Annotated in this window: 110 protein-coding genes, 1 tRNA gene and 1 other RNA gene (2 of these 112 only partly in view); 61 read left to right on the top strand and 51 right to left on the bottom strand. The window is 64.3% G+C overall.

Annotated features, from left to right (window positions below; all coding sequences use genetic code 11):
- The 3 genes from FJ977_RS30065 to FJ977_RS30075 all read right to left on the bottom strand — a co-directional run.
- A protein-coding gene (locus tag FJ977_RS30065) for an ABC transporter permease subunit (protein ID WP_140775825.1) crosses the window boundary here: on the bottom strand, positions 1-821 show its beginning. It extends 937 nt beyond the left edge of the window; 821 of the gene's 1,758 nt are visible here — the first part of the coding sequence; its start codon is at positions 819-821; its stop codon lies beyond the left edge, outside the window.
- Between the two features lie 763 nt (positions 822-1,584).
- Entirely contained in the window at positions 1,585-2,220 is a 636-nt protein-coding gene (locus FJ977_RS30070) for a response regulator transcription factor (RefSeq protein ID WP_140775826.1), read from the bottom strand.
- On the bottom strand, positions 2,217-3,287 hold the full coding sequence (locus tag FJ977_RS30075) for an ATP-binding protein (protein WP_140775827.1): 1,071 nt from the start codon (positions 3,285-3,287) through the stop codon (positions 2,217-2,219). The genes FJ977_RS30070 and FJ977_RS30075 overlap by 4 nt, the downstream gene beginning before the upstream one ends.
- 178 nt (positions 3,288-3,465) lie before the next feature.
- Here FJ977_RS30075 and FJ977_RS30080 point away from each other — a divergent pair, with 178 nt between their 5' ends.
- Positions 3,466-4,221, top strand: a complete 756-nt coding sequence (locus FJ977_RS30080) for a DUF4239 domain-containing protein (RefSeq protein WP_140775828.1) — start codon at positions 3,466-3,468, stop codon at positions 4,219-4,221.
- 54 nt (positions 4,222-4,275) lie between these two features.
- Positions 4,276-4,590: a hypothetical protein gene (locus FJ977_RS30085; RefSeq protein WP_140775829.1), complete on the top strand. Its 315-nt coding sequence runs from the start codon at positions 4,276-4,278 to the stop codon at positions 4,588-4,590.
- Positions 4,591-4,630: 40 nt separating this feature from the next.
- On the opposite strand, the gene FJ977_RS36170 is transcribed toward FJ977_RS30085, so the two are convergent.
- Positions 4,631-7,297, bottom strand: a complete 2,667-nt coding sequence (locus FJ977_RS36170; RefSeq protein WP_210243884.1) for a UvrD-helicase domain-containing protein — start codon at positions 7,295-7,297, stop codon at positions 4,631-4,633.
- Between the two features lie 261 nt (positions 7,298-7,558).
- Here FJ977_RS36170 and FJ977_RS30100 point away from each other — a divergent pair, with 261 nt between their 5' ends.
- On the top strand, positions 7,559-9,877 hold the full coding sequence (locus FJ977_RS30100) for a glucose/quinate/shikimate family membrane-bound PQQ-dependent dehydrogenase (RefSeq protein ID WP_140775830.1): 2,319 nt from the start codon (positions 7,559-7,561) through the stop codon (positions 9,875-9,877).
- A 36-nt stretch (positions 9,878-9,913) separates the two neighbouring features.
- Here the strand turns inward: FJ977_RS30100 and FJ977_RS30105 are convergent, their stop codons facing one another.
- Positions 9,914-10,351: a hypothetical protein gene (locus tag FJ977_RS30105; RefSeq protein WP_140775831.1), complete on the bottom strand. Its 438-nt coding sequence runs from the start codon at positions 10,349-10,351 to the stop codon at positions 9,914-9,916.
- Between the two features lie 9 nt (positions 10,352-10,360).
- Positions 10,361-10,516 carry a hypothetical protein gene (locus FJ977_RS36000; RefSeq protein WP_181180114.1) on the bottom strand — a complete coding sequence of 52 codons (156 nt, stop codon included), beginning with the start codon at positions 10,514-10,516 and terminating at the stop codon, positions 10,361-10,363.
- A 268-nt stretch (positions 10,517-10,784) separates the two neighbouring features.
- Here FJ977_RS36000 and FJ977_RS30110 point away from each other — a divergent pair, with 268 nt between their 5' ends.
- Positions 10,785-11,678, top strand: a complete 894-nt coding sequence (locus FJ977_RS30110) for a dienelactone hydrolase family protein (RefSeq protein ID WP_140775832.1) — start codon at positions 10,785-10,787, stop codon at positions 11,676-11,678.
- Positions 11,679-11,682: 4 nt separating this feature from the next.
- Here the strand turns inward: FJ977_RS30110 and FJ977_RS30115 are convergent, their stop codons facing one another.
- The 3 genes from FJ977_RS30115 to FJ977_RS30125 form a co-directional block, all read right to left on the bottom strand.
- Complete coding sequence (locus tag FJ977_RS30115; RefSeq protein ID WP_140775833.1) at positions 11,683-12,129, bottom strand: response regulator; 447 nt, start codon at positions 12,127-12,129, stop codon at positions 11,683-11,685.
- The gene (locus tag FJ977_RS30120; protein WP_140775834.1) at positions 12,126-13,274 is read right to left on the bottom strand and encodes a histidine kinase dimerization/phosphoacceptor domain -containing protein; all 1,149 of its coding nucleotides are present in this window, start codon (positions 13,272-13,274) and stop codon (positions 12,126-12,128) included. Before FJ977_RS30120 ends, FJ977_RS30115 begins: the two co-directional genes overlap by 4 nt.
- Positions 13,275-13,418: 144 nt before the next feature.
- Complete coding sequence (locus FJ977_RS30125; protein WP_140775835.1) at positions 13,419-14,327, bottom strand: DMT family transporter; 909 nt, start codon at positions 14,325-14,327, stop codon at positions 13,419-13,421.
- An 89-nt stretch (positions 14,328-14,416) separates the two neighbouring features.
- On the opposite strand from FJ977_RS30125, the gene FJ977_RS30130 reads away from it, so the two are divergent.
- Positions 14,417-14,896 (top strand): Lrp/AsnC family transcriptional regulator, encoded by a 480-nt coding sequence (locus tag FJ977_RS30130; protein ID WP_140775836.1) that lies wholly within the window; start codon positions 14,417-14,419, stop codon positions 14,894-14,896.
- 52 nt (positions 14,897-14,948) lie between these two features.
- Here the strand turns inward: FJ977_RS30130 and FJ977_RS30135 are convergent, their stop codons facing one another.
- Positions 14,949-15,146: a hypothetical protein gene (locus FJ977_RS30135; protein ID WP_015317249.1), complete on the bottom strand. Its 198-nt coding sequence runs from the start codon at positions 15,144-15,146 to the stop codon at positions 14,949-14,951.
- A gap of 260 nt (positions 15,147-15,406) precedes the next feature.
- The gene (locus tag FJ977_RS30140) at positions 15,407-15,886 is read right to left on the bottom strand and encodes a thioesterase family protein (protein WP_140775837.1); all 480 of its coding nucleotides are present in this window, start codon (positions 15,884-15,886) and stop codon (positions 15,407-15,409) included.
- Between the two features lie 185 nt (positions 15,887-16,071).
- Here FJ977_RS30140 and FJ977_RS30145 point away from each other — a divergent pair, with 185 nt between their 5' ends.
- On the top strand, positions 16,072-17,487 hold the full coding sequence (locus tag FJ977_RS30145; RefSeq protein WP_140775838.1) for an FAD-linked oxidase C-terminal domain-containing protein: 1,416 nt from the start codon (positions 16,072-16,074) through the stop codon (positions 17,485-17,487).
- 66 nt (positions 17,488-17,553) lie between these two features.
- Here the strand turns inward: FJ977_RS30145 and FJ977_RS30150 are convergent, their stop codons facing one another.
- Positions 17,554-18,063 carry a DinB family protein gene (locus tag FJ977_RS30150; protein WP_140775839.1) on the bottom strand — a complete coding sequence of 170 codons (510 nt, stop codon included), beginning with the start codon at positions 18,061-18,063 and terminating at the stop codon, positions 17,554-17,556.
- Positions 18,064-18,141: 78 nt separating this feature from the next.
- Here FJ977_RS30150 and FJ977_RS30155 point away from each other — a divergent pair, with 78 nt between their 5' ends.
- Together FJ977_RS30155 and FJ977_RS30160 are read left to right on the top strand one after the other, a co-directional pair.
- Positions 18,142-18,771, top strand: a complete 630-nt coding sequence (locus tag FJ977_RS30155) for a TetR/AcrR family transcriptional regulator (RefSeq protein WP_140775840.1) — start codon at positions 18,142-18,144, stop codon at positions 18,769-18,771.
- Positions 18,772-18,887: 116 nt separating this feature from the next.
- Positions 18,888-19,409 (top strand): hypothetical protein, encoded by a 522-nt coding sequence (locus tag FJ977_RS30160; RefSeq protein ID WP_140775841.1) that lies wholly within the window; start codon positions 18,888-18,890, stop codon positions 19,407-19,409.
- A 33-nt stretch (positions 19,410-19,442) separates the two neighbouring features.
- Here the strand turns inward: FJ977_RS30160 and FJ977_RS30165 are convergent, their stop codons facing one another.
- Positions 19,443-20,429, bottom strand: a complete 987-nt coding sequence (locus tag FJ977_RS30165) for a Dyp-type peroxidase (protein ID WP_140775842.1) — start codon at positions 20,427-20,429, stop codon at positions 19,443-19,445.
- A gap of 131 nt (positions 20,430-20,560) precedes the next feature.
- Between FJ977_RS30165 and FJ977_RS30170 the strand changes: the two genes are divergently transcribed.
- Entirely contained in the window at positions 20,561-24,520 is a 3,960-nt protein-coding gene (locus FJ977_RS30170) for an AsmA family protein (RefSeq protein WP_140775843.1), read from the top strand.
- A gap of 22 nt (positions 24,521-24,542) precedes the next feature.
- On the opposite strand, the gene FJ977_RS30175 is transcribed toward FJ977_RS30170, so the two are convergent.
- A complete protein-coding gene (locus FJ977_RS30175) occupies positions 24,543-24,989 on the bottom strand; it encodes a helix-turn-helix domain-containing protein (protein ID WP_181180115.1) in 447 nt (148 codons plus the stop codon).
- Between the two features lie 141 nt (positions 24,990-25,130).
- On the opposite strand from FJ977_RS30175, the gene FJ977_RS30180 reads away from it, so the two are divergent.
- Positions 25,131-26,933: a chloride channel protein gene (locus FJ977_RS30180; protein WP_140775845.1), complete on the top strand. Its 1,803-nt coding sequence runs from the start codon at positions 25,131-25,133 to the stop codon at positions 26,931-26,933.
- Position 26,934: 1 nt separating this feature from the next.
- Here the strand turns inward: FJ977_RS30180 and FJ977_RS30185 are convergent, their stop codons facing one another.
- From FJ977_RS30185 to FJ977_RS30200, 4 genes are all read right to left on the bottom strand, one after another.
- The gene (locus FJ977_RS30185; protein ID WP_140775846.1) at positions 26,935-27,159 is read right to left on the bottom strand and encodes a ribbon-helix-helix domain-containing protein; all 225 of its coding nucleotides are present in this window, start codon (positions 27,157-27,159) and stop codon (positions 26,935-26,937) included.
- A gap of 10 nt (positions 27,160-27,169) precedes the next feature.
- Complete coding sequence (locus FJ977_RS30190) at positions 27,170-27,364, bottom strand: DUF4169 family protein (RefSeq protein ID WP_140775847.1); 195 nt, start codon at positions 27,362-27,364, stop codon at positions 27,170-27,172.
- A 17-nt stretch (positions 27,365-27,381) separates the two neighbouring features.
- Entirely contained in the window at positions 27,382-27,918 is a 537-nt protein-coding gene (locus tag FJ977_RS30195) for an SspB family protein (protein ID WP_056573125.1), read from the bottom strand.
- Between the two features lie 146 nt (positions 27,919-28,064).
- Positions 28,065-28,754, bottom strand: a complete 690-nt coding sequence (locus FJ977_RS30200; RefSeq protein WP_140775848.1) for a TetR/AcrR family transcriptional regulator — start codon at positions 28,752-28,754, stop codon at positions 28,065-28,067.
- Positions 28,755-28,921: 167 nt separating this feature from the next.
- Between FJ977_RS30200 and FJ977_RS30205 the strand changes: the two genes are divergently transcribed.
- The 5 genes from FJ977_RS30205 (at position 28,922) to FJ977_RS30225 (ending at position 32,278) form a co-directional block, all read left to right on the top strand.
- Entirely contained in the window at positions 28,922-30,127 is a 1,206-nt protein-coding gene (locus FJ977_RS30205) for a multidrug effflux MFS transporter (protein WP_140775849.1), read from the top strand.
- Positions 30,128-30,357: 230 nt separating this feature from the next.
- Positions 30,358-30,684, top strand: a complete 327-nt coding sequence (locus FJ977_RS30210; RefSeq protein WP_140775850.1) for a PadR family transcriptional regulator — start codon at positions 30,358-30,360, stop codon at positions 30,682-30,684.
- Positions 30,681-31,247, top strand: a complete 567-nt coding sequence (locus tag FJ977_RS30215; protein ID WP_140775851.1) for a DUF1700 domain-containing protein — start codon at positions 30,681-30,683, stop codon at positions 31,245-31,247. The genes FJ977_RS30210 and FJ977_RS30215 overlap by 4 nt, the downstream gene beginning before the upstream one ends.
- Before the next feature lie 43 nt (positions 31,248-31,290).
- Positions 31,291-31,998 carry a DUF2807 domain-containing protein gene (locus tag FJ977_RS30220; protein WP_181180116.1) on the top strand — a complete coding sequence of 236 codons (708 nt, stop codon included), beginning with the start codon at positions 31,291-31,293 and terminating at the stop codon, positions 31,996-31,998.
- A 43-nt stretch (positions 31,999-32,041) separates the two neighbouring features.
- The gene (locus FJ977_RS30225) at positions 32,042-32,278 is read left to right on the top strand and encodes a hypothetical protein (protein WP_140775853.1); all 237 of its coding nucleotides are present in this window, start codon (positions 32,042-32,044) and stop codon (positions 32,276-32,278) included.
- A gap of 40 nt (positions 32,279-32,318) precedes the next feature.
- Here FJ977_RS30225 and FJ977_RS30230 read toward each other — a convergent pair whose 3' ends face one another.
- Together FJ977_RS30230 and ssrA are read right to left on the bottom strand one after the other, a co-directional pair.
- Positions 32,319-32,870 (bottom strand): AAA family ATPase, encoded by a 552-nt coding sequence (locus FJ977_RS30230; protein ID WP_140775854.1) that lies wholly within the window; start codon positions 32,868-32,870, stop codon positions 32,319-32,321.
- A 116-nt stretch (positions 32,871-32,986) separates the two neighbouring features.
- Positions 32,987-33,347, bottom strand: a transfer-messenger RNA (tmRNA) gene (gene ssrA, locus FJ977_RS30235).
- Positions 33,348-33,515: 168 nt separating this feature from the next.
- On the opposite strand from ssrA, the gene FJ977_RS30240 reads away from it, so the two are divergent.
- Entirely contained in the window at positions 33,516-33,827 is a 312-nt protein-coding gene (locus tag FJ977_RS30240) for a DUF2853 family protein (protein ID WP_056573114.1), read from the top strand.
- A gap of 173 nt (positions 33,828-34,000) precedes the next feature.
- The gene (locus FJ977_RS30245; RefSeq protein ID WP_140775949.1) at positions 34,001-34,795 is read left to right on the top strand and encodes a thymidylate synthase; all 795 of its coding nucleotides are present in this window, start codon (positions 34,001-34,003) and stop codon (positions 34,793-34,795) included.
- 14 nt (positions 34,796-34,809) lie between these two features.
- On the opposite strand, the gene tsaA is transcribed toward FJ977_RS30245, so the two are convergent.
- Together tsaA and FJ977_RS30255 are read right to left on the bottom strand one after the other, a co-directional pair.
- A complete protein-coding gene (gene tsaA / locus FJ977_RS30250; RefSeq protein ID WP_140775855.1) occupies positions 34,810-35,301 on the bottom strand; it encodes a tRNA (N6-threonylcarbamoyladenosine(37)-N6)-methyltransferase TrmO in 492 nt (163 codons plus the stop codon).
- Positions 35,302-35,318: 17 nt separating this feature from the next.
- On the bottom strand, positions 35,319-35,528 hold the full coding sequence (locus FJ977_RS30255; protein WP_056573106.1) for a molybdopterin-binding protein: 210 nt from the start codon (positions 35,526-35,528) through the stop codon (positions 35,319-35,321).
- 210 nt (positions 35,529-35,738) lie between these two features.
- Here FJ977_RS30255 and modA point away from each other — a divergent pair, with 210 nt between their 5' ends.
- From modA to FJ977_RS30275, 4 genes are all read left to right on the top strand, one after another.
- A complete protein-coding gene (gene modA / locus FJ977_RS30260) occupies positions 35,739-36,533 on the top strand; it encodes a molybdate ABC transporter substrate-binding protein (RefSeq protein ID WP_140775856.1) in 795 nt (264 codons plus the stop codon).
- Positions 36,534-36,553: 20 nt separating this feature from the next.
- The gene (modB, locus tag FJ977_RS30265; RefSeq protein ID WP_056573100.1) at positions 36,554-37,258 is read left to right on the top strand and encodes a molybdate ABC transporter permease subunit; all 705 of its coding nucleotides are present in this window, start codon (positions 36,554-36,556) and stop codon (positions 37,256-37,258) included.
- Positions 37,255-38,367 (top strand): molybdenum ABC transporter ATP-binding protein, encoded by a 1,113-nt coding sequence (gene modC, locus FJ977_RS30270; RefSeq protein WP_140775857.1) that lies wholly within the window; start codon positions 37,255-37,257, stop codon positions 38,365-38,367. Before modB ends, modC begins: the two co-directional genes overlap by 4 nt.
- A gap of 81 nt (positions 38,368-38,448) precedes the next feature.
- Positions 38,449-38,790, top strand: a complete 342-nt coding sequence (locus FJ977_RS30275; RefSeq protein WP_140775858.1) for a winged helix-turn-helix domain-containing protein — start codon at positions 38,449-38,451, stop codon at positions 38,788-38,790.
- 162 nt (positions 38,791-38,952) lie between these two features.
- Here FJ977_RS30275 and cobF read toward each other — a convergent pair whose 3' ends face one another.
- Positions 38,953-39,729: a precorrin-6A synthase (deacetylating) gene (gene cobF / locus FJ977_RS30280; RefSeq protein WP_140775859.1), complete on the bottom strand. Its 777-nt coding sequence runs from the start codon at positions 39,727-39,729 to the stop codon at positions 38,953-38,955.
- A gap of 186 nt (positions 39,730-39,915) precedes the next feature.
- Here cobF and FJ977_RS30285 point away from each other — a divergent pair, with 186 nt between their 5' ends.
- The 6 genes from FJ977_RS30285 to FJ977_RS30310 all read left to right on the top strand — a co-directional run bounded on the left by FJ977_RS30285 (position 39,916) and on the right by FJ977_RS30310 (position 45,565).
- Positions 39,916-40,935 carry a DUF4424 domain-containing protein gene (locus tag FJ977_RS30285; protein ID WP_140775860.1) on the top strand — a complete coding sequence of 340 codons (1,020 nt, stop codon included), beginning with the start codon at positions 39,916-39,918 and terminating at the stop codon, positions 40,933-40,935.
- On the top strand, positions 40,935-41,453 hold the full coding sequence (locus tag FJ977_RS30290; protein ID WP_140775861.1) for a dihydrofolate reductase: 519 nt from the start codon (positions 40,935-40,937) through the stop codon (positions 41,451-41,453). Before FJ977_RS30285 ends, FJ977_RS30290 begins: the two co-directional genes overlap by 1 nt.
- Before the next feature lie 168 nt (positions 41,454-41,621).
- Complete coding sequence (hflK, locus tag FJ977_RS30295) at positions 41,622-42,737, top strand: FtsH protease activity modulator HflK (protein WP_140775862.1); 1,116 nt, start codon at positions 41,622-41,624, stop codon at positions 42,735-42,737.
- On the top strand, positions 42,737-43,708 hold the full coding sequence (locus FJ977_RS30300) for a protease modulator HflC (RefSeq protein WP_140775863.1): 972 nt from the start codon (positions 42,737-42,739) through the stop codon (positions 43,706-43,708). Before hflK ends, FJ977_RS30300 begins: the two co-directional genes overlap by 1 nt.
- A gap of 3 nt (positions 43,709-43,711) precedes the next feature.
- Complete coding sequence (locus tag FJ977_RS30305; RefSeq protein ID WP_056573074.1) at positions 43,712-43,900, top strand: DUF2065 domain-containing protein; 189 nt, start codon at positions 43,712-43,714, stop codon at positions 43,898-43,900.
- A gap of 150 nt (positions 43,901-44,050) precedes the next feature.
- Positions 44,051-45,565 carry a DegQ family serine endoprotease gene (locus tag FJ977_RS30310; protein WP_140775864.1) on the top strand — a complete coding sequence of 505 codons (1,515 nt, stop codon included), beginning with the start codon at positions 44,051-44,053 and terminating at the stop codon, positions 45,563-45,565.
- Between the two features lie 33 nt (positions 45,566-45,598).
- Here FJ977_RS30310 and FJ977_RS30315 read toward each other — a convergent pair whose 3' ends face one another.
- Together FJ977_RS30315 and serB are read right to left on the bottom strand one after the other, a co-directional pair.
- Positions 45,599-46,171 carry a GNAT family N-acetyltransferase gene (locus tag FJ977_RS30315; protein WP_140775865.1) on the bottom strand — a complete coding sequence of 191 codons (573 nt, stop codon included), beginning with the start codon at positions 46,169-46,171 and terminating at the stop codon, positions 45,599-45,601.
- On the bottom strand, positions 46,168-47,055 hold the full coding sequence (gene serB / locus FJ977_RS30320; protein WP_140775866.1) for a phosphoserine phosphatase SerB: 888 nt from the start codon (positions 47,053-47,055) through the stop codon (positions 46,168-46,170). Before serB ends, FJ977_RS30315 begins: the two co-directional genes overlap by 4 nt.
- Here serB and miaA point away from each other — a divergent pair.
- The gene (miaA, locus tag FJ977_RS30325; protein WP_140775867.1) at positions 47,045-48,010 is read left to right on the top strand and encodes a tRNA (adenosine(37)-N6)-dimethylallyltransferase MiaA; all 966 of its coding nucleotides are present in this window, start codon (positions 47,045-47,047) and stop codon (positions 48,008-48,010) included. The genes serB and miaA overlap by 11 nt on opposite strands.
- Positions 48,011-48,115: 105 nt before the next feature.
- Positions 48,116-48,907 carry a GGDEF domain-containing protein gene (locus FJ977_RS30330; RefSeq protein ID WP_056573060.1) on the top strand — a complete coding sequence of 264 codons (792 nt, stop codon included), beginning with the start codon at positions 48,116-48,118 and terminating at the stop codon, positions 48,905-48,907.
- Positions 48,908-49,129: 222 nt separating this feature from the next.
- Here the strand turns inward: FJ977_RS30330 and FJ977_RS30335 are convergent, their stop codons facing one another.
- Positions 49,130-50,962, bottom strand: coding sequence for an ATP-binding protein (locus FJ977_RS30335; RefSeq protein WP_140775868.1), 1,833 nt, complete (start codon positions 50,960-50,962; stop codon positions 49,130-49,132).
- 154 nt (positions 50,963-51,116) lie between these two features.
- Here FJ977_RS30335 and FJ977_RS30340 point away from each other — a divergent pair, with 154 nt between their 5' ends.
- Genes FJ977_RS30340 through FJ977_RS30350 form a run of 3 tightly spaced genes read left to right on the top strand, consistent with a single transcriptional unit; the run spans position 51,117 to position 52,563 of the window.
- On the top strand, positions 51,117-51,680 hold the full coding sequence (locus FJ977_RS30340) for an XRE family transcriptional regulator (protein WP_140775869.1): 564 nt from the start codon (positions 51,117-51,119) through the stop codon (positions 51,678-51,680).
- A gap of 4 nt (positions 51,681-51,684) precedes the next feature.
- A complete protein-coding gene (locus FJ977_RS30345; protein WP_140775870.1) occupies positions 51,685-51,993 on the top strand; it encodes a hypothetical protein in 309 nt (102 codons plus the stop codon).
- A 42-nt stretch (positions 51,994-52,035) separates the two neighbouring features.
- Complete coding sequence (locus FJ977_RS30350) at positions 52,036-52,563, top strand: N-acetyltransferase (RefSeq protein WP_140775871.1); 528 nt, start codon at positions 52,036-52,038, stop codon at positions 52,561-52,563.
- On the opposite strand, the gene FJ977_RS30355 is transcribed toward FJ977_RS30350, so the two are convergent.
- Positions 52,558-53,463 (bottom strand): LysR family transcriptional regulator, encoded by a 906-nt coding sequence (locus tag FJ977_RS30355; RefSeq protein WP_140775872.1) that lies wholly within the window; start codon positions 53,461-53,463, stop codon positions 52,558-52,560. The genes FJ977_RS30350 and FJ977_RS30355 overlap by 6 nt on opposite strands.
- Before the next feature lie 121 nt (positions 53,464-53,584).
- Between FJ977_RS30355 and FJ977_RS30360 the strand changes: the two genes are divergently transcribed.
- The 3 genes from FJ977_RS30360 to FJ977_RS30370 all read left to right on the top strand — a co-directional run bounded on the left by FJ977_RS30360 (position 53,585) and on the right by FJ977_RS30370 (position 57,183).
- Complete coding sequence (locus FJ977_RS30360; protein ID WP_140775873.1) at positions 53,585-54,736, top strand: gamma-butyrobetaine dioxygenase; 1,152 nt, start codon at positions 53,585-53,587, stop codon at positions 54,734-54,736.
- Positions 54,733-55,317, top strand: a complete 585-nt coding sequence (locus FJ977_RS30365) for an HD domain-containing protein (RefSeq protein WP_140775874.1) — start codon at positions 54,733-54,735, stop codon at positions 55,315-55,317. The genes FJ977_RS30360 and FJ977_RS30365 overlap by 4 nt, the downstream gene beginning before the upstream one ends.
- A gap of 723 nt (positions 55,318-56,040) precedes the next feature.
- Entirely contained in the window at positions 56,041-57,183 is a 1,143-nt protein-coding gene (locus FJ977_RS30370) for a PcfJ domain-containing protein (RefSeq protein ID WP_140775875.1), read from the top strand.
- Positions 57,184-57,267: 84 nt separating this feature from the next.
- Here FJ977_RS30370 and FJ977_RS30375 read toward each other — a convergent pair whose 3' ends face one another.
- The 3 genes from FJ977_RS30375 to FJ977_RS30385 all read right to left on the bottom strand — a co-directional run bounded on the left by FJ977_RS30375 (position 57,268) and on the right by FJ977_RS30385 (position 62,309).
- The gene (locus FJ977_RS30375; protein ID WP_140775876.1) at positions 57,268-59,076 is read right to left on the bottom strand and encodes an NAD(P)/FAD-dependent oxidoreductase; all 1,809 of its coding nucleotides are present in this window, start codon (positions 59,074-59,076) and stop codon (positions 57,268-57,270) included.
- 26 nt (positions 59,077-59,102) lie between these two features.
- Positions 59,103-60,173, bottom strand: a complete 1,071-nt coding sequence (locus FJ977_RS30380) for a 2,3-butanediol dehydrogenase (protein ID WP_140775950.1) — start codon at positions 60,171-60,173, stop codon at positions 59,103-59,105.
- Between the two features lie 213 nt (positions 60,174-60,386).
- Positions 60,387-62,309: a sigma-54-dependent Fis family transcriptional regulator gene (locus tag FJ977_RS30385; RefSeq protein ID WP_140775877.1), complete on the bottom strand. Its 1,923-nt coding sequence runs from the start codon at positions 62,307-62,309 to the stop codon at positions 60,387-60,389.
- 356 nt (positions 62,310-62,665) lie between these two features.
- On the opposite strand from FJ977_RS30385, the gene FJ977_RS30390 reads away from it, so the two are divergent.
- Both FJ977_RS30390 and ilvN read left to right on the top strand, forming a co-directional pair.
- Positions 62,666-64,447: an acetolactate synthase 3 large subunit gene (locus tag FJ977_RS30390; RefSeq protein ID WP_140775878.1), complete on the top strand. Its 1,782-nt coding sequence runs from the start codon at positions 62,666-62,668 to the stop codon at positions 64,445-64,447.
- Positions 64,448-64,525: 78 nt separating this feature from the next.
- Positions 64,526-65,101, top strand: a complete 576-nt coding sequence (gene ilvN / locus FJ977_RS30395; protein WP_010910160.1) for an acetolactate synthase small subunit — start codon at positions 64,526-64,528, stop codon at positions 65,099-65,101.
- 22 nt (positions 65,102-65,123) lie between these two features.
- On the opposite strand, the gene FJ977_RS30400 is transcribed toward ilvN, so the two are convergent.
- Positions 65,124-65,519: a metalloregulator ArsR/SmtB family transcription factor gene (locus tag FJ977_RS30400; protein ID WP_246683376.1), complete on the bottom strand. Its 396-nt coding sequence runs from the start codon at positions 65,517-65,519 to the stop codon at positions 65,124-65,126.
- A gap of 185 nt (positions 65,520-65,704) precedes the next feature.
- On the opposite strand from FJ977_RS30400, the gene FJ977_RS30405 reads away from it, so the two are divergent.
- The 9 genes from FJ977_RS30405 (at position 65,705) to FJ977_RS30445 (ending at position 76,019) form a co-directional block, all read left to right on the top strand.
- Positions 65,705-66,664, top strand: coding sequence for an acyl-CoA desaturase (locus tag FJ977_RS30405; RefSeq protein WP_140775879.1), 960 nt, complete (start codon positions 65,705-65,707; stop codon positions 66,662-66,664).
- A 124-nt stretch (positions 66,665-66,788) separates the two neighbouring features.
- Complete coding sequence (locus FJ977_RS30410; RefSeq protein WP_140775880.1) at positions 66,789-67,385, top strand: LysE family translocator; 597 nt, start codon at positions 66,789-66,791, stop codon at positions 67,383-67,385.
- 214 nt (positions 67,386-67,599) lie between these two features.
- A complete protein-coding gene (locus FJ977_RS30415; protein ID WP_140775952.1) occupies positions 67,600-68,865 on the top strand; it encodes an efflux RND transporter periplasmic adaptor subunit in 1,266 nt (421 codons plus the stop codon).
- Positions 68,862-72,023, top strand: a complete 3,162-nt coding sequence (locus tag FJ977_RS30420) for an efflux RND transporter permease subunit (protein ID WP_140775881.1) — start codon at positions 68,862-68,864, stop codon at positions 72,021-72,023. The genes FJ977_RS30415 and FJ977_RS30420 overlap by 4 nt, the downstream gene beginning before the upstream one ends.
- Before the next feature lie 79 nt (positions 72,024-72,102).
- Positions 72,103-72,708 carry a nitrile hydratase subunit alpha gene (gene nthA, locus FJ977_RS30425; protein ID WP_140775882.1) on the top strand — a complete coding sequence of 202 codons (606 nt, stop codon included), beginning with the start codon at positions 72,103-72,105 and terminating at the stop codon, positions 72,706-72,708.
- Positions 72,705-73,364 carry a nitrile hydratase subunit beta gene (gene nthB, locus FJ977_RS30430; RefSeq protein ID WP_140775883.1) on the top strand — a complete coding sequence of 220 codons (660 nt, stop codon included), beginning with the start codon at positions 72,705-72,707 and terminating at the stop codon, positions 73,362-73,364. The genes nthA and nthB overlap by 4 nt, the downstream gene beginning before the upstream one ends.
- Entirely contained in the window at positions 73,351-73,716 is a 366-nt protein-coding gene (locus FJ977_RS30435) for a nitrile hydratase accessory protein (protein ID WP_181180117.1), read from the top strand. The genes nthB and FJ977_RS30435 overlap by 14 nt, the downstream gene beginning before the upstream one ends.
- Before the next feature lie 92 nt (positions 73,717-73,808).
- Positions 73,809-74,738 (top strand): DMT family transporter, encoded by a 930-nt coding sequence (locus FJ977_RS30440; protein ID WP_140775884.1) that lies wholly within the window; start codon positions 73,809-73,811, stop codon positions 74,736-74,738.
- A gap of 153 nt (positions 74,739-74,891) precedes the next feature.
- On the top strand, positions 74,892-76,019 hold the full coding sequence (locus tag FJ977_RS30445; RefSeq protein WP_140775885.1) for an ATP-dependent RecD-like DNA helicase: 1,128 nt from the start codon (positions 74,892-74,894) through the stop codon (positions 76,017-76,019).
- On the opposite strand, the gene FJ977_RS30450 is transcribed toward FJ977_RS30445, so the two are convergent.
- Positions 76,020-76,439: an STAS/SEC14 domain-containing protein gene (locus FJ977_RS30450; RefSeq protein ID WP_140775886.1), complete on the bottom strand. Its 420-nt coding sequence runs from the start codon at positions 76,437-76,439 to the stop codon at positions 76,020-76,022. It lies immediately after the preceding gene.
- 160 nt (positions 76,440-76,599) lie between these two features.
- Here FJ977_RS30450 and FJ977_RS30455 point away from each other — a divergent pair, with 160 nt between their 5' ends.
- The 3 genes from FJ977_RS30455 to FJ977_RS30465 all read left to right on the top strand — a co-directional run bounded on the left by FJ977_RS30455 (position 76,600) and on the right by FJ977_RS30465 (position 80,444).
- Complete coding sequence (locus FJ977_RS30455) at positions 76,600-77,343, top strand: pyridoxine 5'-phosphate synthase (protein WP_140775887.1); 744 nt, start codon at positions 76,600-76,602, stop codon at positions 77,341-77,343.
- Positions 77,344-77,443: 100 nt separating this feature from the next.
- Positions 77,444-79,363: a potassium transporter Kup gene (locus FJ977_RS30460; RefSeq protein WP_140775888.1), complete on the top strand. Its 1,920-nt coding sequence runs from the start codon at positions 77,444-77,446 to the stop codon at positions 79,361-79,363.
- Positions 79,364-79,403: 40 nt separating this feature from the next.
- Positions 79,404-80,444, top strand: a complete 1,041-nt coding sequence (locus FJ977_RS30465; RefSeq protein WP_140775889.1) for an aldehyde reductase — start codon at positions 79,404-79,406, stop codon at positions 80,442-80,444.
- 34 nt (positions 80,445-80,478) lie between these two features.
- Here the strand turns inward: FJ977_RS30465 and FJ977_RS30470 are convergent, their stop codons facing one another.
- Positions 80,479-81,369 carry an SDR family oxidoreductase gene (locus tag FJ977_RS30470; RefSeq protein ID WP_140775890.1) on the bottom strand — a complete coding sequence of 297 codons (891 nt, stop codon included), beginning with the start codon at positions 81,367-81,369 and terminating at the stop codon, positions 80,479-80,481.
- A 134-nt stretch (positions 81,370-81,503) separates the two neighbouring features.
- Between FJ977_RS30470 and FJ977_RS30475 the strand changes: the two genes are divergently transcribed.
- The 3 genes from FJ977_RS30475 (at position 81,504) to FJ977_RS30485 (ending at position 86,099) form a co-directional block, all read left to right on the top strand.
- The gene (locus tag FJ977_RS30475; protein ID WP_140775891.1) at positions 81,504-81,914 is read left to right on the top strand and encodes a helix-turn-helix domain-containing protein; all 411 of its coding nucleotides are present in this window, start codon (positions 81,504-81,506) and stop codon (positions 81,912-81,914) included.
- Between the two features lie 53 nt (positions 81,915-81,967).
- Entirely contained in the window at positions 81,968-83,254 is a 1,287-nt protein-coding gene (locus FJ977_RS30480) for an NAD(P)/FAD-dependent oxidoreductase (protein ID WP_140775892.1), read from the top strand.
- A 64-nt stretch (positions 83,255-83,318) separates the two neighbouring features.
- The gene (locus FJ977_RS30485; RefSeq protein WP_181180118.1) at positions 83,319-86,099 is read left to right on the top strand and encodes a CHAT domain-containing tetratricopeptide repeat protein; all 2,781 of its coding nucleotides are present in this window, start codon (positions 83,319-83,321) and stop codon (positions 86,097-86,099) included.
- Positions 86,100-86,130: 31 nt separating this feature from the next.
- Here FJ977_RS30485 and FJ977_RS30490 read toward each other — a convergent pair whose 3' ends face one another.
- Positions 86,131-86,862, bottom strand: a complete 732-nt coding sequence (locus tag FJ977_RS30490) for a glutathione S-transferase family protein (RefSeq protein ID WP_140775894.1) — start codon at positions 86,860-86,862, stop codon at positions 86,131-86,133.
- A gap of 98 nt (positions 86,863-86,960) precedes the next feature.
- Here FJ977_RS30490 and FJ977_RS30495 point away from each other — a divergent pair, with 98 nt between their 5' ends.
- The 3 genes from FJ977_RS30495 to ilvC all read left to right on the top strand — a co-directional run bounded on the left by FJ977_RS30495 (position 86,961) and on the right by ilvC (position 89,270).
- A complete protein-coding gene (locus FJ977_RS30495) occupies positions 86,961-87,419 on the top strand; it encodes a MarR family winged helix-turn-helix transcriptional regulator (protein ID WP_140775895.1) in 459 nt (152 codons plus the stop codon).
- Positions 87,420-87,572: 153 nt separating this feature from the next.
- Positions 87,573-88,226: a TetR/AcrR family transcriptional regulator gene (locus FJ977_RS30500; protein WP_140775896.1), complete on the top strand. Its 654-nt coding sequence runs from the start codon at positions 87,573-87,575 to the stop codon at positions 88,224-88,226.
- Between the two features lie 24 nt (positions 88,227-88,250).
- The gene (gene ilvC / locus FJ977_RS30505) at positions 88,251-89,270 is read left to right on the top strand and encodes a ketol-acid reductoisomerase (RefSeq protein ID WP_010910140.1); all 1,020 of its coding nucleotides are present in this window, start codon (positions 88,251-88,253) and stop codon (positions 89,268-89,270) included.
- 152 nt (positions 89,271-89,422) lie between these two features.
- Here the strand turns inward: ilvC and FJ977_RS30510 are convergent, their stop codons facing one another.
- Complete coding sequence (locus tag FJ977_RS30510; protein WP_140775897.1) at positions 89,423-89,995, bottom strand: BA14K family protein; 573 nt, start codon at positions 89,993-89,995, stop codon at positions 89,423-89,425.
- 188 nt (positions 89,996-90,183) lie between these two features.
- Between FJ977_RS30510 and FJ977_RS30515 the strand changes: the two genes are divergently transcribed.
- The 3 genes from FJ977_RS30515 to FJ977_RS30525 all read left to right on the top strand — a co-directional run bounded on the left by FJ977_RS30515 (position 90,184) and on the right by FJ977_RS30525 (position 93,360).
- Complete coding sequence (locus FJ977_RS30515; protein WP_140775898.1) at positions 90,184-91,296, top strand: endonuclease/exonuclease/phosphatase family protein; 1,113 nt, start codon at positions 90,184-90,186, stop codon at positions 91,294-91,296.
- 24 nt (positions 91,297-91,320) lie between these two features.
- Complete coding sequence (locus FJ977_RS30520) at positions 91,321-92,034, top strand: hypothetical protein (protein WP_140775899.1); 714 nt, start codon at positions 91,321-91,323, stop codon at positions 92,032-92,034.
- 63 nt (positions 92,035-92,097) lie between these two features.
- Positions 92,098-93,360 carry a sodium:proton antiporter gene (locus FJ977_RS30525; protein WP_140775900.1) on the top strand — a complete coding sequence of 421 codons (1,263 nt, stop codon included), beginning with the start codon at positions 92,098-92,100 and terminating at the stop codon, positions 93,358-93,360.
- 96 nt (positions 93,361-93,456) lie between these two features.
- Here FJ977_RS30525 and FJ977_RS30530 read toward each other — a convergent pair whose 3' ends face one another.
- Genes FJ977_RS30530 through FJ977_RS30540 form a run of 3 tightly spaced genes read right to left on the bottom strand, consistent with a single transcriptional unit; the run spans position 93,457 to position 96,682 of the window.
- Positions 93,457-94,674 (bottom strand): ABC transporter permease, encoded by a 1,218-nt coding sequence (locus tag FJ977_RS30530; protein WP_140610448.1) that lies wholly within the window; start codon positions 94,672-94,674, stop codon positions 93,457-93,459.
- Between the two features lie 2 nt (positions 94,675-94,676).
- Positions 94,677-95,384, bottom strand: a complete 708-nt coding sequence (locus FJ977_RS30535; protein ID WP_140775901.1) for an ABC transporter ATP-binding protein — start codon at positions 95,382-95,384, stop codon at positions 94,677-94,679.
- 5 nt (positions 95,385-95,389) lie between these two features.
- The gene (locus tag FJ977_RS30540; protein ID WP_140775902.1) at positions 95,390-96,682 is read right to left on the bottom strand and encodes an efflux RND transporter periplasmic adaptor subunit; all 1,293 of its coding nucleotides are present in this window, start codon (positions 96,680-96,682) and stop codon (positions 95,390-95,392) included.
- Between the two features lie 100 nt (positions 96,683-96,782).
- On the opposite strand from FJ977_RS30540, the gene FJ977_RS30545 reads away from it, so the two are divergent.
- Both FJ977_RS30545 and FJ977_RS30550 read left to right on the top strand, forming a co-directional pair.
- Entirely contained in the window at positions 96,783-97,691 is a 909-nt protein-coding gene (locus FJ977_RS30545) for a PhzF family phenazine biosynthesis protein (protein ID WP_140775903.1), read from the top strand.
- 107 nt (positions 97,692-97,798) lie between these two features.
- Positions 97,799-97,874 (top strand) — tRNA-Lys (locus FJ977_RS30550).
- 134 nt (positions 97,875-98,008) lie between these two features.
- On the opposite strand, the gene FJ977_RS30555 is transcribed toward FJ977_RS30550, so the two are convergent.
- The 8 genes from FJ977_RS30555 to cbiE form a co-directional block, all read right to left on the bottom strand.
- Positions 98,009-98,239 carry a hypothetical protein gene (locus FJ977_RS30555; protein WP_140775904.1) on the bottom strand — a complete coding sequence of 77 codons (231 nt, stop codon included), beginning with the start codon at positions 98,237-98,239 and terminating at the stop codon, positions 98,009-98,011.
- Between the two features lie 94 nt (positions 98,240-98,333).
- Positions 98,334-99,344 carry a nicotinate-nucleotide--dimethylbenzimidazole phosphoribosyltransferase gene (cobT, locus tag FJ977_RS30560; protein WP_140775905.1) on the bottom strand — a complete coding sequence of 337 codons (1,011 nt, stop codon included), beginning with the start codon at positions 99,342-99,344 and terminating at the stop codon, positions 98,334-98,336.
- 39 nt (positions 99,345-99,383) lie between these two features.
- Entirely contained in the window at positions 99,384-100,160 is a 777-nt protein-coding gene (gene cobS, locus FJ977_RS30565) for an adenosylcobinamide-GDP ribazoletransferase (protein WP_140775906.1), read from the bottom strand.
- Complete coding sequence (locus FJ977_RS30570; protein ID WP_140775907.1) at positions 100,157-101,476, bottom strand: cobyrinate a,c-diamide synthase; 1,320 nt, start codon at positions 101,474-101,476, stop codon at positions 100,157-100,159. Before FJ977_RS30570 ends, cobS begins: the two co-directional genes overlap by 4 nt.
- Entirely contained in the window at positions 101,473-102,291 is an 819-nt protein-coding gene (gene cobA / locus FJ977_RS30575) for a uroporphyrinogen-III C-methyltransferase (protein WP_140775908.1), read from the bottom strand. Before cobA ends, FJ977_RS30570 begins: the two co-directional genes overlap by 4 nt.
- On the bottom strand, positions 102,288-103,052 hold the full coding sequence (gene cobM / locus FJ977_RS30580) for a precorrin-4 C(11)-methyltransferase (protein ID WP_140775909.1): 765 nt from the start codon (positions 103,050-103,052) through the stop codon (positions 102,288-102,290). The genes cobA and cobM overlap by 4 nt, the downstream gene beginning before the upstream one ends.
- Positions 103,049-103,435, bottom strand: a complete 387-nt coding sequence (locus FJ977_RS30585) for a cobalamin biosynthesis protein (RefSeq protein ID WP_140775910.1) — start codon at positions 103,433-103,435, stop codon at positions 103,049-103,051. The genes cobM and FJ977_RS30585 overlap by 4 nt, the downstream gene beginning before the upstream one ends.
- Positions 103,432-104,673, bottom strand: a complete 1,242-nt coding sequence (gene cbiE, locus FJ977_RS30590) for a precorrin-6y C5,15-methyltransferase (decarboxylating) subunit CbiE (protein ID WP_140775911.1) — start codon at positions 104,671-104,673, stop codon at positions 103,432-103,434. The genes FJ977_RS30585 and cbiE overlap by 4 nt, the downstream gene beginning before the upstream one ends.
- A gap of 1 nt (position 104,674) precedes the next feature.
- Between cbiE and FJ977_RS30595 the strand changes: the two genes are divergently transcribed.
- Positions 104,675-105,451 carry a cobalt-precorrin-6A reductase gene (locus FJ977_RS30595; RefSeq protein WP_140775912.1) on the top strand — a complete coding sequence of 259 codons (777 nt, stop codon included), beginning with the start codon at positions 104,675-104,677 and terminating at the stop codon, positions 105,449-105,451.
- Here the strand turns inward: FJ977_RS30595 and FJ977_RS30600 are convergent.
- The 5 genes in view from FJ977_RS30600 to cobN are tightly spaced (at most 2 nt apart) and all read right to left on the bottom strand, a layout consistent with a single transcriptional unit that may run on beyond the window.
- Positions 105,415-106,179 (bottom strand): precorrin-3B C(17)-methyltransferase, encoded by a 765-nt coding sequence (locus FJ977_RS30600; protein WP_140775913.1) that lies wholly within the window; start codon positions 106,177-106,179, stop codon positions 105,415-105,417. The two genes, FJ977_RS30595 and FJ977_RS30600, sit on opposite strands and share 37 nt — an antisense overlap.
- Positions 106,176-106,934, bottom strand: a complete 759-nt coding sequence (locus FJ977_RS30605) for a precorrin-2 C(20)-methyltransferase (protein ID WP_140775914.1) — start codon at positions 106,932-106,934, stop codon at positions 106,176-106,178. The genes FJ977_RS30600 and FJ977_RS30605 overlap by 4 nt, the downstream gene beginning before the upstream one ends.
- On the bottom strand, positions 106,931-107,563 hold the full coding sequence (locus FJ977_RS30610) for a precorrin-8X methylmutase (RefSeq protein ID WP_140775915.1): 633 nt from the start codon (positions 107,561-107,563) through the stop codon (positions 106,931-106,933). The genes FJ977_RS30605 and FJ977_RS30610 overlap by 4 nt, the downstream gene beginning before the upstream one ends.
- A gap of 2 nt (positions 107,564-107,565) precedes the next feature.
- Positions 107,566-109,038 carry a precorrin-3B synthase gene (cobG, locus tag FJ977_RS30615; protein WP_140775916.1) on the bottom strand — a complete coding sequence of 491 codons (1,473 nt, stop codon included), beginning with the start codon at positions 109,036-109,038 and terminating at the stop codon, positions 107,566-107,568.
- A protein-coding gene (cobN, locus tag FJ977_RS30620) for a cobaltochelatase subunit CobN (RefSeq protein ID WP_140775917.1) crosses the window boundary here: on the bottom strand, positions 109,035-111,735 show its 3' portion. 755 nt of this gene lie beyond the right edge of the window; 2,701 of the gene's 3,456 nt are visible here — the last part of the coding sequence; its start codon lies beyond the right edge, outside the window; the stop codon is at positions 109,035-109,037. The genes cobG and cobN overlap by 4 nt, the downstream gene beginning before the upstream one ends.

Genomic DNA, 111,735 nt, shown 5'->3' on the forward strand with positions numbered 1-111,735 from the left:
GCCCAGGCGACGACAGGCCGGAACAGCAGCTGGTCATAGAGCAGGATGAGCACGCCCATCGCCAAAACTGCCCAGGCGACGGCGGTGAAATCCTGCTTATCGATGGCGAGCGCCAGCCAGGAGCCGATGCCGGGCAGTTGCACGGTGGTGTTGCCGACGGTGATGGCCTCGGAGGCGACGACGAAGAACCAGCCGCCGGACATCGACATCATCGTGTTCCAGACAAGACCTGGTGCGGCGAACGGCGCCTCGAGCCGCCAGAACCTCTGCCACGCAGAGAGCCCGAAACCGCGGCTGACCTCGTCGAGGTCGCTCGGCACCGTGCGCAGTGACTGGTAGAACGAGAACGCCATGTTCCAGGCCTGGCTGGTGAAGATGGCGAAGATCGCGGCGCATTCGGCGCCGAGCTGGCTGCCGGGAAACAGGCCCATGAAGAAGGTCACGGTGAAAGTCAGGAAACCCAGCACCGGCACCGACTGCAGGATGTCGAGCGCGGGAATGATCACCATTTCGGCGCGGCGGCTCTTGGCGGCCAGCGTCGCCACCGTGAAGGTGAAGACCAGCGAGACGATGATGGCCGCGAACATGCGCAGCGTGGTGCGCAGCGCATATTCCGGCAGGTTGGCGAGATCGAGCGTGACCGGCGAGGTGGTGAGCAGGGCGCTCGGCGCACGCATGCCGGCGGCGCCGTGCGCCAGAAGCACCAGCAGAGCCACCAGCATCGCAAAGGCGATGGTGTCGTAGATGTTGGGCGCGATGCGTCCGCGCGCCAGCGCGGCGGCTTCGCCAAGGGAATTGCGGTTGTGAGGCAGGAAGATCATGGCGGGCCTCCGGATGATGGGCAGATTGCAGTGTGATTTGGGAGAGGGTGATTGCGGGCGTGCGGAAGGGGGCGACCGGGTGGCGGTCGCGCCGGGCGCCAGGGCCCGGCCATCAGTGCGGAGGTCGGGGTTACGCTGAAGAGGGGCTCAGGCAGCGCGCCGTGGGAGGACCGTTCGACAACTGACGCCCTCTTCGGAGACGGACTGCCGTTCCCGGGTCCAGCGGCATTCCAGCCGGCCGCTTACCGAGCCGCGACGCCAGACGCAGACGAGCCGGGTCGGCGGCCTGGTGAAGCCGGCCTTGCCCGCCAGGCCGCGCGTTGTCACCGCGGATGGCCGGGGCGCTGAAGCTGGGCGCGTGGCGGAACGCGCGCGGAAGGGAATGACATTGGTGTTCATGGCTCACCTCTTGCGGTCCGGCGGGACGGCAAGGCGAGCCGCAGGCGGGTTATGCCCTGCCGAGGCCCGACCGGCGCCACATGCCGGAAACGATAGTTGTTGACGGGGCCAGTGTCCGGACCGTGCCTTGGGCTTGATCCGGACAGCGACTGGGATAGCTGTCCATAACCTGTTCGATCTCGAGTTGATGCCTCGGTCAGCCGAGGCCACGCCGCCTTACGCCCGTGGCTTGCAGCGTGTCAACGCGGGCGCCGGAATCTTAAGTATATGGCTTGATACCAAGGCATAAGGAGGCAGATCCCGTGGCAAGGGATGCGCTAACAATACATTGAAAAATAACGGTTTATCTGTCGGCCTGAGGGGGTCAGATTCCGAGCTTGGCGGCCATTTTGATGAGCTCGGCCAGCGAGCCGGCCTGCATCTTGCGCATGGCGCGGGCGCGGCGGACCTTGACGGTGATCTCGCTGACGCCGAGGTCGCCGGCGACCTGCTTGTTGAGCCGCCCCTGGACCACCAGCGCCACGACGCCGCGCTCGCCTTCGCTCAGCGTCGCCAGGCGTTCGCGCAAGATATCAATCTCGGCTTTCTGCGCCCGCCGCGACCGGTCCTTGTCCAGGGCGGCGGCGATGGCATCGAGCAGGTCCTGTTCGCGGAACGGTTTCGGCAGGAAATCGACGGCGCCGGTCTTCATCGCCTGCACCGACATGGCGATATCGCCATGGCCGGTCATGATGATCACGGGCAGCGGCGCATCGGAACGGGCGAGCTCTTTCTGGAAGTCCATGCCGCTTTTGCCGGGCAGGCGCACGTCCAGCACAAGGCAGGAGGGGATGTCCGGCAGTGGCGCCCCCAGGAATTCGGCGACCGAACCGAAGCAGCTGATATCCAGCCCGACCGAGCGCAGCAGGCTGTCGAGCGCCTCGCGCATGGCGGGATCGTCGTCGATGACGAAAACGATCTGTTCCGGTTTGCTCGTTTCCGATCCGCTGGCTTGCTTCATTGGTTCGACCCGCGCGATCCTGTCCGGTCTGCCGGCAGCGAAAGGAAGAATGCGGCACCGCGCGGCATTGTCGGCTGTACCCAGATGCGTCCGCCATGGCTTTCGACGATCGAGCGGCTGATGGCAAGCCCCATGCCCAGGCCCTCGGGCTTGGTGGTGTAGAAGGCGTCGAAGACATGGTCGAGCTGGACGCCGCTCAGGCCACGGCCGGAATCGCGGACTTCAATCACGATCTCGCCGGGCTTGCCGGCACTGGTCACGATTGTCACGTCGCGCTCTTGCTCGCCGCTCACCGCCTCGATCGCGTTGAGGATGAGGTTGAGGATGACCTGCTGGATCTGTACCGGGTCGGCCTCGGCTCGAGGCAGCTTGCCGGCGAGTTCTGTGCGCAAGGAGACATGGCTTCTGCCGGCCTCGTTCTCCACCAGGGTCAGCGTCTCCGATATCAGCTGATTGACATCCAGCCAGACGGCCTTGCCGGCCGCCTTTCGGGTCAGGCCGCGCAGGCGCTTGATCAGCTCGCTGGCGCGTTCGGCATCCCTGACGATGCGCTCGGCCGCCTTGCCGGCCTCATCTGGATTGCCGGCCGCCAGCCAGCGCCGGGCGGCGTTGCCGTTCAACACGATCGCCGCCAGCGGCTGGTTGAGCTCATGGGCGATCGAGGCCGTCAGCTCGCCCAGCATCGTCACCCGCGTGATGTGGGCGAGCTGTGCCTGCGCCTCGCGGGCGGACGCCTCGGCGGCGGCGGTGCGCAGCGCCAGATAGGCGGTGACGGCGATCGCCACCAGACTGATGGCGCAGTTGATCACGCCTGCCGGCACCGAACCTGCCCGCGTGAGGAAGAAACTCAGCACGGTCAGCGCCATGCAGGCCGCCGCGACCATCGCCACGCCGCGCTGGTCGAGATAGCGGACCGCGATCAGGACAATGGCGACATAGAAGACCGCGACGGCGATCTCCAGATTGGTGATCGTATCGGCGAGGAAGATCGCCGCCGCCAGCAGCACAAGCAGGGCCGGCAGCAGCGGCCGGCGCCAGAGGAGCGGCAAGGATGATCTTCCAGACATGCCGACCTCCTTGCTGATCAAATTGCCCTGTTTGCGGACAAGAGGACACTACCGTGCCACCTTTTGGCCCGGCAAGGCGCTGCCATATCGCATTGAAACGACGAATACGCTCGACTTTCGCCTTCGATGGGTCGCCCTGGCATTGGCAATTGGTGCGTCCCGTGCAGAAATGCGGTTCATGCGCGAAGCCTTGATCGCATTGGTGATTTTCCTGTGCCTGGCGGCGTCGGCGTTCGCCAGCATGACGATCTGGCCGAGATTGCCGGCCAGGCATCGTGATGACGACACGAACACTGTGGTTCGGCTCGCCGCCAATCTGTTCGGGGTGATGACCTCGCTGATACTCGGCCTGATGATCAACTCGGCCAAGAACACCTTCGAATCGATCGATCACAACGTGCACGCCTATGCGACGGAGCTGATCCTGCTCGACAGGACCTTGCGCCAGTATGGCCCGGAGACCGACGCGGTGCGCCAACCATTGGTCGCCTATGTGCAGCGGTTGGTGGACACCTCGTCACAAAACAGCGAAACGACCATCGCCGCCAATCAGCTTTCCGAACGCCTGCTGACGGAGATTGGCGTGCGGCTGAATGGCCTGACCCCTCCCGACGCTGTACATAGCTCCCTTCTGCAGGATGGACGCCAGCGCCTGCAGAAGGTGCTGGAACTGCGTTGGGTCCTGGTCGAGCAGTCGGAGGGCACGATTCCCTGGCCGCTGATCGCCATGCTGGTCACCTGGCTGGCGCTGATCTTCGCCAGTTTCGGGTTCAGGGCACCGAAGAATTCGATCACCGCCGGAACCCTCATGGTGTCGGCCGCGCTGATCGCCGGGGCGATCTACCTGATCCTGGACATGGACGTGGCGTTCTCCGGACCCATCCAGATTTCGGCGGCGCCGCTGGAAAGGGCATTGGCGGAATTGCAGCGATGAGGCGGAACCGGCCGCATTCCCAGGCATTCATGGGAATGAACCACGGAGGACGACATGGGTTTCGACCAGTATCACGAACCGCCTGAAGAACTGTCGCAGAAGGTGCGGACCTTTGCCCGCATGATCACCTCGCTGATCGAAGAGGCGGAAGCGATCGGCTGGTACGAACAGCGCATTTCGGTGGAGAAGGACCCGCAGGCCAAGGCGATCATGAAGAACGCACAGGCCGAGGAGTTCAAGCATTTCGGCATGGATTTGGAATTCCTGCTGCGCCAGAAGAAGGATTGGCGGGCGGAACTGAAGGAAATCCTGTTCACGACGGGCGACATCGTCAAGGCCGGCGAGCGGGGCGAGAAGAAGGTGGATTGATTGCCTTCGCCGACTTTGCGGGAAGCCCGCAGGGTTCGGTTCACACCGCCGCGACGAAGCCGTCCAGCACGCGTTTCTGCCCTGCCTTGTCGAAGTCGATGGTCAGCTTGTTGCCTTCGATGGCCGAGATGTTGCCGTTGCCGAATTTCTGGTGGAAGACGCGGTCGCCGACGCTGAAGGCAGACGGCGTGTCGGAGACGGATTTGGCCACCAGTTCGCCGTCGATGGTGCGGCCCTTGACCGAGGTGCGGCCCGCGCCGTAGCCGCTGTCGGTCTCGCCATAGCCGATGCGCTCGACCTGGTGGCCGGAGCGCGAGCCCCAGTTGCGGTCGGTCGCTTCGGTGCGGTTGGCCTGCGCGCGCTGCCAGCCGGGCGTCGAATAGGTGTTGGAGAAGGCGCCGGATTTCTCCGCGCCGCCATTGCTGGCGCCAACATTGTCGAAGCGCGACGCGCCATAGGGGTTCTGGCGGCCGCCACGACCGGAGGCGAATGAGCCGCCGCCGTAGGAATTGCCATAGCCGCCATAGCTGTTGCCGCTTTCCGCGACCTCGACATGGGCCTCCGGCAACTCCTCGAGGAAGCGCGACGGGATGGTCGATTGCCAGAGCCCGTGGATGAGGCGGTTGGAGACGAACCAGATATGCAGGTTCTTCTTGGCGCGCGTCAGGCCGACATAGGCCAGCCGGCGCTCTTCCTCCAGCCCGGAGCGGCCGCCTTCATCGAGCGCGCGCTGGTGGGGGAAGAGGCCTTCCTCCCAGCCGGGGAGAAAAACCGTCTCGAATTCGAGGCCCTTGGCCGAATGCAGCGTCATGATGGAGACGGCGTCCTGCCCGGCATTCTGCTCGGCATCCATGACCAGCGCCACATGTTCGAGGAACGAGCGGAGCGACTCGTATTCCTCCATGGACCGGATCAGTTCCTTCAGGTTCTCCAGCCGACCCGGCGCCTCGGCCGAGCGGTCGTTCTTCCACATGTCGGTATAGCCGCTCTCCTCGAGAATGGTCTCGGCGAGCTCGGTGTGCGGCTTGGTTTCCAGTGCCTTCTGCCAGCGCTCGAAATTGGCCGCGACCTCGCGCAGCGCCGCGCGCGGCTTCGGCTTCAGCTCGTCGCTTTCAGCAAGATTGCCGGCAGCCTCCAGCATCGGGATGCGCAGGGCGCGGGCAGTGTCGTGGATCTGGCGGATGGTGGCTTCGCCCAGCCCGCGCTTCGGCACATTGACGATGCGCTCGAAGGCGAGGTCGTCGCCGCTGTTGGCAACGACTCGGAAGAAGGCCAGCGCGTCGCGAATTTCCATGCGCTCGTAGAAGCGTGGGCCGCCGATGACGCGGTAGTTCAGGCCGAGCGTGATGAAGCGGTCCTCGAAGGCGCGCATCTGGAAGGACGCGCGCACCAGGATCGCCATGTCGTTCAGATTATGCTTCTGGCGCTGATACGCCTCGATGGTCTCGCCGATGGCGCGGGCTTCCTCCTCGGAATCCCAGGCGGCGTGGACATTGACCTTGCCATCTTCGGGGTCGTTGCGGTCAGTGAACAGCGTCTTGCCGAAACGGCCCTCATTGTGGGCGATGAGGTGGGAGGCAGCACCCAGGATGTGCGCGGTCGAGCGGTAGTTGCGCTCCAGCCTTATGATGGTGGCGCCCGGGAAATCCTTATCGAAGCGCAGGATGTTGTCGACCTCGGCGCCGCGCCAGCCATAGATCGACTGGTCGTCGTCGCCGACGCAGCAGATGTTGACTTTGTTGTCGCTCACGGCCGCACGCGAGCTTCGCTCGCTGGCCTCCGCGGGGGCGGCCTGGCCGGCCGACGCCCGGTCGGGCTTGCGGCCTTCGGCCGATCGCATATCCGTCGACGTTGACGCACGCCCGGCTTCCGGCCGCTGCGCCAAAAGCCGCAGCCACATGTACTGGGCTGTGTTGGTGTCCTGGTATTCGTCGACGAGGATGTATTTGAAGCGCCGGTGATAGTCTTTCAGCACGTCGGGATTGGCGCGGAAGATGCGGATCGGGTGGCAGAGCAGGTCACCGAAGTCGCAGGCGTTCAGCGTCTGCAGGCGCTCCTGATAGGCCTTGTAGAGCTCGCGGCCCTTGCCGTTGGCGAAGCTGCGCGCATCGCCCTCGGCGATATCGGCCGGGCCTTGCCCCTTGTTCTTCCAACCATCGATCATCTGCGCGAACTGCTTGGCCGGCCAGCGCTTGTCGTCGAGGCCCTCGGCCTGGATCAACTGCTTGATCAGCCTGACGACATCGTCGGTGTCGAGAATGGTGAAATCGGAGCGCAGCCCGGCAAGCTCGGCATGACGGCGCAACAGCTTGACGCCGATCGAGTGGAAGGTGCCGAGCCACGGCATGCCTTCGACATTGCTTTCGCCGATCAGGATGCCGATGCGCTGCTTCATCTCGCGCGCGGCCTTGTTGGTGAAGGTCACGGCGAGGATCTGGGAGGGGAAAGCCCTGCCGGTGGCGAGGATGTGGGCGATGCGGGTGGTCAGCACCCGCGTCTTGCCGGTGCCGGCGCCGGCCAGCACCAGAACAGGACCCTCGGTGGTCTCCACCGCCAGCCTTTGTTCCGGATTCAGCCCCCGGAGATAGTCCGGCGCATTGTTGTGGCCGCCGCGGGCAGCCATGGCGCGCGCGGCAATGCCCGACGGGGCCGTGGGCCGCGCATTGGGTTCGTCGAAAAAGGGCATGTCTTCGGAAAAGCCGGACATCTTCCCCCGAATGTAGTGATTCGGGAGGGAAAGACCAGAACTGTCTACGTTTTGTTCCCGGTAAAGTGGCCTATCCGGCCACCTTGGCTCGCATGACGCTCAGCCCGCCGCGCATTTGCAGCCGGACCGAGAGCTGCCCGTCGGCTCGTGGCCCAAGCTTGACAGGCGAGGCGGGCGGGAGAAAGTTGTGTACCGGGCAGGAACGCAATGCCGGGTTGCCCATGGCCGCGCGAGGCGCGCAACAGTCGAAGGAGTATCATCTTGGCTGTCACCATCACCTCCCTCGTTCTCTTCCTCCTCGGTCTGGCGCTTGGCGCTGGCGGCATCTGGTTGGCCTCGCTGGGCGGCAGCTGGTACTACATCATCGTTGGCTTGGCCTTCCTGGTCGCGGCCTGGCTGCTCTACCGGCGCCGTTCCACGGCGCTGTGGCTCTACGCGGCGATCGTGCTCGGCACGCTGGCATGGGCGGTCTGGGAAACCGGCTTCGACTGGTGGGAACTCGGCCCGCGCGGCGGCATCATCGTGCTGGTGGCGCTATGGCTGCTGACGCCGTGGGCGCGGCGAGGCCTTGTCGGTCCTGACGGGCGCGCGCCGCTGATCCTGGCGGTGCTGGCCTCGCTGGCAGTGGCCGGCTATTCGATGACCACGGACCCGAAGGACATCGCCGGCGCGCTCGACACCGACAAGGTGACCCCCAACGCCAATCTGGGCAATGACGTGCCGGCCGGCGAATGGCACTTCTATGGCCGCACGCAATTCGGCCAGCGCTATTCGCCGCTCGACCAGATCACACCGGATAATGTCGCCAATCTGCAGCCGGCCTGGACCTATCGCACCGGCGACGTGAAGGGGCCGGACGATATCGGCGAGACCACCTACCAGGTGACGCCGCTCAAGATCGGCGACACGCTCTACATCTGCACGCCGCACAATTTCGCCATCGCGGTCGACGCCGCGACCGGCAAGGAAAAATGGCGCTACGATCCCAAGATCAAGCTCGACAAGGACCGCCAGCACCAGACCTGCCGCGGCGTATCCTATTATGCCGATGCCGGCGGCGCGGCCGGCCAGCCCTGCGCGACCCGCGTTTACCTGCCGACCTCGGATGCCCGGCTGATCGCGCTCGACGCCGCCAACGGGCAGGTCTGTCCCGCCTTCGCCGAGGCCGGCACGCTCAACCTCCTGACCAACATGCCGTACCCGAAATCGGGCTATTACTATTCGACCTCGGCGCCGCTGATTGCCGGCGGCAAGATCATCGTCGGCGGCGCGGTCAACGACAATTATTCGACGCAGGAGCCGTCGGGCGTTATCCGCGCCTATGATGCGAGCACCGGCAAGCTGATTTGGAACTGGGATTCCGGCAATCCGGACCAGACGACGCCGCTGCCGGCCGGCCAGACTTACACCGCCAACTCGCCCAACATGTGGTCGACGCCCAGCGCCGACGAGAAACTTGGCCTGCTTTACGTGCCGCTCGGCAACCAGACGCCGGACCAGCTCGGCGCCGGACGCAGCGCCAATGTCGAGAAGTTCTCCTCCTCGATTACCGCGCTCGATCTCAATACCGGGCAATTGAAATGGGTGCGGCAGACCGTGCACCACGATTTGTGGGACATGGACGTGCCGGCGCAGCCGAGCCTGATCGATATCACCAAGGCCGACGGCACGATCGTGCCCGCATTGGTCGGGCCGACCAAGCAAGGCGACCTCTATGTGCTCGACCGGCGCACCGGCGAGCCGGTGATCGCGGTCAAGGAAGTACCGGCGCCCGGCGGCGCCATCGAGGGCGACCATGCGTCGCCGACGCAGCCTTCGTCCGATCTCTCCTTCAACCCGAAGCCGCTGACCGAAGCCGACATGTGGGGCATCAGCATGTTCGACCAGCTGGCTTGCCGCATCGCCTTCCACAAACTGCGCTATGAAGGCCGCTACACGCCGCCCTCGCTGCAGGGATCGCTGATCTATCCCGGCAATTTCGGCACCTTCAACTGGGGTGGCGTGGCGGTCGATCCGGTGCGGCAGGTGATGTTCGGCATGCCGACCTATCTCGCCTTCACATCCAGGCTTGTTCCGCGCGCCGACGTGCCGGCGCCGGGCGTCGACACCAAGGGCAGCGAGCAGGGGCTCAACCGCAATGAAGGCGCGCCCTATGCGGTGGTGATGGGGCCGTTCCTGTCACCGCTCGGCGTTCCCTGCCAGGCGCCACCGTGGGGGTATGTCGCCGGGGTCGATCTCAGGACCGGCACGATCAACTACAAGCACCGCAACGGCACGGTCTACGACATGACGCCACTGCCGCTGCCGCTGAAGGTCGGTGTGCCCGGCATTGGCGGGCCGATGATCACCGCCGGTGGCGTCGCCTTCCTGGGTGCCGCGGTCGACGATTATCTGCGCGCCTACGACCTGACGTCGGGCAAGCAGCTCTGGCGGGCGCGGCTGCCAGCCGGCGGTCAGTCGACGCCGATGACCTATACGGTCGCCGACGGACGCCAGTTCGTGGTCATCGTCGCCGGTGGCCACGGCTCGGTCGGCACCAAGCCGGGGGATTATGTGATGGCTTACGCGCTGCCCAAGTAGACGGGTTGCCTGGAGGCAAGCTCGGCGAATTGACGATCAGCCGAGCCCGAGATGGCTCTTCAGGCTGGGCACCGAGCCCAGCACCTGGTTGGTCAGATCGGGGCCGGCCGCGGCTTCGGCCTGCTGGACCAGTGTGGCGCCAGCCTTCTGGATCTGCGCCAGATCGAGGCCGGATGCCTTGAGGGCGGCGAGGCCGTTGACCAGCGCGCCCGCCTTCTCGCCGAGAACGCCGCCAAGCGCGCCTTGCAGCGACGACAGGAAGCCGCCACCGCCGCCGGCAGGGGCGGCGGCCACGACGTCATATTTCTGCGCCAGTGCATCGGCGCCCGGGATCTTGGCGAAGAAGGCTGAGGCGATGGTGCCTTCCGCCTCATGCTCGAGCACCGAGAAGATAGTGCCGACGACCTTTTCCGTCGTTGCCTGGTCAAGGCCGGCCTTCTGCGAAACGGTGTTCACGATATCCTGTACGTCCATGACTTCACCTCAACCTTGGGTTTTCGTGTTTGCCGGATGGCGCTGGCGGCCGCGGATCTTGACCATGGACTTCCGGCTCGCCGCTACAACGGCCGCGCGCATCGCCAGGATGGTGGCTGCGGCAACGATAAAGGCGGTTGCCAGGATCGGCGAGGGCATGGTCATCGGCGGCGTCCTTTCAGATCGGTCCATTCGGGACCGTGGCCGCGCCATGGGGCGGCCGTATGATCAGTTTCCCCTACTATTGTGGCAGCGCCATCAAGATTTGCCGTCGATGACCAAATTGTGATGAAGCCAAATCGGGATGATGGCGCCGCTGCTCGCCGGGAGAGACGGGATGTCACCGGCGCCGTGACTGGACGATGCAAGGCCCACCCCTATCTTGCGGACGGCAGGACATCGCATCGAGACAGCGAGATCGAGGAGTGCGCCGATGACCAAATCCACCGCCACCGACAAACCCGCCATCACCCAGGCGATGATCGATGCCTATGACGAATACACGCATCTGACGCTCGACCGCCGCCGCTTCATGGAACAGCTGACCAGGCTTGCCGGATCGGGTGCCGCGGCGGCCGCGATCGTGCCTATGCTGGCGGCGAATTCCGCCCAGGCGGCAATCGTTGCCGACAACGATCCGCGGGTGAAAGGCGAGGAGATCACCTATCCGGGCAGCGGCGACGAGATGAAGGGCTATCTGGTCAAACCGGCGAACCAGGCCGGCAAACTCGGCACCGTCATCGTCATCCATGAAAACAGGGGGCTCAACCCGCATATACGCGATGTCGCCCGGCGCGTGGCGCTGGAGGGGTTCGTGGCGCTGGCGCCGGATTTCCTGTCACCGCTCGGCGGCACGCCCGCCGATGAGGACAAGGCGCGTGACATGTTCACGAAGCTCGACCCGGCGCAGACCGCTGCCAACGGCGTGGCGACCGTCGCTTTCCTGAAGGCCGACAAGGACGGCAATGGCAAGGTCGGCGTCATCGGCTTCTGCTGGGGCGGCGGCACGGCCAACATGCTGGCCGTCAATGCGCCGGATCTCGCGGCGAGCGTCGCCTATTACGGCATGCAGCCGAAGGCCGCCGATGTGTCGAGGATCAAGGCCGCGCTGCTGCTGCACTATGCCGGCCTCGACGACCGCACCAATGCCGGCATCGATGCCTTCAAGAAGGAACTCGATGCCGCGCATGTCGAATACACGGTCTATGTCTATGAAGGCGCCAACCATGCCTTCAACAACGACACCTCGGCGGCGCGTTACGACAAGAAGGCGGCCGATCTCGCCTGGGGCAGGACGATCGCCTTCCTGAAGCAGAAACTGGCGTAGGACGTCAGACCGCTGGCGTCCAGACCGCCGCGAAGGCCGGCGACAAGGTGAAGCCGGCTGGACGTGTCGAAACCGGAGGCGGGCGGCGCACGCCCTCCTGCAGGTACCGCAACGCCGATGTCAGGCCGTTCATCGTATAGGGCTTGGCGATGACGCCGATCGCACCGGCGAAATGGTCGGGGATGCGCTTCGGATTGGCGGTCATGAACACCACCATCGAACGTTTCTTCTCGCCGATATAGTGGGCCACGTCGACACCGGTCGGGCCGTCGGTGAGGTGGATGTCGACAAAGGCGATGTCGGCATCCGTGGACTCGACCATGCTTTTTGCTTCCGCCGAGGACGTCGCCCAGCCGACGACGCTATGGCCGGCTTCCTCGACAAGGCTTTCCAGCTCCATCGCCAACAGCGCTTCATCCTCGACGATCAGGACCTTGAGTGGTTCAGTCATGAGAGAGTCCTTTTTTGCTGCGGTTCGTTTGGCATCGAGATCACGACCGTGGTGCCGGGGCCGGCGTCACGCCATTCAATATCGGCGTGCAACTGGCGGGCGAGCGATTTGATCAGCCGCATGCCGAAAGAGGCATCGCCATTGGCTTCGGCCATGCCGACGCCATCGTCCGAGACCTCGATGTTGAAGTGTCCGTCGGGCTGGCTCATCTTGACGCCTATGCGCCCCGCTGTGGTCCCGTCCGGTCCTTCCTTGAAAGCGTGCTTCAAGGCATTGGTGACGAGTTCATTGACCATCAGCGCGACAGGCGTCGCCTTCTCGGCTGAAATGACGATGGGTTCGAGCTCAAGGTTCGACTTGATCCCGGATCGCCCCGACGCCGTCAGCAGATCCGTCACCAGGTCCTTGGCGAAATCCGAGACGTCGAACCGGCTGACATCCTTCGACTGGTAGAGCCGGCGATGCACGGTGCTGAGCGCCTCGATACGCTCCAGCATGGTGGTCAGCGAATGCCTGGTCGCCTCGTCCTGTATGGTCCGCCGCTGCATGATGATGAGCGATGAGATCATCTGCAGATTGTTTTTCACCCGATGATCCACCTCGTGCAGCAAGGTGGTCTGCGCCTCAAGGGCTGCTTCCAGTTCGGCGGTGCGTTCCTTCACCGCTTTCTCGAAGCGGTCCTTGTCGGCGGTGATGCGATGTTCCGAGCGTTTGCGGTCCGAGACGTCGAGTTGCGAGGCGAAGAAGAACTGCACCTCGCCCTTGTCGTTGGAGACAGGGCTGATGTAGAGCGCATTCCAGAAGGTCGAACCGTCCTTGCGATAGTTCAGGATGTCGACGCTGACATCTGCGTTGTCCTCGACCGCCGCACGGATCTGCCCGACAGCGGCCTTGTCGGTTTTCGGCCCCTGCAGGAAGCGGCAGTTCTTGCCCATCACCTCATTACGCTCATAGCCGGTCAGCCGCAGGAAAGCGTCATTGGCAAAGACAATCGGGTTATCAGGTCGCCGAGGATCGGTGATGATCATCGACATGCGTGTGGCGCGAATGGCCGCCGCGAACGGGTCGCCCTTGCCGTGCTCGACATGAAGGTCATCCGTCATGTGCCAAGCGTCGGCAGGCTCCCTGGTCCGTTTCCAGTCCATGGTGTCACTCCAAGCCGTTTTCGTAGGGGACAACGGCTCAAAGGCGAGATTGGTTCAATCTTGAGCGTCTTGTCGCAGTCAGGCGAGATCGGGAACCGACTCGGGAGTTTTACAAGCAAATGAAGATAAAGACTTTCCTGGCGGCTAGCTGCTGGATGCAGGCTTGTGGAAGGCGACACCGGCAACCACCAGTGCGATGCCGAGGCAATCGATGAGGCTCGGAATCTGGCGCAGCACGATGACGCCGATCAGCGTTGCCGTGACCGGCAGCAGCGACAGCATCAGCGCGAAACTCGCGCGCGGCAACCGCGACATGGCAAGCTGGTCGCAGATATAGGGAATGACCGAAGAGCAGATGCCGACGCCGATGGCGGCGACCAGCAGCGGCGCCGAGAAAAAGGCGGGCAGGGCATCCGCGAAGCCGATCGGCAGCACGACGATGAAGGCGACCGCCATGGCGGCACCGAGGCCCGCAATGCCGTCGCCCGCACTGGTTCGGGCGACGCGGTGGCCGAGCACGATGTAGCCGACAAACAGCGCGCCGTTGAGGAAAGCCCAGAATAGCCCGACGGGATCATCGGACCATCTGACGTCGATGAGCAGCAAGGTGCCGGTGACGGCGACGGCGAGGGCAGCCAGGTTGCGGGCGCTCCTGAGGCCAACGAGCGCGACGCCGATGGTGCCGACGAATTCGATCGCCGCCACCAGCGAGATCGGCAAGCGGTCTAGCGCCAGGTAGAACGAGCAATTCATCACCGCCAGGCAGGCACCGAAAGCCAGCAGCAACAGTCGCGTTGCGGGATCGGCGCGAGCGAAGCTTCGCCACGGGCGCGTCAGCGGCGCGAAGATCAGCGCCGCGGTGGCGATACGCAGCCATGCCATGCCGAGCACGCCGACATGCGGGAACAGCAGCACCGCGAAGGCCGGGCCGAGATAGTGGAAGATTGCGCTGACACCGAACCAGACATGTGGCGGCAACCTTGCCGCCAGAGTGTCGAGCACCGGGCCGTTGAGGGCAGGGCCGGCAGCCGGCGCTTGCGTCTGATCGTTCATCGGATCAGTATCGCAGGCAATTTTTCTACTTTATATGGCGAATAACCGACTGCTCCGGCAATTTCATTCCTGGAAGAAAGGATTTTTCGTTGAAACGCCTTGGAACTGAAAATGCCGACCTCGACGCGGCGGATATGAAAATCCTGCGCCTGCTGGAAAAGGATGCGCGCATCAGCACGGCGGAGCTTGCGCGCTCGGTAGGCCTGTCGGCGCCGAGTGTCGCCGAGCGCATCAAGCGGCTGCACGAGAATGGCGTCATCGAAGCCTATTGCGTCCGGATCAATCCGGCCGCGCTTGGCCTGACGTTGTCAGCGTGGCTGCGCATCCGGCCGGTGCCGGGACAATTGTCGGTCGTCGCCGATATCATTCGCGAGCTGCCGGAGATCGCGCAATGCGACCGGGTGACCGGCGAGGACTGCCTCATCGCGCTCGCCCATGTCGGCTCGGTGGCCGAGCTCGAACGGGTAATCGACCGCATCATCCCCTATGCGATGACGAATACGGCCATCATCCAGTCATCGCCGGTAGCGGCGCGCTCGCCGCTGGCGGCGGCGAAGCGATCGCCGTGAAATGGTACGACAAAATTGGTTGGCCGGTTTTTCTCAGGCCGACGCGCCGACGCTAGGCGTGGCCGCGCTTCAGGCGGGCGCGCTTCAAAATGCTGCGCCAGCGGATCATGTCGAACGGGATCGGCTCGTTGTTGTTGGCTATATGGAAGATCTCGTTGTCGACATTCTTGAGCGAACGCCAGAAATCATAGTCCGATATGCGCGGATCAGCGGCCAGCCTGTCCACCTCGACCTTGATGTCGGTTTTCATGCACGTCCCTCGAACCGGCTTCGCCCCGCCGCTCGTAAACAACTCTATGCGGATGGTTTTCGACCGCTCCGCTGAGTCGTTCAACGGCTCAATTGGCTTGTTCCCGTTAAAACCTCGGTAAGGTTAACGCCGGTCCAAACCCGCTTCAAGCACCGCTGCCGTTGGATATCGGGGGCTCCGCGATTTTGAGTTCAGGGTGTGGCTTTGAAGTCAGACCCAATGCCCCGCCGTGCCGAATCTGGATGGATGTCGGCTTCGCCCTACTTGTGTTTGATGCCGATCGCGCGGCCGGCGCGCTCCGGCATGGGCAGCACCGAATGGGCGGCGCGCATGGCTTCGATCTTGGCCAGAACATCGGCGGGGAAGGGCGCGACCTTCGGCCCCGCCATGTCTACATGCAGCGACAGCGTCTCGGACGTGGCGGCGAGCCAGCCATCGACATGGCGGATTTCCTGGTAGGACCTGATCCGCTTCGCGTCATGGTCGATTAGCTGGAAGGAGACAGTGACCTTGTGGTCGAGATGCAGCTCCTGGACGTAGCAGACATGGACTTCGGCGGTGTAGATGGTGAGGCGCCGTTGCTTCACATAGTCCAGTCCCACGCCCATCGCCTCAAAGGCCTCATCCGAGCAGCGGTCGAACAGGACGTTATAATAGGCCATGTTGAGATGGCCGTTGTAATCGATCCAGTCCTTCTGGATGTCCATGGGCCTGGAGACGAAGGGGGCGGGGATGGACATCGAAACTTCCTTGTTCTGGTGCTGGACAGAGCGTGGCTGCGGAGACTTTTTTGTTCTGACGCCATCCCCAGGGAAAGCGCCATGCGGTTTTCCCGGGAAAAGCGCTTCACACTTTTCCTGGAATTGCTTTAGGCATCCATAGCTGCAAAACAAGCGTGGGCGCTGGTCCATTCGCGGAGGAATTCATGGCTCTGAGCGACCTCAATCCGGTCGAACGCAACGAGGAAGGGATCGCTGCGGTCCTCGGCATCCTCAAGCAACAGTTGGGCGAGCGCTTCCAGACCGGCCAGGCCATCCGCTCGCAACACGCGCACACCACCACCTATATCCCGACGCAGGCGCCCGATGGTGTCGCTTTCCCGGAGACGACGGCCGAGGTGCAGGAGATCGTGCGTGTCTGCGCGGCGCACCGTGTGCCGGTCATCGCCTTCGGTGTCGGCTCCTCGCTGGAAGGCCACACCAACGCGCCGGGCGGCGGCATCTCGGTCGACACCTCGCGCATGAACCGCATCCTTGCGGTCAACCCGCAGGATCTCGACTGCACGGTCGAGCCCGGCGTGACACGCGAGGATCTGAACCGGCATCTGCGCGACACCGGCCTGTTCTTTCCGATCGATCCGGGCGCCAATGCCTCGCTGGGCGGCATGGCGGCAACGCGGGCTTCCGGCACCAATGCGGTACGCTACGGCACGATGCGCGAGAACGTGCTGTCGCTGACGGCCGTCATGGCCGATGGCGAGACGGTGACGACCGGCAAGCGAGCTAAAAAGAGCTCGGCCGGCTACGATTTGACCAGGCTTCTGGTCGGTTCGGAAGGCACACTCGGCATCATCACGTCACTGACGCTGAAGCTGCAAGGCATTCCGCAGGCGATCTCGGGCGGTGTCTGTCCGTTCCCGAGTGTCGAGGCGGCCTGCAACGCCGTCATCGCGACGATCCAGATGGGTATTCCGGTGGCGCGCATCGAACTGGTCAACGGGTTGCAGATGCGGGCGATGAAGAATTATTCCAAGCTCGACTATCCCGAGAGCCCGTGCCTGTTCGTGGAGTTCCACGGCAGCGACGCCAGCGTTGCCGAACAAGCCGAGACTTTCGGCATGATCGCCGAGGAAAACGGCGGCGGCCCGTTCCTGTGGACCAGCGTCGCAGAAGAGCGAACCAAGCTGTGGAAGGCCAGGCACGATGCCTACTGGGCGTCGCTGACGCTGCGGCCGGGCGCCAAGGGCCTTTCGACCGATGTCTGCGTACCGATCTCGCGCTTTGCCGAATGCGTCACCGAAACCGAGGCCGACATCGCCGAAATGGGCTTGATCGCGCCGATCGTCGGCCATGCCGGCGACGGTAATTTTCATACGCTGGTGCTGATGGATGTGAACGATCCGAAGGAGATCGCGCTCTGCGAAGAATTCGTCGCGCGGCTCAACATGCGGGCTATCGCCATGGATGGCACCTGCACCGGCGAGCACGGCATCGGCCAGGGCAAGATCGGCTTCCTGCGCCGCGAACTCGGCCACGGCGTCGACATCATGCGCACCATCAAGCAGGCGCTGGACCCGCAAAACATCATGAATCCGGGCAAGATCCTGCCTGACGTGGGGTAGGGACCATCCCGCCGCAGCCAGGAGCCGGCGCGAGGCCGGTATTCTCATGTCCAGCGGTGGCCCAGATCATATCGACGAACGACGTGCCGGCTCGGCCCGGTGGAGATAGCCGGTGAATGTGTCGGGAGACGTGGGCTTCGACAATTGGGTGACGATGCGGCCGACGTCGCCGCGATGATAGCCGCCATGGGTGATGACGTGCGCCAGCATCTCCTCGCGTGACATCTGCCCCGAGGCGCCGTCCGTGAAGGCAAACCGGATCGTCTCCGCCAGCGCTCCCGGTTCAACCTCTTCGACATAGCGGAGATACCACCGGTCCGTTTCGACGATTGCCTTGGACAGTTCGGCAAGGGTCGGCGTGTTGTTCGTGCCGGTGTCCCGGTAGGCGTGCTTCTTCTTCTCGACGTTCGAGGCAAATATCCGATCGACGACATGCGCGTGATTGATGGTTTCAAGGATCTCGCCGAGCTGCTGGTCGGGTAGCTCACTCTCGATCTCGGCCAGCAAAGCGAGCAATTCGTCGTCGGCCCAGCATTTGTAACGGAACAGGGATAGAAGCAGTGTCTTGCTGCTCATGATGGTCTCTCATTGGCTTGCGTTGCGGGCTTGGATAAATGTGAGCTGACAATCGCATTTTGGTGAAGACGCCCTGACATGGCTACTCGCGTTCCGGCAGAGCAGGCAAACGTGCGCAAAGCGCCACGACAGCAGCGTTCGCGCGCGACCGTGGACACGATTGTGGAGGCTGCGGCTCGCGTTCTGGCGTGGCGCGGCTGGGCGGATTTCACCACCAACGAAACCGCCTCCGTGGGCGGTGTCAGCGTCGGTTCGATCTATCAATATTTTCCCAACAAGCTGGCGCTGGCGGAAGAGATCCGCAAACGCCATCTCGACGCAGTGCTCGCCGCGATTTCCGGTTCGGAGGAGCGCGATGGAGCGATGACGCTCGAGCAGTGTGCAGCAAAACTGATCGACGGTGTCGTCGCCGCCCATAATGTCGATCAGGACCTGCATCGTGTCCTGCTCGACGAGGTGCCGCTTGCCGCGCGCTCGACGCAGGATGAGTTCGAGGCGGAGTATCTGCGCCGCTACCAGCGCGTAATCGCATTGGCCCCGGGCAAGTCCGACCCCGAGCGGGACGAGATTGCCGGGCGTGTGCTGTCGGGCGCCGTCGAAGGGGTCGTGCATACTGCGGCGCGACATGGCGAACTCGATTCACCAGCGCTGCGGGCCGAACTCATCGAACTGGTCTGCGCGTATCTGCGCGGCCGATCCGCTAGCTGATCGGAGTGGCATCGGCTGCCCGACAAAAGGCTCGTCTTGACCGCGCCACCATTCGGACCGAACCTCCAGAGGCGGCGGGCCTGAAAGAGCAGGCACGCCAGCTGAGGAGGACTGTGATGGCCATTTCACGCAAGGAAGAAGCGCGCGCGCTGAGCGCCGATGAAAAGGAACTGGTGGAAAAGTCGCACCATCCGGCGGTGCAGGAGCTTTCCGACGCCGACCTTTCCGGTCTGGTCAAGCTGCTGCGGGAGCGGCGCGACAAGGCGCAGACCGAAGCGCACCGCCGCCGGCGTGAGATCCGCGGCAAGGGTGCGCCGAAAGGCGCTACGCCTTCAAAGGCCGATGGTGGCTCGCAGGTGAAGCTGGCGGTGCTGGCCATGGCCATGCGGCGGCTGAATGGCGAGGCCGAACGGCGGCGCCAACTGGCGGCCCGCGTTTCCCTGGTCGGGAACGCACGCAAGGCCTTGGCCCTGAAGCAAGGTGCGCCATCGGACGGTCCGTCTCACAATTCACGGACGGCTCACAAGGGCATGCGCTCCGTGGCCAATAAGCGGGCGCCGAATCTGGTCCGGCCGGCGGAACTCGGCCGGCAGCGCAAGGCAGGCAAGGTGGCACAAGCCAAGCGCGACGCACGCTGAGGTTTTGCGGACAATAGCTGTCGGCCCGCCGCTTTACCGTGCGGCGGGAAGCTGCTTCTGCGCGTTCTGGACGAGCGTTTGCAGCAGGGGACGGGTCGGCGCGAAGAATGTCGTGCCGGTCTGCGGTGTCGAGACGTCGAGCAGCCGGTCGTAAGCCCCCGGCGGGTCGCCGACATACATGCGCTGCAGCATTTTCTCGGTGACCCAGAGGTACCTGCTGTAGCCGATGAAGTAGGTGCCGAACTCGTTCTGCCCGGGCCTGCCGAACGGCATGTTGTCGCGCAATATGTCGTACTCGTTGCCGTCGGCATCCTCGATCGTGGCCAGCGACTTGTGCGATTTGCGCGGCGCGTCGTCATCATCGATCTCGATGTTGTCGATCTTGGTTCGGCCGATGATCGCCTCCTGCTCGGGCGTCGGAATGCGCGCCCAGGCCTGCATATCGTGCAGATATTTCTGGACGACGACATAGCTGCCGCCGGCAAAGTCACCATCTTCGTCGCCCACGAGCGCCGAGGCGGGCAGGTCGAGGCCGGTCGGGTTGGCGGTGCCGTCGACGAAGCCGAGCAGGTCACGGGCATCGAAGTAGCGAAAGCCCGTCACCTCGTCCACGACGGTCACATCGGGACCAAGCCTGTCGAGCAGGATACGCTCGAACTCGAAGCACATGTCTGGCCGTTCGGACCGGATGTGAAAGAGGAGGTCGCCCGGTGTCGAGGGCGCCGAATGGACCGCTCCCTTGATCGGCGCGAACGGCTTCAGTTCCAGCGGCCGCCGGCCGGGGCTGAGACGGTCCCAGAGATCGCGGCCGATGCCGGCAATGCACGACAGATGGCCGCCGAGGTCGCGGAACCCGACGGTCTTGACCAGATCGTCAAGCTCGCCGAGCACGGAACAAACCTTGGCCAGGGCCGGCTGCTCCGCGGCGACCGTGACGACGAGGAAAATCGCCGATTGAGAAAGCGGAGCATCGACGCTCTGCGCATCGATCGGCACACGGTCCCAGTTCTTGCTCGACATCCGAAATCTCCGCTTGTCCCGGATTTGTTTCAGATCGTCCGGGATGACGCAATACTGGATGAATTGCCTCTTTATCGACACGCGGATGCGGGTAGAGTGCGGCAGAATTTCAATCAACCTGTTCGGAGCTGATGCTCGCACGCCTGTTCGTGATCTTCGGTGGCTTGTTTGTGCTGGTGCTGTGCGCGGCGCTGGTGGGACCGTATTTTGTCGACTGGACCGGCTACCGCGCCCAGTTCGAGCGTGAGGCAAGCGCGATCCTCGGCCGCAAGGTGACGGTGCAGGGCGACGCCACGGCCAGGCTTTTACCATTCCCCTCGGTGACCTTCTCCAACGTCGCCGTCGCCGGTGGCCCCAACGGCCAGCCGGCCATGACCGTCGAGACGTTTTCGATGGATGCGGAACTGGCGCCCTTCCTGCGCGGCGAGGTGCTGATCTTCGACATGCGGCTGGTGCACCCGAAGGCGACCATCGATATTGCCAATGACGGCACGGTCGACTGGGCGATACGGCCGTCGTCGCCCTTCGATCTCAACCAGATCTCGATCGAGAAGCTGACGGTGACGGAGGGGCAGATCGAACTGCGCCATGCCGCGGGCGGACGCAGCCATGTCTTTTCCGAAATCAACTCGACCATCTCGGCCAAGTCGCTGGCCGGCCCATGGCGCATGGACGGCACGTTGCGGCTCGACGGGTTGCGCACCACTGTCGCGGCGTCGACCGGCAAGGCCGAAGGCAATGGCCAGATGCGGCTGCGGCTGAAGGCGGATCCCGATGCCTATCCGCTGGTCATCGAGACCGACGGCAATGCCGGCATCGTCAACGGCGCCGCCGTCTATTCCGGCCAGTTCAAGATTTCCGGTGCCGACAAGAACAGCGCCCAACTGCGCGGCAACGATGGCGAGACGGTGAAGGTCAGCGCCGGCAAGCCCGATCCGGGCTTCCGGCTGAACGGCAAGTTCTCGCTCGACCATCAGAAGCTCGGCGTCGACGAGTTCCGCTTCGAGACCGGACCGCTGGACAATCCCTATACAGCCGACGGCAAGGCCTCGGTCGATCTCGGCCAGAAGCCGAGCTTCGCCATCGAGGCCAATGGCGCGCAGGTGCAGTTCGACGAGGCGGTCGGCGCCCAAGCCGGCACCGGCCTGACACTCGACCAGCGCATTGCCGGGCTGGAGCAGGCGCTGCTCGGGCTGCCGAAGCCGACCATACCCGGCACCGTGGAAGTGAAGCTGCCGGCGGTGGTGGCCGGCGATACCACGGTACGTGATGTCCATCTTTCCGCCGAGCCGGTCGAAGGAGGCTGGTCGGTGAAGTCGCTCGCCGCGACCTTGCCCGGTCGCACGACGCTGGAAGCCAATGGCATGCTGAGGGTCGACGACCATTTCGGCTTCACCGGCTCGCTGCTGCTGGCCGTCGCCCAGCCGTCCGGTTTTGCCGCCTGGCTGTCGAAGGATGTCGACGAGGCGATCCGCCGTCTGCCCGCTGCCGGCTTCAAGGCCAAGGTCGATCTCTCCGAGAAGCGCCAGGCCTTCAGCGACCTCGAACTGATCCTGGGCAAGGCGAAGTTTTCCGGACGCATCGATTCCAGCCAGCCCGACGAAGCCAGGCCGTCGGTGCTGATGCGGCTTGAAGGCGGCGAGCTTGACGTCGATGGGCTGGCGGCCTTCGCCTCGATCTTCGTCAGCGACAAGGGGGCCAACCGCTTTGCCGACCGCGATCTCGATTTCCAGATCAAGGCCGGGCCGGTCAGTGCCGGCGGGTTGACCGCCGACACGGTCGACACCGCGCTCAGGCTGCGCGATGGGCTGCTCGAAGTCGACCGGCTGTCGGTCGGCGGGCTGGCGGGCGCCTCGATCAGCGCCACGGGCCGGATCAAGGATTTCCCGGCGAGCCCCACCGGCAAGCTCGACGCTTCCGTCGTCGCTGTCGACCTCAAGCCGCTGATCGACGTTGCCGCGCAGCATTATCCCGACAATGCGGTGCTGAAGGGGCTGGCAAGCCGTGCCGCCGCCTATCCGGACCTGTTCCAGGATGCGCGTGTCGACCTTGTGGCGAGTGCCGCCGACAATGGCGACGGCACGACGGGATTGGCTGTAAGCGGGCAGGGTAACGCCGGAGGCTCGGCCTTTTCGGCTTCGCTGTCGGGGAAGGGGACGCTGGACAGACTGCTTGACGCGCCGGTGACGCTGACCTTCAACGCCAAGAATCCGGACGCCACCGCACTGCTGGCGCTTTACGGCCTGCCGGCGCTGCCGCTTGGCATGCTGGGCGAGGCACACACGGACCTCCAGGCCAAAGGCACGCTTGGCGGCGGCCTGGCGACGACTTTCAGCCTTGTCGGCAATGACTTCAAGGCCGGCTTCGAAGGGACGATCGCCGATACGCCGCAAGGGCCAACCGCCAAAGGCAAAATCGACCTCGATGCCGCCGACATCGAACCCTGGCTGATGACGACAGGCATTGGCCTGCCGGGCATGGGAGCGGGCATGTCGACGTCGCTCTCGGCCCAAGGCGACTACGGCAACGGGCTGCTGGTGCTGGACAGCGTCAGCGGCGCCATCAATGAGGCGGCGGTCTCAGGCGACATCAATATCGACACCAAGGACGGCATTCCGCATCTGGCCGGCGCGCTGGCGCTCGATGAGCTCGATCTCGATCCGATGGCCGTGGCGCTGTTCGGCGATTCCGCTTTCCTTGTTGACAAGAAAAGCGGGGCCGACAAGAGCGCGAGCGACGAGGGGGGCGTTTGGCCGTCCTCGCCCTTCAGCCAGAAATCCAGCCTGCCGTTCACCGCCGACCTCGACCTGACGACATCAGCTCTTGCCGCCGGACCGTTCGCCACCGCCTATGACGCCGCCTTTTCGCTCAAGCTCGACAAGGAAGGCATCCGGGTTTCGGACCTCAAGGCGAAACTTCTTGGCGGTGCGTTGACCGGCCTGTTCGAGCTGAAGAACAATGAAGGCACCGGGCTCTTCACCGGCCAGATGAAACTGGCGGGTGCCGACCTGGCGAACGTGTTGCCGGATACAGGCATTGGCGGCATCGGCGATTTCTCGACGACGCTATCGACCAGCGGCAAGTCGGTCGATGCGATGATCGCGGCCCTGTCCGGCTCCGGTACGGCGACGCTGAGGAGCTTGCAGGTCGCCGGCGTCAATCCCGATGCGTTCAGCGCCTTCCTGGCCAAGGCGGACACGATCGGGCGCGACATCGACGTGGCCAAGACCGCCGACTTCGCGCCCGGGATCGCGGCTGATGGCAGTTTCGCCGCCAAGGATGCCGACATCGCCTTCACCATTGCCGGCGGCACGCTGCGGGCGCCGCCGATCAGCCTTGAAAACCCGGCGGCGACCCTGTCCGCCGACATCACGGCGGATCTCAACACCAGCACGGTCTCCGCCAAGGGCGCGATCACCTATCGGCCCGGCGACGAGGCGCTGGTGGGTTCGGAGCCGGTCGTCAATTTCACCGCCGAAGGGCCTTTCGGCGCCGTCACGCGGCAGTTCGACAGCGAGCCGCTGGCGCAGTTCCTGACCCAGCGCGCGCTGGAAAGAGAGCAGCAGCGCGTCGAGGCCATGCAGGCGGCGCTGCTCGAAAAGCAGAGGCTGCGGCGCGAGGTGCGCTATTACGCGGCACTACAGGACGCGCGCGACAAGGCGGCGGAAGAATTGCGCCAGCAGGAGGAAGCGGCGCGGCTGAAAGCCGAGGCGGACGCCAAGGCGAAAGCGGAGGCTGACGCCCAGGCCCAGGCTGAAGCGGACGCGAAGGCGAAGGCCGACGAAGAGGCGAAAGCCCAGGCCGATGCCGACGCCAAGGCAAAGGCTGATGCCGATGCGAAAGCCGCGGCCGAGCAGCAGGCCGCCGACGAAGCCGCCAAGGCGCAAGCCGAGCAGGAGCGGCAGAAGGCGGAAGAAGCGCTGCGCATCGCTTCGCAGGAAAAGGCCAGGCTCGAGGCCGAACGCAAGGCCGCGGAACAGGCACCCAAGGTCGACCGTGCGCCGCTGCCGGAGGCCAACGACAATCCACCGCCGGCCAAGCCGAAGTCCAATCCGTTCACGATCGACAATCTGCTGAAGTCGTTGCAGTAGGGCCGCGCAAGACGCCTGCGCGTCACTCGCGGCCCTGGTCGAGCAGGCGCCGCAGCATGGGCTCGATGCGAGAAAGCTCGTCGAGATGCGCCGCCGACAGTTCGGCCAGGCAATCGTCGGCGCGCTCGGTCAGCCGCAGCAGCACACGGCGGTGGTCATCCTTGTCCTGATCCCGTGCGACCAGGCCCGCCTCGCTGAGGCGATTGACCAGTTCGACCGCGCTGTGATGGCGGATGCGCAGGCGCTCCGCCAGGTCGCCGACCGTCACCGGTCCGCCGCCCGGAAATCCCTTGATCGCCAGCAGGGCCTGGTGCTGGCGCGGCGTCAGGCCGGCGTCTTCCGCCTGCAACTGGCTGAATTCGAGGAAGCGGCGGATCAGGTAGCGGAATTCGGACAGCCGCTGGTAGTCGGCCTGTTTGATGGCGGGGCGAGGTTTCTTCGGCTGCGTCATTCCTGACATTTGTTCCATTCCGGCAAAAGGCTCAAACGGTTTTGATGCAAACCGGCTTGAATTTATATCGTGTTACGATACATAGCGAGCCGACAAAGCCGGCTGGCGTCTTCGCCAGTGCCGCATATCCGAGATCCGGCCGCCGCCAGAAAGCCAGCCATGAAGCCCCATCATTCCGAAAACGGTCACTTGCGCGATTTCACCACCGACGCGCGGGTCTTGACGATTGCCACCATAGCCGTGGTGGTCGCCACGGCGGGGCTGTTTGCCGGCATCGTGCTTTTGAAACTGATCCGGCTCGCCACCAACATCGCCTACTTCGGCCAGTTCACGCTCGACGACCTGAAATTGCAAGACACGCCGCTCGGTTACGCCGCGGTGGTGGTGCCGGTGATAGGTGCACTGATCATCGGCCTGATGGCGCGCTATGGCAGCGAGAAGATCCGCGGCCACGGCATTCCAGAGGCCATCGAGGCGATCCTGCTCGGGCGCTCGAAGCTCGATGCCAAGGTTGCGATCCTGAAGCCGCTGTCGTCGGCGATTTCGATCGGCTCCGGCGGACCGTTCGGCGCCGAGGGCCCGATCATCATGACTGGCGGCGCGATCGGCTCGCTGATCGCGCAGATGCTGCCGGTCACCGACAATGAGCGCAAGACGCTGCTGGTGGCGGGGGCGGCGGCGGGCATGACCACGGTGTTCGGCACGCCGATAGCCGCAATCATGCTGGCGGTGGAACTGCTTCTGTTCGAATGGACGCCACGCAGCTTCATTCCGGTGGCGGTGGCAGCCATCGTGGCCGAGGTCGAGCGCACCGTGCTGCATTTGCCCGGGCCGATCTTTCCGTTCCAGGGCGGCATGGCGGTGTCGTTCACCGGGCTCGGCGGCTGGGTTCTGGTAGGCATCTGCGCCGGCCTGTTGTCGGGGCTGCTCACCCAGATGGTCTATGCCTGCGAGGACGCCTTCCAGAAACTGCCGATCCACTGGATGTGGTGGCCGATGATCGGCGGCCTGGTGGTCGGCATCGGCGGCTTGATCGAACCACGGGCACTCGGCGTCGGCTACGACAACATCGCCGACATGCTGGATGGCCGCACGATCGCCGCCGCGGCGCTTCTCCTGCTCGTGGTCAAGGCGATCATCTGGTCGGTGGCGCTCGGCTCGGGAACATCCGGCGGCGTGCTGGCGCCACTGCTGATCATGGGTGGCGCAATGGGCGCGGTGCTTGCCGGGATACTGCCCGCGGCGGATCCGGGCTTCTGGGCGCTGCTGGCCATGGCCGCCACGATGGGCGGTACGATGCGCGCGCCGCTGACGGCCACGTTCTTCGCCGTCGAGTTGACCGGCAACACGCATGTGCTGGTGCCGCTGATCGCGGCCTGTGCGGCGGCGCATGCCGTGACGGTGCTCCTGATGAAGCGTTCGATCCTGACCGAGAAGATCGCCAGGCGAGGGCACCACCTCGTGCGCGAATATCGTGTCGATCCATTCGCGCTGACCAGGGTGCGCGAGGTGATGACGTCGCAGGTCGAGAGCGTGCCGGCGACGATGACGCTGCATGGCGCGGCGGCGTTCCTGACCGCGCCGGAGACACGCCATCCGAGTTTTCCCGTGATCGATGAGAACGGGCAGGTGCTCGGCCTCATCGATCCGCCGGCGATCCTGCGCTGGCGCCGTGCCGGCACGCACAGGACGACGACGCTCGGCGAGCTGCTCGCCGGAAGCAAGGTGACCCTGGCTTTTCCCGACGAATATCTGGAAGGTCTGTCCGACAAGCTGTTGATGGCCAATGTGTCGCATCTGCCGGTCGTCTCGCGCGAGGACGCAAAGCTGGTTGGCTATGTCGGCTGGAAGGATCTGATGCGCGTGCGGTCGAGAAAACAGGCCGAGGAGCGTGATCGCTCGACCTTGCTTGGCTTCGGCACCAGGCGCGGGAAAAAGGCAGGCGCTGTCGAGAGCGCCTAGGCTAGGCGTTGGCTCCGCGCTTGGCCCATTGCAGCACGTGCAGCCTCAGCGCCGAGGACAGGTTGGTGTCGCGGGGCCGCGTCTCATCGACTTCGGCAACGAGAGCGGCGAGCGTCAGCTTTCTCTGCGCCGCGATGGCGACGAGATCGTCGTAGAACGGTTTTTCGAGGGAATAGCTGGTGCGATGGCCGCGAATGGTCACCGAGCGCTTTTCGACGACGCTCACGGCCGAACGCTCATTGCTCGTCCCTGCCGGACGGCTCGAGGCGATGGCCTTCGACAAATTTTTCGGCCTTGTCGGCGACCAGCCGATCGCGTTGCTTGTCCGCCTTGGAACGACCGTGCAGGGCCCGGTTCTGTTCGGCGACGCGCAGCTTCTCGTCCCGCACCCTCTGCTTGCGAGCCTGGCGGAGATTGACGATGTCGGCCATGGCGGGAGCCCGGGAGCCTATTTCTTGCGGAAGGCGTCGAGCGAAACCACTTCGGCGCCCTTGGTGCCGGCTTCAGCCGCGGCGGGCTTCTTCTCCGCCTCGGCGGCGGCTTTCTTCTCGGCCTTCGGCTTCTTCTCGGAGACGATGGTCAGCGGCTCGGGCGCGGGCGCGGCCGGTTCCTCATCGGGTTGGGCGTCGGTCTTGACGTCGAACTCGAGTTCGAAATTGACCGAGGGATCATAGAAGCCGCGCACGGCCGAGAACGGGATTTCCAGTTTCTCCGGCACGTCGGAGAAGGACAGGCCAACTTCGAAGCCGGTGTCGGTCACCTTCAGGTCCCAATACTGGAACTGGATGACGATGGTCATCTGCTCGGGATAGCGCTCGCGCAACCGCGACGACACGCGCACGCCGGGCGCGCCGGTCAGGAAGGTAATGAAGAAGTGGTGGTTGCCGGGAAGGCCGGTGCGTGCGACCTCGGCCAGGACCTTGCGCATGACGCCGCGCAACGCCTCCTGGGCCAGAATGTCGTAGCGGATGTGGTCGTCGGCCATGTGGTGGTCGGGTTCCGTTGAATCGTCCGCATAGCTGTAATCAAGCTTGAGCGCGGCGTAAACCGCATATAGATCACCGCCGCGTCGAAGCGAGGACTATTGCCAACGATTTGATCGGCGAGCCGGCTTCATGGCAACCGCAAATGTTATGCGTTGGCCAGCGTAGCGTGCTTTTTCGCGCTGGCCGCCGTGGGGCGCTTGCCGAAAGCGCGCAGGAAGGTGCGAACGCCGTTTGTCGCCGATTGCACCACCTCATCCTCGCGCGGCGTGCCGCCGAGCATGAAGGTGGTCTGCAGTTCGGCATTGACCAGGCCGAGGAACTGGCGCGCCGCGACGTCGGGATCATCGATTACGAGATGGCCGCCATAGGCGAGGCGGGCGAAGCGGGCAGCGATTGCCGGCCATGTCCTGCCCGGGCCTTGCTCGCGCCACTCGGCAAACAGTTCGGGATAGCGCTCACCTTCGGTCTGGATCAGCTTGCGCAGGAATTTTCCGTCGCGGTTGCAGATGCAGTTCTGGTTCAGGCGCACGGCAAAGCCGATCAGGTCGGCTTCGAGATCCCCTGGCTGATCGGGAAAGGTGGCTATGGTGGCGAAGATGCCGACATTGCAGCGCTCGGTGAGGTCGCGCACCACGGCCATGAAGAGCTTTTCCTTGTCGCCATGGTGGTTGTAGACGGTCTGGCGCGAGACGCCCGCCTCGGCGGCGATCAGGTCGATATTGGCGCCGGCGAAGCCTTCGCGGCAGAACACCGTCGCCGCGGTGTCGACGATCGACAGGCGCTTGGCCTCGTGGCCGCGTGGCGGGAAAGTGTCAGGAGAAACGCTCGCTCTCATGAAAATGTATATAGAGGTGATTGACGATTTAGACAAGACTGTCTAAATTTGTGGACAAGATACAAAGAGGTTTCGCTCCGAAGAAGTGTCGGAACCTCATGGGATGGACCGTCCTAGGGTTAGACGTCGCTTGGCGGCGGCAGCCAGATTCGAAAGAAGCCAATATCATGAGTCCCAAATTCCTCCGCATCGCGGTCGTGCTCGGCCTGTTGTCCGCCATCGGCCCGTTCGCGATCGACATGTATCTCCCCGCTCTGCCGTCGATCGGGGCGGATCTGCACGCCGGCACGGCCGCCGTGCAGATGAGCCTGCTGATCTTCTTTCTGTCGATGGGTTTCGGCCAGATCGTCGTCGGTCCGATCTCCGACATGGTCGGCCGCAAGCTGCCGCTCTATGGCGGCCTTGCGCTGTTCATGGTCGGCGGCATCGGCTCGGCAATGGCGCCGACCATCGAGTGGCTGATCGCCTTCCGGTTCCTGCAGGGCCTTGGCGCCAGCGCCGGCATGGCCGTGCCGCGCGCGATCGTGCGCGACCTGCACACAGGCAATGAGGCGGCCAAGCTGATGTCCTTGCTCATGCTGGTGTTTTCGGTGTCGCCCATCCTGGCGCCGCTGACCGGCAGCCAGATCATCGAGAATTTCGGCTGGCGCGCCGTGTTCTGGACGGTGACCGGCGCGGCGGCCCTTGCCACCATCCTGCTCGCGACCTCGCTCAAGGAGACGCGGCCGGCGGAAGAACGCGTCGGTTCTTCCTTCGGAACCGCACTTGCCGGCTACCGCTTCCTGATGGGGGACCGCAATTTCCTTGGCCTGGTGGCGATCGCCGGCTTCGGCATTGCGAGCTTCTTCGTCTATCTGTCGAGCTCGTCCTTCATCCTGATCGACCATTACGGGCTGTCGCCTTCGGTCTACAGCGTGTTCTTCTCGATCAATGCGGTCGCCTTCATCGGCATGTCGCAATTGACGGGAGTGCTGGCCGAGCGTTTTGGGCTGCGGCGCGTGGTGCGCGTCGCGGTGACCGGCTATGCCTCGACGATGGTGGTGCTGTTCGCCGTGATGGCGACGGGTATCGACCGGCTCGATGTGATGGCGGCACTGCTCTTCGTCGGTTACGGCTTCCTCGGCCTGGTCATCCCGACCACTTCGGTGCTGGCCATGGAAGAGCATGGCGATATCGCCGGCACGGCTTCGGCGCTGATGGGCACGCTGCACTTCGCCATCGGCGCACTCGCCATGGGCGTCGCCGGTGTGTTCTTCGACGGCACGCCGCTGCCGATGGTCGCCGGCATCACGCTGTGCGCGGTGATTTCCTTCACGCTGGCCAAGGTCACACTCGGCCGCTCGCGCGAGGCAGTCGAGGCGCCAGCGGAATAGGCACCACTTGCAAGCACATGAAAGGCCGGGTTTCCCGGCCTTTTTTATTGCGTGGCCCATGGCGGCCGGCACAAGCACGGCCATGTTCCGAGCTGCGTATCTCTCCGCAACGCCTCATGAAATCCGGGCTTCGAACGACCTTGTGATCAAATGGGTACCACGTTTAAGTGAGTATCTTGCATAAACAGGTACCTTCCAATAGAGTGTACTGGACTTGCCGGGAACGGACGATGACCGATCCAAATGACGTCCAGCTGAAAAAGGGAGCGCTCGAACTGTGCGTGCTTGCCTTGCTCGCCCGGCGGGAAAGCTACGCCTATGAGATCGCCAGCACGCTGGCCGAGCGTGTCGGCATGGGGGAAGGGACGATCTATCCGCTGATGCGGCGCATGCAGAGCGATGGGCTTGTCGCGACATGGCTCGTCGAATCGACGAGCGGCCCCTCCCGCAAATACTACCGGCTCACCGCGGTCGGCAGGGCCGCCTACGAAGCGCGCAGCAGAGAGTGGCGAAGCTTTGTCGATGCCGTCGACCTTTTCCTGGGAGAGATGGAATGAACCGCGATGCTTTCTTGGTTTCCCTGCGCAACAGCCTTGCCGGAATGCCCGCGGGCGAAATCGACGAAATCGTCGCCGACTACGGTGCCCATTTCGACGAGGCGCGGGCCTCGGGACGGAGCGAAGAGGATGTCGCCAAGGCACTCGGCGATCCGGCGCGGCTGGGGCGGGAGCTGAGGGCGGAAGCAGGGATCCGCCGCTGGGAGCATGATCGTGGCCCGGCCGGCGTTGCCGCCGCGCTGCTCGCGCTGACCGGGCTCGCCGCCTTCGACATCCTTCTGCTGCTGCCGGTTCTCATCGTCTTCTGCGTCGTTGCGCTCGGTCTCGGCATTGCGGTCCTGGCGCTGGGCGTCACCAGCATCGGACTGCTGTTGAGCGTCGTGCCGTTCTGGCATTTCGCTTCGTGGGCCACGGCGTTCGCACGCCTGCTGGCCGCTGTCGGCCTTGCCGCCGCCAGCATCGGATTGGGCTCGCTGCTGCTGCTTGGCCTCAATGTCGGGGTCAAGCTGCTGGGGGATTATGCGCGCCTGCACTACCGCCTGGTCAAACCACGCCAGCCCTGATCAACCCCGTGGCGCGCCGCCACGCAGAAATAACAGGTGCAACATGAACAAGACGCTTGCCTGGACCGCCGTGCTGTCACTCGCCGTGGCGGTGATTTGTCTGTCGCTGGCCAATTCGATCGCCGGCAACGAGTGGAGAGGCGGCCGTTGGTGGAATTTTGCCTCCAGCTGCCGCACTTCCGGGGACGGGACCAAGCCCGGATCGGTAACGCTGGCCTGGGAACCGGTCTCCAGCGAATTCCAGATTGCGCTGCCGGCAACGGTGACTTATCGGCCCGGCACGCCTTCCCAGGCTGTCGTTAGCGGCGATCCCGAAGCTGTTTCGCATGTGCGCCTGTCCGGCAATGTGCTCGACTTCGACGACGGTTTCGATTGTGATGGCCTGCCGGTCAGCGTCCAGCTTACCGGTCCAGCGGTCCCCAATTGGCGGTTGAGCGGCAGCGGCAAGCTCGAGCTTTCCGCTCTTGCCCAGGAGGCGCTCGATCTGCGCATCAGCGGCAGCGGCGATGTGCGCGCCAGCGGCAGTGTGCAGGATCTCTCCTTGCGCATCTCCGGTTCGGGTTCAGGCGATTTAGGCAAGCTCGCGGCCAAGACCGCCAGCGTCCAGATCAGCGGCAGCGGCAATGCCGATATCGCGCCGCAGGACCAGGCTGACATCCGCGTGTCGGGCAGCGGCAACGTGCAGGTCCACGGCAACCCGAAGATCAATTCGCATGTCAGCGGAAGCGGCAGGGTCGAGACCGTGCCCTGAACGGTCGTAAGGCGCTTGCGCAGCCGCGCCGGTAGTACGCCTGGTGGCCACGACGACTCATGCCGCCGGCCTGAAATTCATTCGGATTCCGGGGGATGCTGCGGGGCCGGCCAACGACGCGGCCATGTGGTCGCCGTGTGCCAGCGGCTTCGACCGCATTGCCTTCCACAAGACGTTCAATGCCGATGTGTTTGCCTTTTTTCGCCGGTATCTGGACGAAGACCAGGGGGCAAAGACGTCCGGGTCTGGCCACGAAGCAGTTGAAACGGTGGTGCAATAGGGCAATTGCCACCGATGGAAGGCCCGGACTATCCGGCCTTTCACGCCAATCCTGCCTCGGCCAGTATGAAACGCAGCCGTGTCTCGACCGGCCCCAGAGGCAGCGGAACCAATTCATAGCCCAGCTCCGTATAGACGCCGGCCAGCGCATGGTAAGTGCGCTCGGCCTCGTCTGGTGTCTGCTTGCGTTCCTCATCCTGCGCGAAAATATCAGGCCAGGGCGGAGCGATGAAGACGCGTGGATTGTAGCGGAAGCGCTTGGCGGCGGTCCTGACGTGCTCTGCCACGGGCAGGCCGCTCAGCCTGAGATAGCCAAGCGTGTCCGGCGCGCCGCGATCGAAGAAGACCGGTCCTTTCTGTTCGATTGCGTTCTGGTAGGAGCGCATCTCCCAGGACAGCATCAGTTCGGCGAACAATCCACGATCCGCCCAGGGTAGGGCGGATCCGCCAATGGTGCCCTGGTCGCGGATGATGCCGCGTCCGGCTTCGACTGAAGTGGCAAAGCCTGCCCGGCGCAAGGCTTCGATCAAAGTGGTCTTGCCGGAGCCCGGACCACCGGTCAGCACGAAGAATCGATCGGAATCGTTTTGCATTGTTTGCCCATGAAGAAACAGACACGCGCGACACGGCTGCTTCGCGGCCCACCGGCCGTGCGAAGTCTGGTCGGCAAAAGCCTTGCGTTGCGCATGACGCAAATTGAGGGGGGAGAAGTGGAGGTTTCTGTTGCCAGGTACCTCCGAACCCCGCCTAGAAGTGCGAACCCCTAGGGCTTGATTTGAAGCGTTCGCACTGCATTAAGCAGCGAGACGAGCTTCCGCATAGTTGTCGTTGGCAACTATAAGTTTAGCCCGATGACGGTGGTACAATGCCGGGCAAAAGTACGATCTTTACACCTTCGTCGATCCTATTTCGCCCCCAGCAAAAACCGCTCTGTCGTCAACAGCGGCTTTTGGTGGAGGCGCCGGGTACCGCCCCCGGGTCCGAACGGCTTATTTCATCGCCCATTTATCGCCATAGTCGGTCAAGCCGACAAAACGAATATAGGGGGCGTTTGACTGAAATGAAAGGCCGCAATGGGGCTTTGTCCCTGTGTCAAATTGCGACGGCAAGGGTTGACTTGGGCGCGGTCTCAACCGAAGCTTTGCGGGCGGTGAGGAGTTATCGACCTAGCGCACAGATTGCGAAGCGCGCCACAGCCCTCATCGATCGGATCCGTGGCGCCGACGAGGGGAATTTTAATGGCCGACTATCTTGCAGACGTGAAGAAGTACGACGCGGGCGCCAGCGCTGAAATTGTCGAAAAGATCGTCAAGCATCTGGGCATTGCGCTCAGGAACCGCGACTCCTCGCTGGTGTCCTGCACGGACCCGAAGGAGCTTGAACGCGTCAAGGAGAGCTGGGTCGCCAAGAAGCTCGGCATCAGCGACGGCGCGAAAGCCGACGCCTCGATCGAGAAGACCTGCAAGGCCATGCACGCCGACAATACCAAGAGCCGGGTGACTTTCTACTATCTGGTGGCCAAGGATCTGGGCAAGCTCGGCTCGCTCTGAAACATCTGATACTTCCACTTTGGCGGCCGATTAGCGCGGTCTTGCGCGCTTCGGCTCGCCGGAGCGAGTTCTGAAGCTCCGCTGCCCATCCGCGTGGGGAAGACTTCAGACAGGCGTGGCGTCGGCGCGCACATGCGCTATGATTGGTGAAATCTCGAATCGAGCCGGAACCGATGCGCCAATATCTCGACCTCTTGCAGCATGTGCTGGAAAACGGTGCCGATCGCGGCGACCGCACCGGTACCGGCACGCGCTCCGTCTTCGGCTACCAGATGCGTTTCGATCTGGCGCGCGGCTTTCCCGTGACCACGACAAAGAAGCTGCATCTGAAGTCAATCATCCATGAACTGCTGTGGTTCCTGGCCGGCGACACCAACATCAAGTACCTGACCGAGCATGGCGTCACGATCTGGGACGAATGGGCCGACGAGAACGGCGACCTTGGCCCCGTCTATGGCAAGCAATGGCGTTCCTGGCCGGATGGCCATGGCGGCTCGATCGACCAGATCGCGAATCTTCTCAAGGAGATACGCCGCAATCCTCAATCGCGGCGGCTGATTGTCTCTGCATGGAATCCCGCCGAGGTGGAAGCCATGGCACTGCCGCCGTGCCACTGCCTGTTCCAGTTCTATGTCTCCGAGGGCCGGCTTTCCTGCCAGCTCTACCAGCGCTCCGCCGATATCTTCCTCGGCGTGCCGTTCAACATCGCGTCCTACGCGCTGCTGACGCTGATGGTGGCGCAGGTGACCGGGCTGAAGCCGGGCGATTTCGTCCATACGCTGGGTGACGCGCATCTCTACTCCAACCATTTCGAACAGGCGCGCGAGCAGTTGCGGCGAACGCCGAGGGCGCTGCCGACCATGTGGATCAACCCCGAGGTGAAGGACCTGTTCGCCTTCCGCTTCGAGGATTTCCGGTTGGAAAATTATGTCGCCGATGCCTCGATCAAGGCGCCCATCGCGGTCTAAGCCGCTCGCAGGACCTAGCCAATTTCGAAGTCACCCGCCTGTGGCGGCGCGATCGGCTTGAACAGCGTGCGATCCGGCTTGAGGTCGAGCAGCGGCGTGCCGTCGACGCAATCCATGCCGCGCACCAGCAGTGCCGATCCCTCGACGCCGACAAGGCTGACGATCGAGGTGCCGATCGGATTGGGCCGGACCGGCGAGCGCAGCGCGAATGTCCCGCGCGAGGTGCCGTCGCTGGCCGGACTCTGCTTGACGAGGTCGCGCCGCGACAGATGCAGCCAGTAGAGCACTTCCAGCCGCTCGAACTTTTCGACGCCCTCCAGGGCCTGCCGCCAGGGATCGAAGATTTCGATACGGCAGACAGGGCCGTCGTCACGGCCCTGTCGCGGCGTGACCAGACGCGAAACCCAGGGCGTGCGGATGACGCCGATGAACACCAGTCCGGCGTCGGTCGCCGGCGGTGCCTCGATCGCGACCTCGCTCGGCCGGATCTCGTTTTCGCGAACCATGTCTGGCCGCAAGCGGTTCAGTCGATGCCGACCATCACGTCCGAGGCCTTGACCACGGCATAGGCCTGCTTGCCCTTTTCGAGCTTGAGGTCGGCAACGGCTTCGTTGGTGATCGAGGCGGTGACGATGGCGCCGCCGCCGATATCGATCCTGACATGCGAGGTGGTGGCTCCCTTGACGATCTCGGTGATCGTCCCCTTGAGGACGTTGCGGGCGCTGACCTTCATCGGGCTCTCCTTTGGTTTATGCATGCCGTTCTCCCAAGACCGAGGTCACTTTTGGGCGACATGCATTAGGTTTCCTGATCGTCTTACCAGAACAATCGACGCCGCACAGACGTTTTCGCAAGGCGCCGGGCCTTCCCTTGTTATATTCATGCGGATATATCGGATGGCAGGCTGCGAGCCGCACGGATTTCAAACCAGGGAGAGTTTTCGATGACGCGCAAAGGTTTCGGGTTGAGGGCGATCGCCATTGGCGGTTTTGCGGCGACGCTGATGGCGGCGATGCCGGCCGCCCATGCGGAAGACAAGGTCGTGGTGTTCGCGGCGGCCAGCCTCAAGGACGCGCTCGATGCGGTGAACAAGGCCTGTGAGGCTGATGTCGGCGAGGCCGCTACCGTCTCCTATGCCGCGAGTTCGGCACTGGCCAAGCAGATCGAGGGCGGGGCACCGGCCGACGTCTTCATCTCGGCCGATCTCGACTGGATGAAATATCTCTCCGACAAGAAGCTCACCAAGCCGGACACCGAGGTGAAGCTGCTCGGCAACGAGATCGTGCTGGTGGCGCCGAAGGATTCGACGGTTGACGCCAAGATCGAGAAGGGTTTTGACCTCGCCAAGCTGGTCGGCGACGGCAAGCTCGCCATGGGTGATTTCAAGGCGGTGCCGGCCGGCAAGTACGGCAAGGCGGCACTGGAATCGCTGGGCGTCTGGTCCTCGGTCGAAGGCAAGGTGGCGCAGGCCGAGAATGTGCGCGCGGCACTCAAGCTGGTTTCAACGGGGGAGGCCGCTCTCGGCATCGTCTACGCCACCGACGCGCATGCCGAAAAGGGCGTCAAGGTGGTCGGCACATTCCCGGAGGATTCGCATCCGCCGATCATCTATCCGGTTGCCCAGACCGCCGATTCAAAGGACAAGGATACGCCGGCTTTCCTGAAATGCCTGCAGTCCGCCAAGGCCGGCGCGCTCTTCAAGGAACAGGGCTTCACCGTGCTCACGCCGAGCAACTGAGACGGGTCTGACATCGCAATATGAACTGGCTGCTGGACCTCACTCCCGACGAATGGAATGCGGTCCGGCTGTCCGTCAAGGTGGCGACTGTGGCGATGCTCGCCAGCCTGCCGCCCGGCATATTGATCGCGCTGCTGCTTGCCCGAGGACAATTCTGGGGCAAGACGCTGCTCAACGGCGTTGTCCACCTGCCGTTGATTCTGCCGCCCGTGGTGACCGGCTATCTCTTGCTCTTGACTTTCGGCAAGCGCGGCCCGGCCGGTGCCTTCCTGGCCGAGCATTTCGGCATTGTCTTCTCGTTTCGCTGGACCGGTGCGGCACTTGCCTGCGGCGTCATGGGATTTCCGCTGATGGTGCGGGCGATCCGGCTGTCGATCGAAGCGGTGGACCGCAAGATGGAGGCGGCGGCGGGCACGCTCGGCGCCAATCCTTTGTGGGTGTTTGGCACCATCACGTTGCCACTGATCCTGCCCGGGCTGATCGCCGGTTCCATCCTGGCCTTCGCCAAGGCGATGGGGGAATTCGGCGCGACCATCACCTTCGTCTCCAACATCCCTGGCGAGACGCAGACGCTGCCCTCGGCGATCTACACTTTCACCCAGGTGCCAGGCGGCGATGAGGGCGCATTGCGGCTGACATTGATCTCGATCGTCATCTCGATGGCGGCATTGGTCGCATCGGAAGTGCTGGCGCGGCGCGTCGGGCGGCGGATGGACATCGAATGAGCGTTGTCGTCGACATCAGCCACCGGCTGGGCGATTTCGCCATCGAGGCTCGTTTCGAGAGCGCAGGGCGGCTCACAGCGCTGTTCGGGCCATCCGGTTCGGGCAAGACCACGCTCATCAACATGATCGCCGGGCTGATCCGGCCCGACAAGGGCCGCATCGAGGTCGACGGTCGCGTGCTGGTCGACACAGGTGCCGGGATTTTTGTACCGAAGCACAAACGCCGCATCGGCATGGTGTTTCAGGATGCGCGCCTGTTCCCGCATATGAGCGTGGCCAGCAATCTGCGTTACGGCCGCTGGTTCACGCCGGCAAAGGAGCGCTATGCCGACATGGATGGCGTCGTCGACCTGCTCGGCATCGGCCCGCTGCTCGGGCGGCGCCCGGCAAAGCTGTCGGGCGGCGAGAAGCAGCGTGTGGCGATCGGCCGGGCGCTGCTGGCCAGCCCCGGATTGCTGCTGATGGACGAGCCGCTGGCCTCGCTCGACGAGGGGCGCAAGGCCGAGATCCTGCCCTATATCGAGCGGCTGCGCGACGAGACGAAAATCCCGATCGTCTATGTCAGCCATTCGGTCGCCGAGGTGGCGCGGCTGGCTAGCGACGTGGTGATGCTGGCGCAAGGCAAGGTCGTCGCCAGTGGTCCGACCGAGGCCGTCATGCAAAGGCTCGACCTGTTGCCAGCGGAAGAGCGTGGCGAGGGTGGCGCCGTGCTGGACACGAAGGTGCTGCGTCACGACGAGGTGTTCGGCATGACCGTGCTCGGCTCGGCCGCCGGCGAAATCCGCGTGCCGCGCCTTGCGATGAAGACAGGGGCTCCCGTGCGTGTCCGCATTCGTGCCCGCGATGTGATGATCGCGACGGAGAAACCGACAGGCCTCAGCGCGCTCAACATCCTGCCCGGCACGATCGTCGCGATCAGCCCGGGCGAGGGGCCGACGGTCGAAGTCGGCATCGATTGCCATGGCGCGACCGTGCTTGCCCGCATCACCGAACAGTCGCGGCAGGCGCTGAAACTGCGGCTTGGCGGCAAGGTTTTCGCGGTGGTCAAGACGGTGAGCTTCGACCGGGCGAATACTGGGGCCGGCCTGCCCGCCGAGGCGGATGGATGAGTGCGCTATGTCTTTTTGGAATAGCGGTATCGCTGAAGACCTTCTACTATGGGGATCTGGCGTGAGCGAGGAGGAGCAAAAATGCCATCGCTGAGCTTGCGGATAAATCTCGATCCTGACGGGCGGATCGGTCCGGGCAAGATCGAGCTTCTGGAGCATATCGCCACCTTCGGTTCGATCTCGGCCGCCGCGCGCGGCATGGAGATGTCCTACAAACACGCCTGGGATCTGGTCGAGGACATGAACCGGGTGTTCGGCAAGCCGCTGGTTTCGGCGCAGACCGGCGGCCGCAAGGGGGGCGGCGCGCAGCTGACGGCCATCGGCCTGGCCGTGGTCAGCCGGTTCCGCGCCATCGAGCGCGCGGCGACGGCCGCGGCGGCGACGCATATGGATGCGTTGCAGGCGGAGATCGATGCGGGTTGAGATCGACTGGAAACTCTACCCCGACGGGCGACTAGCGCGATTTTCTGCGCTTCCGGTGCTCACGGACTTAATGTCCGCTCCGCTCCGGTTCTCGAAATTCACGCTATTCACCTCGTCAGGGCGAGTTCGAGCCGATCTCAGCGTTGGCGCTGACAAAAGGGATTAATTCTCTTCCGGCTCACCCGCCTTGCGCAGCAGGTAGGTGTCCATGATCCAGCCCTTTTTCCGGCGGACCTCCTCGCGGACCTTTTCAATTTCGGCACCGACATCGCTGAGGCGGCCTGAAAGAATGATTTCGTCAGGCGTGCCGAGATAGGCACCCCACTGGATGAAGACATCCTTGTCGGTAAGCGTGTTAAAGGCGCATTTGCCATCGAGCATGACGACTGCCGAGCCTGCATTGGCAGGCAAGCCTTCCTCGGTCAGCCGTCGGCCGGTGGTGACCAGGATGGAATCGCCAATGCGGTTCAGCGCTGTCTTGTGACTGGCGGCAAGCGCCTGGATTGCGGTGATGCCGGGGACGACCTCCAGTTCGAAGGCCACATTGTCTCTCAGGCGCACCCGCTCGAGGATGCGCAACGCGCTGTCGTAGAGCGAAGGGTCGCCCCAGATCAGGAAGGCTCCGCAGCCGTCGTCCGCAAGTTCATCGCGGATCAGGCTTTCGTAGATGGCGGCGATGGCTTCGTGCCAGTCGTCGACGGTCGAGCGGTAGGAGGATGTCGGTTCGGCACGCACCGGCACGTCGAACTCGACCCGGCGGGATTTCGGGTTGGTGACGAAGCGGTCGCAGATCTCGCGCCGCAGGTCCGCGAGGTCGTTCTTTTTCGCGCCCTTGTCGGGGATGAACAGCACGTCGGCGCGGTTCAGGCCTGATATGGCCTGCACGGTCATGTGGTCGGGATTGCCGGCGCCGATGCCGATGACGAGAAGCTTGCGCATGGGCGAACTCCTGCCCGATCGCAACCTGCGTGTCCAGACCGCCACTGCGTGTCCAGACCGCTGCCGCGTGTCCGGCCCTGGGCCGCATGCCAAGACGCTGTCGTGTGCCCATGCGAGCGGAAGGGCTTTGAAACGCCGCATTGAAACGGCTAGGGTCATCAGGGCATTCTTGCCGAGGGGGCTTCGATGTTGCGATATGTTCTAACTGCGGCGCTTGCGCTTTCCGCTGTGCCTGCCTTGGCCAACGACTCTGTTGCCGAACTCGGCACCGGCGGCCTGATCCTGTCGCGCAGCGACGCGGTCGCGATGCAAAGCGAGGATCTCTTCATCTCGCCCGAGAAGGTGACGGTCGACTACGTCTTCCACAACAACACCGATAGGGATGTCGATTCGATCGTCGCCTTCCCGATGCCGGACATTTCGGGAGATCCCAATGAGATGCCGGCGATTCCTGAGAACCAGAGCGACAATTTCCTCGGCTTCGAGGTGACGATCGACGGTGTCGCGGCAAAGCCGCAACTCGAGCAGAAGGTGTTCGCGCTCGGCATCGACATCAGTGCCGACCTGAAGGCGCAGAATGTGCCGTTCAACCCGTTCGGTGACGCGGCCAAGGCGGCACTGGCGAAGTTGCCGAAGGCGGTGGCAGACGACTGGGTCGACCGCGGCATCATCATCGAGGATCCGGAAGGCGACAGCGACCCAGGCACCAGCCCGTCCTATGCACCCTTCTGGCAATTGCGCTCGACCTATTGGTGGCGCTCGACCTTTCCGGCCAACAAGGACGTGCGTGTCTCTCACCGCTACAAGCCCAGCGTCGGCGCCACGTCATCGGTCAGCTTCTTCAGTGACGGCCAGTTCCAGGGCGCATACGCCGCCTACAAGACCCGCTACTGCCTGGACGGCACGTTCGAGAACGCGGTGCGCAAGGCGGCGAAGGACAATCCGGACGGTTATCCGAAATATTACGAAAGCCGCATCGCCTATATCCTGACCACGGGCGGCAACTGGGCGGCGGGCACCATCGGCAAGTTCAAGCTGACCATCGACAAGGGCAATGCGAAAGCCCTGGTCTCGTTCTGCGGCGACAACGTAAAAAAGGTCGGGCCGACGACCTTCCAGATGACGGCGGATGATTTCTACCCGGAGCACGACATCGATATCCTGCTGCTCGAACCGTCGAACAACAATGGCGGGGACGCGAACTGATGCATGTCGCCATCTATGTCGCCATTGCCGAGAACGGTGTGATCGGGCGGGACGGCGGGTTGCCTTGGCGGCTCTCCACCGATCTCAAGCGTTTCAAGGCCGACACGATGGGCAAGCCCATCATCATGGGCCGCAAGACCTATGAAGGCATCGGCCGTCCGCTGCCGGGCAGGCTGAACATCGTCGTCACGCGCGACAAGACCTGGCGCGCCGAGGGCATCGAGGTGGCGCATACGCTGGAAGCCGCGATTCAGCTGGCAACGGTGCGCGGGCGCTGCATGGCCGGCGTGGACGAGGTCTGCGTCATCGGCGGCGGGGAGATCTATGCCCAGGCGCTGCCGCTGGCCGACCGGCTGCACGTCACCCATGTGCTGGCCAGCGTCGATGGCGATGCGCATTTTCCGCCGATCGACCCTGAGATATGGCGCATGGTCAGTGCGCAGGAGGTTCCGGCTGGAGAAAAGGACAGCCACGCAACGCGCTATTCGGTTTACGAGCGCCTTCGCCAGATACTTTGATAGATAAAACGTGCATTGAGGGACGACAAAGGGTCGCTACCGGGCCAAAAGGGATGATGTCGGCGGCGCATCGCGTTGAAAGCGCGCCGTGGCGTCCCTATAGAAGAACAACACTGGATTTGCGCCGTAACTCCGGCGCTTGAGGGAATTCCAAGCGAAAGGACATTCATGCCCTGGAACGACAAGAGTGGCGGAGGCGGCGGCCCGTGGGGCGGCGGCGGTAACAATCAGGGACCCTGGGGGCAGGGGCCAAAGGGGCCGAGCGGCCCGCAAGGCTCGCCTCCCGACCTCGAAGACATCATCCGCCGGGGCCAGGATCGGCTGCGTCGCGCGCTGCCCGGTGGCGGCGGTGCCAGTCCGGCTATTTTCGCGCTTGTCGCGGCAGCGCTTGTCGTGCTGTGGGCGTTCCAGGCGATTTACACCGTGCAGCCCGACGAGGTCGCGGTCGAACTGCGCTTCGGCAAGCCAAAGGCCGAACTGTCGCAGCCCGGCCTGCATTTCCATTGGTGGCCGCTCGAAACCGTTGAAACGGCGAAGATTTCCGAGCAGCTCGTGGACATTGGCGGCGGCAATACAAGCGGCAACGGCCTGATGCTTTCCGGCGACCAGAACATCGTCAACGTGCAGTTTTCGGTGGCCTACCAGGTCTCCGATCCCCGCGCCTATCTGTTCGACGTTTCCGATCCTGACGGCATGCTGCGGCAGGTCGCCGAAAGCGCCATGCGCGAAGCCGTCGGCCGCAGGCCGGCGCAGGACATCTTCCGCGACGACCGCCAGGGTATCGCTGCCTCGGTGCGCGAGATCATCCAGACCACGCTCGACGGCTACAAGGCCGGCCTGCAGGTCAATGCCATCTCGATCGAGGACGCGGCACCGCCGCGCGAAGTGGCCGATGCCTTCGACGAAGTGCAGCGTGCCGAGCAGGACGAGGACAAGTTCGTCGAGCAGGCCAACCAGTATTCCAACCAGAAGCTCGGCGGCGCGCGGGGCGCGGCGGCGCAGATCCGCGAGGACGCGGCCGCCTACAAGAACCGCGTCGTTCAGGAGGCGGAAGGCGAAGCGCAGCGCTTCATCTCGGTCTATGACGAATATGCCAAGGCGCCAGATGTGACCCGCAAGCGGCTTTATCTGGAAACGATGGAGAAGGTTCTGAAGGACTCGAGCAAGGTCATCGTCGAACAAGGCAACGGGCAAGGGGTCGTCCCCTATCTGCCGCTGCCGGCATTGCAGCCGAAAGCGCCGGCACCAGCCGCCTTGGGTGCGAACACGGGAGGTAACCAGTGATGGCCAACCGTCTTCCCATCTTCGTCGTCATCGCCGCGGTCATCCTCTTCCTCATCTATTCCTCGGTCTTCGTGGTCAATGCGAAGCAGCAGGCTATCGTGCTGAGGTTCGGCGAGATCGTCGACGTCAAGAGCGAGCCTGGCATCTACTTCAAGGCGCCGTTCTCGTTCTTCGACGCCGATACGGTGCAACTGATCGAGAACCGGGTGCTGCGCTTCGACCTCGACAACATCCGCGTCCAGGTTTCGGGCGGCAAGTTCTACGAGGTCGATGCCTTTATCGCCTATCGCATCTCCGATCCGCGCATCTTCCGTGCCGCGGTGTCCGGCCAGATCGAACTGGCCGAAGCGCGGCTGAGGACCCGTCTCGACGCTGCCTTGCGCCGCGTCTACGGCCTGCGTGACTTCGAGGCGGCGCTCTCGGAAGAGCGCGCCGTGATGATGCGCGAAGTCCGCGATCAGCTCAGGCCGGACGCCACGTCGCTCGGACTGCAGATCGAGGATGTCCGCATCCGCCGGACCGATCTTACGGCCGAGGTTTCACAGCAAACCTACGACCGCATGAAGGCGGAGCGCTTGGCGGAGGCTGCGCGGCTCAGGGCGCGCGGCAACGAAGCGGCACAGCGCATCACGGCACGGGCCGATCGTGAAGTGGTCGAGATCGTTGCCGAAGCGCAAAAGGAGTCCGAGATCCTGCGCGGCGAGGGCGAGGCCCAGCGCAGCGCCACCTTCGCGCAAGCCTATCAACGCGACCCGGCCTTCTTCGATTTCTACCGGTCGATGAACGCCTATGGCACGGCGCTGGACAACACCGGCACGACCATGGTGCTGTCGCCGAGCTCGGAGTTCTTCCGCTACTTCCGCGATCCCGACGGCAAGGAAGGGCCGGCGAAACCGACGCCGCCGGCACCGGCCGCACCGGCGACGGCACCCGCCGCGCCGACGACACAACCCAGCACCGGCCAGCAATAGCCGGTGCAGGACTTCTTCGCGGCGATAGGCCTGGTCCTTGTCATAGAGGGCCTGGTCTATGGCGGCTTTCCCGGTTTCGCGAGGAAGCTCGCGGGCGAGGTGCTGTCGATGCCGGAGAACGCATTGCGGATCGCGGGGCTGGTCGCCATCGCCATCGGGGTCGGCATCGTCTGGCTGGTGCGGGGCGGATGAGAACCACCGGTTTTCGTCTTCGGCAAAACGGAGGATTTATCCTCTGCCGCTGGTCGTAGCCGCAAACGTGCCGTATTTTTTGCCAACATGGCGCAACGCGGTGTTTTTGCCGTTGCGCTTTCTCTTTCAGAAATACCGGGAGGCTTCTCGATGACATCAACACTCCTTTTGCGCGCAGCACGGCGGACATTCATAGCCGGCACGGCGGCACTTCTTGTCGGCACTGTCGCCGTACCGTCCTTCGTGACGCCGACCTTCGCGGCCGACGGGCCTGCTTCGGTGGCCGACCTCGCGGAAGGCCTGCTCGGCGCGGTGGTCAACATCTCGACCTCGCAGACGGTGAAGGGCACGGAAGGGCCGGGCGCCGTGCCGATGCCGCAGCTTCCGGAAGGCTCGCCCTTCCAGGACTTCTTCGACGATTTCTTCAAGAACCGCGGCGGCGACAAGGATAATGGCGCGCAGAAGGTGCAGTCGCTGGGATCCGGTTTCGTCATCGACGCCGAGCAAGGCATCGTCGTCACAAACAACCACGTGATCGCGGACGCCGACGACATCGAGGTCAATTTCTCCGATGGCGTGACGCTGAAGGCAACGCTGGTCGGCACCGACACCAAGACCGACGTCGCGGTGCTCAAGGTCGATCCGAAAGGCCACAAGCTCACCGCGGTGAAGTTCGGCGATTCCACCAAGATGCGCGTCGGCGATTGGGTGATGGCGATCGGCAATCCGTTCGGCCTTGGCGGCACGGTCACGGTCGGCATCGTCTCGGCGCGCAACCGCGACATCAATTCCGGCCCCTATGACGATTTCATCCAGACCGATGCGGCAATCAACCGTGGCAATTCCGGCGGACCGCTGTTCAACAGCGCCGGCGAGGTCATCGGCATCAACACGGCGATCATTTCGCCCTCCGGCGGCTCGATCGGCATCGGCTTCTCCATCCCCTCGCAGCTAGCCTCGGGCGTTGTCGACCAGTTGCGCCAGTTTGGCGAGACGCGGCGCGGCTGGCTCGGCGTGCGTATCCAGCCGGTGACGGACGACATCGCCGAGAGCCTCGGCATGGCGACCGCCAAGGGGGCGCTGGTGGCCGGCGTCATCAAGGGCGGACCTGTCGACAACGGCACCATCCAGGCCGGCGACGTCATCATCAAGTTCGACGGCAAGGACATCCATGAGATGCGCGACCTGCCGCGCGTCGTTGCCGAAAGCCCTGTCGGCAAGGCAGTCGACGTGCTGATCGTGCGCAAGGGCGTCGAGCAGACGGTGAAGGTGACGCTCGGCCGGCTCGAGGATGGCGAGAAGCTCGCCAGCGGCGAGAATGGCAACACCGACAAGGACAAGGGTGACAAGGCTCCGGCCGTTTCGACCGCCTCGGTGCTCGGCATGACAGTGGGCGAGCTCAATGACGAGACGCGCAAGAAGTTCAGCATCGCCGCCGATGTCTCCGGCGTCGTCATCACCGATGTGGCCAAGGATTCGGCCGCCGCCGAGCGGGGCATCCAACCGGGCGAAGTGATCACCGAGATCGCGCAGGAATCGGTCGCCACGCCCAAGGACGTCATGGACCGGATCGGCGCCCTGAAGGAGCAGGGCCGCAAGAACGCGCTTCTGATGCTGGCGTCGAAGACAGGTGAGTTGCGTTTCGTGACGATCCGGATGGATTGAGTTTTCAATCCGCCATCTTTCAAAAAAAGGCGGCTAACGAGCCGCCTTTTTTCTTGCCTGCCAACCCTCGCGAGAGAGCCGGTAGAGCACATGCCGCTTGAGCGCGGGATGGCTGTCGGGAATGCCGGGATGATCGAAGTCAGCCGACGGATCGGCCGTCATGCCAAGGCGTTTCATGACGGCGGTCGAGCGGTGGTTTTCCGCGACCGCAAAGGAGACGATTTCGTCAACGTCAAGCGTCTCGAAACCGTAGGCAAGCCATGCCTCGGCGGCCTCGGTGACATAGCCCTTGCTCCAGAATTCCGGGGCCAGCCGCCAGCCGATCTCGATCGTGCCGGCCGGCAGGACGTCCATGTCCTCGGTTCCTGATAGTCCGACAAAGCCGATGCACGCGCCCGTGGCGGCAATTTCGGCCGCGGCGAAGCCATAGCCGTCCTCATCGATCCATGCGCGGACCTCGTCCATCTTGGCGTCGGCGGCGGCGCGGTCGCGACGGAACGGGAAGAATTCCATGACGCGCTCGTCGGAATTGATGCGATGGAAAAGCTCGCGGTCGCGCTCTTCCCAGTTGCGCAGGATCAGCCGCTCGGTACGCATTGGTTTCATTGCGCAAATTCTTCCTGGCGATAGCCCTGCAAATAGAGCAGTGCGGTCAGGTCGCCATGGTCGATGCGCACCTTCGCCTGCGCCGCCACTGTAGGCTTGGCATGGAGCGCCACGCCGGTGCCGGCGAGGCGGATCATGTCGAGATCGTTGGCTCCGTCACCGACGGCGATGGCGTCGGCGGGTGTCAGTCCAAGGCGCGCCGAAATTTCGAGCAGCGCGTCGGCCTTGGCGGCGCGACCGAGGATCGGCTCACCGACCAGGCCGGTGAAGTTTCCATCCTGTTCGAGCAGGCGGTTGGCGCGGTTTTCCTGAAAGCCGAGCATCGCCGCGATGCGTGTGGTGAAGACCTCGAAGCCGCCCGAGACCAGCGCTGCCCAGGCGCCGTTGGCGCGCATGGTCTGGACCAGTTCGCGGCCGCCCGAGGCCAATGTCAGCCGGTTGGCGACGATGCGATCGACGACGGCGGCATCGAGCCCCTTCAACAGCGCGACGCGTTCGCGCAGAGCCGGTTCGAAGGCAATCTCGCCGTTCATCGACCGCGCGGTAATAGTGGCAACGCGATCCTTAACGCCGATCTCGTCGGCCAGTTCGTCGATGCATTCCTGGTCGATCATGGTCGAATCCATGTCGGCGATGAGGATTTTCTTGCGACGCGTTTCCGCCTGCTGGACGATCACGTCGATCGGTTCAGCGGCCAATGCGGCGCGCAGGGCGTCGGTGATCCCTGCGATGTCAGCCTCTTGCGGCAAGGCAAGATCGCAGGCAATGCCTTCGGCCAGCCAGACGACGGTGCTTGCGCCCACCGTCCGCGAGGCCATATTCGCAAGCGACCGCGACAGAGCGCGGTCAGCGGGACGGGAAACAAGCGTGGCAATGAGCGGCATCGAGAATTCCGGCGCGGATGCGGGCGAAGGCCGCGTGAAGAATGCGATCCTGATAGCCGGGCCGACCGCCAGCGGCAAGTCGGCGCTGGCGCTCGGCCTGGCCGAACGCACAGGAGGCGTCATCGTCAACACCGATTCCATGCAAGGCTATTCGGTTCTCGACGTGCTGACCGCCAGGCCGCAGCCGGCCGACCTCGCACGGGTGCCGCATTTTCTCTACGGCCATGTACGTCCCGATACGGCCTATTCGACCGGCGCGTGGCTGCGCGACGTGATGAAACTCATCGACGACGGAACGCTGTCGCGGCGGCCGATCTTCGTCGGCGGCACGGGCCTCTATTTTCGCGCGCTGGCCGAGGGCATTTCGGAAATGCCCGATATTCCGCCGCGCATCCGTGACCGCTGGCGCTATGAGCTGAAAGAGCAAGGCGCGGTCAAGCTGCACGGGCTGCTGCTGCGCGAGGATTCGAGAGCCGCCATGCAGCTTAGGCCAACCGACAGCCAGCGCATCGTGCGGGCGCTCGAAGTGCTCGACGCCTCCGGCCGGTCGATCCTGGAGTGGCAGGCAGAGCGGGGCCGACCGCTCATCGATCGGCAGACTGCGCGCTTCCTGGTCATCGAGCCGGACCGGGCCGCGCTGGTCGATCGCATCGAAAGGCGCTTCGACCAGATGCTGGACAAGGGCGCGCTGGAGGAGGTCAGGCAACTTGCGGCCCTTCACCTCGATCCGGACCTGCCGGCGATGAAGGCGATCGGCGTTCGCGAACTGCAAGCCGCGATGGCCGGCCTATCCAGCTTTCCCGAGGCGATCGAGCGCGCCAAGATCGCGACCCGGCAATATGCCAAGCGGCAAGCGACCTGGTTTCGACACCAGCTGGGGCCGGAATGGCAAAGATTGCGCTGGGATGACGATCTCGAAACCACGATCCAAACGCTTGTTGCTAATGCAACTTAAAAAGTTGACCTTGAGGGAAAGGTTCCCGTCGAGGTTGTCGGAGTTAACGCTCCGTAAGGCGGTCCGTGCCATAAGGTCGACGGGCACTTTTCCATTGGGGAGCAGATGCGTTTCCACAAGGCGGAATCCGCTTTTTTCGTCTTTATTTTCGTGATCCTGGCCGCTGGTCTGGTGACGCTGCACGCCTATGGACTCATGCAATCCTTCGCCACCGAACTCCATACCCAGTCGGGCCTGGACAAGGTCATCTATCTCAACAAGCTGTTGTTCGCGACCGGCGTTCTGCTCGCCACCGCGCTGTTTTTCGGCATCTTCTTCATCTACCCGCTGATCCGCAAACAGGCGACGGAAGAAGGCAAGCTGCGCGCCATGACGGTTTCGCTCAGCGCCCGTTCCGAAACGCTCGAGCACGCCGCCCTGACCGATGGCCTGACCGGCATGCAGAACCGGCGCTATTTCGACGATGCGCTGAAGGAATATCTCGAGGAGTTCCGGCGTATCGAGAAGCCGGTCGGGTTGATGATCCTTGATCTCGACCATTTCAAGCAGGTCAACGACACGCACGGCCACGACGTCGGCGACGAGGTGCTCAAGGCCGTCGCCAGCTGCCTGAAGGACATGACACGCTTCCATGATGTGGTGGCGCGCCTGGGCGGTGAGGAGTTTGCCGTGGTCACGCCCAATATGGAGGCGGAACTGCTGGGCAAATTCGCCGAGCGCATCCGCAAGGCCATCGCCAACATGTCGATCCTCTCGGGCAATGTCAGGCTCAAGATCACCACCAGCGTCGGGCTCGCCGTCTGGGACCGCAAGGAAACGGCGGAGGAGTTCTATCGCCGCGCCGACCGCCAGCTCTACGAGGCGAAGAGGCAAGGCCGCAACCGCGTCTGCGCCTGAATCCCATCATCGAATTCGTGAGGCCGGCCGTCTGCTGCCGCTTTCTGCGCTTCCGGTGCTCACGGACCAAAAGTCCGCTCCGCTCCGGTTCTCGAAAACAGCACCAGCCGACTCGGCCCGACGAATTCTCTGACGGGATTCACCCAAGCTTCCGAGCGGAGAAGAGCCATGGCCTGGCGCGGCTTCTCTGAACTGCCGGCAAATGGGCGTGACGCTCTGGACTCAGTCGTTCTGGGGGCGCAGGCCGAAGGTGGCGGGCTTCAGGCCGTAGCGCATGTCGAAATCGTCGTCCGATGGCACGCGGGCGGTCGCCGGCTTTCGATAGTCGGGGTCGCCGGCCTGGCGGCCGGAATCGACCACCTCGGCGAAGGCCATCGCCTGCGGTGTCGGTTTGGGCACGTTGCGCAGCCGCTCGACGATCGCCACCAGATCGACATCGTCGCCGGTCTTCGCCGCCTCGGCTTCTTCGCGTTTGGCCGTACCGGGCAGCAGGTGGGCTGGCAGTTTTTCAAACTTCAGCCGCATGGTCGTCGCCACGCCTTCGCCGAAGGCAATGGCCTCGCGCTGGCCCATGGACGACAGGAAGGCAAGCGTGGAGGCGGAAGAGTCGGCGATCGCCGAGCGGATGATCGCCTGGTCCTGCTCGTTGGCGAGCCGCATCGCGAAGAAGGTCGAGCATTGCGACAGGATGGTCGGGTCGAGCTCGCCCGGACGCTGGGTGACGACGCCGAGGTAGCAGCCATATTTGCGGCCTTCCTTGGCGATACGCGACAGCGCGTGCCGCGTCGGCGCGAAGCCGAGACGCGGATCGGCCGGCATGTAACGATGCGCTTCCTCGCACAGAAACAGGAGCTGCAGCTTGCCCTCGCTCCACAGAGCCAGATCGAAGGCCAGGCGCGCCAGCACCGAGCAGACGGAATTGACCACTTCGGAGGGCATGCCGGCCATCTCGAAGCAGGTCACCGGGCGGCCGTGATGCGGCACGCGGAAGATGTTGCCGATGGTCTCGTGGATGGTGTCCTCGATCAGGCGCGAGCTGAACATGAAGCGGTAGCGCGGATCGGCGGCCGCCGATTCGATGCGCGTCTTCAGCGATTTCAGCGTCGGGCGATCGTTCTTGCTTTCGAGCATGCCCATGCGCTCGTCGATCTGCTTGATCAGGTCGGCGATGCGGTAAGGCACCGGCGTATCGGCGGTCAGCGCATCGTTGCCGCGCCTGAGATAGGCACCTGAATTCGGGTTGCGGTAGAGGTTCTTGGCGAGTGGAATAAGGTCGCGCAGAGCGTCGATCTCCTCCGGGACCGTCTCACGGCCACGGAACAGCACTTCGGCGAATTCCTCGAGCTTGAACATCCAGAACGGCAGGTCGAGAGTCTTGGAATCGACCTTGACGCAATATTCGGGCAACGAGCCGGCGAATTCATTGTGCGGGTCGAGGATCAGGATGCGCAGATCGGGTCGCGCCGCGATCGATTTGCGCAGCAGCAGCGAGACAGCTGTGGACTTGCCGACGCCCGTGGTGCCGACAATGGCGAAATGGCGCGCCAGCGTGTCGTCGATCGCGATGTTGGCGGCGATCCCTTCGTCCTGCGACAGCGAGCCAATGGTGATGGAGTGGCGGCCGGCCAGATCGTAGACCGCCTGGAGATCACGGCTGCGGATCCTGTGGGCGACGGCGCCGATATGCGGATAGGTGGTGATGCCGCGGTCGAAGATCGGCTTGGCGCCCGGCTCGGCGGCGTCGCGCACTTCGCCGATCAGCTCGATGCTGACCTCGATGGGGTTCTGGCCCTCATTGCTCCAGGCGCGGTTCGACTTGCCGATCGCGTAGACGAGACCCACGGTTCGTGTCGTGCCCAGATTGATCGAGATCATCTTGCCGACCGTCCACAGGCCGGTCACGGATCCGTCGATGTCATCGGCATAGGCGGCGATGGTGGCGCGCGCGCCGTCACATTGCACGACATTGCCCAGGATGCGCCGGTCGTTCTGCTCTGCGTTGCGGCGCTCCTGCGATGTCGGTTCTCCGACGGCAGCTTCGCGTTCGACATACATGGACAGGCCAATCCCCATTTCCCTGGAGATCGGATCCTACCGGAGTGGGGTTAAGGTCGGATGAGGCTGGATGGTGTAGAGAGGATTAAGCGCTTGTCGAAAATTGTCGCAAGAGGGCACTTTTCGACGGTCATAATTTCGCTATAATGGACGAATGGATGATATAGCGAACGATATTTCCACGACAATCGGCAGACGGATTCACACCGAAAGGACCATGCGGGACTGGTCGCTGGCCGAACTCGCCGAGCGGTCCGGTGTTTCCAAGGCGATGCTGAGCACGATCGAACGCGGCATGACCAGCCCGACGGCGGCTCTTCTGGTGCGCATTGCGGCGGCCTTCGGCATGACGCTGTCGACCCTCATCGCCCGGGCGGAATTGCAAGGCGGCGGACTGTTGCGCGAGGCCGACCAGCCGGTGTGGCGCGACCCGGATACAGGCTATGTAAGGCGGCATTTGTCGCCGGTCAGCGACATGCCGCTCGAACTGATCAAGGTGCATCTGCCGGCGGGCGCCAGGGTCAGCCTGCCGGCGGCCTCCTACGCTTTCATCAAGCAGCAGATCTGGCTGATTTCCGGACAGCTCGAATTCACCGAAGGTGATGTGGTGCACAGGCTGGAGCCCGGCGACTGCCTGGCGCTCGGAGCGCCGTCGGACTGCATCTTCCATGCCCTGGAGGCGGGCGCCGACTATCTTGTCGCGCTGGTCAGGGGCTGACACCATGGCGAGACGGCCAAAGCGCTCCCACAATGGGGGGCCGCCTCTTGACGACTACAAGGGGCCGCCATGGGGCAAAGGCGATCCCTTTATTTTCCTGGCCTGGCAGGCCGCGCATGCCAAGGCATGGAAGGCGCCAAGCCACGAAATCATGCTGATGCGCATGGACAAGGCCGAGCGGCTGGGCCTGACCTATGAGGAATACACGCTCGAGATCCTCGAGCGCGGACGGCACCTCAAGGAAGAAGACACCGAGCGCATCAGCGCCATCAAGGCGGCGCGCAAGCGGCGGCGCGTGCGCCAAGTCGACTGATGCCGGCGCGCTATCGACCCCATCGTTTCCAGAGGACTGGCCATGAATTCCATCGAGATCGGAGCGCTGAGCGCCAGTGCGGAAACACTGGCAAAGCTGTGTGACCTGCTGGTCGAGACAGTTGCCGCCGGCGGATCGGTTAGCTTCATGCATCCGCTGGCGCCGGAAGCGGCAAGCGCATTCTGGGAGAGGTCGCTGGCCGCGGCGGCAAAAGGCGAAAGGGTGGTGCTTGGCGCCTGGGACGGCAAGGTCCTGGCCGGCACCGTCACCTTGCTGCTCGACTGCCCACCCAACCAGCCGCACCGCGCCGAAATCGCCAAGCTGATGACATCAATTAAATACCGGGGCAAGGGTATCGGAACGCGCCTGATGCGGGCCGCGGAGCATCTCGCCGTCGAGAAGGGGCGCACGCTGATGGTTCTGGATACGGCGACGGAAGAGGGCGCCTCAGGCCTCTACGAAAAACTCGGTTTCACCCTGGCTGGGGAAATCCCGGACTATGCGCTGAAGCCGCATGGCGGGCTGACCGGCACGCTGATCTACTGGAAGCGCATCGGCGTCTCGTCATGATGGCTCACGCCGGTCACTCAGAGGTTTCCTGGACAGATAGCTCAGCAGCCACTGGCGGAAATCCTGTTCGGCACTGGTCAGACGCGCGGTCGACGCCTTGGTCAGGAAATGGCCTGACGTGCTGGAGAGCTCGAAATCGGAAAGCGGCACCAGGCTCCGGCGCTTGAGCGCCGCGTCGACAAGCGGCCGCGACCCCAGAAGCACGCCGGCTCCGGAACTCGCCGCTTCCATTGCGGCGACAAAGCTGTCGAAGCGATGCGACCGTTGGGAGTGGCCGGCCAGTCCGGCCGCCGCGAACCATTCCGACCACATTTCGCGCGCCCCGGCGACCAGAAGCAACGGCAGGGATGTCCAGTCGGCGGCACCGGCGAGCGCCGGGCTTGCCACCGGCACAAGCCGCTCGGCGGTCAGCCTGTCGGCCTCGCGTCCGGGAAAGAATCCGTTGCCGAAACGGATGTCGAGCGCGGAGCCCGGCAAGTCGTAGTCGGTCGGCCGATGGATCGTCACCAGATCGAGCTGGATACGTGGCAGTGCCTCGGCGAGATCGGGCAGCGCCGGGACCAGCATCAGCAGGGCGAAGGAGATCGGCACTCGGATCGAGACGGTCTGGACGGCGCGAGGCTCGAACAGTTCCGTCGTGCTGCTGGAGATGGTGGCGAATGCCGACTGGATGTGGGGCAGGTAGGCCGCGCCCTCGGGCGACAGGGCGACACCACGCGCCAGCCTTGAAAACAGGCGCGTCTTCAATCGTTCCTCGAGCAGCCGGATATGCTGGCTGACGGCGGCCTGGGTCAGGCCGAGTTCGGCCGCTGCCGCCGTGAAATTCGACAGCCGCGCCGCGGCCTCGAAACTGCGCAGCCAGTCGAGCGGAGGCACGGAGGGAATGGGTTTTCGAGGCATTAGAAATTTATGGCCTTTGGCCAAAAAATGATAATTTGAGTTATGCCTTTGCTGTGGCCAACATGCAATCGAAACCTCACGGATCGGGCCGTGGGGCGCAACCGACAGGAACGGCATTCCCATGCTCACCCACGCGCTGGTTGGCGACGAAGGCAAGACAATCGAACTCGGCTGGCAAGGTGGGAGGCGCGCGCGCTTTCACGCCATGTGGCTGCGTGACAATGCGCTCGACGACAAGACGCGTAGCGCCGGCAACGGCCAGCGCCTGATCACCATTCTCGACATTCCGGCCGAGACGAGGATTGGCGAGGCCACCATCAAGGCCGGTGCGCTGGAAATCAGCTTCGTGCCGGAAGGAAAAACGGTCAGCTTTCCCGCGCAATGGCTGAGCGCAAACGCCTATGACCGCGGCGAGCCTGGCGAGCCCGGCTGGACGGGCGACATCATCCAGCGCTGGACCAAGGCGGCGATGCAGAATTCGGTGCCGCGCGCCCGATACGCGGCGGCCTTTCACAGCCGCAGCGTGCTGCGCGAATGGCTTTCGGCGGTGAGGACCTATGGCTTTGCGGTGATGGATGGTCTGCCGGCCGAATCCGGCGCGCTGTGCAAGGTCTCCGATCTGTTCGGCTACATCAGGGAGACGAATTACGGCCGCTGGTTCGAAGTGCGCGCGGAGGTCAACCCGAACAATCTCGCCTATACCAATCTCGGACTTCAGGCACACACCGACAACCCCTATCGCGACCCGGTGCCGACGCTGCAGATCCTTTCCTGCATCGAGAATACGGTGGAGGGCGGCGAGTCGAGCGTGGTCGACGGTTTTGCCGTCGCGGCCGCGCTGCAGGCCGAAAACCCCGAAGGCTTCCGGCTGTTGAGTTCCTGTCCGGCACGCTTCGAATATGCCGGCTCCTCGGGTGTGCGGCTGCAGGCGAAGCGGCCGATGATCGAGCTCGGGCCGGATGGCGAACTCATCTGCATCCGCTTCAACAACCGCTCGCTGGCGCCGGTCGTCGACGTGCCGTTCGCCGACATGGATGCCTATTATGGCGCCTATCGACGGTTCGCCCAGCTGATCGAGGATCCTTCTTTCGAGGTGACGTTCAAACTGGAAGCCGGGCAGGCCTTCATCGTCGACAACACGCGCGTCATGCATGCGCGCAAGGCGTTTTCGGGCACCGGCAAGCGCTGGCTGCAAGGCTGCTACGCCGACAAGGACGGCCTGTTGTCGACGCTTGCCGCGATCGAGCACAGCTTCAAGGAGGCCGCGGAATGAGTGGCCGGGATCTGAACGCCGACAACATCGTCGAGTTTATCGCCGACATCTTTGAGCGCCGGGGCGCCGAATCCTATCTCGGCGAGCCGGTGACGATGTCCGAGCACATGCTGCAGGGGGCATGGCTGGCGGAACAGGACGGCGCGCCCGACGCGCTGGTGGCAGCCGCGCTGCTGCACGACATCGGCCATTACACCAGCGAGTTCGGCACCTATTCGCCCGACGATGTCGAGGACAAGCATCATGACGAAGCCGGAGGCGAGGTACTGGCGCCGTTCTTTCCGCCCGTCATCGTCGAATGCGTCAGGCTGCATGTCGCGGCCAAGCGCTATCTCTGCGCCACCGACCCGACCTATTTCTCCAGGCTGTCGCCGGCATCGGTGCATACTCTGTCGCTGCAGGGCGGGCCGATGAGCGCCGACGAGGTGGCCGACTTCCGCAAGAACCCGTTCCATGAGGAAGCGGTGCGGGTCCGCATCTGGGACGAGGGCGGCAAGATCGCGGACATGAAGACGCGGGCGTTTCGCGACTATGTGCCGTTGCTGCAGCGCGTCGTGCACGATTTCGCCAATCGCGCCTGAGGGCGGTCCATCACCGGGGGGACAGCCATGTGCTTCTGCTTCGATGGCGCAAACGCGCTGGCTGCATTCCGGCCGGAGACCTGTCGCGAGCGTTCGCCTGACGCGTCTATTTTCGGCTCATTGCCGATCGCGCCCGGCGGCGAACCTGATCAGCTCTCCGCTGCCGCTTCGTTCGAAGTCGCTGAAGCCGGACACGCTGGTCGTCTTGCCGTTGCCCCCGTTTCCGGATATTAGCCGCGCCCAGCCTGCGGCGTCCATTTCGTTTTGCCACAGACATCGACCACACGTTTCATGGAGGCGAAGATGAGATCTTGTTCACGCGTTTCGCGCCTCCGTGGCGGTCGAACGGGCTGACTCGCGCCCCAGCGAATTTTACGTCCCTGACGATCCGAGAACCGCCTGGCTGCATGTGGCGGTCCTTTTCTCGTGCGCCCGAGCCGCATCGATGCTGGTCCTGTCATTGCGACGGTGGGGGCTTCCCGGCCGACGATGGCGGCCGCCGGAAACCTCGAGATGCACCTTTGCAACACTCCGTCAGGTCATTGTAAATATTGAGATAATTGCCCTTGCCCGGTTGCCTCTTGGGGCATAGAGAGCCCGCCCAGTCCAACCCGTAGTCCCCAGAGGAGACCTGTCAAATGTCACGCCAACCCAGATCGACACATTCCGTGCCGGCGCTGGACTTGCGTGCGGCTGACAGGGTTCCAATCGGGAAGAACGGCCATGGCCAGGTCCATGATCCAGCGCAGGCAGGACGCCGAGCGCGAACGCATTGAAATATACACCGCAACGCTGCGGCGGGTTTCTCCCACGCCGCGTCCCGCTCCGGATTTCGAGAGGGCGCTCGACGAGGTACGCCGGGGCTATGCCGGCATGGCGATCCGCGACGGCGCGTTGTGGCGTCCAAAGCTGAAGACGCGCGATCCCGCGCGGCTGCGGCTGGCTGCTGCCCGTCATCTTTATGCCCGCTATCCGGTTTCGGCCGCGCTCGAGGCCATCTGGCGGGATGGTTCGGGGCTGGATGCCGGCGAGATTGCGCTCCGCAAGGCCTGGTATGTCGCGGTTGCGCGCGGTGACTCGCTCTACAAGGCAGGTGCCAATGCGTGGCTGTCGCGCAAGGAGGTGCATTGCTTCCTGAACCTGTCGGGCGACCTGACCTTCGACGAGGCGTTCTGGGTGGCGATCATCCGGTCCTACACGGATGATTTCGGATTGGCGGCCCGCCTTGCGCGCACGAAGATATCGCGCGCGCCGCGTGCCGATCTGACCTTCTGGCGCGAAGTGGCGCGGTTCTTCTGCGCACATCCGACGTCCAAGGAAGAGACCGACGATCTCTGCGACTACATCGGCGCCATGTGCCGGCATGACCGAGTCTACAGCCTGAAGGGGCGCACGCTCGCCTCGCTGCGCAAGCAGATGTCGGAGTGGCACCGCGACATTGCCGCCGTCGAGCGCATCGAAGCCATGCGCCGCCGTGTCGCCGGCCGGGGCTCGGCGGTAAAGGGCGCCTGGGATGGCTCGCGCCTTGAGGACTGGGAGTGGCAGCCTTCGGCCAAGGAGGCGAAGGCGCATGGTGAGCGCTTCTTCGTCCGCCAGTTGAGGACCGCCGAGGACCTGGTCGGCGAATCCAGGGCGATGCATCATTGCGTCTCGACCTACGCGGCCAAATGCATCGCCGGCAATGCCTCGATCTGGGTGCTGCGGCGCACGGCACTTGGCAAGATCGAGCGGCTGCTGACGATCGAGCTCGATCCGCAGAACCGCGCGGTGCAGGTGCGTGGTTTCTCCAATCGCGTCGCCTTGCCCGACGAGCGCAAGATCATCGAGCGCTGGGCCAAGGCAAGGGGCGTGATGCTCCGCGACTGAAACGAAGTACCCGCGCGGCGGAAGCGCCGCGCGGGGCCGGCCTTGCTGATCGCAGGAGAGGAGGGGACTCCTGGGGATTGGCAGCTAGGCCTTGTGGTGAACCTGTTGCAGCCCATAGACCGGCGTCGGCAAACCGACCTGCCGGGCTTTCAGCTGCAGCGACAGATACTGCGAATAGTGGCGCGACTGGTGGAGGTTGCCGCCATGAAACCACAGTGCTTCCTGCTGGGTCGGCTTCCACATGTTGCGCTGCTCGCCTTCCCACGGGCCGGGATCCTTGGCGGTGTCGGAGCCAAGGCCCCAGACCTTGCCGACCTTGTCGGCCACCTCCTGCGAGATGAGGTCCGCGGCCCAGCCGTTCATTGAGCCATAGCCGGTGGCATAGATGACGAGATCGGCCGGCAGTTCGGTGCCGTCAACGAATTTGACGCCGGTCGGGGTCAATTCCTGGACCGCGGCACCCGGACCGCTCTTGAGCTTGATCGAGCCGTCGATGACGAGATCGCAAGCGCCGACATCGATATAGTAGCCGGAACCCCGACGCAGATACTTCATGAACAGGCCGGAGCCGTCATCGCCCCAGTCGAGCAGAAAGCCGGCCTTTTCCAGGTCTTCGTAAAACTTCGCGTCGCGTTCCTTCATCTGTTCGTAAAGCGGGATCTGGAACTCGGGCAGGATGCGGTAGGGCAGGGAGGCGAAGATCAGGTCGGCCTTGCGCGTCGTCATGCCGTTCTCGACCGCCTGCTCGGAATAGAGCCCGCCGAGCCCGATATCCATGAGCGTATCGGACCTGACGATATGGGTGGAGGAGCGCTGCACCATAGTGACGTCGGCGCCTCCCTCCCACAAGGCCGCGCATATGTCGTGGGCGGAGTTGTTGGAGCCGATGACCACGACCTTCTTGCCCCGGTACTTGTCGGGGCCCGGATGGGTCGAGGAATGCTGCTGTTCGCCCTTGAAGATGTCCTGGCCCTTGTATTTCGGCCAGTTCGCCTTGCCGGACATGCCTGTCGCAAGGACCAGCTGCTTGGGCTTGAGCACGATCTCCTCTCCATCGCGCTCGACCACGATGGTCCATTCCTTGGCCGTCTCGTCGTATTTGGCGGATTTGGCAGTGGTGGAGGACCAGTAGTTCAGCTCCATCACCTTCGTGTACATCTCAAGCCAGTCGCCGATCTTGTCCTTCGGCGCGAAGACCGGCCAGTTCTTGGGGAAGTCGATATAGGGCAGATGGTCGTACCAGACCGGATCATGCAGGCAGAGCGACTTGTAGCGCTTGCGCCAGGAATCGCCGGGGCGCTCGTTCTTTTCGATGATGATGGCCGACACGCCGAGCTGGCGCAGGCGGGCGCCCAGCGCAATGCCGCCCTGGCCGCCGCCGATGATCACGACATAGGGCTGTCTGCTGCGGCCGAGTTCGGCGATCTCGTCGTCACGCTCCTCGCGCCAGGATTTCCTGTCCTTGCCGTGACCATGCTTGGCACCGAGCGGTCGGGTGAAGCCGGACTTCTCCTCGTGTCCCTTCAGTTCAGCCATGGTGGTGAGCAAGGTCCAGATGAGGTCGCCCTTGAAGCGCACCAGGCCGAAGCCGCGCGCTGCCCTGGTCTCGAAGGTGATCCACGCAGTGATAACGCCGTCCGCCTCGCTCGCTTCCTCGCCTTCGGCAACCTTCCAGTCGCCCGGTCCGGTTTCAGCCAAGGTTGCCGTCAGCATGTCGCGGACCTGGTCCTGGCCCTCCATCGTCTTCAGGTTCCAGGTAAAGGTGACGAGGTCGCGCCAGTAGCAATCCGCCTGGAAACAGTTGACGGCGGCGTCGATGTCGCCGTCCGCAAGCGCCTTGCCGAACTTGTCGAGCAGCGCCTGCGCCTTCGTGGTGGGGGTTCTCTCGAGCATGTTTTCTCCTCCGGTTGTCAAATTGATCAGGACAAGTCGATCAGGATTTTCAGTTGGGTTCCGGCGGGATCGAGCAGAGCATCGAAACCGTCGGACACCGCCTCCGCAAGACGTATGCGCCTGGTGACGACCTTGGAGGCAGGCAACTGTCCCGAACTGATGAGACGGATGACACGCGGCCATAGATGCGTTGGATAGGCCCAGGAGCCGCGGATATCGACGTCCTTGAACGTGACCTGGAACCAGTCGAGCGGGTTCTCGTGCGGATGCAGGCCGGTTTGCACGACGACACCTTGCTTGCGCACAGCCGCGAGGCAGGCCTTCAGCGCATGCTCGTTGCCGACGCATTCGATGGCGATATCGCAACCGACGCCGCCTTCGCTCGCGGTGCGCACTGCCTCATCCACTTTGTCCCGCTTCGGATTGAGGGTCACCACGCCAGGCAGGATCGAACGCGCCATCTCCAGCCTGATGTCGTTCAGGTCCGAGATGAACAGTTGCGTTGCGCCCGCGGCGCGCGCGGCCAGCATCGTCAGAATGCCGATCGGGCCGGCGCCGGTGATCAGCACCGAACTCCCGGCGCTTACCCCACCACGGTCGCAGGCATAGACGGCAACCGCGGTCGGCTCGACCAATGCAGCTTCCTCATCGGTCATTTCGTCTGGAATGCGCTCGACATTGTAGTCGTTGAGCAAGGCGGCTTCCGCCATGCCGCCGCCGATCCAGCTCAAACCCGCAAGGGCAAGCTTGTCGGATAGATGGTACAGGCCGCGCGCGGCATAATAGTCTCCCGAGCGCGGCATGATCAGTGGTTGCACGGCCACGCGGTCGCCAACCGAGACCGACGTCACGCCGTCGCCGACGGCCTCGATCACGCCGCCGAATTCATGTCCAAGCACCTGCACACCGCTGGCGCCGGTGAACGGATGCGGCTCCGTCGGTATGAAGATTGGCCCGTAACTGTATTCATGCAGGTCGGTTCCGCAGATTCCGACAAACTTATTGCGGAGAACAACCTGTCCCGGCCCCGGCTTTGCCGGCCTGGGAATGTCCTCGATGCGCAAATCCCTGGCGGCATGAAAGCGCAGGGCCTGCATGCTCCGCGCCGTGGCTGCGAGATTGACCGCGTTCTGTGTCATGGCTTCTCCTCCAAGTTCCATGTGGGTACCTGGAATAGGGAGCAAGCAGCATGCCAACCATACCGCTGAATCGGAAACCGTAATAAAATCAGCATCATGTAGCGGTTTCTGCTGTCATAGGCTGTTGCGGCGGTGTTGCGCGCGCCATGGCGCGCCACAGCGGACGCAACACTAATTGGGCGCGTCCAGCCGCAGCCGCTTCATGCGGCGATGCACCGTCGTGCGGTCGACACCCAGACGCCGCGCGGCCTCGGAGATGTTCCAGCCCGCGGCCACGAGAGCATCCAGCAGTGCCGCACGTTCGTCCTCGGGCGAGGGAGCACGCAGGGCAACCAGCCTGGCGGGCGAAGCAAGCGGCGCCAGGTATGGCAATGCGAAATCGGGCAGGTCGGCGGGCTCGATCATCCCGCCCTCGCAAAGCGTCACCGCCAGATCGATGGCGTTTGCGAGTTCGCGGATGTTGCCGGGCCAGCGGTGGCGGATCAGCGCCAGGCGCGCCGCGGGCGAGAGCCTCGCTGTCCGACCGGCAAGGTGGGCGCGCTGATCCACCAGCCGGTCCAGCAGCCATTCGAAATCGGTGCGTTCGCGCAGCGCCGGCAAGGTCAGCGAGGCCGCGTTCAGCCGGTAGAACAGATCCTCGCGGAAACGTCCCTCTTCGACCAGCTTGCGCAGATCATGGTGCGAGGCCGAAATGACCTTGATGTCAACCTGTCGCGGCTCGATGCCGCCGACCGGGACCAGTTCGCGCTCGGCGATCACGCGCAGCAACCGCGATTGCAGGGAGTAGGGCATGTCGCCGATCTCGTCGAGAAACAGCGTGCCGCCGTTCGCGGCCTCGATCAGTCCCTTGCGCCCCTTGGCGGCGGCTCCGGTAAAAGCACCGGCGACATGGCCAAAAAGTTCGCTCTCGATCAGATGCTCGGGAATGGCCGCGCAGTTGATGGCGACAAACGGGCCGGGCCGCTGCGCGCAATCGTGGATCGCGCGGGCGAGATACTCCTTGCCGGAGCCGGTCTCGCCATGGATCAGGATGGGAATGGTAGTGCGCGCCAGCTTGGCGGCACGCAGTTGCGTGGCGGCCATCGCCGGATCGCCGCCGGAAAGGTCGCCGATCGGCTTCGGTACCGCCTCGACCGGCGCGCGGCGTCCGGTCGTCGGCTGTGGTTCGATGGCGTGCGCGAACAGCGCGCTGCCGCTGCGGCCGAACACCAGCCGCTCCTCGGTCGGGCGGCCGCGTGTCAGGCTCGGCAAATCGTCGACGCTGACATCGAGATAGCGCGAGATCGACTGGCCAATGGGGGAGGGCGAGTGCCGCCAGTCGACGCCTCCGGCCTGCGCCAGAAGCAGCGCTCCGCCGCGCGTCGTGCCGAGGATGCGGCCCGAGGCATCGAGGGCGATGGCTGCCTCGGGGTCGACGTCGAGGAATTCCGGCGAACGGGAAAAACGCAGCACCCATTCGGAGTGCATCTGGGCCATCAGATTGGCGAGCTCGATGCGCCGCGCGGAAGCCGTCACCAAGTGCAGCGCCAGATTCTGGCTGATCTTCGGTTGCGGGGAGCGCAGCAGGGAAATGTCGAGCACGGCGGCGAGTTCGCCATTGGTGTCGAATATCGGCGCGGCGGTGCAGGAGAGCGGCGTGTGGGTCGTGTCGAAATGATCGGTCTGGTGGATCGTCATCGCCTCCCCGGTGACGATGCAGGAGCCGACACCGCAGGTTCCGGTGCGGCTTTCCGACCATTCGGAGCCGAGATAAAGCCCTGCTGTGCGCAACTGGTCCATGAACAGGGGATCACCGAGGAAGTCGACGGTGACGCCCTTGGCGTTTGCCAGCAGCAGCACATAGTTCTGGCCCGCCACCTGCTTGAAGAGGGTTTCCAGGCCGCTGCGGGCGATCGCGATCAGCCGCTCGGACTGTTCGCGATGTTCGCGCAACTGGGTATCGGGGACGATATAGGCTTCCGTCGGTCGGGCCGGGTCGAGCCGGTGGGTGTCGACACAGCGTAGCCAGGACTTGACCACGACATCGTCGCGGGCCGATGTCCTGCCGGACAGGACCTGCTCTATCTCCCGGATATGCTCCCGTTCGCCAGCCACGCGTCCTCCTCCCAAGGCAACGTTCTAGCCTGGCATAGTGGTGCGACGGCCGCATGGGCTCAACTGTACTATGGTAGCGCGTGGCTTTATCGCAGTATCGCGAGACGGGGCCGATCTCACAGGCGAGTGAATTCGCATTATCCCCCATTGACGAGCCCGCGACTCCGCCTTTATGGTTCGCCACCATGAAAAAGGCACTCATTCTCGTAGGAAGGCGCGTGGGCAAGGCGGTGTAACCGCCGGGCGAAATCCTCCCATGCGCAACACACAGGCTCCCTCGGGGGCCTTTTTTATTGCTTGAAACACGACTAAACGACCAGCAATCGCCAGATGGCGGACAGTACGGGACCAGACCGATGAGCAATGGACAGAACGGGCGACGTGAGATGACGGGCGCCGAAATGGTGGTGCAGGCGCTGAAGGACAACGGCGTCAAGCACGTCTTCGGCTATCCCGGCGGCGCGGTCCTTCCGATCTATGACGAGATTTTCCAGCAGGACGAGGTCGAGCACATTCTGGTGCGGCACGAACAGGGCGCGGGCCATGCGGCCGAGGGCTATGCGCGCTCGACCGGCAAGGCCGGCGTCATGCTGGTGACCTCCGGCCCCGGTGCCACCAATGCGGTGACGCCGCTGCAGGACGCGCTGATGGATTCGATCCCGCTGGTCTGCTTGACCGGGCAGGTGCCGACCTCGCTCATCGGTTCCGATGCGTTCCAGGAGTGCGATACGGTCGGCATCACGCGGCCCTGCACCAAGCACAACTGGCTGGTGAAGGACGTCAACGAACTCGCGGCGACCATCCACGAGGCCTTCCATGTCGCGACGACCGGCCGCCCCGGTCCGGTGGTGGTCGACATCCCGAAGGACGTCCAGTTCGCCAAGGGGTTCTACGTCCCGCCGCAGATCGCGCCGCGCACCAGCTACCAGCCCAAGGTCCAGGGTGATCTGGAGAAGGTGAAGGCCGCGGTCGACCTGATGGCCGGCGCCAAAAGGCCGATCATTTATAGCGGCGGCGGCGTGATCAATTCCGGCCCGGAAGCGAGCCATCTGCTGCGCGAACTGGTCGACCTCACCGGTTTCCCGATCACCTCGACGCTGATGGGGCTCGGCGCCTATCCGGCATCGGGCAAGAACTGGTTGGGCATGCTCGGCATGCACGGCACCTACGAAGCCAACATGGCCATGCATGATTGCGACGTGATGATCTGCATCGGCGCGCGCTTCGACGACCGTATCACCGGCCGGCTCAACGCGTTCTCGCCGAATTCACGCAAGATCCACATCGACATCGATCCGTCGTCGATCAACAAGAACGTGCACACTGAAGTGCCGATCATCGGTGACGTCGGCCGGGTGCTGGAGGATATGGTGCGGTTGTGGCGGGCAACCGCCAAGGCCGACAAGAAGGCGCTCTATCCCTGGTGGGAGCAGATCGCCAAATGGCGCGCGCGCGATTCACTGGCGTTCAAGATGAACAACGACGTGATCATGCCGCAATACGCCATCCAGCGGCTCTACGAACTGACCAAGGACATGGACACCTACATCACCACCGAGGTCGGCCAGCACCAGATGTGGGCGGCGCAGCACTATCACTTCGACAAGCCGAACCGCTGGATGACGTCAGGCGGGCTGGGCACGATGGGTTACGGCCTGCCGGCCGCGCTCGGCGTGCAGATCGCGCATCCCGACGCGCTGGTCGTCGACATTGCCGGCGACGCTTCGGTGCAGATGACGATGCAGGAGATGAGTGCGGCCGTGCAGCACGACGCGCCGATCAAGATCTTCATCCTCAACAACCAGTACATGGGCATGGTGCGCCAGTGGCAGCAGCTGCTGCATGGCAACCGGCTGTCGCATTCCTACACCGAGGCGATGCCGGACTTCGTCAAGCTGGCCGAGGCCTATGGCGGCCACGGCATTCGCTGCGAGAAGCCGGACGAGCTGGACGATGCCATCAAGGAGATGATCTCGGTCAGGAAGCCGGTGCTGTTCGACTGCCGCGTGGCGACGCTTGCCAATTGCTTCCCGATGATCCCGTCAGGCAAGGCACATAACGAGATGCTGTTGCCGGACGAGGCCACCGACGAGGCGGTGGCGAATGCCATCGACGCCAAGGGCCGGGAACTGGTGTAATCGACGAGCCAAGGCAGGGCTTGTCGAAAGAAGCCGTGCGCAAACAAATGATCAGATCAAGAATTTGAGACCCATGTCATGAACGCACAACACCTTCAACCGACCGGCTCCGCCTACTTCATCGCCAAGGAAACGGAGCGGCCGGAGATCCATACGCTTTCCGTGCTGGTCGACAACGAGCCCGGCGTGCTCGCCCGGGTCATCGGCCTGTTTTCCGGACGCGGCTACAACATCGAGAGCCTGACCGTCTCCGAGACCGAACATGAGAAGCACCTGTCGCGCATCACCATCGTGACGCGCGGCACGCCGCATGTGATGGAGCAGATCAAGAACCAGCTCGAGCGCATCGTGCCGGTACACCGTGTGGTCGATCTGACTGTCCGCTCGCACGAGCTTGGGCAGGAGCGGCCGCTGGAGCGGGAACTGGCGCTGGTCAAGGTGGCCGGCTCCGGCGAGGCCCGAGTCGAGGCGCTGCGGCTGGCGGACGCCTTCCGCGCCAGCGTCATCGACGCCAACACCGAGCATTTCATCTTCGAGATCACCGGCAAGGGCTCGAAGCTCGATCAGTTCATCGCCATCATGAAGCCGCTGGGCCTGGTCGAGATCTGCCGCACCGGCGTGGCGGCGATGAACCGTGGTCCGCAAGGCATGTAAGGCCTGCCACGTCGGCGTCGGATCAGTCCTGGGGTTTTGCCGGCGGGACCTCGCTTTTGCCGCTGGCCAAGGCCTTGCTTTCCCTTTTTAGTGGGCGTGACACGGGGCAGACATCCTGAACGAAGCCGTTCAGGGTGTTCACCAGGTTGTTCTCGACCAGCGAGTAGTGGATAAACTGTCCCTGCCGCTCCCTGGCGATGAGGCCCGCCGTCTCCAGAATGTTCAGGTGCTGCGAGATCGACGGCTTCGACATGTCGAAGCGCGCCGCGATCTCGCCCGCGGTCAGCGAGGAATGGGCCAGATAGGCCAGGATCCTGCGCCGGGGAGCCGAAGAGAGCGCCTCGAACACGCGCTGGATCGCGCCGCTGGCTCCGATGCCGGCTTCAACCTCCGATGCCTGTTCAGTTTTCTCGACCACTGCTCGCACCTCGCAATCACAGGCGCCATGGCGACGCTTGTCGGCATTTTCCGGCTATCATTTAGACTATTGCCTAAATACCTAATCCGGCATAATAGATGATTAGCTTACTGCCTAAATACGGCGCGAGGCGCCAAAAGGCAAGGCATGGTTCGGAAAATGTTCATGCGAGGGAGGGGTTCCCGATGAAGACCATATCGACGGGCAGAATGATTTCTCGACAAGACAGCGACGCGCGCAACGGCAGGGTTGTCTGGATGCCGGCCAAGTCGATCTGGGTCGGCACGATGACTGTCGTCGCCATCGTGTTCGGACCGCTCACCTTCAGCTGGAGCGCTCTTGCGCTGTTCGTGGTGACGACAGCGGTGACGATCTGCGCCGGGCACTCGGTCGGCATGCATCGCCTGCTCATCCACCGCTCGTTCAAGGTCCATATCTGGATCGAACACGCGCTGGTCTATCTCGGCGTGCTGGTCGGCATGGCTGGCCCGTTCGGCATGATCCATGCTCACGATATCCGCGACTGGGCGCAGCGCCAGACGGCCTGCCACGACCTGCATGCCCACCGCCGGCCTTTCCTCATCGACGCCTTCTGGCAGATGCATTGCGCGGTCGCCTTGCGCAATCCGCCTGACTTCGTCATCGAGCCGTCGATCAGGAATGACCGGTTCTACAAATTCCTCGAGCGCACCTGGATGCTGCAGCAGCTGCCATGGGCCATTGCCTTCCTGCTGCTTGGCGGCTGGAGCTGGGTGGTCTGGGGCATCGCGGTGCGTGTTTCCGCGTCCCTCACCGGACATTGGCTGGTCGGACATTTCGCGCATCGGAGCGGCGACCAGGGATGGTGTGTCGATGGCGTGGCGGTGCAGGGCTACAATCTGCCGCGTTTCGGTTTGTTGACGTTCGGGGAGAGTTTTCACGGCAATCATCACGCATTTCCCGAATCCGCCAGGCTTGGTCTTGAACGGGGACAGATCGACCTCGGCTGGGTCTTCATCCGGATCCTTGCCGGCCTTGGTCTCGCGCACAGCGTGAAGCTTCCGGAAAATACTCCAAGACGGAAGGGGTTGCGCCGCCTGCGCGGCGGGCAGCAGGCCATGCCTGCCGTCGGCAACCGGTTGCCGGCGCCGTCTCACGGCGGATGACGGCATCCTGGGTTCGGCGGGCTGAAGTCACGATCGATATGGCCGGCGGCTGCTGGACCAAAGGATTGCGGTTGCGTCTGACATGTCCGCTATCTATGTCAGCATTGCTGACCTTGTGGACCCGATGTCACTCGACGCATTCCTCGCACTGCTCGTCTATGCCTTCGTGACCTCGATCACGCCGGGGCCGAACAACCTCATGCTCTTGGCCTCCGGTGTCAATTTCGGCATCACCAGGACGATACCGCACATGCTGGGCATCAGCATCGGCTTTCTCGTCCTGTTGCTGGCCGTCGGTTTCGGGCTTGGCGCGGTGCTGACGGCGTTTCCGGCGCTGCACAATGTCCTCAAGATCGCCGGCGCCGCCTATCTGCTCTACCTCGCATGGAAGATCGCCATGTCGCGCTCGCTGAGCGGCAAGGGTGAGGCGGAAGCGCGGCCGATGCGCTTCATCGATGCGGCGGCATTCCAGTGGGTCAATCCCAAGGCCTGGGTGATGGCGATCACCGCCATGGCTGTCTACACGAACCCCGATCACCCCTTCGTCTCGGTAGCGCTGATCTCGATCGCCTTCGCCGTCGTCAACCTGCCCAGCGTCTCGGTGTGGGCGGGATTCGGCACGGCGTTGCGTGGATTCCTGTCCGATCCGGCACGGCTGAAATGGTTCAACATCGCCATGGGCGTGCTGCTGGCGGCGACGCTGTGGCCAATGCTGAAATAGGGTTCCCGACGGTCGACTGGCCTCGGCCCCCATGACGGCGACAGGCTGCACACGCATTGTGCAGTGCACATTAAATCTTCGTAATGCCGTGTTTTGGCCCTTTTCCGACAAACGCCTGTCCTATCTATTCGGCTAAATCGCGGCAATCAGTCGTGAATGAGCTATAATACGACCACCTGGCAGCGGCGTGTCGGACGGAGAGGGTACTTTGACGATACGTGGAAAAGCCGTTCTTTCATTGCTTGCCGTCGCCTGTGCGGGCGCGGCCTGGCTCTATCTGTCTCCCGATACGCTGAGCAAGGTTGAGCAACTGGTCGGCGTAAAGCCGGTCGCAGTTGCGGGCAAATCGGCAACCGACACGCCAGCGGCAGGGGACAAGCAGGCGTCAGGCGGCGGTGGCGCCCGTTCGGCCTCGATCGTTTCGGCAACGGCGACGACGGCCGACTTCCCAATCCGGCGCTATGCCATCGGCTTCGTCTCCTCTCCGGCCGTGGTCAACATCAACGCGCGGGTCTCCAGCCAGATCGTGTCGATCAACGTCAAGGACGGGCAGATGGTGAAGGCGGGCGACACGCTGTTCTCGCTCGATGACCGCGCGCTGAAGGCGCAGCTCGCCAAGGACCAGGCGCAGCTGGCCAAGGACCAGGCGATGCTCGCCAGCTCGAGTTCCGATCTTCAGCGCGCCAAGGATCTTGTCGCCAAGCAGGCCGGTACCCAGCAGACCTATGATCAGGCTGTTGCCGCGCAGAAGGCGGCGGCCGCCACCGTGGATGCCGACAAGGCGACGATCGATGCCGACAACGTCCAGCTTGGCTTTGCCACGATCACGGCGCCGATCGCGGGTCGACTTGGCGCCGTCAACGTGTCGGTCGGCGATCTCGTCACGGTCAGCAATGGCAACAGCAGTACGGCAACGCCGCTGGTGACGATCACCCAGATGGACCCGTTGCAGGTTAACTTCAATCTGCCGGAAAGCAACCTTGCGCTGTTGCACAAGGCGCTTGCCAATCCGCAGCAAGGGGCGGTGACGTTGATCAAGGACGGCGATCCGACGCCGATCGGCAAGGGCACGCTCGATTTCGTCGATTCCAGTGTCGATACCGCGTCGGGCACGATCGCCACGCGGGCGACCATACCGAATGCCGATCTGTCGCTGTGGCCCGGCCAGTATGTGAATGTCGTCCTCGACGCCGGGATCATGCCGCAGATGACCTCCGTTCCGACCGTCGCGGTCCAGCCCAGCCAGAAGGGGCCGTTCGTCTATGTGGTCAAGCCGGACAGCACCGTCGAGATGCGACCGGTGCAGGTGGCCCTGACCGAAGGCCAGGACAGCGCCATCAGCCAGGGGCTGAAAGCCGGCGAGAAAGTGGTCACTGAAGGCCAGACGAGGCTGAAGAATGGTGCCGCGGTGCATGAGGGCGCCTCGACGGCCGCGCCCAAGGTGGCCGAGGCGACCAACGCCGGCGAGGCGGCCCGATGATCTCCGAATTCTGCATCCGCAGGCCGGTCGCCACCCTTCTGATGTCGTTCGCCCTCGTGCTGGGCGGGCTGTTTGCCTACAAGTTCCTGCCCGTGGCCGCACTGCCCAGCGCCGAATTCCCGGTGGTCAACGTTTCGGCTTCACTGCCGGGCGCCTCGCCGGAAACCATGGCGACATCGGTGGCGACGCCGCTGATCAAGCAGTTCGCCACCATTGCCGGCATCGATTCGATCTCGACCACGAATTCGCTCGGCCAGACTTCGATCGCCATCCAGTTCGTGCTCAACCGGGATATCGATGCAGCGGCGGCGGACGTGCAGGCGGCGATCGCGCGCACGCAGAAATCACTGCCGCCGCAGATGACGGCGCCGCCGAGCTATCGCAAGGTCAATCCCGCCGACGCGCCGATCCTCTTGATGTCGCTGGTCAGCGACACGGTTCCATTGACCGACCTCGATGCCTTCGCCGAGAACGTGATCTCGCCATCGCTGTCGACCATCGACGGGGTGGCGCAGGTCTCGATCTTCGGTCAGCAGAAATATGCGGTGCGCATCCAGATCGATCCGACAGCGCTTGCCGCGCGCGGCATCTCGATCGACCAGCTGCAGGCGGCGGTCGCGTCGGCCAACAGCAACACGCCGCTCGGCGTGCTGCAGAACAACAAGCAGCAGCTGACCATCACCGCCAACACGCAGCTCACCGACGCCGCCGGCTTCTCCAACCTCATCATCGCCACCAAGAACGGCCACCCGGTGCGGCTGGGCGAGGTGACCCGTGTCGTCGATTCGGTGCAGACCACGACGACGGCGAGCTGGTACGATGGTACCCGCGCGATCATCATGGCCGTGCAGCGCCAGCCCGATGCCAACACCGTCGATGTCGTCGACAAGGTCAAGGCTATGTTGCCGTCCTTCCAGGACCAGATGCCGGCCGCCGCGCAGATCAAGCTGCTCAACGACCGTTCGACGTCGATCCGCCAGGCCGTCGACGACGTCCAGTTCACGCTGTTGTTGACCATCGCGCTGGTGGTCATGGTTATCTTCGTGTTCCTGCGCCGGGTGACGGCGACCATCATCCCGGCCGTGGCGGTGCCGATCTCGCTGATCGCCACGCTTGGCGCGATGTTCCTGTTCGGATTCTCCATCGACAACATATCGCTGATGGGCCTGACGCTTGCCGTGGGCCTCGTCGTCGACGATGCCATCGTGATGCTGGAAAACATCTTCCGGCACATGGAGGAAGATGGGTTGTCGGCCTTCGATGCCTCGCTCAAGGGCGCGCGCGAAATCGGCTTCACCATCATCTCGATCTCGATCTCGCTGGTGGCGGTGTTCATCCCTGTGCTCCTGATGGGCGGCGTGATCGGGCGCATCTTCAACGAGTTCGCCGTCGTGGTGACGGTCGCCATCCTGGCGTCGATGTTCGTGTCGCTGACACTGACGCCGATGCTGTGCTCGCGGCTGCTCTCGGTAACCAAAGCCGATCGCGACAAGCATGGCGCCAGCCATAAGCGGGACATCGTCACACGCGGCTATGACCGGGTTCTGACATTCTGCCTGCGACACACCTTCCTGGTGTTTCTCGTCTTCGTGGGCACCGCCGCGGCGTCGGTGTGGCTGATCCAGATCTCGCCCAAGGGCTTCTTCCCGCAGGAGGATATCGGCCAGATATCGGTGACGACCATCGCGCGCCAGGACATCTCGTTCGACGCCATGGCCAAGCTGCAGGGCCAGGTGGCCAGCGTCTTCTCGCATTCGCCCTATGTCGATCACGTGGCATGGTCGGCGGGCAGCGGCAACAATGCGCTCAACCAGGGGCAGCTCTTCGTCCAGCTCAAGGGCAAGGACCAGCGTCCCAATATCGAGAAGGTGCTGTCGGATCTGCGCAAGCAACTGGCCGGCGTGGCGGGCATCGAGACCTACATGCAGCCGGTGCAGAACCTGAGGCTGGGGTCGCGCTCGTCGGCCAGCGCCTACCAGCTCGTGGTTCAGGGCCTCGATACCGGCCTGACCGATACGTGGGCGCAGAAGCTGAACGACGCTATGGCGGCCGACCATGCGACATTCACCGACGTCACCAGCGACCTGCAGAACAATGCGCTGCAGGCGTCGCTGGTCATCGATCGCGACAAGGCCGCCCAGCTCGGCATCGACACCGACACGCTGCGCACCGCGCTCTATGGCGGGTTCGGCACCGACCAGGTTTCGACGATCTTCGGTTCGGCCGACAGCTACGAGGTCATCACCGAGCTCGATCCCAAGATCGAATGGTCGCCCGAGCGGATGCTTGCCATCCAGATGAGGACGGCGAGCGGCTCCCTGGTTCCGCTCGGCGCCTTCGCCCGGGTCGACCGCACGGCTGGCGCCCTGACCGTCAACCAGCTCGGCCAGCTTCCCGCCGTGACCATCTCCTACAATCTGCCGCAAGGCGTGGCGCTGGGTGACAGCGTGACCCGCATCAACGCGCTCAAAGAGCAGATCGGCATGCCGACGGAGATCTCGACCACCTTTGCCGGCACCGCCAAGACCTTCCAGGATTCACTGGCCAACCAGGGGCTTCTGGTCGGCGGCGCGATCCTGACCATCTATATCGTGCTCGGCATTCTCTATGAGAGCTTCATTCATCCGCTCACGATCCTCACCGGCCTGCCGTCGGCGGTGCTCGGAGCGTTGGTTGCCTTGCGCTTCGCAGGCATGGATCTGTCCGTCATCGCGGTGATCGGTATCCTGATGCTGATCGGCATCGTCAAGAAGAACGGCATCATGATGGTCGACGTCGCGCTTGAATTGCGACGAGAGGGCATGTCGGCCAAGGAGTCCATCCACAAGGCCTGCCTGATGCGTTTCAGGCCGATCATGATGACGACGCTGGCGGCGCTGATGGGCACGTTCCCGATCGCGCTCGGCACCGGCGCCAGCGCCGAGCTGCGCCAGCCGCTGGGCGTTGCCGTTGTCGGCGGCCTCTTGGCTTCGCAGGCGCTGACCCTGTTCGTGACGCCGGTGATCTACGTCTACATGGAGAACTTCTCCGGCTGGCTGGTCGGGCTCATGCCGAAGCGCAAGGCTGAACTGAAGATGGTTGAAAATGGCGACCAGCCTTCATTGTTCGGCACCAATGACGACATCCAGACCGAGCCGCAGAAGACAGCGGCCGAATAGCAGCCTCATGCGGCCTGGATAAAAGCTTGCCCAAGCCGTGGCGCTTGCCGCCGGCGGATCGGACCCGTAGTTTGTGGTCATGTCCCATGATCATGACCATGACAATGAACTCGACCCGTTTGCGGCGCGCGTGCGGGCGCTGGAAACCATCCTGACCCGCAAGGGGCTGATCGATCCGGCCGCGATCGACGTCATCGTCGATACCTACGAGACCAAGATCGGTCCCCGCAACGGCGCAAGGGTCGTGGCCAAGGCATGGAACGATCCCGCCTATGCCGACTGGCTGAAGCGTGACGCGACGGCGGCGATCGAATCGCTGAGCTATACCGGCCGCCAGGGCGAGCACATGCAGGCGGTGTTCAACACCAGCGACACCCATAACCTCGTCGTCTGCACGCTGTGCTCCTGCTATCCATGGTCGGTACTCGGCCTGCCGCCGGTCTGGTACAAGGCGCCGCCCTACCGGTCGCGCGCGGTGATCGATCCGCGCGGCGTGCTGGAGGAATTCGGGCTGACGCTGCCGGCCGCAACCAAGGTACGCGTCTGGGATTCGACGGCGGAGCTGCGCTATCTCGTGGTGCCGATGCGGCCGGACGGTACCGAGGGCTGGAGCGAGGAGCAATTGGCCGACCTGGTGAGCCGCGATGCCATGATCGGCACCGCCCAGGCGAAAGAGCCGGCATGAACGGGCCCCAGGATCTTGGCGGACAGATGGGCTTCGGCCCGGTAGCGCCCGAAAAGGACGAGCCCTATTTCCACGCGGCCTGGGAGAGGCGGGCGCTCGGCGTGACGCTTTGCGCCGGCGGCATGGGAGCCTGGAATATCGATGAGAGCCGGCATGCGCGGGAATCGCTGCATCCGGCCGATTATTATTCCTCCAGCTACTACCAGATCTGGATCAAGGCGCTGGAGACCCTGCTCAAGCGCCATGGCTTCGTCAGCGAGCGCGACCTCGCGGCGGGCGAGGCGATCGATGCGGCGGCGACCCCGAAGCGGGTGCTGAAGGCCGAAAACGTGCCGGCAGTGCTGGCCAAGGGCGGTCCCTGTGACCGGCCCGTTGCCTCGCCGGCGCGGTTCAAGGCCGGCCAGCAGGTGCGGACGAAGAATTTCAATCCCACCGGTCACACGCGGCTGCCGCGCTATGCGCGCGGCAAGCTGGGCAGGATCGAGGCGGTGCGCGACGGTTTCGTCTTTCCCGACACCAACGCGCATGGGCAAGGCGAGAATCCGCAATGGGTCTATACGGTGGTTTTCGACGGAACGGAGATCTGGGGCGAGGGCGCCGATCCGACGCTTGTTGTCTCGATCGACGCCTGGGAGAGCTATCTTGAGCCGGCCTGACGGGATCGCCGCCGATTTGCCCGTTGGCCTCGACGCGCCTGTTTTCGCCGAGCCCTGGCAGGCCGAGGCGTTCGCCATGACGGTGGCGCTGCACGACAAGGGCCTGTTTTCGTGGGGCGAATGGGCACAGGCGCTGTCGGCCGAGGTGAAGAAGCCGGGCGCCGCGACGGACGGACACGACTATTACGAGCATTGGCTGGCAGCGCTGGAACGGCTTCTGGCGTCGAAGGGACTGGCCGCCAAATCCGATGTCGACGCGGTGGCCGAAGCCTGGGAGCGCGCCGCGCACGCCACGCCCCACGGCAGGCCGATCCTCCTTGAGAACGACCCGGAGTTCCAATCCGCGACGTGAGCGGATGTCCAGGATCGCCCCAAATCCTCGTGTCCGCCTGAGCGATGGCAACCATCCGCCTCGAAAGCCGCCCTCTACCCAAGAGAGAATGAATGTACCTGTCGGAAATTCTCTCGATCGGCGCGGCCCTGTGCATCGCCACAAGCGGCATGTTGGCCGGTGAGCTGGTCGGCCGCATCGATGCCCTGACCCTGACCCGGCTGCAAACGCTCGCGGTGACCGTTGCCACGGCCATCACGGCAACGGTGCTGGGCGGCTGGGGCGGCCTTGTTCCGTGGCAGGTGGCCTATCTTGCGGCGTCCGGCGTGTTCGGGATCTTCGTTGCCTCATCCGCCTATATCTCGTCGATATTCGCGCTCGGGCCGCGTCTGGCACTGCTGGTCTTCTCGTTGACCTCGCCCTTTGCCCTGATCATGGGCTACGTGTTCCTGGACGAGACGGTCGGTCCGGTGAAACTGACCGGCGTGGCGCTGGTCATCGCGGGCATCGTGCTCGCCATCCTGTTCGGTCGCCCCGCCAAGGTTCAGCCGGAGGGCATCTTCCCGACACCGCCCATCGAAACGCCGGTGCTGCCCGAAAAACAGATGACCTTGCCGGTCGGTCTCGTCTTTGGGCTGATTGCCGCACTGGGGCAGGCCGCTGGCGCGCTGGTCGCGCGTCCCGTCATGGCATCGGGCGTCAACCCGTTCACGGCGATGGCGATCCGGACCGGCGTGTCGGCCGCCCTGTTCCTGTTGCTGCTGGTGGTTCCGCTACGTAGCGCTGCGAAGCGCTCCCAGCCGTCGGCGCGAACACTCGGCATCGGCATTGGCGGTGCGCTGATCGGCACGGGCATGGGCATGTCGCTCATCATGGCCGCACTGGCCGGCGGCAAGGTCGGCATCGTCTCGACATTGTCGTCACTGTCGCCGGTGCTGGTGTTGCCGATGGTGTGGCTGCGCAGCGGCTACAGGCCGCCGGCACCGGCCTGGGCGGGGGCGGTGCTTGCCTTCGCCGGCACATCCTTGATTGCGCTCGGCTGACAGCAACGATGAGCCGGGCACCTGCTTTTTGTTCTCTTTACGTTCTTGTGCGCGCCTGATAGCCTCAACCGTCGGAGGCGCGCGGTGCGTCATTGACGGCAGTCGATTGGCGGCTGTCTTGTGTTTCGCTTGCGAATCCGGTCTGTCGCACTGATGGAATTTTCACCCCAACAGGACGAGGCGCTGCAGGCGGTTGCCCGCTGGCTGCAAGCCGGCAAGCCGCAGCTGTTCCGGCTGTTCGGCTATGCCGGCACCGGCAAGACCACGCTGGCACGCTATTTTGCCGAACATGTCGACGGCCAGGTGCAGTTCGCCGCCTTCACCGGCAAGGCGGCCCAGGTGCTGCGCTCCAAGGGGGCGGTCAACGCCCGTACCATCCATTCGCTGATCTACAGGCCCAAGGGCGAGGAATCGGTCGAGGACGAGGTCACCGGCAAGACCTCGATGTCGCCGACCTTCTCGCTCAACCGGCAGAGCCCGATCTCGCGTGCGAAACTGGTCGTCATTGATGAATGCTCGATGGTCGACGAACAGCTCGGCCGCGACCTCATGAGTTTCGGCACGCCGATCTTGGTTCTGGGCGACCCCGGCCAGTTGCCGCCGATTTCGGGCGGCGGCTTCTTCACCGATCACGAGCCCGATTTCCTGCTCACCGAAATCCACCGGCAGGCGCGAGACAATCCGATCCTGCGCCTGGCGCTCGATGTGCGCGAGGGCCGCGAATTCATGCGCGGCGACTACGGCACGGCGCAGGTGATCGGCAAGGAAGATGTCAACCAGGAACTGGTGCTGAGGGCCGACCAGGTGCTGGTCGGCACCAACCGCACGCGCCGCCGCTACAACCAGCGTCTGCGCGAACTCAAAGGCTTCAATGCCGACTATCCGCAGGCCGGCGACAAGCTCGTGTGCCTGCGCAACGATCCCGCCAAGGGGCTGCTCAATGGCTCGCTGTGGAAGGTGATGACCTCGTCGCGCGAGACGGTGAAGCCCGGCATCAACCTGCTGGTTTCGCCCGAAGAGGACGATCCCGACCGCGGCGTCGCCAAGATCAAGCTGCTCAAGGCGGCGTTCGAGGATCCCGACGCCGATATCCCGTGGCAGCAGAAGAAGCGCTTCGACGATTTCGACTATGGCTATGCGCTGACCGTGCACAAGGCGCAGGGCTCGCAGTGGAACGAGATCGTGCTGTTCGACGAGAGCTGGGCCTTCAAGGAAACCCGGCAGCGCTGGCTCTATACCGCGATCACCCGGGCCGCCGAGCGGCTGACCATCGTTAGGTAGCTACGACGACGGCTTTTCCCGCACGCCGAACTGCCGGGCGCCGAGCCATTCCCAGGCCTCTTCTTCATCCTCGGCCTTGAAATGCCTGAATTCGATGGGTGACGACGCGGGCAGGGCGTGCCGTGCGTCCGGCGTCCAGTCCGGTGCGCCGATCGCCGCGCAGCGGCCTATATGCTCCAGTGCATGGACGGCGCCCAGCTTGAGGGTCTCGTCGGAGATGTCGGCCCAGTCGACGCCGTCGTGATCGACCATGCGCACAGCCACGTCGATTCGCTGATGGAGCGCGTAGGCCGCTTCCAGCAGGCCGAACAGGTTTTCCGCATCGGCCGCCGAGACATGCCCGACCACATCGATTGCGAACAGGTCGTCGCGACTGGTGTCGATGCGACGGATCGCCGGCACGGATTGCAGGAAATTCACGGCGGGCCTCCTTTTGCAGTACAGAGTTGGTCTTCTGGAACACTGGAAAGCCCTATCTGTTCCCGTCAAAGACGCTATAGATGCCCGGTCTCAAGCGCGCCGAGGCTGAACGGATGGCTGTGGCGCGCCGTTAACCCGCCTGTTTCACGGACACCAGCCCATGCCCGCAAAGCTTTCCGTCAACCTCAACGCCATCGCCATGCTGCGCAACCGGCGCGACTTGCCGTGGCCCAGCGTGATCGGCATCGGTCGGCTCGCCCTTGCCGCAGGAGCGCATGGGCTGACCGTCCATCCGCGTCCCGACGAGCGTCACACGCGGCATTCCGACCTGCCGGAGATCCGGGCGCTGATCGATGACGAGTTCCCGCGGGCCGAATTCAACATCGAGGGCTATCCGAGCGAGGATTTCCTGGCGCTTGTGGAAAAGCATCAGCCCGAACAGGTGACGCTGGTTCCCGATGATCCGGCACAGGCAACCTCCGACCATGGCTGGAACTTCGCCGCCGATGCGGCGTTCCTGACACCAATCGTCAAACGCCTGAAGAAGGGTGGTTTCAGGGTGTCGCTGTTCTCCGACGCCGATCCCGCCGGCATCGCGGCCGCGCGCGATACGGGTGCCGACCGGATCGAGCTCTATACCGGCCCTTTTGGCAGCTACCATTCCGATTCCGCAAAGGCGGCCAACGAGCTGGAAAGATTGGGGAAAACAGCCGATGCGGCATCTGCCGCCGGTCTTCAGGTCAATGCCGGGCACGATCTGACTGTGGGCAATCTGCCCGCTCTGGCGAGGCGCATTCCGGCATTGGCCGAAGTGTCAATCGGACATGGGTTGACAGCCGACGCGTTGGAGTATGGCATGGCCGGCACGGTGGGTCGGTTTCTCAGGGCTTGTGGGTGGAAATGATGGCAGCCTCGCGCACCAGGCATGGCAGCCATAATTTGACGGTACTTGATATTGCATCGCAGCAAGCGTAGAGCACCGCGCGCTTATCGGAGTGTCGTCCATGGCCCTTGCCAACACTGGTAGTGAGGCAGAACCCGTCGAACAATCGAGCCATCCGGAGATCGAGCAGCATAGCACCAAGGTGCTGATGCTGGGCGCGCTTGGCGTTGTCTATGGCGATATCGGCACCAGCCCCATCTACGCCTTTCGCGAGGCCCTGGTGGCGTCTTCGGGCGGTCAAGTCGCGGAGCGTGGCGATATCCTTGGCGTGCTGTCGCTGATCATCTGGTCGCTGACCATCATCGTCACCATCAAATACATCATGTTCGTGCTGCGCGCCGACAACCGCGGCGAGGGCGGCGTGCTGTCGCTGATGGCGCTGGCGCGCGGCAGTTTCCCCAAGCGCTCGGCGGTCATCCTGGGCATCGGCATCGTCGGCGCTTCGCTGTTCTTCGGCGACGCCGTCATCACGCCGGCGATTTCGGTGCTGTCGGCGGTCGAGGGCATGAATGTCGTCACGCCCACCTTCCAGCCTTATGTCGTGCCGCTAACGCTGGTCATCCTGGCGATCCTGTTTTCCGTGCAGCGCTTCGGCACAGGCGGCGTGGCGCTCATCTTTGGCCCGATCACCGCCGTATGGTTCCTGGCCATCGGCCTGTCCGGCCTCAAGCACATCATCGCCGATCCGGAGATCCTGTGGGCGGTCAGTCCGCACTATATCGTCGCTTTCCTGATCCATTCGCCCGACGTTGCCTTCGTAACCATCGGCGCCATCTTCCTCGCCGTCACCGGCGCCGAGGCGCTCTATGCCGATCTCGGCCATTTCGGCCGCAAGCCGATCGTGCTCGCCTGGCTGTCGATCGTGTTTCCCTGCCTGCTGCTCAACTATGCCGGGCAGGGTGCCTTCGTGCTGGCCAAGAATGGCGTCGTGGGCCATCCGTTCTTCGAGATGAACGAAGGCTGGACGCTGATCCCGATGGTGGTGCTGGCGACAGCGGCCACGGTCATCGCCAGCCAGGCGGTGATTTCAGGTGCCTTCTCGCTGACCAGGCAGGCGGTGCAGCTAAACATGCTGCCGCGGCTGGAAATCCTGCATACGTCGGAAAAACAGTCCGGCCAGATCTACATGCCCCGCGTCAACCTGTTGCTGGCGCTGGTGGTGATGATGCTGGTGGTCGGGTTCGGCGAGTCCAGCAAGCTGGCTTCGGCCTACGGCATCTCGGTGACCGGCAACATGCTGGTGACGACGGTGCTGCTCTACGTCGTGATGACCCGCATCTGGAAATGGCGGTTGTGGGTGGCCGTCGCGATGACCGCACTGTTTGCGTTCATCGACATCGGCTTCTTCGCTTCCAACATCGTCAAGGTGTTCGAGGGCGGCTGGGCCTCGCTGGCGGTGGCCTTCACCATTGTCACCGCCATGTGGACATGGGTGCGCGGCAGCCGTTACCTGTTCGACAAGACTCGCCGCAACGAGATCCCGCTCGATTTCCTCGCCGGCAATCTGTTGAAGAAGAAACCGCAGCTGGTGTCGGGCACCGCGGTGTTCCTGACCAGCGATCCGCTCAGCGCGCCGACAGCGCTTATGCACAGCCTGAAGCACTACAAGGTGCTGCATGAGCAGAACGTCATCCTTTCGGTGGTGACGGCGCCGCAGCCGGTGGTGCCCGACAGCGACCGGGTCAAGATGGAGACGGTCAACGAATTGTTCATGCGGGTGACGCTGACGTTCGGCTACATGGAACAGCCCAATATTCCGCGCGCGCTGGCGATCTGCCGCAAGCAGGGCTGGAAGTTCGACATCATGACGACGTCCTTCTTCCTGTCGCGCCGGTCGCTCAAGGCCTCGCCCAACTCCGGCATGCCGGTGTGGCAGGATCGGCTGTTCATCGGCCTGGCGCGCACGGCCGCCGACGCGACCGAATATTTCCAGATCCCGACCGGACGCGTGGTAGAAATCGGTACGCAGGTGGCGATCTGACGAAGCTGATCGCCTCGACCTAACCTGGTGGAGGGCGGGCATGAGCGGCGAATTGGTGCTTGTCACCGGCGGATCGGGTTTCCTCGGCGCCCACTGTATCCTTGAACTCCTGAAGGCCGGCTACCGCGTACGCACCACGGTGCGCTCCGCCAAGCGGGAAGCCGATGTGCTGGCCATGCTCAAGGCCGGCGGCATCGAGCCAAGTGACAGGCTGTCCTTCGCCATCGCCGACCTCACGAGCGACACGGGCTGGCCGCAGGCCGTCGCCGGTTGCGACTACGTGCTCCATGTCGCCTCGCCATTTCCGCCTGGCGTGCCCAAGCATGAGGATGATCTGATCATCCCGGCTCGCGAGGGGGCGCTGCGGGTGCTGCGGGCGGCGCGGGACGCTGGTGTCAAACGCGTCGTGCTGACCTCGTCCTTCGCGGCCATCGGCTATGGCAAGATGCCGCCAGACGGCCGGCCGTTCACCGAGGAAAGCTGGACCGATCCGACGGCCAAGGTCAGCGCCTATGTGAAGTCGAAGACGCTTGCCGAGCGGGCGGCCTGGGATTTCATCGCCGCCGAGGGCGGCAGGCTGGAGTTGGCGGTCGTCAATCCGGTCGGCATCTTCGGACCGGTTCTCGGCTCCGACCATTCGACCTCCACCGAATTTGTCCAGCGGATGATGAACGGCGCCATGCCGGGGCTGCCGCGTCTGTCCTTCGGCGTCGTCGACGCACGCGACGTGGCCGACCTGCATGTGCGTGCCATGACCAATCCAGCCGCCAAAGGCGAGCGCTTCCTCGCGGTATCAGGCGACTTCATGACAGTGCGGGAAATCGCGCAGACCGTGAAGGCGCGTCTCGGCGACGCGGCGTCGCGCGTCTCGACGAGGCAGCTTCCCGATTGGCTGGTGCGGATCGTCGGATTGTTCAACGCCGAAGCCGCGCAACTGGTGACGGAACTGGGCAAGGTCAAGAATGCCACCAACGCCAAGGCGGTGCGTGTGCTCGGCTGGGCACCGCGCCCGCGCGAAGACGCGCTGGCTGCCACCGGTGAGAGCCTGGTCCGGCTCGGCCTGCTCAAGACATCGAAGTAGCGCGGCGGGAGGGTGACCTCCCACCGCTCTGGTTTCAACCAGCCAGCGCGGCTTTGTTGGCTTCCAGGAACTGCTTCAGCGATACCGATTTTCGACCGGAAAGCGTCTCGACCGAATCCGTCACCATGCCAAGGCCGCCGGCGCGCGTGGCGGCGTCGAAGGACACCAGAAGCTTGGCGATCGGCTCGGGAAGCCCAGCGGCCTTCATGCCCTCAGTCAGTGCTTCATCGGAGAGCTGGACGACCTGGATCGGCTTTCCGGTGGCTTCAGTGACAAGCGCGGCGACTTCGGCTGTCGTATAGGCCTTGGGGCCGGTCAGCGTGTAGGTCTTGCTCTCAACGGTTTGCGAGGCCAGCCCCGCGGCTATGGCCGCGGCGAGATCGTCGCGCGCTCCATAGGAAATGGCGCCGTCGCCCGCGGACGTATACCATTGGCCCGACGCCAGAATCTGCGGCACCGCCATGAAGAGGTTCTCGTCGTACCAGCCATTGCGGAAGATCGTGTAGGGGATGCCGCTCGCCTTGATCGCCTGCTCGGTATCGTAGTGGTCAGGCGCGAAGAGAACCGGCGAGCCCGGCTCGGTGTTGGGCAAGGAGGTGTAGAGCAGATGCTTGACACCTGCCTTTCTGGCAGCGGCGACCGCCGCCAGTTGCTGCTCGCGACGCTTTCCCTGGATCGCCAACTCGTTGGTCGAGATGATGAGCGCCCGGTCGGCGCCTTCGAAGGTCTTTGGCAGTGACGTCGTGTCGTCGAAGTCGGCCTGGCGGATGGTGACCCCGCGCGCTGCAAGGTCCGCAAGGTTGGCGGGCGTGCGCGTGGTGGCGATGATCCGGCCCGCCGGTATCTTGAATGTGTCCAGCAGGTGGTTGATGACGCCGCGGCCGAGCTGGCCGGAAGCGCCGGTGACGAGAAGGGTTGCGGTCATGGAGGATCCTGACATTGCGCCGAAAGGCGGTTCGGTTGGTAGTCTCAAAAAGAGACCAGCACTAAAATAGGAATTGACCCGGTGCCGTAAAGAAGGCAGTTTTTGGGGAGGTAGGCACAGGCAGGGAACCAGCCGTGGACAGCAAGATCATCAATCTGAAATCCAAACTCGACATCTACAAAGCCATGACCGACGGCGGCAATCTCGCCGATTGCCCGGTCCGCGACGTCATCCAGGGGCTTAGCGGCAAGTGGAGTTCGCTGTTGATGGCGGCGCTGGCCGAGCAGCCCTATCGCTTCGGCGAGTTGCGGCGGCTGGTTCCCGACATCTCGCAGCGCATGCTGACCCAGACGCTCTACGATCTGCAGCGCGACGGCTATGTGCATCGCGAAGTGTTCCCGACCAAGCCGCCGAGCGTCGAATATAGCCTTACCGATCTCGGGCGCTCGATGTTCGACGCATTGCAGCATTTGTTGCAGTGGGCGGAATTCAACCATGACGCGGTGCGCGCGGCACGGGCCGGTTTCGACGCAACACAGGCTTGAACAGCCGGGCAGAGCCAGGCGCCGCGACTTGATTTCGCACAGCGGCTGAAGGATTGTCCCGGCCAGTTCGGCTTGGGGGCATCGGCATTTCCTACGACATCGCAATTGCAGGCGCCGGTCCGGCGGGGCTGGCCATGGCGCTTTATCTCAAACGGGCCGGGCACAGGGTCACCATCTTCGAGCGCTTCGAGGAGGCGAAGCCGGTCGGCTCCGGACTGATCCTGCAGCCGACCGGGTTGACGGTTCTGGCCGATCTCGGCCTGCTCGACGACATATTGGCGCTTGGCGCCCGCATCGACCGGCTGCATGGCGCCGATGCGTCGACCGGCCGCACCGTGCTCGACGTTCGCTATGATGCCCAGCGCGGCCGCCGTTTTGGTCTGGCGGTGCACCGGGCGGCGTTGTTCGGCGTGCTCTTTCGCGCCGCCCGGCGCGAGGCGATCGCCATCGAGACAGGCGTCGAGATCGAGACCATGGAGGCTGGCGAACGGGCGATGCTCATCCGTGGCAACGGGCGAAGGGCAGGGCCATTCGATCTGGTCGTCGACGCCAGCGGTTCGCGCTCGAAACTGCGGCAGCGCGCCGGCAATGCAGGCGCGCCACGGCCACTCACCTATGGCGCGTTCTGGGCATCGCTCGGCTGGCGCGGCGAAGGCTTTGACGAGCACGCGCTCTTGCAGCGCTACGACAAGGCCAGCGTGATGATCGGCGTGCTGCCGATCGGCCGGCCGGAGCCCGGTGCCGAAAAAATGGCGGCCTTCTTCTGGAGCCTGAAGCCTGATGATGCCGACGCGGTGCGCGCTGCCGGCCTCGACGCCTGGAAGGAGAGGCTGGTGCGGCTGTGGCCGCAGAGCGAAGCGTTCACCCGCCAGATCGACAGTTTCGACCAGTTGTCACTGGCCCGCTACGGCCATCACACGATGAAGCTGCCGGTCGGCCGGCGGTTGGCCGTCATCGGGGACGCCGCGCATTCGACCAGCCCGCAGCTCGGACAAGGAGCCAACATGGCGCTGCTCGACGCCGCGGCGCTCAGCCATGCGCTGGCACGCACGCAGAGCGTCGAGGCAGCACTTGAAGCCTATGCCAGGGCGCGGCGCTGGCACGTGCGTGTCTTTCAGGCGCTGTCGCTGGCGTTCACGCCATTCTACCAATCGGATTCCGTGGCGCTGCCCTTCATCCGCGACAGGCTGGTGGCGACCATCGCAAAGATCCCGCCGGCACCGCAGCTTCTGGCCTCGATGGTCGCCGGCACGGTGATCGATCCGTTCAGGCGGGCAGGGCTGAGGGAAGCGCGATGGGATTTCGGGTCAAATCCAAGTCATGGTACGACTGCATCATAGAGTTTTCGCCAGGCCGATCCGCGTGAACACAGGGATGTCCATAGCCAGAGGACCCAGAGGCCTGATGCGCGTTGCGGCCTCGATGCTGGCGATGTTGATCGTCGCGCTGCCTATGCCGAAGGCATACGCCCAGACGACAAGCCAGTCCGGCCAACAGCAACCATCGGACAGCCAGGACGCGCTGAGCGCCCGCATCGACGCCGCCTATGGGCTGATGATGGACGCGGGACGCTTCGACGAAGGCTACGCGCAATTGCGGGCAGCGCTGCTCTCCGCCGCCAGAAGCGACCTCTACGAATTCACCGTGGAGAGTTACTCGAACGCAGGCGCGACTTTCCTCAACAACCAAATCCTCGACGACGCCGAGGAGATTTTTGCCGAGGGCCTGAAGACGAGGGCGATGCAGCAGGATGTCGCCAAACGCGCCGACTTTTATCTCAACTACGCAATGCTGAAGCAGGCGGAGAAGGATTATCAGTGCTTCGTGTCGATGTGCGCGACAGCCACCAATTTATACGCCCACTATCACGGCAAGGAGTCACAGGAACTCCTGTATGCCAACGATGTGTTGGCGACCGGGGTCGCGGCGTTCGGTCAAATCGCGTCAGCCATCAATATCGAGCAGCGCAATCTGAAGTTGGCCGAGCAGGTAACCGGCACCGATGACCGTTTCATCTGGAAGCTGCGGAACAATCTGGCCGACATGCTGCGCCAGATGGGAGCTCCGACACGCGCCTTGCAATATGATCTGGCCGTGCTGGAGAAGCGGATCGGCTACTACGGCCCGGACCACTTCAACGTCTTGGTCAGCGCCAACAACACCGCGCAGGACTATCTGGACCTTGGCAAATACGACGAGGCCTTGCGCCACTTCCAGCAGGACCGGGACATTGCCGTCGCTCTCAAGCAGGAAGGCAATCTGGTCGAACAGGCCGATGCCTGGATGCTCTATACCAGGGTGCTCTCTGGTGCGCAGCCGCTCGATCAGCCAACGCTGGCACAGCTGCGGCAACTGACCACCGACCCGAATTATCCCGAGATACTGGCAATCAAGATCGCCAACCTGCTGGCCGCGCATTTTGCCGCCGTGGGCGACACCGAAGGCAGTATGGCCCAACTCGAACGGGCCTATAGTGTCGCCGGATCGACTTACGGAGTGGTGCATCCACTGACATTTGCCGCGCGCCAGGCGATGGCCAATCTCAAGGCAAGGAGGAATCCTGCCGCGGCGGCCGCCGATTTCGCTTCTCTCGACGATGACATGCTGCGTTGGAACTGGTTCCAGGTGAGCACATCAGGCAATCCCGTCGTTGCCGAGGCCAGCCGCGCCCTGGCCGACGACATGCTCTACGACTATGCGCGCCTTGCAAAGGACAATGCGTCGGTGGTGCCGGCGTTTGCTGAAGCCGTGCGCCGCTGGCCGACGCTTGAAAATGAAAAACGCGACCTGTTGCGCAGGCTATCCCGCTTGATCGATCCGAATGATCTGGAGACACGGCACTTGATCGACGCCGGGATCCAGCTGTCCCTGGCCTATCAGGAGGCGGCTTCCAGCGGTGACAGTTCCGATGATCCGGGAGCGGTGCAGCCCGACCAGGTTGAGGCGGCGTACCAAAAGGCCATCGCCAAGGTCATGGCCAAGTACAGTTTCAGCCAGGGCGTGGTGGACAAACCCCTCCCGTCGGCCGGCACCTTGCTGAAGCCCAATCAGGCGCTGATCGACTACTTCATCACCCGCAAGTGGCGGGCGGATCGGGAGAGCGCCGAACCGCTGGAAGACGAGCGCCTCTATGCGATCGTCACACGCAAGGACAAGCAGCCACGCCTCTACGATCTCGGCGATTCGCGCCGGCTCATCCCGGCCGCTCGCGAAACACGCATGGCAAACCTGAGGTCGACGCATTCCGCGCAGGAGCGCGGTGCCGTGACGTTGGTCGACCTGAACGCCACATTCACCGGGCTTTATGCCGGTCTGATCGCGCCGCTGGAGCCGTCGCTCGATGGCGCCGACACGCTCTTCGTGGTGCCGGACGGCAAATTGTTTTCGGTGCCGTTCCCCCTGCTGCAGGACGGCAAGGGCGCGACGCTTGATGACCGCTTCGCCGTGCGCATGCTGACGCGGCCGGAATCGCTGCTGAACGCCAGCGTCGACCAGAGTCTTCCCAAGACCGGCAGAGCCCTGTTGGCCGGCGGGTTGGACTATGCGCGAGGTCCGGAAAAGGGGGCGGAGCCGTTGCCGGGCACAGCCAAGGAGGTCAACGCGATCGCCTCGATCCTGCGCGCCGATGACTATTCGGTCCAAATGCTGACCGGAACGGCCGCCAGCGAGCGGACGCTGCGCGAGGGTATGGAGCGGGCGACGGTCGCGCATCTGGCCACCCACGGCGCTTACCGCGACGAAAAAGAGGGCGGCGTGGGCGGCGTGAACGCCCTTTGGCAGAGCCAGGTCGTGCTGTCGCAAGCCGGAGACCGGCAGTCAATGAAACGTGACGATGACGACGGCCGGCTCTACGGCATGGAACTGACGAGCTGGGATCTGTCGGGGCTCGACCTGCTTGTCCTGTCCGCCTGTGAGACGGCGCGTGGCCAGGAGACATTCGTCGGTGGCTTGCGCGGCCTGCCGACGGCAATCAACATTGCCGGCGCCAAACGTTCGCTGCTGACGCTGTGGCCGGTGGACGACGCCGGTACCGCCGCCTTCATGGTCGGGTTCTACCATTATCTTGCCGCCGGGCAGACCTATCCGCAAGCGCTGCGCCAGACCCGCCGCGATGCCCGCGGCGGCAAGATATCAGGTGCCCAGGATCCGCGGGTCTGGGCCGCCTTTGTCATGTTCGAGAACTGAGGCCGCTCAAGCGAGTGATGCGCGCGGGCGTTCACGCGGATCGCGCCAACGCAAATGGTCCGGCTGCATCGCTTCGGCGGATGAGGCTCGATAGAAAAGATCCCTTCGCTTGCAGGAAGGCATGCAGGCGTTGCGGATAATCCGGCGCCACGGCGTTCCTGATCGACGGTCGATCGTTCAGGGCTTTCCGCCAGGCCTGGACGCGCGGCTTGCCGTCCAGGATGCCGAAATCGCCGATCCGGTCGAAAGCGTCGAGATATCTGAAAACCGGCCCGTACACCGCATCGACGAGCGAGAATCGGTCGCCGGCGAACCATGGGCCGCTCCGGTCGGCGTTGTCAGCCAGTTCGGCTTCGAGGCGCTCAAACATGGCGGACAGCGCACCGGATTCGGCAAGGAAGCCCGCTTCGGCCGGCGCTGAATAGAAGCGACCGATGGCGTTGAGGATGGCCGAGCCGTATTCGATCCAGGCACGGTGCCGGGCACGAGCGTAGGGCTCGGCCGGGTGGAGAGCGCCGGCCTGCGTTTCCTCCAGGAATTCGAGGATGACCGCGGATTCGAAGACCACTGTCTCCCCGCCCTCTTGCTGAACGCGCAGCAGCGGCACCTTGCCGAGCGGCGAGATCGCCTTGAACCACACAGGCTTGTCGGCGAGGTCGATGTCGACACGTTCGAACGGCACGCCTTTTTCGGTCAACGAGATCGCGGCGCGCTGGACGTAGGGGCACAGAGGATGGCTGACGAGGATGAGCTTGTCGGACATGATTTACCTTTCGATTATCAATGCAATTGCATTTATGTAGATGCATGTGCATTTATCGTCAAGCTTGATGCATCTGCATCTATCGCCTAGGGTGGCTTATGACCGAAAAAGCCACGCCTTCTCCGGAAGCCATCAAGGCCTGGGCTCGCCTGATGCGCGTTTCGCGCCAACTGGTGGAACGTGCCGAAGATGCCCTGAAAGAGGGCGGCCTGCCGCCGCTTGCCTGGTACGACGTGCTGCATGAGCTCGCCGAGGCGGGCGAGGGGGGCTTGCGGCCGTTTCAATTGATCGAGCGCACCCTGTTCGCGCAATACAACATCTCGCGGCTGCTGGCCCGGCTTGAGGCCGACGGATTGGTCGAGAAGCTGCCGGTGGCCGATGACGGCCGAGGCCAGACCATCCGCGTCACGGCCAAGGGGCGCGAGACGCGCCGCCGGATGTGGGCCGTTTACGGGCGGTCGATCGCCGAACTGGTTGGCGCCAGGCTCTCGCCGGACGAGCTGAACATGGTGTCGGCACTGCTTGGCCGGCTGCGTCATCCGCCTGCCGGCGATTGAGCATCGGCGCCGCGTGCGTTGCGCGGATTGTTGCGGATATTTTTCGTCATGTCCCCTTGCGCCGAGCATCGGATTGCGCAATATGCCGAACCGTAACGTACGGTACGGCTTCTGGGTGACCCCAAGGCCTCTGCCTTTGAACGGGAACAGAGCTTGTTGCTGGCAAACGCCGACATCGACAACAGCCAGGCGCTGACGGAGCGGCAGAAGGCCGTTCTGGATGCGGCCCTGCGGCTGTTGGTCGAGGAGGGCGATCATCTGACCATGACCGCGGTGGCGCGGCGGGCCAGTTGTTCCAAGGAAACGCTCTACAAGTGGTTTGGCGACCGTGACGGGTTGCTGACGGCGACGGTGCAGTGGCAGGCCTCAAAGGTGCGCGTGGCGTCGGTTGACGGCAAGGGGCTCGACCTCGCCTCGCTGACGGCAAGCCTCGAGCGCTTCGCCTCCGACTGGCTCAAGGTGATCTCCAGCGACACCTCGATCGCGCTCAACCGGGTGGCGGTCGGCCATGCCGGATCGGGCAAGGACAATCTCGGCGCTGTTGTGCTGGAAAATGGCCGTTTCGCGCTGGCGAGGCGGCTGAAGCCGGTGCTCGAGGCGGGGCGTCAGGCCGGGCTTTTGGAATTCACGGATGCCGAGACGGCGTTCCGTACCTTTTTCGGGCTGGTCGCCCGCGACGTGCAGATCCGCCTGCTGCTCGGCGACCGGCTGGAATTGACTGAGGCGGCGATCGGCGGCGATGCCGCGCGGGCGACGCAGCAGTTTCTCGCTCTTCATGGAGCAAAAACCGGGCCACAAAGCCTCTGATTTGAAAACGGGAAGGAAGACAAAATGCGTGTTTATTACGATCGTGATGCCGATCTCAACCTGATCAAGGGCAAGAAGGTCGCCATCATCGGCTATGGCAGCCAGGGCCGGGCACATGCGCTCAACCTCAAGGACTCCGGCGCCAAGGAGATCGCCATCGGCCTCAAGGCCGGCTCGGCGACCGCCAAGAAGGTCGAGGCCGACGGGCTCAAGGTGATGAGCGTGGCCGACGCCGCCAAATGGGCCGACCTGATGATGATGGCGACGCCCGACGAGCTGCAGGCCGACATCTACAAGAACGAGATCGCGCCGAACATCCGCGATGGCGCGGCGATCGCCTTCGCGCATGGTCTCAACGTGCATTTCGGCCTGATCGAGCCGAAGTCGACCGTCGACGTCGTCATGATCGCGCCGAAGGGCCCGGGCCACACGGTGCGCGGCGAATACCAGAAGGGCGGCGGCGTGCCGTGCCTGGTCGCCGTCAACCAGGACGCTTCGGGCAATGCGCTCGACCTTGCGCTCTCCTATGCCTGCGGCGTCGGCGGCGGCCGTTCGGGCATCATCGAGACCAATTTCCGCGAGGAATGCGAGACCGATCTGTTCGGCGAGCAGGTCGTGCTGTGCGGTGGCCTGGTCGAACTGATCCGCGCCGGCTTCGAGACGCTGGTGGAAGCCGGCTACGCGCCGGAAATGGCCTATTTCGAGTGTCTGCACGAGGTCAAGCTGATCGTCGACCTGATCTATGAAGGCGGCATCGCCAACATGAACTACTCGATCTCGAACACCGCCGAGTGGGGCGAGTATGTCTCGGGCCCGCGCATCATCACCGCCGAGACCAAGGCCGAGATGAAGCGCGTGCTGAAGGACATCCAGACCGGCAAGTTCACGTCGGAATGGATGCAGGAATACCGTGCCGGCCTGTCGCGCTTCAAGGGCATCCGCCGCATGAATGACAGCCACCAGATCGAGGAAGTCGGCGCCAAGCTGCGCGCGATGATGCCGTGGATTTCCAAGAACAAGCTGGTTGACAAGGCCAAGAACTAAGCGACATCCACATCCTTGTTTGCGCGTTGTCGGGCTTAGCCCTGCGGATGCGCAACCGGTCGACAAGGCCAGTACTCGAGCGAAATCAGCTCCATCAAGACAGAAACGGCGCCACGTGGCGCCGTTTCTCATTTCCGGATCATCGGGCTAACTCAGCTGTAAGGCGAGTAGCACTGCTGGCGCGGGCCGTTGTAGGGCTGGAACGTGTTGTCCCAGGAGCGATACGACCGGTAGCGGTTGTAGCACCATTGGACATGGGCGTTGGAAAGCCGTCCGGCGCGATAATGGCGGCGCGGCGGCGGCGCATAGTAATCGTAGTTGTTGTACATGCTGCCAAGGCCGAGCCCCAGGCCGAGGCCAAGGACCGCGGCGGCACCGTCATCATAATAGCCGCCGTGATAGTGGCGGCGGCCATGGCGCCAGCGCCAGTCGTCGCCGCGGTTCCAGTTGCCGCCACCATTCCAGTGCCGGTTTCCATTCCAATTCCGGTTTCCGTTCCAATGGCCCGACCGGCGCCAGCGCCAGTCATTGTTGAAGCCACGGTTGTTGTTATTGCCGCCCGCCCAGCTGTCGCGGACAGGCGTGACCGTCGGTGCCGCGGTGCTGGTGGGAAGCGACAGGTTCGGCTGCAGGATCGGTCCGGCGGCCGACGGCGCCGTGATGCCGGAGACAATGCCGAGCGCTATCAGCCCGGACTTGATAGTGGAAGAAAAGAGCGAGTTCATTGTACTCTCCAAGAGATACAGGCCCCACGCCTACCCTGGAATGGGCCCAATGTGGACGTTTGCGTCTGAACGGCGGATGAACGGAAAGGTTCCGTCAACCATGGCGCGAATGCCGTCAGGACCAACCGATCCCTGCTTGTGGTCCTGCGATCTTGTTTTCTGGCGCTCTTGCAGGCAAAGGTCAGGGCATGTCGCTGCGCCTTGCCACCTTCAATGTCGAGAACCTGATGAACAGGTTCGATTTTTCCGGCTATCGCAACCAGCTCAACGAGGATCGGACGCTGGCGCTGTTCGATATCCAGAGCGAGGCCGAGTACAAGATGCTGGAACAGGCCCGCGCCATCGCGCAGTCCGACGACACGCGCCAGCTCTCGGCGTTGGCGATCGCCGCCACCCGGGCCGACATCATCTGCATGCAGGAGGTCGACAACATCGAGGCGCTGAAGGCCTTCGAATACGGCTATCTCTTCAAGATGGTGGGGCAGGGCTACCGGCAGAAATACACCACGTCGGGCAATGATTCGCGCGGCATCGACGTCGCCGTGATGATGCGCAACGAGACCGCGCAGGGACAGCCGATCGAATTCGTGCGCATGACCAGCCATGCCTATGTCACCTACGAGCAGTTCGGGCTGCATACGCCGGAACTGGCGGCCCTCGGCAGCCAGGCCAATGAACGCATCTTCCGGCGCGACTGCCTGGAAGTCGACATCACCGTGGGCGGCCTGCCGCTGACGCTTTATCTCGTGCATTTCAAGTCCATGGGTCCGCCACGCAACGGGCTGGACGGACGCGAGGCGACGATGCCGGTGCGCGTCGCGGAGGCGCAAGCCGTGCGCCGGATCATCGAGGAGCGCTTCGGTGGGAACCATGCCGCCGACAAGCGCTGGGCGATCTGCGGCGACATGAACGATTACCGGCAGCGCGTGAAGATCGCCGGCGATGATGTCGACGGCTACCGTTTCGAGGTGGTCGACGAGAACCAGTCCTGCATCAACGTGCTGACGGCAGGCGGCTTCTGCGAAAACGTCGTCGAGCGGCGGCCGGAAATGAACCGCTGGACCTTCTATCACACACGCGGGCCTGAAGAGCGGCATCTCTGCCAGCTCGACTACATCCTGCTCTCCAGGGGACTGGCGGCGAAGAATGCCACCGCCGTTCCCGACATCATCCGCAACGGCCAGCCCTGGCGCACGATCTTTCCGGCGGGCCAGGAGGTCGAGCGCTTCCCGCGCGCCGGCTGGGACCGGCCGAAAGCGTCTGACCATTGCCCGGTGGCGATCACGCTGGACATGGCTTGATACAGGGACTGGGGTTTGATTGGCATGAGTTTCGACCTGCCGCGCAATGTCATCCTGGCGGTCGACGCCGTCGACGTCCGGCTCGACCCCGGCCCGCATCCTTTCGCCAGGGATAATGCGGCGGCGATCGTCGAGAACTGGCAGCGCGAGATAGCAGCCAATCCCGCGCTGTTCGACGGCACGGTGGTGCTGCTGTCGCAACTTGCCTGGCGCGACAACCGCCTCGTCGGCCGCTGCCATGCGGTCAACTACTCCACCTTCATGCTCTGGCGGAAGCGGCCCGAGAACTCCGGCGCCGAGCACGCCTATGCCCATGCCGTGCTGGTGGCAGGCGACAATGCGCTGGTTGCGATCCGCATGGGACCGCAGACGGTCAATGCCGGCCGCGTCTATTTCGCCGCCGGCTCGTTCGAGCCTGTCGATTTCCGCGACGGGATGGTCGATGTCGATTTCAACATGATCCGCGAGGTGCGCGAAGAGACCGGCATCGACCTGTCGAACGCCAGGCGCGGCGTGCGCTGGCACGCCCTGTCGACGGCAAGCGGCACGGTGATCTTCCGCCGCTATCATGTCGATGAGCCGGCCGATGAGGTCGCGCGCAGAATCTCGGCCTTCGTTGCCACCGAAACCGATCCGGAGATCGAGGGGCCGGTCATCATCCGTCACGCCGCCGACCTGCCGGAGGGGCTGTCGCCGCACATGAAGCCGCTGATCGAGTGGCATTTCGCCAACAGCTAGATTGTCGTTTCCGCCCGCCAGCTTCTAAACTCCCCTCGGTTTTGACGAATCGGCGGGGGCCGCATGCTGTCAGTCTTTGAAATCGCCGCGCTGCTGTTGACGTTGTCGGCCCTGTTCGGCTGGCTGAACCTGCGTTTCCTCAAACTGCCGCATACGATCGGGCTTTTGATCATGGCGCTGGCGGCGTCACTGCTCCTGCTTGCCCTGGAGAAGATCGCGCCGGGTCTCGGCATCACGGCGACGCTGCAGAACGTGATGCAAGAGATCGATTTTACCTCGGCGATCATGAACGGCATGCTGTCGCTGCTGCTGTTTGCCGGCGCCCTGCATGTCGATTTCGATCTGCTCAAAGGACAGAAATGGGCGATCACCCTGATGGCCAGCATCGGCGTCGTCATCTCGACGGCGGTGGTCGGCGTGGCCTTGTGGTTCGTGGCTGGCGGGCTTGGCTTCAACGTCCCCCTGCCATGGGCCCTGGTGTTCGGCGCGCTGATTTCGCCGACCGATCCGGTCGCCGTGCTCGGCCTGCTCAAATCCATCAACGTGCCGGAATCGATCAAGGCCAAGATCGCCGGCGAGTCCTTGTTCAACGACGGTGTCGCGGTGGTGGCGTTCGGCGTGCTGCTGGCGGTGGCTGTCGCGACCACGGGCCAGCACCGGCCCGACCTTTGGGACATTGGCGAACTGCTGCTGCGTGATGGGCTGGGCGGCGCACTGTTCGGGCTCCTGACCGGCTGGATCGCCTATCGCGCGATGCTGGCCGTCGACGATCACATCGTCGAGATCCTGATCTCGCTCGCCGTCTGCATCGGCACCTACACGCTCTGCAACCGGCTGCACATTTCGGGGCCGATCGCGGTGGTCGTCGCGGGCCTTTTGATCGGCAACCATGGCGCCGAGCATGCGATGAGCGAGACGGTGGAGGATTATCTCTTCGCCTTCTGGGAGGTGGTCGACGAGATGCTGAATTCCGTCCTGTTCCTGTTGCTCGGACTGGAAGTGCTGGTGCTGTCGTTCGATCCCTCGCATGGCTGGATCGTGCTGATCGCGATCCCGATCGTGTTGGCCGGGCGCTTTGTCTCCGTCTGGATTCCGATCTCGCTGCTGGCGGTACGCCAGACCTTCTCGGCAGGATCCATTCCCGTGTTGACCTGGGGCGGCCTGCGTGGGGGCGTTTCAGTGGCGCTGGCGCTGTCCTTGCCGGACAGCGCGGCCAAACCGGTGCTGCTGACAGCGACCTACGCAGTGGTGATCTTCTCGATCATCGTCCAGGGACTGACGATGAAGTGGGTGATCGGCAGGACGACGGACCCGGCCAGCGTGTAGCTTGCCCGGGTTTTCACCGGCCTTGTCAGCGCGACGTGTTGCCCTGCGCTGCGAATGCAGGCGTCCGGGATTGGGGATAGCCGTCGAAGCTGCTGCTTATTCGTGCCGCAACGCGTCGATCGGATCGAGCCTGGCGCCGCGCAGGGCCGGGAAGAAGCCGAAAACCATGCCGATCAGTGCCGAAAAGCCGACAGCGAGCAGGATGACCGCCGGGCTTGGCGCGAAGGGGATGGTCAGCGTCACCGAGGCAAGGCCGGCCAGCGCCAGGCCGATCAGGATACCGATAATGCCGCCGAGCAGCGACAGCACCGTGGCCTCGACCAGGAACTGGATGAGGATGTGCTTTTCATGCGCGCCGATGGCGAGCCTGATGCCGATCTCGCGCGTGCGTTCGGTGACCGAGACCAGCATGATGTTCATGATGCCGATGCCGCCGACCAGAAGGCTGACGCCGGCGACCGCGCCAAGCATGCCGGTCATGGTGGTGGTCGCGCTGGCCATGGCGTCGGCGATCTGCGTCATGTCGCGGATGGCGAAATCGCTCTCGCGGTCAGGCGTGACGCGGCGCGCATCGCGCAAGATGTCCTCGACACGTGGCTGCAACTCGCTGGTCGGTGTGCGGTCGTCGGCGGCGATGTAGATGTTGTCGATGTCGCGATTGCCGGCGATGCGGCGCTGATAGGCGTGCAGCGGCATCAGCACGACATTGTCCTGGTCCTGGCCGAAGCCGGTATAGCCCTTGGGTTCGAGCAGGCCGATGATCTTGCAGGAGGTGCGGTTGACGCGGATGATCTCGCCCTCGGGGTCGCCGGCGCCGAAGAACTGCTGGCGCACCGTCTCGCCGATCAGGCACACGCCGGTGCCCGAGCGGGTTTCGGAATCGCTGAACGGGCGGCCGGACACCAGCTTCCAGTCGCGTGCGTCGAGATAGGCGCTGTCGGTGCCGGTCACGCCCGAGGTCAGGCTCTCGGTGCCGAAGATGACGCGCACCTGCTTCTGCGAGGCCGGCGAGATGGCGCGCGCGCCGGTGAGATGCGCGACCAGTGCGGCAAGGTCCTTCTCGGCCAGTGGCCGCACCACCTGGTCGAGCCCGCCCGGGCCGCCGGGACCGGCCGGGCGACCGGCACGGACGACCAGCAGGTTGCTGCCGAGCTTGGAGATGTCGGCCTTGACCTTCTGCGTGGTGCCGGAACCGATGGTCAGCATGGCAATGACTGCGGCGACACCGATGACGATGCCGAGCAGCGTCAGGAACGAGCGCAGCACGTTACGGCGGATCGAGCGCAGCGAGAGGCGGACGGTTTCCCAGATCATGGTCAGGCCACCTCGACATTCATGGTGTCTGATGCGACGTGGCCATCGAGGAAGCGGATGGTGCGTTCGGCATATTCGGCGACGTCGGCCTCATGCGTGACCATGGTGACGGTCAGACCGAGCTCCTTGTTGAGCTTCGTCAGCAGTTCCATGATCTCGTGCGTGCGGGCGGTGTCGAGGTTGCCGGTCGGTTCGTCGGCGACGAGCAGCGTCGGCCGGGTGACGATGGCGCGCGCGATGGCCACGCGCTGCTGCTGGCCGCCGGAAAGTTCCGCCGGCGTGTGATGCTCGCGGCCGACCAGGCCGACCTGGGCGAGTGCTTGCATCGCGAGGTCGCGCCGCTCGCGGGCGGCCACGCCCCGATAGATCAGCGGCAGTTCGACATTTTCGGCGGCCGTGGTGCGCGCGAGCAGATTGTAGCCCTGGAAGACGAAGCCGACATAGAGGTTGCGCAGCATGGCGCGGCGGTTGCGGTCGAGCCGGCCGGCGTCGACGCCCATGAAGGAGTAGGTTCCGGCCGTCGGCGTGTCGAGGCAGCCGATGATGTTCATCGCGGTCGATTTGCCGGAGCCGGACGGCCCCATGATGGCGACGAATTCGCCGCGCCTGATGGCAAGGTCGACGCCGGCGAGCGCATGGACCTTGGCTTCGCCCTGGCCATAGCTCTTCCAGACCTTGTCGAAGGTGATGAGCGTCGCGCCCGCGGCCACGGCCGTCAGCTCCGCGGCTGCGAGGCGGTGATGACCTGCGCGCCTTCGTCCAGGCCGGATGTGATCTCGGTCAGTTCGCCATCGGTGGAGCCGATCTTGACGTTGACCGGATGCGGCCTGCCATTCTCCAGCACATAGAGCGTGCGCGAGCCATCGGTGGGTGCGGTCGCGGCCTGACGCTGGCGATTGCCGCCAGGACGGCCCATGCGGCCGGTGAACAGGTCGCTGAGGCTCCATCCACGCGCGGCCTGCTGCGCCGGGCGGTAGCGGAAGGCGGAGGAGGGCACGGTCAGCACGCCCTTCGCCTCCCTCGTGACGACCGAAACGGTGGCGGTCATGCCGGGCCGCAACAACAGCTCGTTGTTGTCGACCTCGAGCCGCGCATTGTAGGTGACGACACCGTCTGTCGTGACCGAGGCATAGGAGATGTCGCGGATCTCGGCATCGAACGGCCGGTCGGGGAAGGCATCGACGGTGAAACGGGCATGCTGGCCTGTCTTGACGGCGCCGATGTCGGCCTCGTCGACCGCCGCCACCAACTCCATGTTCCGCAAATCCGCGGCGATGACGAACAGCACCGGCGCCTGCAGCGAGGAGGCGACCGTCTGGCCGGGGTCGACCGAGCGCGTCAGCACGATGCCGTCGATCGGGGCATAGATCGTGCTGTTGGCAAGGTCCGTCTGCTGCGATTTGAGATCGGCATTGGCGATGGCGAGATTGGCCTGGGCGCTGTCAAGCGCCGCCTTGGAGCGGTCGCGCGTCGCGGTTGCCGCCTCGAGCGACTGGTCGGTCGCCATGCCGCGCTTGGTCAAGGCGGCCGCGCGCACCAGCGCGCTTTCGTTTTCGGCCAGCGTCACCGTGGCGTCCTCGACATTGGCTGCCGCCCCTTTCGCGGAAGCCTCGGCCCGTTCGATCTGGACCTGCAGCTTGGCGGTGTCGAGGGCCGCCAGCACGTCGCCTTTCTTCACCTGCTGGTTCTCGTTGACCGAGACCGAGCGTATGATGCCGGAAAGCTGGCTGGAAATGTCGACCTGGGTGAGCGGCTGCAGCGTGCCCGTCGCCGAAACCTGGACGGTCAGGTCGGCCTTGGCGGCCGGCACGGTGGTGTAATCGATCCTGGCGGGCGTGGCGGCATACCATTGATAGAGGCCAAGACCGGCGGCAAGCACGATCAGGGTCAGCAGCGCATAGAGCCAGCCGCGCCGGCGCGTCTTGCGCAGACCTTGTCGGTCGAGCCCAAGCGCCGTCTCGATGGCGGAATCCGATTCCGTCTTTGGCAGATTGACAATCTGGTCCACGTCGGACCCCTATGATGCGTATGTCCCTATCTGTGCACAGATCAGGCTTACCGGTTCAAATATCAAATTAAATTTCGCCCATGTTGGGATTGAGGCAGGAATGCAAACCCGGAATTACTTGCTTTACGATGTGTTTACGACCGAGCGACTGGCCGGAAACCCGCTGGCCGTGGTGTTGGATTGCAAAGGTCTGGACACGGCGGCGATGCAGGCCATCGCGCGCGAATTCAACCTGTCCGAATCGGTCTTTGTGTTGCCGCCCGACAATCCCAAGCACAAAAACCGGATCCGCATCTTCACGCCCGACTATGAAATGCCGTTCGCCGGCCATCCGACGGTGGGATCGGCAATCGCGCTGGCCGAACTGGCGGGTGAGGGCGGGGCCGGCATCTTCGTGCTGGAAGAGAACATCGGCCCGGTGCGCTGCGCCGTCAGCACGCACGATGGCAACACCTTCGCCGAGTTCGATCTGGCAAAACTGCCGGAACCGCTGAAGCTCGAGGCCGATCCGGAAGCGATCGGGGCGGCCCTTGGCCTGGCGCCGCACGAGATCGGCTTCGAGAATCACCGTGTCTCGTTCTGGTCGGCGGGCGTACCCTATGTGACCATTCCAGTCGCCAATCTCGAGGCGGCGGGCCGCATCCGGCTGGACAATCAGGCCTGGTCGGAACTGGCGCCGCGCAAGAGCGAATGGGCCTTCGCCAGCCCCTATGTCTATTGCCGCGAGACGGTGAACCACGAAAGCGCCTTTCATGTCCGCATGATCGTGCCCGGCACGCCTTCCTATGAGGATCCGGCGACGGGTTCGGCGGCGGCCGCCTTCGCCGGCGCCATCATGCATTTCGACGGCCCGACGGATGGCATTTCACAGCTGTGGATCGAGCAGGGGCTGGAGATGGGCCGGCCGTCTCGCATCCGCCTGGAGCTCAATGTCGAAGGCGGAAAACTGGCCTCGGCGCGCATTGGCGGCAACGCGGTCAAGGTGGCGGAAGGCAAGCTTTTCGTGTGACCATCTGCGTCACTTCAGCGATTTGTCGGGAAATGATTCCGGCAGGGCTAGACATGACCGATGGTGGCGGCTATATGCCCGCCAACGCCGGTTTTTGCCGGCCGAGTGGGTGCGTAGCTCAGTTGGTAGAGCAGCTGACTCTTAATCAGCGGGTCCACAGTTCAATCCTGTGCGCACCCACCAAATTCCTAGAAGACTTGGTGGAAAGACCCTGAAAAGCGAGACGCGTGTGGCGCGTCTCGGGCCAAGTGCTGCGGCTTTTCAACCAGCAACGCCATTTCGTGCTCAGATGATCTAACGGCGTGCAAAAATGCGGCTTAGAAATCGGCCGAACCGAAAAGCAATGTTCTTTTCTGCGCTTTCAGCTTCGCCAGCGTCAGTTCCGCCTTCCCGCCCGAGAAATCGGTGATGAGCCACCAGAAGAAAACCAGGAAAACAACGAAAATCGCGGTGTCGATCGGGCTGTGGCTGGAGTATCCATCGCGCCGAAGCACAATGGCAAGCACAACGGCAATAGACACAGCGGCGGCGGGATGGAGTTTTTTCATCCGCCATATCTATTCGAGGATCGCCGTAGCAGGAAGATGCCACTCCTGCCTGTGACGGGAGCGGCTTCACGGACCCAACCGTAGAAGTCCGAAGCTACTTCTCCGAGACCCCAGCCTCGGCAAAGCTCGCCATTCTCGCATGACACTCCAGTGCCGAGCGCACGATGTTGACGGCGAGGCAGGCACCCGAACCCTCACCGAGCCGCATGCCGAGATCGAGCAGCGGCGGCAGGCCGAGCGCTTCGAGCAGGCCGCGATGGCCCGATTCGGCCGAGACATGGGCCGCGATTGTGTGGGCCAGCCCTGTCGGGTGCAGCCTTGCCAGCGGGGCGGCGGCGGCGGTGCAGACGAAGCCGTCGAGCAGCACGGGAATGCCGAGATGACGGGCGGCGAGCGTGGCGCCGAAGATGGCGGCGAGTTCTCGGCCACCGAGTGCCGCGGCAACCCCCAACGGGTCGGCAAGGGCGGCGGCATGACGCTTCAGGCCGGCTTCGATGGCGACAACCTTGCGCTTCAGTCCGGCATCGTCGACGCCGGTGCCGCGCCCGGTCCATTTTTCCGCGCCCCCGCCGAAGAGGGCCGCTGAAATGGCGGCAGCCGGCGTGGTGTTGCCGATGCCCATCTCGCCGAAGCAGATCAGGTCGAGATCTTTCGTCACCGCGTCGTAGCCGGCCGACACGGCGGCGAGGAAGGCTTCCTCGTCCATTGCCGGCACTTGCGTGAAGTCGCCCGTAGGATGGTCGAGGTCGAGCGGGATGACATCGAGCTCGGTGCCGGCGATGCGGGCGAGCTGGTTGATGGCGGCCCCGCCGCCGGCGAAGTTCGCCACCATCTGCACGGTGACCTCGGAAGGAAAGGCCGACACGCCCTGCGCGGTTACACCGTGATTGCCGGCGAACACGAACACTTTCACGCGGTCGAGTTTTGGCATGTCGCGGCCCTGCCAGCGCGCCAGCCATGCGGCGATGGTTTCCAGCCGGCCGAGGCTGCCTTGCGGCTTGGTCAGCGTATCCTGGCGGCGGGCAACGGCCTTTGCGGCGGTATCGCTGCCGGCGGGCAGGTCGAGGCAGGCGGCGCGCAATTCATCGAGGGATTTGAAGGGCATGGGGGCAAGGTCTCCGGAAGAGAATCAGGTCAAGGGGAATCAGGAAAGCGCGACGGAGGCGACGAGAAGCACTGATATTTCGCTCACCTGCTGCAAGGCGCCGATCGTGTCGCCAGTCTGGCCACCGATCTGGTTGAGGCAAAGGGCATGGAAGGCGGCAAACAGCAGGCCGAGCAGGATGAGCGCGGCGATGGCGCCGCCGAGCCCAAGCAGCAGGAGAGGGATCGCGCCAAGCACGGCGCCGACGATGGCGATTTCCTGCGAGACCGTACCGGCACCGGCCGACAGGCCATCGGACCGTGCCGGCGGCAACAGGTGCATGAAGGCGCCAAGCACGCCGCGTGAGGCGGCGTGGGCAGCAACGAGAGCGAAGAGGGCCTGCGTGGGGTCGACGAATTCCGAAAGCACGTTCCAGCGGATCAGCAGCGACAGGGTCAGGGCCGCCGCGCCATAGGCCCCGATGCGGCTGTCGCGCATGATCTCCAGCTTGCGGCCGCGCGATTTGCCGCCGCCAAAGCCGTCGGCGACGTCGGACAGTCCGTCCTCGTGCAGGCAACCGGTGGTGATCACGGTTGAAACCAGGGCAAGGGCCGCCGCCGGGCCCATGGCAAGGCCAAACCGTTCCGCCGTGGCAAAGACGATGGCGCCGATCAGGCCGACGACGAGGCCGGCGACCGGCGCGGCCCAGATGGCGGCGGCAAGGCTGCGGCCGCGAAAGTCGAGGATGGGTAGAGGCAGGCGGGTGAAGAACACCAGGCAGAGCGCCATGTCGTCGAGGATTTGCCGAGGCGAAAGGGTCAAATTCGGGAGCTTCATGCGCCGCCCCTCGCTATCGCATGGAAGAAGGTGCCGCTGACATGGCCGCGCCGATAGCCGGAGGCGCCGATCGGATTGCCCTGACCATCGGCGAGGTCAGCCAGCGGCTCGTCATTGCCGGTTGCCGTCATCTGCGCATAGTGGAATTCATGACCCCGGATCAGCGCGCCCTGCACGCCCAGCGGGCAATCGGCGCGCAGCCGCGCCTCGCGGTAGCCAAGATTCATCTTCCGCTTTGCAAAACTGGTGGAATGGCCAAGCAGGCCAAGCATTGCGTGCGTTTCGCCCGAGGCATCCTCCAGCGCCTGGCCTAGCACCATGAAGCCGCCGCACTCGCCATGCACGGGCTTGGTCGCGGCGAAGCGCGCCATTCCGGTCTTGAAGGTCTCTGACGCCGCGAGCCGGCCGGCGTGAAGCTCGGGATAGCCGCCGGGCAGCCAGCAGACGTCACAATCCTCATCGGGCGCTTCGTCGGCGAGTGGCGAGAACGGAACGATTTCCGCGCCCGCCTTGCGCCAATAGCTGGCGACATGCGGGTAGAGGAAGGTGAAGGCTGCATCTTCCGCCAAGGCTATCCGCTGGCCGGGCGGCTGCAGCGCCTCGTCGAAGCCGCCTTCCGCCGGGGTGAGGGGCGTTGCCAGCGCCATGACCGCGTCGAGGTCGAGCGACTTCTCCGCCATGTCGGCAAGGCGGTCGAGATGCGCCATCAGGTCATCATATTCGCCGGCCTGAACGAGGCCGAGGTGCCGCTCGGGCAGGTTCAGGGTGGGGTCGCGTAAGATGGTGCCGACGACAGGCAGGCCGATTGCCTCGATGGCGTCGCCGGACAGCCGGCGGTGGCGCTCGCTGCCCAATCGGTTGAGCACGACGCCAGCCATGCGCACATCAGGATCGTAAGTGGCAAAACCCTTGGCGACGGCCGCCGCGGTGGTCGATTGGCCGGACACGTCGAGCACCAGCAGCACAGGCAGGCCGTAGAGCCGGGCGAGATCGGCCGCCGAACCGGTGCGGCCTGGCGCGGCCGGAATGCCGTCGAACAGGCCCATGGCGCTTTCGAGGATGACGAAATCGGTGTCGTCGGCCGCCTGTGCGGCGAGCGCGTTGAGCAGCGATGGGGGCATTGCCCAGCTGTCGAGATTGACGCCGGACAGGCCGGTGGCGGCCGTGTGGAAGCCGGGATCGATATAGTCGGGGCCGGATTTGGCGCCCCGCACCTTCAGCCCGCGCCGGGTGAGCGCGCGCAGGATGCCGATGGTGACGCTGGTCTTGCCCGAGCCGGAGCGCGGCGCGCCGATGATGATCGCGCGGGCCGTCATGCCTTGCCTGCCAATGCCGCCCGCATGGCGACGATGCCGCCGACGACGATCAGTGCCGGCGAGGCAAGGCCGGCGGCGGCCGCTTCCTCGGCGATGGTGGCGAGCGTGGCGACGACGGTCCGTTCCTGCGGCGTCGTCGCGGCGACGATCACCGCCGCCGGCGTCGATGGCGCCAGCCCGCCGTCGAGCAGCGCTGCAGCGATCAGCGGCAGGTTCGCCATGCCCATATAGACGACAACCGGCTGGCCGGTGCGGGCGATCGCCGCCCAGTCGATGTCATCGTCGGTGCCGGCGGCGTGGCCGGTCGCCAGGATCACCGCCTTGTTGATGCCGCGCATGGTGGCCGGGATGCCGGTCGCGGCCAGCGCGCTGAGGCCGGATGTCAGGCCGGGCAAAACCCGGAAGGGGATGGCTTCGCGCGCGAGCGCCAGTGCCTCTTCGCCGCCACGGCCGAAAATATAGGGATCGCCGCCTTTCAATCTGACGACGCGGCGGCCTTCGCGCGCCAGCCGCACCAGAAGAGCGGTGATGTCGTCCTGCTTCATCGACGGTTGGCCGCCGCGTTTGCCGGCGTAGAACAGTTCGGCAGCCGATGCTACCGCCACGACATCGGGTGAGACCAGCGCGTCATAGACCAGCGCATCCGCCTCGGCCAAGGCCGCCAGCACTTCCAGGGTCAGGCAACCGGGGTCGCCGGGGCCGGCGCCGGCCAGCCAGACATGGCCCGGCTCCAGCGGGCGTGGCTTGAAGTTCAGCCGGGCGAGCGCCTGTTCGAGCGTGGCGTTTTCGCCTGTGTTCTTGGTGCTGCCGCTCACAATCCGTCCCGTCCGCGAAAACGCCGCTGATAGTGGGCGTCGTACAATGAACTCTCGCCAAAGCCTTCCGCCGCCAGCGAGCGGCCGACGAAGATGATCGCCGTGCGCTCCATCGGATCGGCGGCAAGCTGTGCCTCGATCGTTTCCAGCGTTCCCGTCAGCACGCGCTCATCCGGCCACGAGGCGCGGAAGACGATCGCCACCGGACAATCGCCGCCATAATGCGGCGTCAGTTCGGCGACGACACGGTCGATGGCGTGGATGGCAAGATGGATGGCCAGCGTGGCGCCGGTGCTGCCGAAGCCGGCCAGCGTTTCGCCGGGTGGCATTTTCGAGGCGCGACCGGAGATGCGGGTGAGCACCAGGCTTTGCGCCATTTCGGGAATGGTCAACTCGCGGCGCAGCGCCGCGGCGGCCGCGGCGAAGGAAGGAACGCCCGGCGTCAGCGTGTAAGGGATGGCGTGTTTTTCCAGCCGGCGGATCTGCTCGGCGACCGCACTCCAAACCGACAGATCGCCGGAATGCAGCCGCGCTATATCATGGCCAGCCTTGTGGGCCTCGACATAGGCGGCCTCTATCTCGTCAAGCGACATCGGCGCGGTGTCGATCAGTTTGGTCCCGGGCGCGCAATGCTGCAGCAATTCGGGTGCGACGATGGAGCCGGCGTGCAGGCAGACCGGACAGCTTGCCAGGAGCCTGGCGCCGCGCAGCGTTATGAGATCGGCGGCACCTGGACCGGCACCGATGAAATGGACGGTCATGGCGCGTCTCCGCTGATGGCGATGGCGCAGGTGACCGGGCCAAGCACGGTGCGAGGGCCAAGCAGTTTTGCACCGGCCCCGGCAACGGCGAGGGCTGCCGCTTCGGAAACCGAGGGCGTGCCGGCCAGTTCCCGCGAGAGGCTGGAATGGCTGAGCGTGCCTGGCGATGCGGCTTGAAGCGCCGCGTCATCGGCGATGACAACCGGGAGGTTCAGCGTGCGGCCGGCGGCGGCGATCGCGTCTTCATCCTTCTTGAACGCTGCGGTCGCCAATGCCGAAAGCGCCGTCATTGCCAGCCCATGCGCTTCAAGCGCGGTTTCAATCGCGGCAAGCACGTCTTCGACGCCAACGCCTTTGCGGCTGCCGATGCCCGCGACCATCATGGCTTCACCCAATTCCATTGCGTGACCGGCATGGCCGGCCGCCATGCCTGCATCGAACCGACCGGCGAGGCGCGCGAAATATCTATCCGGGTAAGATCGCCGCCCAGTTTCAGGTGCTGGGCGAGAAGCAGCGTTTCCATCTCCAGCGTCACCGCATTGGCGACGAGACGGCCACCTGTGCGCAGCGCCTTGATGGCAGTGTTCAAGACACCGGTGTCGCTGCCGCCGCCGCCGATGAATATCGCGTCCGGCGTCTCCAGCCCGGCAAGCGCCTTTGGCGCGTTGCCTTCCACCACCACAAGGCCGGGAACGCCGCAGGCGGCGGCGTTGCGGTGGATGCGAGCGGCGCGGCCCGGGTCGGCCTCGATGGCGATGGCGCGCATCAAGGGGTGGGCGAGCATCCACTCGATGCCGATCGAGCCGGAGCCGGCGCCGATGTCCCACAGCAACTCGCCCCGCCTTGGCGCCAGCGTCGACAAGGTGACAGCGCGGATTTCGCGCTTGGTGATCTGGCCGTCATGGTCGAACAGATGATCGGCAAGGCCAACCGTGAGAGGCAGCACACGGCCTTGCGGATTCGAATCAATTTCGATGGCCAGCACGTTGAGCGGATTGATGTTTTCGAGGTCGAAGGCGTCGGCGCGTGCCATGCGCTGTTTCTCGTTCGCACCGCCCAAAGCCTCCAGGACCGTCAGCCGCGATGCGCCGAAATCGAGTTCTGTAAGCAGGCGGGCAATTGCCGCCGGCGCGTGGCCATCCGATGTCAGTGCCAGGATGCGTGCATTGGGCTGCAGCAGCGGCCGGATCAGGTCAAGCGGCCGGCCATGCAGCGAGACGGTCTCGATGTCCTGCAGTGCCCAGCCAAGGCGGGCGGCGGCCAGCGAGACGGCCGACGGCGCGGGGATGACATGCATCTCCCGGGGCTCGACCTTGCGGGCGAGCGTGGCGCCGACCCCGTGGAAAAAGGGATCACCGGAGGCGAGCACGCAGACTTTGCTGCCCACCAGCGCCAGCACGTCAGCCATCCCGGCATCGAAGGGCATCGGCCAGGGGCGCGGCTCGCCCTTAGCGAAGGACGCGACCAGCGCCAGATGACGCTTGCCGCCGAAGATGAACTCCGCGTCGGCGATCCGCTGCTTGGCCTCGTCGCCGAGACCCGCTAAACCGTCCTCGCCGATGCCGATCACCGTCAGCCATTTCGACGTATAGGCGGCTCCGCGCGGACTTTCAGCAGGCATGATGACCCACCGTATCCTGATCCTCGGCGGCACCACGGAAGCCCGGCAACTGGCCGGAAAGCTGGCGGTACGCGCTTCGGTCACGCTGTCGCTGGCTGGTCGCACCGAAAGCCCGGCCGCGCAAGGCGTGCCGGTGCGCAGCGGCGGCTTTGGCGGCGCCGAGGGTCTGGCCGCCTATCTCAAGGAGACAAGCACCGACCTGCTGATCGACGCCACGCATCCCTATGCGGCGCGAATCTCCGCCAATGCCGCGCAAGCGGCGCGAGCGACCGGCGTACAGATCCTGGCTCTGCGCCGTCCGGGCTGGGAGCCCATCGAAGGCGACCGCTGGACTGAGGTCGATAGCGTCACCGATGCCGTGCGAGCGCTTGGACCGGCACCGCGCCGCGCCTTCCTGGCGCTTGGCCGGCAAGAGGTCGCGGCCTTCGAAACCGCCCCCCAGCACCATTACCTCATCCGCAGCGTCGATCCGGTCGAGCCGAAGCTCGCCGTGCCCGACGCTGATTACCTGCTGGCGCGCGGCCCGTTCCGCGAAGCTGACGAGCGCGCGCTGCTGGAGAGACACAGCATCGATGTCGTGGTGTCCAAGAACAGCGGCGGCGCCGCCACCTACGGCAAGATTGCCGCCGCGCAGGCGCTTGGTGTCGAGGTGATCATGATCCGCAGGCCAATGTTGCCGGAGGTGCCTTCGGCTGAAACCGTCGAAGCGCTGGCCGCGATTGTCAACCAATTCGGGGCCGATCATTTTGCCGAACCTGATGCCGAACGCGGCGTGTAGACCAGCGCCGGCTTGTCTGCGCGCTTGATGATCCGGGTTTCCGGCGACCCGATGATGATGCAGGTCGCCATGTCTGCCTTTTGCGCGTCGACGTCGGCCAGCAGATAAACCTCGATGCGCTCGTCCGGACGGCCGGCGGCGCGGCCGAAAATGACCGGCGTGGTGCCGGGCAGGATCGCGGTCAGGCATTCGAAGGCGCGGCCAAGCTGCCAGGGGCGCGCCTTGCTGATGGGGTTGTAGAGCGCGATGACGAAACCTGCGCCGGCGGCAGCAAGCAGGCGCAGTTCGATCAGGTCCCACGGCTTCAGATTGTCGGACAGCGAGATGGCGCAGAAATCATGGCCGAGCGGTGCGCCGATGCGGGCGGCGACCGCCAGCATGGCGGTGACGCCGGGCACCACGGCAACGTCGACAGCCCGCCATTCAGCCGGGCCGGCCTCGATCGCCTCGCAAACCGCGGCCGCCATGGCAAAGACGCCGGGATCGCCGCCGGAAACCACGGCGACGTCGTGGCCTTCGGCGGCCTTGATCAAGGCGTCCTTGGAGCGGGCGAGTTCCTCGCGGTTGTCGGAGGCGACACGGATCTGATCCGGGCGCAGGTCCAGCCGGTCGAGATAAGGTTTGTAGCCGTAAAAGAACTTCGCTTCAGCGACGGCGCGGCTTGCTTGCGGCGTGACCTGATCGGCATTGCCGGGCCCGAGGCCGATGACGGTGAGGCGGCCGCTCATGCCTGTGCTCCCAATGCACCCGGCCGGCCGGACCAGCCAGCGACCAGCACGATGGCGAAATAGGGGGCCTTGTCGTCCTGCTTGTCGGCGAGCTTCATCGAAACGCTGCCGGCCATGGTGCCGCGCTCGACATAGACGGCGCGCGTCAGCTTGCCGGTGGCTTCGAGCGCCCGCCTGATCTTGGGCAGGTTGCGGCCGACCTTCATGATGACGGCGGCATCGGTGTCGGCCAGCCGACGCGTCAGCTCAAACTCGCTCATCGTGCCGGGCAAAACCGTCAGCACGTCGTCGCCCTGGACGATCGGCACACCGGTCTGCGACCAACAGCCGGACATTGCGGTGACGCCTGGAATGACCTCGGTCGGGAAGCGATGGGCGAGGCGGACATGCAGGTGCATATAGGAGCCGTAGAACAGCGGGTCGCCCTCGGACAACACGGCAACCATCCTGCCGGCTTCGAGGTGTTCGGCGACCTTTTCGGCCGACTCCTCGTAGAAACCGGTGATCTGCGAGCGGTAATCGTCGTGATCCTTGTCGATCTCGGTGGTTACGGGATAGAGCAACGGCAGTTCCAGCATGTCCGGCCGGAAGCGCGCCTCGACGATGGCGCGCGCATTGCTGTTGTTGCCGCGCTTGGCGAAATAGGCGACGACATCGGCCTCGGCCAGCGCGCGCGCGGCTTTCAGCGTCAACAGTTCTGGATCGCCGGGACCGGTGCCGACGCCGACAAGCCTTCCTTTGGCAAACGCGTTCACAGGCCGGGCCTCGCCAATGAATTGAGCGCGGCGGCGGTCATGGCGCTGCCGCCAAGCCGGCCGCGCACGATGGCATAGGGCACGCCATAAGAATTCTCGGCCAACGCATCCTTGGATTCGGCGGCACCGACGAAGCCGACCGGCATGCCGATGATGGCCGCCGGCTTCGGCGCGCCGTCGCGCAATTTTTCCAGGAGATAGAACAGTGCGGTAGGCGCATTGCCGATGGCGACCACCGAACCGGCCATGCGCTCGCCCCACAGGTCGATGGCAGCGGCCGAGCGGGTGTTGCCGATCTCTTTGGCGATGTCGTGCGTGCGCGGGTCGCGCAGCGTACAGATCACCTCGTTGCCGGCCGGCAGCCGGGCGCGGGTGACACCATGCGAGACCATTTCGGCATCGCAGAAGATCGGCGCGCCGGCGGCAAGCGCCTTGCGCGCAGCGGTGACGAAGTCAGGCGAGAAAACGAAATGGCTTGATGCTTCGACCTGGCCGCAGGCATGGATCATGCGGATGGCGACATCGGCCTCGGCTTCGGAAAAGCGCGAGAGGTTGGCCTCGGCGCGAATGATGGCGAAGGAGCGCTCGTAGATCGCCGTGCCGTCGTGGATGTAGTCGTAGGCGGCCATGCTCATTTCCGTTTTTTAGTTTGGGCCTGTCGGTAAGTCTCGGCGATTGCCGCCGGCCCGAGCCTTGTCAGGCAAGCAGCGGCGGTCTCGCCCTGAAATCGTGCGCTGCGGATCATCGCCGCGACGCGACTGAAGCCGCGCGCGGCGTCATAGCCCGGCCTGTAGCCGGCAGGAAGAGCCTTTGCCGTCGCGTTCACGACAAGTCCGGCTCCATTTTCGCCGCCGACGATTGAGAGCGCCGCCGGGCCGGGATGCGCACAGCCCTTGGCGCAGCCGGAAATGTGCAGCGTGAAGTCGAGAATATCCGCATTTTCGGTGGCGATCGTCTCGGCGATGTCACGCGTGGCGATGCGGCCGGAGGCGCAGGCCGGCGTGCCGGGGCAGGCGGCGATGCGGGTGCGCGGATCGGTGGGGGAGGTGGCGAAGCCGAGGGCGGCGGCTGTTTGCTGTAGGCTTGTGCAAGCAGCGTCTGGCTGGCCAACGAAGAACAGGGCGCGGCCCGGTGCGAGACGGATTTCGGTGGTGCCGAGAGCGATTTTCGCGAGGGCGATGATTTTGTCAGCAGGCATGCTGCCGTAGGGAAGAGCGATGCCGAGGGCGAGAGTGTCACCGGCCAAAGGGAAAAGGCCGATAGGTCTGCGCGAGGCGCCCCCCTCTGTCCTGCCGGACATCTCCCCCACTAGGGGGGAGATTGGCAGTTCCAGCGCTGGCCTTCCCTTTTCAGCCGTAGAAATTGGCGAAGGCGAGCGTGAATGAGCAATCTCCCCCCTAGTGGGGGAGATGTCCGGCAGGACAGAGGGGGGCGCCGTAGAATGCCAGCCTGCGAGAGACACCAACTGCCGCTCCGACAAATCCCTCGCATGTGCCTCACGGCCCTTTTCGGCGACCATCCTGAGTGCCGCGACGGCTATGTCTCTCGCGGCATCCGCGTCGACCTTTGCCAATGCTTTCGCGTTTAGGCCGTCTCCGGCAACCGATACACTCCAAAAGATGTCGTTGTCGGCTCGCACGGCCTTCAGCCTGATATCGGCTGTCACCGCATCCATCGCCAGTTGTCCGCCGCCATCGACAATCACCGAAACCTTCGGCCCCAGCCTCGTCGTCAGCCCTGCCTCTTCAATTGCCATCCTGATCCGCTCAGCCAAAGGCCTGGGATCGGCTACCTCTTGAGGGTCGATACCCGCCAGCGGTCCTGTTTCCACCGGCACGCCGGTCCGCACCGCAATGCCCAGCGCATCGACCTCCGCCGCCAGCAGCGCGGCGCTCTCCGCTGTCAGCCCACGTATCTGCAAGCTGCCGCGCGCTGTCACTTCCATGATGCCGTTGCCATGCCGCAGGGCGGATTCGGCCAGCCCGATCAAAAGCTTCGGTGATAGTCCTCCTGCGACAGGATTAAGCCGCACCAACAGCCCATCGCCGGTCTGCATCGGTGCCGACAGGGCCGGACAGGCGCCCCGGCGCGAGAAGGCGTTCATGCCGCCACTCCCAGCGCCTCGGCTTCGGCAATCAGCGCGGCGAGATCGTCGTCGATGGAATTGCGCAGGGGATGCCAGAGGCCGCGCCGTCGCGCCGAGAGAAAACGCTCGGCGATGATTTTCGCGGCGGCCGGGTTTTCGCGCAGGATGAAGGCCCGAACTTCCTCGTCGCCGACATAGGCGTCGTGTACGGCCTCGATCAGCGCGCCCGAAATGGCATGGGTGGTCTCGGCGAAGCCGACCAGCCGGTCGACAGTCTCGGCGAATTCGGAGGCGCCGCGCGGGCCGTGCCGCATCTGTCCGGCAATGAAACGCGCGTTGACGGCGCGGGCGCGTACCACGCGCGAGACGGCCGCGCCGACCGAACGCGGCTTCGGCTTTTGCGGGTCCGTCGTGTCGAGGACGATGACGTCGGCATTCCGGCCAAGTGCTGCAAGTGCTGCCGAAAAGCCGCCGATGAAGGCGACGTCGGCGGAGCCTTCGAGAATGTCGCGGCCGGGGTCGTCGCCGGTGTGGACCAGAAGATCGGCTTCGGCGATGCGGGTTTCGAACGCGCCGGGCGCCGAGATGCCTTCGCCGCCGGCACCGCCATAGGCATGCGAGGTGGCGTCGAGATAGGCGCGGCCGATTTCTTCGCGCGCCGCCCAGTCGCCGCTCGAGAGGAGATTCTCGACGCCGGCGCCATAAGTGCCGGGCGAGGTACCGAAGATGCGCGGGCTGATCTTGCCGTCGGCTCGGGTCCGGGCCGCGAGCGGGTTTTCCGAATCCTCTTCGTCGCGCGCGGCGACGGCATTGGCGGCGGCATCGATCAGCGCGATCTGGGTCGGGAACATGTCGCGGAACAGGCCCGATATGCGCCAGGTGACATCGACGCGCGGGCGGCCGAGCGTTGCCGGAGGCAGCACTTCGATGCCGGTGATGCGGCCGGTGGCGGCATCCCATTGCGGCCGGCAGCCCATCAGTGCCAGGCCTTGCGCGATTTCCTCGCCGCCGGTGCGCAGCGAGGCCGAGCCCCAGAGGTCTATCACCAGAGAGCGCGGCCAGTCGCCATGTGACTGGAGGTAGCCGCGCACGACCTCTTCCGCCGCCGCCTTGCCCAGATCATAAGCGGTCGGTGTCGGCATCGTGCGTGGATCCGACGTGAACAGGTTGCGGCCGGTGGGCAGCACGTCGGAACGTCCGCGCGCGGGCGCGCCGGCCGGCCCGGCCTTGACGTGACGGCCATCGAGCGCGGCGAGCAGCGCCGACCTTTCAGCCTCGGCACTTTGGCGGCGCATGGCGTCGGACTCATCGTCGGGCGCGCGGCCGTAGATATGCAACCCGTCCTTGATGGCGAAGTCCTTGAGGTCGCAGAGCCAGGTGTCGATGCGGCGTAGCGCCTCGTCGGGCGCGTCGGTCCTGGCGACACCGGCTTCCGAGGCAAGGCCGGTTTTTTGCGCCGTGTCGACGATCAGTTTTGCCAGGCGGTCGCGGCGGCGACGGTCGAGGCCGTCCGCCTGGGCATATTCGTCAACCAGGCGTTCGAGCTTGTGCTGGTCTTCGTCCAGTCCCGCGCCGGTCAGCGGCGGCGGCAGATGGCCAAGCGTGACGGCGGCGATGCGCCGCTTGGCCTGCGCCGCTTCGCCTGGGTTGGAGACGATGAAGGGATAGATGACAGGCAAGGGACCGGTGACGATCTCGGGAAAGCAGCTTTGCGAGAGTGCAACCGTCTTGCCCGGCAACCATTCCAGCGTGCCGTGCGCACCGACATGGATGAGCGCGTGGACGCCGAGGGATTTGCGAAGCCACAGGCCAAACGCGATCAGGGCGTGACGGGGGGGGAGCGTTGGATCGTGGTAGTCGGCGCGGCGGTCGGCGGAGCGGCCACGGTCGGGGGCGAGGGCTACGGTGATGTTGCCGAAGGTCGCGGCGCGGAAGGGGAAGTGTTTTTTGCCTGTCTCGTATTCCGCTTTTCCCCAGGCCGCTTCAACGGCAGTCATTGCCTCAACCGGCAACTCCTTGGAGAAGCCGAAATAGTCCTCCAGCCCCAACCCCTGACCGCCCGCATCCAACAAATCCAGCAGCGTACGCGGCGTTTGCGGAATCCCCTCAACCACATAACCCTGCTCCTTCAGGTCATGCAGCATCGCCAGCACGCTCGACGGTACATCGAGGCCGACGGCATAGCCGGTTCGGCCCGGTGCGCTTGGATAGTCCGGGATCAGGATGACAAGCTTGCGCTCGGCGCGTGGTGTCTCCTGCAGCTTGATGAAGGCCACCACGCGGTCCGCCACCTGCACTACGCGATCCGGCTCCGGCCGGTTGGCGAAGGCGCGATGGCCAAGTGCCGGATCGACATCGCTTTCGCCCTTGAAGGAAATGGCGCCGGCGAGGATGCGGCCGTCCAGTTCTGGCAGCACGACATGCATGGCGAGGTCGGCGGGCGCCAGGCCGCGCTGGTTGTTTTTCCAGACGTCGCGGCGTGTGGTGGCGACGATGACCTGGAAGACGGGCACGCCGGCACGGTCGAACAGGGTTTCGACGCCGGGTTCGGCACCGGAGGCGAAGGCGGTCGCGGTGATGATGGCGGCGGGTTTCAGCGCGGCGAACGCGGTTTCCACAAAGGCGAGTGACGCCGGCTCTTTCAGGCTGGAGACGAAGATGGGGACCGGGAGCATGCCGCGTTGGCGCAGTGCTTCAAAAAGGGCATCAATCGGC

It is taken from the genome of Mesorhizobium sp. B2-1-3A, assembly GCF_006442655.1.
In the GTDB taxonomy this organism is placed as follows: domain Bacteria; phylum Pseudomonadota; class Alphaproteobacteria; order Rhizobiales; family Rhizobiaceae; genus Mesorhizobium.

Excerpts from the sequence above, each read along its gene's own strand:
- FJ977_RS30195 (WP_056573125.1), bottom strand. The coding sequence starts at position 27,918 with ATGGCCGACGACCACATCCGCTACGACATTCTGGCCCAGGAGGCGTTG.
- FJ977_RS30310 (WP_140775864.1), top strand. The coding sequence starts at position 44,051 with ATGACATCAACACTCCTTTTGCGCGCAGCACGGCGGACATTCATAGCC.
- FJ977_RS30120 (WP_140775834.1), bottom strand. The coding sequence starts at position 13,274 with ATGGACTGGAAACGGACCAGGGAGCCTGCCGACGCTTGGCACATGACG.
- FJ977_RS30125 (WP_140775835.1), bottom strand. The coding sequence starts at position 14,327 with ATGAACGATCAGACGCAAGCGCCGGCTGCCGGCCCTGCCCTCAACGGC.
- tsaA (WP_140775855.1), bottom strand. The coding sequence starts at position 35,301 with ATGGTTCGCGAAAACGAGATCCGGCCGAGCGAGGTCGCGATCGAGGCA.
- FJ977_RS30375 (WP_140775876.1), bottom strand. The coding sequence starts at position 59,076 with ATGCTCGAGAGAACCCCCACCACGAAGGCGCAGGCGCTGCTCGACAAG.
- FJ977_RS30110 (WP_140775832.1), top strand. The coding sequence starts at position 10,785 with ATGACCAAATCCACCGCCACCGACAAACCCGCCATCACCCAGGCGATG.
- cobF (WP_140775859.1), bottom strand. The coding sequence starts at position 39,729 with ATGCGCAAGCTTCTCGTCATCGGCATCGGCGCCGGCAATCCCGACCAC.
- FJ977_RS30420 (WP_140775881.1), top strand. The coding sequence starts at position 68,862 with ATGATCTCCGAATTCTGCATCCGCAGGCCGGTCGCCACCCTTCTGATG.
- FJ977_RS30165 (WP_140775842.1), bottom strand. The coding sequence starts at position 20,429 with ATGTCGAGCAAGAACTGGGACCGTGTGCCGATCGATGCGCAGAGCGTC.
- miaA (WP_140775867.1), top strand. The coding sequence starts at position 47,045 with ATGAGCGGCATCGAGAATTCCGGCGCGGATGCGGGCGAAGGCCGCGTG.
- FJ977_RS30070 (WP_140775826.1), bottom strand. The coding sequence starts at position 2,220 with ATGAAGCAAGCCAGCGGATCGGAAACGAGCAAACCGGAACAGATCGTT.
- FJ977_RS30180 (WP_140775845.1), top strand. The coding sequence starts at position 25,131 with ATGAAGCCCCATCATTCCGAAAACGGTCACTTGCGCGATTTCACCACC.
- FJ977_RS30610 (WP_140775915.1), bottom strand. The coding sequence starts at position 107,563 with ATGGCCGCCTACGACTACATCCACGACGGCACGGCGATCTACGAGCGC.
- FJ977_RS30205 (WP_140775849.1), top strand. The coding sequence starts at position 28,922 with ATGAGTCCCAAATTCCTCCGCATCGCGGTCGTGCTCGGCCTGTTGTCC.
- FJ977_RS30355 (WP_140775872.1), bottom strand. The coding sequence starts at position 53,463 with ATGCCTCGAAAACCCATTCCCTCCGTGCCTCCGCTCGACTGGCTGCGC.
- FJ977_RS30360 (WP_140775873.1), top strand. The coding sequence starts at position 53,585 with ATGCTCACCCACGCGCTGGTTGGCGACGAAGGCAAGACAATCGAACTC.
- FJ977_RS30440 (WP_140775884.1), top strand. The coding sequence starts at position 73,809 with ATGTACCTGTCGGAAATTCTCTCGATCGGCGCGGCCCTGTGCATCGCC.
- FJ977_RS30240 (WP_056573114.1), top strand. The coding sequence starts at position 33,516 with ATGGCCGACTATCTTGCAGACGTGAAGAAGTACGACGCGGGCGCCAGC.
- FJ977_RS30465 (WP_140775889.1), top strand. The coding sequence starts at position 79,404 with ATGAGCGGCGAATTGGTGCTTGTCACCGGCGGATCGGGTTTCCTCGGC.
- FJ977_RS30490 (WP_140775894.1), bottom strand. The coding sequence starts at position 86,862 with ATGTCCGACAAGCTCATCCTCGTCAGCCATCCTCTGTGCCCCTACGTC.
- FJ977_RS30105 (WP_140775831.1), bottom strand. The coding sequence starts at position 10,351 with ATGGACGTACAGGATATCGTGAACACCGTTTCGCAGAAGGCCGGCCTT.
- FJ977_RS30075 (WP_140775827.1), bottom strand. The coding sequence starts at position 3,287 with ATGTCTGGAAGATCATCCTTGCCGCTCCTCTGGCGCCGGCCGCTGCTG.
- FJ977_RS30520 (WP_140775899.1), top strand. The coding sequence starts at position 91,321 with ATGAGTTTCGACCTGCCGCGCAATGTCATCCTGGCGGTCGACGCCGTC.
- FJ977_RS30340 (WP_140775869.1), top strand. The coding sequence starts at position 51,117 with ATGGATGATATAGCGAACGATATTTCCACGACAATCGGCAGACGGATT.
- FJ977_RS30215 (WP_140775851.1), top strand. The coding sequence starts at position 30,681 with ATGAACCGCGATGCTTTCTTGGTTTCCCTGCGCAACAGCCTTGCCGGA.
- FJ977_RS30525 (WP_140775900.1), top strand. The coding sequence starts at position 92,098 with ATGCTGTCAGTCTTTGAAATCGCCGCGCTGCTGTTGACGTTGTCGGCC.
- cobM (WP_140775909.1), bottom strand. The coding sequence starts at position 103,052 with ATGACCGTCCATTTCATCGGTGCCGGTCCAGGTGCCGCCGATCTCATA.
- FJ977_RS30545 (WP_140775903.1), top strand. The coding sequence starts at position 96,783 with ATGCAAACCCGGAATTACTTGCTTTACGATGTGTTTACGACCGAGCGA.
- FJ977_RS30530 (WP_140610448.1), bottom strand. The coding sequence starts at position 94,674 with ATGATCTGGGAAACCGTCCGCCTCTCGCTGCGCTCGATCCGCCGTAAC.
- FJ977_RS30085 (WP_140775829.1), top strand. The coding sequence starts at position 4,276 with ATGGGTTTCGACCAGTATCACGAACCGCCTGAAGAACTGTCGCAGAAG.
- FJ977_RS30245 (WP_140775949.1), top strand. The coding sequence starts at position 34,001 with ATGCGCCAATATCTCGACCTCTTGCAGCATGTGCTGGAAAACGGTGCC.
- FJ977_RS30365 (WP_140775874.1), top strand. The coding sequence starts at position 54,733 with ATGAGTGGCCGGGATCTGAACGCCGACAACATCGTCGAGTTTATCGCC.
- FJ977_RS30495 (WP_140775895.1), top strand. The coding sequence starts at position 86,961 with ATGACCGAAAAAGCCACGCCTTCTCCGGAAGCCATCAAGGCCTGGGCT.
- FJ977_RS30335 (WP_140775868.1), bottom strand. The coding sequence starts at position 50,962 with ATGTATGTCGAACGCGAAGCTGCCGTCGGAGAACCGACATCGCAGGAG.
- FJ977_RS30230 (WP_140775854.1), bottom strand. The coding sequence starts at position 32,870 with ATGCAAAACGATTCCGATCGATTCTTCGTGCTGACCGGTGGTCCGGGC.
- nthA (WP_140775882.1), top strand. The coding sequence starts at position 72,103 with ATGTCCCATGATCATGACCATGACAATGAACTCGACCCGTTTGCGGCG.
- ilvC (WP_010910140.1), top strand. The coding sequence starts at position 88,251 with ATGCGTGTTTATTACGATCGTGATGCCGATCTCAACCTGATCAAGGGC.
- FJ977_RS30145 (WP_140775838.1), top strand. The coding sequence starts at position 16,072 with ATGGCTCTGAGCGACCTCAATCCGGTCGAACGCAACGAGGAAGGGATC.
- FJ977_RS30600 (WP_140775913.1), bottom strand. The coding sequence starts at position 106,179 with ATGAGCGGCCGCCTCACCGTCATCGGCCTCGGGCCCGGCAATGCCGAT.
- FJ977_RS30170 (WP_140775843.1), top strand. The coding sequence starts at position 20,561 with ATGCTCGCACGCCTGTTCGTGATCTTCGGTGGCTTGTTTGTGCTGGTG.
- FJ977_RS30155 (WP_140775840.1), top strand. The coding sequence starts at position 18,142 with ATGGCTACTCGCGTTCCGGCAGAGCAGGCAAACGTGCGCAAAGCGCCA.
- FJ977_RS30175 (WP_181180115.1), bottom strand. The coding sequence starts at position 24,989 with ATGGAACAAATGTCAGGAATGACGCAGCCGAAGAAACCTCGCCCCGCC.
- nthB (WP_140775883.1), top strand. The coding sequence starts at position 72,705 with ATGAACGGGCCCCAGGATCTTGGCGGACAGATGGGCTTCGGCCCGGTA.
- FJ977_RS30350 (WP_140775871.1), top strand. The coding sequence starts at position 52,036 with ATGAATTCCATCGAGATCGGAGCGCTGAGCGCCAGTGCGGAAACACTG.
- FJ977_RS30255 (WP_056573106.1), bottom strand. The coding sequence starts at position 35,528 with ATGAAGGTCAGCGCCCGCAACGTCCTCAAGGGGACGATCACCGAGATC.
- cbiE (WP_140775911.1), bottom strand. The coding sequence starts at position 104,673 with ATGCCTGCTGAAAGTCCGCGCGGAGCCGCCTATACGTCGAAATGGCTG.
- FJ977_RS30390 (WP_140775878.1), top strand. The coding sequence starts at position 62,666 with ATGAGCAATGGACAGAACGGGCGACGTGAGATGACGGGCGCCGAAATG.
- FJ977_RS30080 (WP_140775828.1), top strand. The coding sequence starts at position 3,466 with ATGCGCGAAGCCTTGATCGCATTGGTGATTTTCCTGTGCCTGGCGGCG.
- FJ977_RS30190 (WP_140775847.1), bottom strand. The coding sequence starts at position 27,364 with ATGGCCGACATCGTCAATCTCCGCCAGGCTCGCAAGCAGAGGGTGCGG.
- FJ977_RS30410 (WP_140775880.1), top strand. The coding sequence starts at position 66,789 with ATGTCACTCGACGCATTCCTCGCACTGCTCGTCTATGCCTTCGTGACC.
- FJ977_RS30515 (WP_140775898.1), top strand. The coding sequence starts at position 90,184 with ATGTCGCTGCGCCTTGCCACCTTCAATGTCGAGAACCTGATGAACAGG.
- FJ977_RS30445 (WP_140775885.1), top strand. The coding sequence starts at position 74,892 with ATGGAATTTTCACCCCAACAGGACGAGGCGCTGCAGGCGGTTGCCCGC.
- FJ977_RS30585 (WP_140775910.1), bottom strand. The coding sequence starts at position 103,435 with ATGATGGTCGCGGGCATCGGCAGCCGCAAAGGCGTTGGCGTCGAAGAC.
- FJ977_RS30115 (WP_140775833.1), bottom strand. The coding sequence starts at position 12,129 with ATGACTGAACCACTCAAGGTCCTGATCGTCGAGGATGAAGCGCTGTTG.
- serB (WP_140775866.1), bottom strand. The coding sequence starts at position 47,055 with ATGCCGCTCATTGCCACGCTTGTTTCCCGTCCCGCTGACCGCGCTCTG.
- FJ977_RS30455 (WP_140775887.1), top strand. The coding sequence starts at position 76,600 with ATGCCCGCAAAGCTTTCCGTCAACCTCAACGCCATCGCCATGCTGCGC.
- FJ977_RS30290 (WP_140775861.1), top strand. The coding sequence starts at position 40,935 with ATGCATGTCGCCATCTATGTCGCCATTGCCGAGAACGGTGTGATCGGG.
- FJ977_RS30140 (WP_140775837.1), bottom strand. The coding sequence starts at position 15,886 with ATGTCCATCCCCGCCCCCTTCGTCTCCAGGCCCATGGACATCCAGAAG.
- modB (WP_056573100.1), top strand. The coding sequence starts at position 36,554 with ATGAACTGGCTGCTGGACCTCACTCCCGACGAATGGAATGCGGTCCGG.
- FJ977_RS30285 (WP_140775860.1), top strand. The coding sequence starts at position 39,916 with ATGTTGCGATATGTTCTAACTGCGGCGCTTGCGCTTTCCGCTGTGCCT.
- FJ977_RS30485 (WP_181180118.1), top strand. The coding sequence starts at position 83,319 with ATGCGCGTTGCGGCCTCGATGCTGGCGATGTTGATCGTCGCGCTGCCT.
- FJ977_RS30300 (WP_140775863.1), top strand. The coding sequence starts at position 42,737 with ATGGCCAACCGTCTTCCCATCTTCGTCGTCATCGCCGCGGTCATCCTC.
- FJ977_RS30370 (WP_140775875.1), top strand. The coding sequence starts at position 56,041 with ATGGCCAGGTCCATGATCCAGCGCAGGCAGGACGCCGAGCGCGAACGC.
- FJ977_RS30510 (WP_140775897.1), bottom strand. The coding sequence starts at position 89,995 with ATGAACTCGCTCTTTTCTTCCACTATCAAGTCCGGGCTGATAGCGCTC.
- modA (WP_140775856.1), top strand. The coding sequence starts at position 35,739 with ATGACGCGCAAAGGTTTCGGGTTGAGGGCGATCGCCATTGGCGGTTTT.
- FJ977_RS30150 (WP_140775839.1), bottom strand. The coding sequence starts at position 18,063 with ATGAGCAGCAAGACACTGCTTCTATCCCTGTTCCGTTACAAATGCTGG.
- cobT (WP_140775905.1), bottom strand. The coding sequence starts at position 99,344 with ATGCCCTTCAAATCCCTCGATGAATTGCGCGCCGCCTGCCTCGACCTG.
- FJ977_RS30570 (WP_140775907.1), bottom strand. The coding sequence starts at position 101,476 with ATGACGGCCCGCGCGATCATCATCGGCGCGCCGCGCTCCGGCTCGGGC.
- hflK (WP_140775862.1), top strand. The coding sequence starts at position 41,622 with ATGCCCTGGAACGACAAGAGTGGCGGAGGCGGCGGCCCGTGGGGCGGC.
- FJ977_RS30210 (WP_140775850.1), top strand. The coding sequence starts at position 30,358 with ATGACCGATCCAAATGACGTCCAGCTGAAAAAGGGAGCGCTCGAACTG.
- FJ977_RS30595 (WP_140775912.1), top strand. The coding sequence starts at position 104,675 with ATGACCCACCGTATCCTGATCCTCGGCGGCACCACGGAAGCCCGGCAA.
- cobS (WP_140775906.1), bottom strand. The coding sequence starts at position 100,160 with ATGAAGCTCCCGAATTTGACCCTTTCGCCTCGGCAAATCCTCGACGAC.
- cobG (WP_140775916.1), bottom strand. The coding sequence starts at position 109,038 with ATGAACGCCTTCTCGCGCCGGGGCGCCTGTCCGGCCCTGTCGGCACCG.
- FJ977_RS30315 (WP_140775865.1), bottom strand. The coding sequence starts at position 46,171 with ATGAAACCAATGCGTACCGAGCGGCTGATCCTGCGCAACTGGGAAGAG.
- FJ977_RS30220 (WP_181180116.1), top strand. The coding sequence starts at position 31,291 with ATGAACAAGACGCTTGCCTGGACCGCCGTGCTGTCACTCGCCGTGGCG.
- FJ977_RS36170 (WP_210243884.1), bottom strand. The coding sequence starts at position 7,297 with ATGTCCGGCTTTTCCGAAGACATGCCCTTTTTCGACGAACCCAATGCG.
- FJ977_RS36000 (WP_181180114.1), bottom strand. The coding sequence starts at position 10,516 with ATGACCATGCCCTCGCCGATCCTGGCAACCGCCTTTATCGTTGCCGCA.
- ilvN (WP_010910160.1), top strand. The coding sequence starts at position 64,526 with ATGAACGCACAACACCTTCAACCGACCGGCTCCGCCTACTTCATCGCC.
- FJ977_RS30330 (WP_056573060.1), top strand. The coding sequence starts at position 48,116 with ATGCGTTTCCACAAGGCGGAATCCGCTTTTTTCGTCTTTATTTTCGTG.
- FJ977_RS30555 (WP_140775904.1), bottom strand. The coding sequence starts at position 98,239 with ATGAAAAAACTCCATCCCGCCGCCGCTGTGTCTATTGCCGTTGTGCTT.
- modC (WP_140775857.1), top strand. The coding sequence starts at position 37,255 with ATGAGCGTTGTCGTCGACATCAGCCACCGGCTGGGCGATTTCGCCATC.
- FJ977_RS30275 (WP_140775858.1), top strand. The coding sequence starts at position 38,449 with ATGCCATCGCTGAGCTTGCGGATAAATCTCGATCCTGACGGGCGGATC.
- FJ977_RS30470 (WP_140775890.1), bottom strand. The coding sequence starts at position 81,369 with ATGACCGCAACCCTTCTCGTCACCGGCGCTTCCGGCCAGCTCGGCCGC.
- FJ977_RS30405 (WP_140775879.1), top strand. The coding sequence starts at position 65,705 with ATGAAGACCATATCGACGGGCAGAATGATTTCTCGACAAGACAGCGAC.
- FJ977_RS30135 (WP_015317249.1), bottom strand. The coding sequence starts at position 15,146 with ATGAAAACCGACATCAAGGTCGAGGTGGACAGGCTGGCCGCTGATCCG.
- FJ977_RS30345 (WP_140775870.1), top strand. The coding sequence starts at position 51,685 with ATGGCGAGACGGCCAAAGCGCTCCCACAATGGGGGGCCGCCTCTTGAC.
- FJ977_RS30380 (WP_140775950.1), bottom strand. The coding sequence starts at position 60,173 with ATGCAGGCCCTGCGCTTTCATGCCGCCAGGGATTTGCGCATCGAGGAC.
- FJ977_RS30200 (WP_140775848.1), bottom strand. The coding sequence starts at position 28,754 with ATGAGAGCGAGCGTTTCTCCTGACACTTTCCCGCCACGCGGCCACGAG.
- FJ977_RS30160 (WP_140775841.1), top strand. The coding sequence starts at position 18,888 with ATGGCCATTTCACGCAAGGAAGAAGCGCGCGCGCTGAGCGCCGATGAA.
- FJ977_RS30460 (WP_140775888.1), top strand. The coding sequence starts at position 77,444 with ATGGCCCTTGCCAACACTGGTAGTGAGGCAGAACCCGTCGAACAATCG.